This is a genomic window from Streptomyces sp. NPDC001816 (assembly GCF_042892235.1).
Lineage (GTDB): Bacteria > Actinomycetota > Actinomycetes > Streptomycetales > Streptomycetaceae > Streptomyces.
On the sequence record NZ_JBIATY010000002.1, the window covers coordinates 1 to 114509 of the forward strand.

97 protein-coding genes and 3 pseudogenes (1 of these 100 running past the window's edge) are annotated in these 114509 nt (G+C 71.7%); 50 read left to right on the plus strand and 50 right to left on the minus strand.

From position 1 onward, the window contains the following. The 3 genes from uca to ACFYZZ_RS05685 all read right to left on the minus strand — a co-directional run. Positions 1 to 3347, minus strand: a 3347-nt coding sequence (gene uca, locus ACFYZZ_RS05675; protein ID WP_389172069.1) for an urea carboxylase, incomplete at its 3' end; no start/stop codon positions are given. A 5-nt stretch (positions 3348 to 3352) separates the two neighbouring features. Continuing rightward, the gene (locus ACFYZZ_RS05680; RefSeq protein ID WP_389172071.1) at positions 3353 to 3991 is read right to left on the minus strand and encodes an urea amidolyase associated protein UAAP2; all 639 of its coding nucleotides are present in this window, start codon (positions 3989 to 3991) and stop codon (positions 3353 to 3355) included. Continuing rightward, the gene (locus ACFYZZ_RS05685) at positions 3988 to 4749 is read right to left on the minus strand and encodes an urea amidolyase associated protein UAAP1 (RefSeq protein WP_389172073.1); all 762 of its coding nucleotides are present in this window, start codon (positions 4747 to 4749) and stop codon (positions 3988 to 3990) included. Before ACFYZZ_RS05685 ends, ACFYZZ_RS05680 begins: the two co-directional genes overlap by 4 nt. A gap of 274 nt (positions 4750 to 5023) precedes the next feature. On the opposite strand from ACFYZZ_RS05685, the gene ACFYZZ_RS05690 reads away from it, so the two are divergent. Beyond that, a complete protein-coding gene (locus ACFYZZ_RS05690) occupies positions 5024 to 5710 on the plus strand; it encodes a TetR/AcrR family transcriptional regulator (protein WP_389172075.1) in 687 nt (228 codons plus the stop codon). Between the two features lie 25 nt (positions 5711 to 5735). On the opposite strand, the gene ACFYZZ_RS05695 is transcribed toward ACFYZZ_RS05690, so the two are convergent. From ACFYZZ_RS05695 to ACFYZZ_RS05710, 4 genes are all read right to left on the minus strand, one after another. Continuing rightward, a complete protein-coding gene (locus ACFYZZ_RS05695) occupies positions 5736 to 7304 on the minus strand; it encodes an amino acid permease (RefSeq protein ID WP_389172077.1) in 1569 nt (522 codons plus the stop codon). A 103-nt stretch (positions 7305 to 7407) separates the two neighbouring features. After that, positions 7408 to 7821, minus strand: coding sequence for a MarR family transcriptional regulator (locus tag ACFYZZ_RS05700; RefSeq protein ID WP_389172079.1), 414 nt, complete (start codon positions 7819 to 7821; stop codon positions 7408 to 7410). 360 nt (positions 7822 to 8181) lie between these two features. Continuing rightward, positions 8182 to 8478, minus strand: coding sequence for a hypothetical protein (locus ACFYZZ_RS05705; protein ID WP_389172080.1), 297 nt, complete (start codon positions 8476 to 8478; stop codon positions 8182 to 8184). Positions 8479 to 8582: 104 nt separating this feature from the next. Continuing rightward, positions 8583 to 9149: a patatin-like phospholipase family protein gene (locus ACFYZZ_RS05710; protein WP_389172082.1), complete on the minus strand. Its 567-nt coding sequence runs from the start codon at positions 9147 to 9149 to the stop codon at positions 8583 to 8585. Positions 9150 to 9488: 339 nt separating this feature from the next. Here ACFYZZ_RS05710 and panD point away from each other — a divergent pair, with 339 nt between their 5' ends. After that, entirely contained in the window at positions 9489 to 9908 is a 420-nt protein-coding gene (gene panD / locus ACFYZZ_RS05715; protein WP_386576860.1) for an aspartate 1-decarboxylase, read from the plus strand. A gap of 32 nt (positions 9909 to 9940) precedes the next feature. After that, entirely contained in the window at positions 9941 to 10285 is a 345-nt protein-coding gene (locus tag ACFYZZ_RS05720; RefSeq protein ID WP_389172084.1) for a GNAT family N-acetyltransferase, read from the plus strand. A gap of 483 nt (positions 10286 to 10768) precedes the next feature. Here the strand turns inward: ACFYZZ_RS05720 and gndA are convergent, their stop codons facing one another. Beyond that, entirely contained in the window at positions 10769 to 12208 is a 1440-nt protein-coding gene (gene gndA / locus ACFYZZ_RS05725) for an NADP-dependent phosphogluconate dehydrogenase (RefSeq protein ID WP_386576858.1), read from the minus strand. A gap of 283 nt (positions 12209 to 12491) precedes the next feature. Here gndA and ACFYZZ_RS05730 point away from each other — a divergent pair, with 283 nt between their 5' ends. Next, positions 12492 to 13667 carry a transglycosylase family protein gene (locus ACFYZZ_RS05730; protein ID WP_389172086.1) on the plus strand — a complete coding sequence of 392 codons (1176 nt, stop codon included), beginning with the start codon at positions 12492 to 12494 and terminating at the stop codon, positions 13665 to 13667. Here the strand turns inward: ACFYZZ_RS05730 and ACFYZZ_RS05735 are convergent. After that, the gene (locus ACFYZZ_RS05735; RefSeq protein ID WP_389172088.1) at positions 13657 to 14898 is read right to left on the minus strand and encodes a DMT family transporter; all 1242 of its coding nucleotides are present in this window, start codon (positions 14896 to 14898) and stop codon (positions 13657 to 13659) included. The two genes, ACFYZZ_RS05730 and ACFYZZ_RS05735, sit on opposite strands and share 11 nt — an antisense overlap. Before the next feature lie 229 nt (positions 14899 to 15127). Here ACFYZZ_RS05735 and ACFYZZ_RS05740 point away from each other — a divergent pair, with 229 nt between their 5' ends. The 6 genes from ACFYZZ_RS05740 (at position 15128) to ACFYZZ_RS05765 (ending at position 24143) form a co-directional block, all read left to right on the plus strand. Beyond that, the gene (locus ACFYZZ_RS05740; protein ID WP_389173631.1) at positions 15128 to 15895 is read left to right on the plus strand and encodes a (2Fe-2S)-binding protein; all 768 of its coding nucleotides are present in this window, start codon (positions 15128 to 15130) and stop codon (positions 15893 to 15895) included. Between the two features lie 40 nt (positions 15896 to 15935). Beyond that, entirely contained in the window at positions 15936 to 17087 is a 1152-nt protein-coding gene (gene glgA, locus ACFYZZ_RS05745; protein WP_389172090.1) for a glycogen synthase, read from the plus strand. Between the two features lie 50 nt (positions 17088 to 17137). Continuing rightward, positions 17138 to 18358, plus strand: a complete 1221-nt coding sequence (gene glgC / locus ACFYZZ_RS05750; RefSeq protein WP_389172092.1) for a glucose-1-phosphate adenylyltransferase — start codon at positions 17138 to 17140, stop codon at positions 18356 to 18358. 191 nt (positions 18359 to 18549) lie between these two features. Continuing rightward, a complete protein-coding gene (locus ACFYZZ_RS05755; RefSeq protein ID WP_389172094.1) occupies positions 18550 to 20871 on the plus strand; it encodes a GH92 family glycosyl hydrolase in 2322 nt (773 codons plus the stop codon). A 148-nt stretch (positions 20872 to 21019) separates the two neighbouring features. After that, positions 21020 to 22351, plus strand: a complete 1332-nt coding sequence (locus tag ACFYZZ_RS05760) for a wax ester/triacylglycerol synthase family O-acyltransferase (RefSeq protein ID WP_386576952.1) — start codon at positions 21020 to 21022, stop codon at positions 22349 to 22351. A 298-nt stretch (positions 22352 to 22649) separates the two neighbouring features. Next, the gene (locus tag ACFYZZ_RS05765; protein WP_389172096.1) at positions 22650 to 24143 is read left to right on the plus strand and encodes an SDR family NAD(P)-dependent oxidoreductase; all 1494 of its coding nucleotides are present in this window, start codon (positions 22650 to 22652) and stop codon (positions 24141 to 24143) included. A gap of 162 nt (positions 24144 to 24305) precedes the next feature. Here the strand turns inward: ACFYZZ_RS05765 and ACFYZZ_RS05770 are convergent, their stop codons facing one another. Continuing rightward, positions 24306 to 25106, minus strand: a complete 801-nt coding sequence (locus ACFYZZ_RS05770; protein ID WP_389172098.1) for an SDR family oxidoreductase — start codon at positions 25104 to 25106, stop codon at positions 24306 to 24308. 157 nt (positions 25107 to 25263) lie between these two features. Continuing rightward, a complete protein-coding gene (locus ACFYZZ_RS05775; protein ID WP_389172100.1) occupies positions 25264 to 25662 on the minus strand; it encodes a hypothetical protein in 399 nt (132 codons plus the stop codon). A gap of 406 nt (positions 25663 to 26068) precedes the next feature. Between ACFYZZ_RS05775 and ACFYZZ_RS05780 the strand changes: the two genes are divergently transcribed. Continuing rightward, on the plus strand, positions 26069 to 26242 hold the full coding sequence (locus ACFYZZ_RS05780; RefSeq protein ID WP_107407368.1) for a hypothetical protein: 174 nt from the start codon (positions 26069 to 26071) through the stop codon (positions 26240 to 26242). A gap of 57 nt (positions 26243 to 26299) precedes the next feature. Further along, positions 26300 to 26779: pseudogene (locus ACFYZZ_RS05785) on the plus strand (GNAT family N-acetyltransferase); the annotation flags it as partial. 47 nt (positions 26780 to 26826) lie between these two features. On the opposite strand, the gene ACFYZZ_RS05790 reads toward ACFYZZ_RS05785, so the two are convergent. Next, on the minus strand, positions 26827 to 27489 hold the full coding sequence (locus tag ACFYZZ_RS05790) for a response regulator (RefSeq protein ID WP_389172102.1): 663 nt from the start codon (positions 27487 to 27489) through the stop codon (positions 26827 to 26829). Beyond that, positions 27464 to 28636, minus strand: a complete 1173-nt coding sequence (locus tag ACFYZZ_RS05795) for a sensor histidine kinase (protein ID WP_389172104.1) — start codon at positions 28634 to 28636, stop codon at positions 27464 to 27466. Before ACFYZZ_RS05795 ends, ACFYZZ_RS05790 begins: the two co-directional genes overlap by 26 nt. Before the next feature lie 175 nt (positions 28637 to 28811). On the opposite strand from ACFYZZ_RS05795, the gene ACFYZZ_RS05800 reads away from it, so the two are divergent. Then, on the plus strand, positions 28812 to 31067 hold the full coding sequence (locus ACFYZZ_RS05800; protein WP_389172105.1) for an MMPL family transporter: 2256 nt from the start codon (positions 28812 to 28814) through the stop codon (positions 31065 to 31067). On the opposite strand, the gene ACFYZZ_RS05805 is transcribed toward ACFYZZ_RS05800, so the two are convergent. Together ACFYZZ_RS05805 and ACFYZZ_RS05810 are read right to left on the minus strand one after the other, a co-directional pair. Beyond that, positions 31058 to 32410, minus strand: a complete 1353-nt coding sequence (locus tag ACFYZZ_RS05805) for an amidase (protein WP_389172106.1) — start codon at positions 32408 to 32410, stop codon at positions 31058 to 31060. The two genes, ACFYZZ_RS05800 and ACFYZZ_RS05805, sit on opposite strands and share 10 nt — an antisense overlap. A gap of 105 nt (positions 32411 to 32515) precedes the next feature. Then, entirely contained in the window at positions 32516 to 32950 is a 435-nt protein-coding gene (locus tag ACFYZZ_RS05810; protein WP_389172108.1) for an Lrp/AsnC family transcriptional regulator, read from the minus strand. Positions 32951 to 33047: 97 nt separating this feature from the next. Between ACFYZZ_RS05810 and ACFYZZ_RS05815 the strand changes: the two genes are divergently transcribed. Then, a complete protein-coding gene (locus ACFYZZ_RS05815; protein WP_389172110.1) occupies positions 33048 to 33980 on the plus strand; it encodes an SMP-30/gluconolactonase/LRE family protein in 933 nt (310 codons plus the stop codon). 20 nt (positions 33981 to 34000) lie between these two features. After that, positions 34001 to 34195, plus strand: a pseudogene (locus ACFYZZ_RS05820) (NAD(+) synthase); the annotation flags it as partial. Positions 34196 to 34220: 25 nt separating this feature from the next. On the opposite strand, the gene ACFYZZ_RS05825 reads toward ACFYZZ_RS05820, so the two are convergent. Both ACFYZZ_RS05825 and ACFYZZ_RS05830 read right to left on the minus strand, forming a co-directional pair. Next, positions 34221 to 35279 carry a M12 family metallopeptidase gene (locus tag ACFYZZ_RS05825; RefSeq protein ID WP_389172112.1) on the minus strand — a complete coding sequence of 353 codons (1059 nt, stop codon included), beginning with the start codon at positions 35277 to 35279 and terminating at the stop codon, positions 34221 to 34223. Between the two features lie 243 nt (positions 35280 to 35522). After that, complete coding sequence (locus ACFYZZ_RS05830; RefSeq protein ID WP_389172114.1) at positions 35523 to 36578, minus strand: LacI family DNA-binding transcriptional regulator; 1056 nt, start codon at positions 36576 to 36578, stop codon at positions 35523 to 35525. Between the two features lie 249 nt (positions 36579 to 36827). Between ACFYZZ_RS05830 and ACFYZZ_RS05835 the strand changes: the two genes are divergently transcribed. From ACFYZZ_RS05835 to ACFYZZ_RS05860, 6 genes are all read left to right on the plus strand, one after another. Further along, positions 36828 to 38117, plus strand: coding sequence for an ABC transporter substrate-binding protein (locus ACFYZZ_RS05835; protein WP_389172115.1), 1290 nt, complete (start codon positions 36828 to 36830; stop codon positions 38115 to 38117). A 6-nt stretch (positions 38118 to 38123) separates the two neighbouring features. Next, positions 38124 to 39020: a carbohydrate ABC transporter permease gene (locus ACFYZZ_RS05840; RefSeq protein WP_389172117.1), complete on the plus strand. Its 897-nt coding sequence runs from the start codon at positions 38124 to 38126 to the stop codon at positions 39018 to 39020. Then, positions 39017 to 39919: a carbohydrate ABC transporter permease gene (locus tag ACFYZZ_RS05845; protein WP_389172119.1), complete on the plus strand. Its 903-nt coding sequence runs from the start codon at positions 39017 to 39019 to the stop codon at positions 39917 to 39919. Before ACFYZZ_RS05840 ends, ACFYZZ_RS05845 begins: the two co-directional genes overlap by 4 nt. Before the next feature lie 81 nt (positions 39920 to 40000). Beyond that, on the plus strand, positions 40001 to 41257 hold the full coding sequence (locus tag ACFYZZ_RS05850) for a glycosyl hydrolase (RefSeq protein ID WP_389172120.1): 1257 nt from the start codon (positions 40001 to 40003) through the stop codon (positions 41255 to 41257). Further along, positions 41254 to 43314 carry an endo-beta-N-acetylglucosaminidase gene (locus tag ACFYZZ_RS05855; RefSeq protein WP_389172122.1) on the plus strand — a complete coding sequence of 687 codons (2061 nt, stop codon included), beginning with the start codon at positions 41254 to 41256 and terminating at the stop codon, positions 43312 to 43314. Before ACFYZZ_RS05850 ends, ACFYZZ_RS05855 begins: the two co-directional genes overlap by 4 nt. Positions 43315 to 43344: 30 nt before the next feature. Beyond that, complete coding sequence (locus ACFYZZ_RS05860; protein ID WP_389172124.1) at positions 43345 to 46374, plus strand: alpha-mannosidase; 3030 nt, start codon at positions 43345 to 43347, stop codon at positions 46372 to 46374. Between the two features lie 48 nt (positions 46375 to 46422). Here the strand turns inward: ACFYZZ_RS05860 and ACFYZZ_RS05865 are convergent, their stop codons facing one another. Next, complete coding sequence (locus ACFYZZ_RS05865) at positions 46423 to 47121, minus strand: FadR/GntR family transcriptional regulator (RefSeq protein ID WP_389172126.1); 699 nt, start codon at positions 47119 to 47121, stop codon at positions 46423 to 46425. A gap of 164 nt (positions 47122 to 47285) precedes the next feature. Between ACFYZZ_RS05865 and ACFYZZ_RS05870 the strand changes: the two genes are divergently transcribed. Genes ACFYZZ_RS05870 through ACFYZZ_RS05905 form a run of 8 tightly spaced genes read left to right on the plus strand, consistent with a single transcriptional unit; the run spans position 47286 to position 55144 of the window. Continuing rightward, positions 47286 to 48359: a sugar ABC transporter substrate-binding protein gene (locus ACFYZZ_RS05870; RefSeq protein WP_389172128.1), complete on the plus strand. Its 1074-nt coding sequence runs from the start codon at positions 47286 to 47288 to the stop codon at positions 48357 to 48359. Beyond that, a complete protein-coding gene (locus ACFYZZ_RS05875) occupies positions 48356 to 49849 on the plus strand; it encodes a sugar ABC transporter ATP-binding protein (protein ID WP_389172130.1) in 1494 nt (497 codons plus the stop codon). Before ACFYZZ_RS05870 ends, ACFYZZ_RS05875 begins: the two co-directional genes overlap by 4 nt. Then, positions 49842 to 50867: an ABC transporter permease gene (locus ACFYZZ_RS05880; RefSeq protein WP_389172132.1), complete on the plus strand. Its 1026-nt coding sequence runs from the start codon at positions 49842 to 49844 to the stop codon at positions 50865 to 50867. The genes ACFYZZ_RS05875 and ACFYZZ_RS05880 overlap by 8 nt, the downstream gene beginning before the upstream one ends. A gap of 36 nt (positions 50868 to 50903) precedes the next feature. Beyond that, positions 50904 to 52244 carry an L-fuconate dehydratase gene (locus ACFYZZ_RS05885; RefSeq protein ID WP_389172134.1) on the plus strand — a complete coding sequence of 447 codons (1341 nt, stop codon included), beginning with the start codon at positions 50904 to 50906 and terminating at the stop codon, positions 52242 to 52244. Next, positions 52241 to 52996: an SDR family NAD(P)-dependent oxidoreductase gene (locus tag ACFYZZ_RS05890; protein WP_389172136.1), complete on the plus strand. Its 756-nt coding sequence runs from the start codon at positions 52241 to 52243 to the stop codon at positions 52994 to 52996. Before ACFYZZ_RS05885 ends, ACFYZZ_RS05890 begins: the two co-directional genes overlap by 4 nt. Beyond that, complete coding sequence (locus ACFYZZ_RS05895) at positions 52993 to 53961, plus strand: aldo/keto reductase (RefSeq protein WP_389172138.1); 969 nt, start codon at positions 52993 to 52995, stop codon at positions 53959 to 53961. Before ACFYZZ_RS05890 ends, ACFYZZ_RS05895 begins: the two co-directional genes overlap by 4 nt. After that, the gene (locus ACFYZZ_RS05900; protein WP_389172140.1) at positions 53958 to 54308 is read left to right on the plus strand and encodes an L-rhamnose mutarotase; all 351 of its coding nucleotides are present in this window, start codon (positions 53958 to 53960) and stop codon (positions 54306 to 54308) included. Before ACFYZZ_RS05895 ends, ACFYZZ_RS05900 begins: the two co-directional genes overlap by 4 nt. Then, the gene (locus ACFYZZ_RS05905) at positions 54305 to 55144 is read left to right on the plus strand and encodes an amidohydrolase family protein (protein WP_389172142.1); all 840 of its coding nucleotides are present in this window, start codon (positions 54305 to 54307) and stop codon (positions 55142 to 55144) included. Before ACFYZZ_RS05900 ends, ACFYZZ_RS05905 begins: the two co-directional genes overlap by 4 nt. Here the strand turns inward: ACFYZZ_RS05905 and ACFYZZ_RS05910 are convergent. After that, positions 55132 to 56553, minus strand: coding sequence for a lipase maturation factor family protein (locus ACFYZZ_RS05910; protein WP_389172144.1), 1422 nt, complete (start codon positions 56551 to 56553; stop codon positions 55132 to 55134). The genes ACFYZZ_RS05905 and ACFYZZ_RS05910 overlap by 13 nt on opposite strands. A 151-nt stretch (positions 56554 to 56704) precedes the next feature. Here ACFYZZ_RS05910 and ACFYZZ_RS05915 point away from each other — a divergent pair, with 151 nt between their 5' ends. Both ACFYZZ_RS05915 and ACFYZZ_RS05920 read left to right on the plus strand, forming a co-directional pair. Continuing rightward, a complete protein-coding gene (locus ACFYZZ_RS05915; protein ID WP_389172146.1) occupies positions 56705 to 58795 on the plus strand; it encodes a SpoIIE family protein phosphatase in 2091 nt (696 codons plus the stop codon). A gap of 31 nt (positions 58796 to 58826) precedes the next feature. After that, entirely contained in the window at positions 58827 to 59690 is an 864-nt protein-coding gene (locus ACFYZZ_RS05920) for an Fpg/Nei family DNA glycosylase (RefSeq protein WP_389172148.1), read from the plus strand. Between the two features lie 9 nt (positions 59691 to 59699). Here the strand turns inward: ACFYZZ_RS05920 and ACFYZZ_RS05925 are convergent, their stop codons facing one another. From ACFYZZ_RS05925 to ACFYZZ_RS05945, 5 genes are all read right to left on the minus strand, one after another. Further along, on the minus strand, positions 59700 to 61403 hold the full coding sequence (locus tag ACFYZZ_RS05925) for a caspase domain-containing protein (protein ID WP_389172150.1): 1704 nt from the start codon (positions 61401 to 61403) through the stop codon (positions 59700 to 59702). 2 nt (positions 61404 to 61405) lie between these two features. Then, positions 61406 to 61795 (minus strand): hypothetical protein, encoded by a 390-nt coding sequence (locus ACFYZZ_RS05930; protein WP_389172151.1) that lies wholly within the window; start codon positions 61793 to 61795, stop codon positions 61406 to 61408. 144 nt (positions 61796 to 61939) lie between these two features. Beyond that, a complete protein-coding gene (locus ACFYZZ_RS05935; protein ID WP_389172152.1) occupies positions 61940 to 62593 on the minus strand; it encodes a zf-HC2 domain-containing protein in 654 nt (217 codons plus the stop codon). 151 nt (positions 62594 to 62744) lie between these two features. Further along, the gene (locus tag ACFYZZ_RS05940; RefSeq protein ID WP_389172154.1) at positions 62745 to 63260 is read right to left on the minus strand and encodes a hypothetical protein; all 516 of its coding nucleotides are present in this window, start codon (positions 63258 to 63260) and stop codon (positions 62745 to 62747) included. A 151-nt stretch (positions 63261 to 63411) separates the two neighbouring features. Further along, on the minus strand, positions 63412 to 63960 hold the full coding sequence (locus ACFYZZ_RS05945; RefSeq protein WP_389172156.1) for a sigma-70 family RNA polymerase sigma factor: 549 nt from the start codon (positions 63958 to 63960) through the stop codon (positions 63412 to 63414). 245 nt (positions 63961 to 64205) lie between these two features. Here ACFYZZ_RS05945 and ACFYZZ_RS05950 point away from each other — a divergent pair, with 245 nt between their 5' ends. After that, positions 64206 to 65357, plus strand: a complete 1152-nt coding sequence (locus ACFYZZ_RS05950; RefSeq protein ID WP_389172158.1) for a CapA family protein — start codon at positions 64206 to 64208, stop codon at positions 65355 to 65357. Here the strand turns inward: ACFYZZ_RS05950 and ACFYZZ_RS05955 are convergent, their stop codons facing one another. Together ACFYZZ_RS05955 and ACFYZZ_RS05960 are read right to left on the minus strand one after the other, a co-directional pair. Beyond that, a complete protein-coding gene (locus ACFYZZ_RS05955; protein ID WP_389172160.1) occupies positions 65358 to 66782 on the minus strand; it encodes an APC family permease in 1425 nt (474 codons plus the stop codon). A 51-nt stretch (positions 66783 to 66833) separates the two neighbouring features. Then, positions 66834 to 67802 (minus strand): LysR family transcriptional regulator, encoded by a 969-nt coding sequence (locus ACFYZZ_RS05960; protein WP_389172161.1) that lies wholly within the window; start codon positions 67800 to 67802, stop codon positions 66834 to 66836. Between the two features lie 103 nt (positions 67803 to 67905). On the opposite strand from ACFYZZ_RS05960, the gene ACFYZZ_RS05965 reads away from it, so the two are divergent. After that, positions 67906 to 69153, plus strand: a complete 1248-nt coding sequence (locus ACFYZZ_RS05965; RefSeq protein ID WP_389172163.1) for an MFS transporter — start codon at positions 67906 to 67908, stop codon at positions 69151 to 69153. On the opposite strand, the gene ACFYZZ_RS05970 is transcribed toward ACFYZZ_RS05965, so the two are convergent. Continuing rightward, entirely contained in the window at positions 69089 to 69559 is a 471-nt protein-coding gene (locus ACFYZZ_RS05970; RefSeq protein WP_389172164.1) for a universal stress protein, read from the minus strand. The genes ACFYZZ_RS05965 and ACFYZZ_RS05970 overlap by 65 nt on opposite strands. Before the next feature lie 89 nt (positions 69560 to 69648). On the opposite strand from ACFYZZ_RS05970, the gene lysX reads away from it, so the two are divergent. Next, positions 69649 to 72927, plus strand: coding sequence for a bifunctional lysylphosphatidylglycerol synthetase/lysine--tRNA ligase LysX (gene lysX, locus ACFYZZ_RS05975; protein WP_389172166.1), 3279 nt, complete (start codon positions 69649 to 69651; stop codon positions 72925 to 72927). Here lysX and ACFYZZ_RS05980 read toward each other — a convergent pair. Further along, the gene (locus tag ACFYZZ_RS05980) at positions 72872 to 74329 is read right to left on the minus strand and encodes an MFS transporter (RefSeq protein ID WP_389172168.1); all 1458 of its coding nucleotides are present in this window, start codon (positions 74327 to 74329) and stop codon (positions 72872 to 72874) included. The two genes, lysX and ACFYZZ_RS05980, sit on opposite strands and share 56 nt — an antisense overlap. A gap of 199 nt (positions 74330 to 74528) precedes the next feature. Between ACFYZZ_RS05980 and ACFYZZ_RS05985 the strand changes: the two genes are divergently transcribed. Beyond that, on the plus strand, positions 74529 to 75365 hold the full coding sequence (locus ACFYZZ_RS05985; RefSeq protein WP_389172170.1) for a polysaccharide deacetylase family protein: 837 nt from the start codon (positions 74529 to 74531) through the stop codon (positions 75363 to 75365). A 30-nt stretch (positions 75366 to 75395) separates the two neighbouring features. Here ACFYZZ_RS05985 and ACFYZZ_RS05990 read toward each other — a convergent pair whose 3' ends face one another. Continuing rightward, the gene (locus ACFYZZ_RS05990) at positions 75396 to 76073 is read right to left on the minus strand and encodes a class F sortase (protein ID WP_389173633.1); all 678 of its coding nucleotides are present in this window, start codon (positions 76071 to 76073) and stop codon (positions 75396 to 75398) included. 295 nt (positions 76074 to 76368) lie between these two features. Here ACFYZZ_RS05990 and ACFYZZ_RS05995 point away from each other — a divergent pair, with 295 nt between their 5' ends. After that, positions 76369 to 77169: a hypothetical protein gene (locus ACFYZZ_RS05995; RefSeq protein ID WP_389172172.1), complete on the plus strand. Its 801-nt coding sequence runs from the start codon at positions 76369 to 76371 to the stop codon at positions 77167 to 77169. A 95-nt stretch (positions 77170 to 77264) separates the two neighbouring features. Here the strand turns inward: ACFYZZ_RS05995 and ACFYZZ_RS06000 are convergent, their stop codons facing one another. Together ACFYZZ_RS06000 and ACFYZZ_RS06005 are read right to left on the minus strand one after the other, a co-directional pair. Beyond that, positions 77265 to 78029: a DUF4239 domain-containing protein gene (locus ACFYZZ_RS06000; protein WP_386576808.1), complete on the minus strand. Its 765-nt coding sequence runs from the start codon at positions 78027 to 78029 to the stop codon at positions 77265 to 77267. A 31-nt stretch (positions 78030 to 78060) separates the two neighbouring features. Then, complete coding sequence (locus ACFYZZ_RS06005; protein ID WP_386576807.1) at positions 78061 to 78189, minus strand: hypothetical protein; 129 nt, start codon at positions 78187 to 78189, stop codon at positions 78061 to 78063. A gap of 741 nt (positions 78190 to 78930) precedes the next feature. Here ACFYZZ_RS06005 and ACFYZZ_RS06010 point away from each other — a divergent pair. The 3 genes from ACFYZZ_RS06010 to ACFYZZ_RS06020 all read left to right on the plus strand — a co-directional run bounded on the left by ACFYZZ_RS06010 (position 78931) and on the right by ACFYZZ_RS06020 (position 83112). Then, entirely contained in the window at positions 78931 to 79902 is a 972-nt protein-coding gene (locus tag ACFYZZ_RS06010) for an SCO0930 family lipoprotein (RefSeq protein WP_389172173.1), read from the plus strand. Positions 79903 to 80158: 256 nt separating this feature from the next. After that, positions 80159 to 80971, plus strand: coding sequence for an SAM-dependent methyltransferase (locus ACFYZZ_RS06015; protein ID WP_389172175.1), 813 nt, complete (start codon positions 80159 to 80161; stop codon positions 80969 to 80971). Then, positions 80968 to 83112 carry a putative bifunctional diguanylate cyclase/phosphodiesterase gene (locus ACFYZZ_RS06020; protein ID WP_389172177.1) on the plus strand — a complete coding sequence of 715 codons (2145 nt, stop codon included), beginning with the start codon at positions 80968 to 80970 and terminating at the stop codon, positions 83110 to 83112. The genes ACFYZZ_RS06015 and ACFYZZ_RS06020 overlap by 4 nt, the downstream gene beginning before the upstream one ends. 68 nt (positions 83113 to 83180) lie before the next feature. On the opposite strand, the gene ACFYZZ_RS06025 is transcribed toward ACFYZZ_RS06020, so the two are convergent. Next, positions 83181 to 84065: a LysR family transcriptional regulator gene (locus ACFYZZ_RS06025; protein ID WP_389172179.1), complete on the minus strand. Its 885-nt coding sequence runs from the start codon at positions 84063 to 84065 to the stop codon at positions 83181 to 83183. A 120-nt stretch (positions 84066 to 84185) separates the two neighbouring features. Here ACFYZZ_RS06025 and ACFYZZ_RS06030 point away from each other — a divergent pair, with 120 nt between their 5' ends. The 5 genes from ACFYZZ_RS06030 (at position 84186) to ACFYZZ_RS06050 (ending at position 89406) form a co-directional block, all read left to right on the plus strand. After that, positions 84186 to 84857, plus strand: coding sequence for a succinate dehydrogenase (locus tag ACFYZZ_RS06030; RefSeq protein WP_389172181.1), 672 nt, complete (start codon positions 84186 to 84188; stop codon positions 84855 to 84857). A 1-nt stretch (position 84858) separates the two neighbouring features. After that, positions 84859 to 86805 carry a fumarate reductase/succinate dehydrogenase flavoprotein subunit gene (locus ACFYZZ_RS06035; RefSeq protein WP_389172182.1) on the plus strand — a complete coding sequence of 649 codons (1947 nt, stop codon included), beginning with the start codon at positions 84859 to 84861 and terminating at the stop codon, positions 86803 to 86805. Next, entirely contained in the window at positions 86802 to 87551 is a 750-nt protein-coding gene (locus tag ACFYZZ_RS06040) for a succinate dehydrogenase/fumarate reductase iron-sulfur subunit (protein ID WP_389172184.1), read from the plus strand. Before ACFYZZ_RS06035 ends, ACFYZZ_RS06040 begins: the two co-directional genes overlap by 4 nt. Before the next feature lie 236 nt (positions 87552 to 87787). Then, a complete protein-coding gene (locus ACFYZZ_RS06045; protein WP_389172186.1) occupies positions 87788 to 88558 on the plus strand; it encodes a GNAT family N-acetyltransferase in 771 nt (256 codons plus the stop codon). Continuing rightward, complete coding sequence (locus ACFYZZ_RS06050) at positions 88558 to 89406, plus strand: lysophospholipid acyltransferase family protein (protein WP_389172187.1); 849 nt, start codon at positions 88558 to 88560, stop codon at positions 89404 to 89406. The genes ACFYZZ_RS06045 and ACFYZZ_RS06050 overlap by 1 nt, the downstream gene beginning before the upstream one ends. On the opposite strand, the gene ACFYZZ_RS06055 is transcribed toward ACFYZZ_RS06050, so the two are convergent. Together ACFYZZ_RS06055 and ACFYZZ_RS06060 are read right to left on the minus strand one after the other, a co-directional pair. Then, on the minus strand, positions 89382 to 91721 hold the full coding sequence (locus ACFYZZ_RS06055) for an ATP-binding cassette domain-containing protein (RefSeq protein WP_389172189.1): 2340 nt from the start codon (positions 91719 to 91721) through the stop codon (positions 89382 to 89384). The genes ACFYZZ_RS06050 and ACFYZZ_RS06055 overlap by 25 nt on opposite strands. A 69-nt stretch (positions 91722 to 91790) precedes the next feature. Further along, the gene (locus tag ACFYZZ_RS06060) at positions 91791 to 91982 is read right to left on the minus strand and encodes an antitoxin (RefSeq protein ID WP_389172191.1); all 192 of its coding nucleotides are present in this window, start codon (positions 91980 to 91982) and stop codon (positions 91791 to 91793) included. Between the two features lie 196 nt (positions 91983 to 92178). On the opposite strand from ACFYZZ_RS06060, the gene ACFYZZ_RS06065 reads away from it, so the two are divergent. Further along, on the plus strand, positions 92179 to 94656 hold the full coding sequence (locus tag ACFYZZ_RS06065; protein ID WP_389172193.1) for an ATP-dependent Clp protease ATP-binding subunit: 2478 nt from the start codon (positions 92179 to 92181) through the stop codon (positions 94654 to 94656). 5 nt (positions 94657 to 94661) lie between these two features. On the opposite strand, the gene ACFYZZ_RS06070 is transcribed toward ACFYZZ_RS06065, so the two are convergent. From ACFYZZ_RS06070 to ACFYZZ_RS06085, 4 genes are all read right to left on the minus strand, one after another. After that, positions 94662 to 95666, minus strand: coding sequence for an LLM class flavin-dependent oxidoreductase (locus ACFYZZ_RS06070; RefSeq protein WP_389172195.1), 1005 nt, complete (start codon positions 95664 to 95666; stop codon positions 94662 to 94664). A gap of 34 nt (positions 95667 to 95700) precedes the next feature. Next, complete coding sequence (locus tag ACFYZZ_RS06075; RefSeq protein WP_389172197.1) at positions 95701 to 95970, minus strand: BBE domain-containing protein; 270 nt, start codon at positions 95968 to 95970, stop codon at positions 95701 to 95703. Continuing rightward, positions 95967 to 97646 (minus strand): LuxR C-terminal-related transcriptional regulator, encoded by a 1680-nt coding sequence (locus tag ACFYZZ_RS06080; RefSeq protein WP_389172199.1) that lies wholly within the window; start codon positions 97644 to 97646, stop codon positions 95967 to 95969. Before ACFYZZ_RS06080 ends, ACFYZZ_RS06075 begins: the two co-directional genes overlap by 4 nt. Positions 97647 to 97754: 108 nt before the next feature. Further along, positions 97755 to 98129 (minus strand): (2Fe-2S) ferredoxin domain-containing protein, encoded by a 375-nt coding sequence (locus ACFYZZ_RS06085; RefSeq protein ID WP_389172201.1) that lies wholly within the window; start codon positions 98127 to 98129, stop codon positions 97755 to 97757. A 196-nt stretch (positions 98130 to 98325) separates the two neighbouring features. Here ACFYZZ_RS06085 and ACFYZZ_RS06090 point away from each other — a divergent pair. Further along, positions 98326 to 98799 (plus strand): annotated as a pseudogene (locus ACFYZZ_RS06090) (dihydrofolate reductase family protein); the annotation flags it as partial. 43 nt (positions 98800 to 98842) lie between these two features. After that, complete coding sequence (locus ACFYZZ_RS06095) at positions 98843 to 99334, plus strand: hypothetical protein (protein ID WP_389172202.1); 492 nt, start codon at positions 98843 to 98845, stop codon at positions 99332 to 99334. Between the two features lie 43 nt (positions 99335 to 99377). Here ACFYZZ_RS06095 and ACFYZZ_RS06100 read toward each other — a convergent pair whose 3' ends face one another. Next, entirely contained in the window at positions 99378 to 99593 is a 216-nt protein-coding gene (locus tag ACFYZZ_RS06100; RefSeq protein WP_389172204.1) for a dodecin, read from the minus strand. Positions 99594 to 99807: 214 nt separating this feature from the next. Between ACFYZZ_RS06100 and ACFYZZ_RS06105 the strand changes: the two genes are divergently transcribed. After that, positions 99808 to 101067: an extracellular solute-binding protein gene (locus ACFYZZ_RS06105; RefSeq protein ID WP_389172206.1), complete on the plus strand. Its 1260-nt coding sequence runs from the start codon at positions 99808 to 99810 to the stop codon at positions 101065 to 101067. Between the two features lies 1 nt (position 101068). Here ACFYZZ_RS06105 and egtD read toward each other — a convergent pair whose 3' ends face one another. The 4 genes from egtD to egtA are packed head-to-tail and all read right to left on the minus strand — an operon-like array spanning position 101069 to position 105457. Continuing rightward, the gene (gene egtD, locus ACFYZZ_RS06110; protein WP_389172208.1) at positions 101069 to 102031 is read right to left on the minus strand and encodes an L-histidine N(alpha)-methyltransferase; all 963 of its coding nucleotides are present in this window, start codon (positions 102029 to 102031) and stop codon (positions 101069 to 101071) included. Next, positions 102028 to 102807, minus strand: a complete 780-nt coding sequence (gene egtC, locus ACFYZZ_RS06115) for an ergothioneine biosynthesis protein EgtC (protein WP_389172210.1) — start codon at positions 102805 to 102807, stop codon at positions 102028 to 102030. Before egtC ends, egtD begins: the two co-directional genes overlap by 4 nt. Then, entirely contained in the window at positions 102807 to 104144 is a 1338-nt protein-coding gene (egtB, locus tag ACFYZZ_RS06120; protein ID WP_389172211.1) for an ergothioneine biosynthesis protein EgtB, read from the minus strand. Before egtB ends, egtC begins: the two co-directional genes overlap by 1 nt. Next, positions 104141 to 105457 carry an ergothioneine biosynthesis glutamate--cysteine ligase EgtA gene (gene egtA / locus ACFYZZ_RS06125; RefSeq protein WP_389172212.1) on the minus strand — a complete coding sequence of 439 codons (1317 nt, stop codon included), beginning with the start codon at positions 105455 to 105457 and terminating at the stop codon, positions 104141 to 104143. Before egtA ends, egtB begins: the two co-directional genes overlap by 4 nt. A 275-nt stretch (positions 105458 to 105732) precedes the next feature. On the opposite strand from egtA, the gene ACFYZZ_RS06130 reads away from it, so the two are divergent. Next, the gene (locus ACFYZZ_RS06130) at positions 105733 to 106548 is read left to right on the plus strand and encodes a TIGR02452 family protein (protein ID WP_389172214.1); all 816 of its coding nucleotides are present in this window, start codon (positions 105733 to 105735) and stop codon (positions 106546 to 106548) included. Positions 106549 to 106554: 6 nt separating this feature from the next. On the opposite strand, the gene ACFYZZ_RS06135 is transcribed toward ACFYZZ_RS06130, so the two are convergent. The 7 genes from ACFYZZ_RS06135 to ACFYZZ_RS06165 all read right to left on the minus strand — a co-directional run bounded on the left by ACFYZZ_RS06135 (position 106555) and on the right by ACFYZZ_RS06165 (position 113300). After that, positions 106555 to 107001, minus strand: a complete 447-nt coding sequence (locus ACFYZZ_RS06135; RefSeq protein ID WP_389172216.1) for a type II toxin-antitoxin system PemK/MazF family toxin — start codon at positions 106999 to 107001, stop codon at positions 106555 to 106557. 80 nt (positions 107002 to 107081) lie between these two features. Continuing rightward, on the minus strand, positions 107082 to 108320 hold the full coding sequence (locus ACFYZZ_RS06140) for a hypothetical protein (RefSeq protein WP_389172218.1): 1239 nt from the start codon (positions 108318 to 108320) through the stop codon (positions 107082 to 107084). After that, positions 108317 to 108805, minus strand: coding sequence for a hypothetical protein (locus tag ACFYZZ_RS06145; protein ID WP_389172220.1), 489 nt, complete (start codon positions 108803 to 108805; stop codon positions 108317 to 108319). The genes ACFYZZ_RS06140 and ACFYZZ_RS06145 overlap by 4 nt, the downstream gene beginning before the upstream one ends. A 106-nt stretch (positions 108806 to 108911) precedes the next feature. Further along, entirely contained in the window at positions 108912 to 109799 is an 888-nt protein-coding gene (locus tag ACFYZZ_RS06150; RefSeq protein WP_389172222.1) for a polysaccharide deacetylase family protein, read from the minus strand. A 210-nt stretch (positions 109800 to 110009) separates the two neighbouring features. After that, positions 110010 to 111500 (minus strand): SPFH domain-containing protein, encoded by a 1491-nt coding sequence (locus ACFYZZ_RS06155; protein ID WP_389172224.1) that lies wholly within the window; start codon positions 111498 to 111500, stop codon positions 110010 to 110012. 133 nt (positions 111501 to 111633) lie between these two features. Continuing rightward, a complete protein-coding gene (locus ACFYZZ_RS06160) occupies positions 111634 to 111852 on the minus strand; it encodes a hypothetical protein (RefSeq protein ID WP_386576775.1) in 219 nt (72 codons plus the stop codon). Between the two features lie 26 nt (positions 111853 to 111878). Next, the gene (locus tag ACFYZZ_RS06165; protein WP_389172226.1) at positions 111879 to 113300 is read right to left on the minus strand and encodes an amidase; all 1422 of its coding nucleotides are present in this window, start codon (positions 113298 to 113300) and stop codon (positions 111879 to 111881) included. A 426-nt stretch (positions 113301 to 113726) separates the two neighbouring features. Here ACFYZZ_RS06165 and ACFYZZ_RS06170 point away from each other — a divergent pair, with 426 nt between their 5' ends. Next, positions 113727 to 114509: the 5' portion of a molybdopterin cofactor-binding domain-containing protein gene (locus ACFYZZ_RS06170; protein WP_389173635.1), read on the plus strand. Its footprint extends 1296 nt past the window's final position; the window shows 783 of its 2079 coding nt (coding positions 1-783); the start codon lies at positions 113727 to 113729; the stop codon falls past the right edge of the window.

Sequence of the window (114509 nt, forward strand, 5' to 3'; positions counted from 1 at the left end):
GGCGTCGGGGCGCGGGGCCGGCGGGCGCGGGCGCGGGGCCCCCCCCCCCCGCGCCCGCCGCCCCCCCCCCCCCCCCCCCCCCCGCCCGCGCGCCCCCCCCCCCCCCCCCCCCCCTGCCGGGCGCGGAACTCGTCGATCGACTCGGCATTGTCGGCGAGAAACCGCTGGTACGCGGCGAGCGAGAAGGAGCCCTCCTCGATCCTCGGCACGAACCGGCCGGACGTGATGTCCGCGCGCAGTTCCAGGAGTTCGTCCGCGTCGACCGGGTACCACCTGATCCGGTCGAAGAAGCGCAGCAGCCACGGACTGCCCGGCTCGAAGGCGCCGCGCTGCTGCCAGCCCGACCACACCTGTGTCGTACGGCCGACGAACTGGTAGCCGCCAGGGCCCTCCATGCCGTAGACGCACAGGTACGCGCCGCCGATGCCGACCGAGTTCTCCGCGGTCCAGGTGCGGGCCGGGTTGTACTTGGTCGTGACCAGCCGGTGCCGCGGGTCCAGTGGCGTGGCGACCGGCGCGCCCAGGTATACGTCTCCCAGACCCATGACCAGGTATTCGGCGTCGAAGACGGTGCGGTACACGTCGTCGACGCTCTCCATGCCGTTGACGCGGCGGATGAACTCGATGTTCCAGGGGCACCAGGGGGCGTCGTCGCGTACGCCCGCCATGTAGCGGGCGATGGCCTCGCGGGTCGCCGGGTCGTCCCAGGACAGCGGCAGGTGGACGATCCGGCTGGGCACCACCAGCGCGTTGGGGGCGGGGAGTTCCTCCTCCGTGCGCCGGGCGATCTCGAGGAGCTTCTCCTGCGGCAGGACGTCGGGGTCCGTCCGCACCTGGAGGGAGCGGATGCCCGGGGTCAGGTCGAGGACGCCGTCGAGCCGCTGCCCGGCCAGCGCCTCCGCGAGCGCGTGGATCCGCATGCGCAGCGCCAGGTCCAGCTGCATCGGTCCGTACTCGATGAGGAGGTTGTCGTCGCCGCTGCGCCGGTACGTGACCGACGGGCGGTCCTCGGTCCGGTCCAGGCGGGCGAGGACGCCGCCGTCGACGACGGCCTCCCGGTCGGCGCACGGGGCCGCGACCGGGTCCCGCCGCAGCCGGGCGGCGGCCTCGGTGGTCACCGGGACGAAGCGGACCGTGTCGCCGGGGCGGAGCTGGCCGAGTTTCCAGCGCTGTCCGGTCACGATCGTCGCGGGGCAGACGAAGCCGCCCAGAGAGGGCCCGTCGGGGCCGAGCAGGACGGGCATGTCTCCGGTGTAGTCGACGGCGCCGACGGAGTAGGGCGTGTCGTGGATGTTGGACGGGTGCAGGCCCGCCTCGCCGCCGTCCGTACGCGCCCATCGCGGTCTGGGGCCGACGAGGCGCACACCGGTGCGCGCCGAGTTGAAGTGCACTTTCCAGTCCGCACTGTAGAAGTCGCGGATGTCGTCGTCGGTGAAGAACTCGGGGGCGGCGTGCGGGCCCTCGACCACGCCGATACGCCACTCGCCACCGAAGGACGGGCGCCGGCCGAAGGGCACGACCGAGGTCTCCCGGCGCTGCTCGCCGCCCTGCAGGACGTCGCCCGCGCGCAGGGCACGGCCGCCGTGCCCGCCGAACCGGCCGAGGGTGAAGGTGGCCGCGCTGCCCAGGAACTCCGGTACGTCCAGACCGCCCGCGAACAGCACGTAGGTGCGCAGGCCGGGTCCGTCGGGCGCGCCGACGGCCAGGGTCTGTCCGGCCTCGACGGTGACCGGCTCCCACTGGGGTACGGCGATGCCGTCGATCGTGACGTGTGCGGGGGCGCCGGTCACGCAGACCGTGGTCGGGTGGGTGAAGCGGACGGCGGGGCCCTGGAGGGTGCACTCCAGGCCGGGCGTGCCCTCGGCGTTGCCGAGCGCGGTGTTGCCGAGCCGGAAGGAGAGATCGTCCATCGGACCGCACGGGGGGACGCCGACCTGCCAGTGGCCGGTGCGTCCGGGCCAGTCCTGCACGGTGGTCAGGGTCCCCGGCGTAACGACCTCGATGCGCGGCGTCGGGTCGCTGATCGTGGCGAGCGAGGCGGTGGAGTGGGCCGCCCGACGTACGCCGGCGTCCTGGAGCGCGGCGCGTACCAGGCCGAGGTTGGTCTCGATGCCGTCGAGGCGGGTCGCGGCGAGCGCGGCGTCCAGCTTGTCGAGCGCCTCGGCACGGTCGCCGCCGTGCGCGACGACCTTGGCGAGCATCGGGTCGTAGGAGGTGGTGACCTCGGTGCCGGTCTCCACCCAGGTGTCGACGCGGACGCCCTCGGGGAAGGCGACGCGGGTCAGCAGGCCCGCGCTCGGCCGGTGGTCGCGGGAAGGGTCCTCGGCGTAGATACGGGCCTCGACGGCGTGGCCCTTCGGTGCCGGAGGCACGGTGACGACGGTCGTGTCGCCCTGCGCGAGGCGCAGCATCCACTCCACGAGGTCGACTCCGTAGATCTCCTCGGTGACCGGGTGTTCGACCTGGAGGCGGGTGTTGACCTCGAGGAAGTAGGCCTTCCCGCGGTCAGCGTCGTACACGAACTCGACCGTGCCGGCGGAACGGTAGTTCACGGACGCGCACAGGTCCCGGGCCGCGGTGGCCAGTTGCTCACGTACCGCGTCCGGGAGTCCCGGGGCCGGGGCCTCCTCCAGGACCTTCTGGTTGCGGCGCTGGAGCGAGCAGTCGCGGTCGCCGAGAGTGACGACGCGGCCCTCGCCGTCGCCGAAGACCTGCACCTCGACGTGGCGGGCGCGCTCGACGAGCCGTTCCAGGAAGACACCGGCGGAGGAGAAGGAGGCGGCGGCCACGCGCTGTACCCGCTCCCAGGCGCCTTCGAGGGTGTCGGCGCTGTGGCACGCCTGCATGCCGATACCGCCGCCCCCGCCGGTCGCCTTGAGCATCACCGGGTAGCCGATCTCCCCGGCCGCTGCGAGGGCCGCCTCCACGGAATGCAGCAGACCGGTGCCGGGCGCGAGTGGGACGCCGGCCGCCTGCGCGGCGGCGCGCGCCGTGTGCTTGGCGCCGAAGAGCTCCAGTTGCCCGGGGGTGGGGCCGACGAAGACCAGTCCCTCTTCGGCGCAGCGGCGGGCGAAGCCGGCGTCCTCGGACAGGAAGCCGTAGCCGGGGTGGACGGCACCGGCTCCGGTGTCCTTGGCGGCCTTCAGGACCAGGGAGGCGTCGAGGTAGGACTCCTTGGCAGGGGCCGGGCCGAGCCGTACGGCCTCGTCGGCCAGCCGGACGTGCTCGGCCCCGCGGTCCGGGTCGGAGTAGACCGCGACGGTGCGCAGGCCGAGCCTGCGGGCGGTGCGGATGATGCGCGACGCGATCTCACCACGGTTGGCGACCAGCAGGGTGTCGAACGCCATGGGCTTCAGCTCTCCTCCGGCTCGGTGATCGTCACCTGCAGGGCGCTCGGGTCGAATCCGTTGCAGGGGTTGTTGATCTGCGGGCAGTTGGACAGCAGCGCGATGACGTCCGTCTCGGCGCGCAGCACGACCTTCAGGCCCGGTGCCGAGATGCCGTCGACGATGCCGAGGGTGCCGTCGCTCTCGACGGGTACGTTCATGTACCAGTTGATGTTGGACACCAGGTCCCGCTTGCCGAGACCGTGCTTGCTGCCCTCGCTGAGGAAGTTGTCCACACAGGCGTGCTGCGACCAGGTGTGGTGCCCGTAGCGGAGCGTGTTGGATTCCTTGGAGCAGGCGCCGCCGACGGTGTCGTGCCGCCCGCAGGTGTCCTCGACGACTGTCATCAGCGGGGTGTGCTCGTTGGACAGCAGTACCGAGCCGGTGGTCAGGAAGATGTTGCCCTGGGCCTGGACGGTGTCGGGGGCGCTGTAGCGCACGGAGGTGTCGTGAGCGTCGTAGACGAGGAAGTCCGCGGCCTGGTTGCCGTGCAGGTCCGTGATGGTCAGCAGTCGGCCCTTGCGGACGACGGCGGACCATGCGGCGCGGGCGGGGACGGTCTGGTCCAGGACGACGTGGTGTGTGCGAGCGGATGCGGCGGTCATGCGATCCCCCTGGCGTCGAGGTGGTCGGCGGTGTTGAGGAAGGCGCGACGGCCTTCGGGGGTGGCGTCCCACAGGACGTCGCCGGGTGCCGTCGGCCTGGCCCGGTACGCGACGACCTCGAGGTGTCCGCAGACGTACGCGGGCCGCGGGTCCAGCGGGTGCGGGACGTTGGCGATCAGCACCGTCAGCGGTTGCTCGGCGCGCAGCGTGACGGACCTGCCGGCCCCGGCGGAGCCGGTGAACCCGGTGGTGCCGTCCTCGGCGATCCGTACGCCCTGGAAGAAGGAGACGGACGGCGGGATGTCCCGCGGGCTCAGGCCGTTCTTGAGGGCGGCGAGCTTGAACAGTTCACGCCCTGCCGGGGAGGCCGAATGCGGGGCCCCGTCCCCGTACCGCTCGGTGTTGCGGGCGAGGGCGGAGGTGCCGGTGAGGGCGTCGTGCCGGCCGGAGGTGTCCTTCGTGACGGAGGCGAGCACCCGGCCCTGGTCCGACAGGAGGAGATGTCCCTCGCCGAGGTACGCGTTCCAGAACACCTTGACCGTGTCGGCCGTGTTGAGCCGCTCCCAGGGACGGTCGGCGCTGTACAGCAGGACGTGTGCGCACGCGTCGCCCGTGAGGTCGGTCAGGCGCAGCTCGGTGCCGCGGGCGAGGACCTTGTGGGTGTAGTTGCCGCCCGCCACGGTCTCCGCCCACACGAGGTCGCCGGCGGCGACGCCCTCGGGGGGCGCCGGCCAGCCGCTCGCGGGGAGCACGGGCATGGTGTCGCATGTCGTGCCGTCCTGGGCGCGAGCATGGTCGCGGGCACCATAGGCCGACGCTGTCGCTGAAGCTGAAGCTGAAGCTGAAGCTGAAGCTGAAGCTGAAGCTGTCGCCACGGCTGAACCTCCGACTCGACGCTATTTCTGTCGTGCGACAGAAATTAGGCGCCGGGCGAGTCACAGCCATTGCCCGCGTGTTTCGGGGTGGTGGCCGGAACCTCACTCCGGCAGCTCGGCCCCAGGGGAGCCCGCTGTCCTGTGCGAGGATCACGGGGTGAGTCCGTCCGCCGGCAGAAAAGTCGGCCGCCCGCGCGCCCAGGAGCGGCCCGCCAGCGGGCTGGAGCCGCGCGAAGAGGTTCTGGCCGCCGCGGCCGAGCTGTTCACCACACACGGCTACACCGCGACGTCCACCCGGGCGGTCGCCGAACGGGCCGGACTGCGGCAGGCGTCCCTCTACCACTACTTCGACGGCAAACAGGCGATCCTCGCCGCACTGCTCGAAGGGACCGTCCGCCCCTCGCTGGACGTCGCACGGGAACTGGTGGCCTGTTCCGGGGCAGCCGCCGAGGCGCGGCTGTGGGCGCTGTGCCACTCCGACGTCATGCTGCTGTGCCGTGGCCCGCACAACCTCGGGGCCCTGTACCTCCTGCCCGAGGTGCAGACGGAACGCTTCGCCGTCTTCCATCGGGTCCGGGCCGAACTGAAGGCGTCCTACGGAGAGTTGCTGGTGGGTACGGAGCGGGGCGCGGCGCTCGGCCCCCAGGAACGCGCACTCCGTACGGACCTCCTGTTCGGCCTCACCGAAAGCGTGATCCTCATCCGGCGTGCCGACCCCGCCCGCGACCCGGCGGCCCTTGCGGTGGCGACGGCCGACGCGGCACTGCGGATCGCGGGCGTGCCGGAGCGTTCCCTCGCACCGCTGCGCCGCGAGGGGCAGCAACTCCTCGCGGCGCAGCGGTGACGACGCGCCCGGGACGCGTACCCGCTCAGATGCGCACGGCCTCGGCCGGTTCCCTGCGTCCCGGCTTTCGCGCCGCGGAGGCAGCCCCTCCGAGGCGGATGTAGACCGCACCGGCGGCGACCGTGGCGCCGACGAACAGGACCGTGAACCACTGGAAGTACCAGTGGCCTCCCGCGGGGTCGTACACCTCGGGGCGCGGCCAGGAGAGATTGACCGTCATGAACAGCCCGTAGACGACGGCGAGCGTGTTGACGGGGAGGCCCCAGCGGCCGAGCGAGAAGAGTGGTCTGCCCAGCTCGTCACGGTCGCCGCGGTCTGTCGCCGGCCACTGCCCGCTCAGCCGCCGGACCAGCATCGGCGCGGTCACCCCGGCGTACGCGAGATACAGCATGGCGATGCACGTGGTGCCGATGGCCAGGAACGCCTCCGGGGAGGCGAGGTTGAGGAGCGTGAGCGCCGCGGCCAGGACGCCCACCACCAGGGCCGGGACGAAGGGCATGCCCGTGCGCGGCGAGACCTTCGCCAGCCGTGCGGAGAAGGGCAGCATCCCGTCACGCGCCATCGAGAACAGCATCCGGCTTCCGGCGGTCTGGATGGCGAGTGTGGCCACGGCGACGGCCACCGCCACGTCCGCGAGGAGCACCTTGCCCACGCCGTCGCCCAGGCTGCTGGTGAGGACGTAGCTCAGTCCCTCGGTGGCGAGGCGGCCGTCGGAGAGGCTGGGTGCGGCGAGAAGGCCGGCGAGCAGCAGCAGGCCGCCCAGGATGCCCGCCGCGGCGAAGGCGCTGAGAATGGTGCGCGGAGCGGTGCGCCGCGGGTTGCGGGTCTCCTCGCTCATCTCGCCCGCGCTGTCGAAGCCGATGAGGACGTAGGCCGCGGTGAACGAGCCCACCAGCAGCGCCGTGACCGTACCGCCCTGGCCGCCGGTCCTCAGCGTCACGCCGGCACCGTGCTCCACGTGGGTGAACAGCAGCACGATGATGAGGACCGCGCCGATGATCTCGGCCGTGACACCGATCCGGTTGACGGCCGACATGACGCGGTTGTCGAGTACGTTCACGACCGTGGTCAGCACCAGCAGGACGAGAGCCAGAAGGGCGGCGTTGGCCGCCCCGGTCGCCGTGGTGGGCGCCGGGTCGCCGCCGGCGAGCTGGAAACCGGACCAGATCGGGGGCAGCACGACCTGCAGTGCGAGCGCAGCGGCGGCGACCACGACCACCTGGCCGATCACCATGATCCACCCCGTGAACCAGCCGAAAACCGGGCTGCTCAGCCGGGTCGACCACTGATAGATCGCCCCGGAGATGGGGTAGCGGGCGGCGAGTTCGGCGAAGCAGGCGGCGACGAGTAGCTGGCCGGCGAACACGGCGGGCCAGGTCCACAGGAACAGCGGCCCGCCGAAGGAGTAGCCGAAGGCGAAGAACTGGAAGACCGTGGTCAGGACGGAGATGAAGGAGAACCCGGCGGCGAAGGACGCGTAGCGCCCCATCTGCCGCCGCAGCTCCTGGCGGTACCCGAAGGTGGCGAGCGTGCCGTCGTCCGTGTCGTCGGCGGATGGAGGGGGCGGCGGTGCGGGATCGGTGGTCGCGGTCATGGCGGTCCCCTGTCGCGGAGGCTTGTTCCTGTGGAGTTCCTGTCGTGCGACAGAAATTAGGAACATGCCGTTTCTGCCTCATGTCCCGGCCGTGTCTGCCCCGTTAGTGACTCCTCTCCTCGGTGGCGTGCGGGGCTGTCGCGTGGCGCGTCTGCTGGATCAGGAGGGTGGTGGCGCGTTCCAGGAGTTCGCAGAGTGCGGCGTGTTCGGAGGACGTGAACGCGTCGGTGAGCGCGCGCTCGAGGATGACCACCTCCTGGTAGGCGCGGTCCAGCAGTGCGTGGCCCTCATCGGTGAGGGTGGCGATCTGCACCTTGGCATGCACCGGGGACGTTGCGCGGCGGCTGACCTGCAACAGCAACCTGCTCAGCCAGACCCACCCGAGCGGTTCGCCGACAGTGCCCGCCGCGCAATCGGCCTCGTGGCCGACGGCAAGGCCCGCACGGACATCAGCGCCGAGTACGCCCTCGGGGACCTGGCCATGGCGGTGCAGCACCTTGCCGAGGGCGCAACCCATGGCAAGAGCATCCTCCGCGTCGCCTGACAACACGCGGAAAGCGCCGGCCACGAGGCGGCTTCCACGATGAACCCCGCCACCGCACCACCGATTGAGGAGGATCCCTCAGATGGCAGCGATGCGTCACTCACGGCGAAGACTGGCCGCGATCTGCGCGACGGCCACCGCGGTACTCGCCGAGGGCCTTGTCTCCGCCTTCCCCGCCGACGCCGCTCCGGCCGCTCCCCAGGGGAGCATCCAGTACGAGGGGGCGGCGAACTCCGTCGCCGACAGCAGGGCCTCGTCCTCACGCCGAACGGCACCGGGTTCGCGTGCCCCAGCCTTCCGTGAGGACGAGACCGGTCTCACGGGTTCCCCGTCTCACCCGGTACGTGTCGGAACCCGGTTGAAGAGCCGTCCGGCCAGGTCGGCCCCGATGACGGCGTCGTCCGCGTCGCGGGTGAGGAAACCGCGCTGACCGATCAAGCCGCCGCCGATGACAACGTATTCGTCGCCGCTTCCGGGAAGCAGACCGAGCCCGGCCGGCGGCAGGTCCGGCGGCAGCTCCCTCTCGGACGCCGTGCGGATCTCCGGCTTGATCCGGCATTCGACCGTCATCGTGTCACCGTCGCTGTCGACGATCAGCGTCATGAATTCGTTCTCGTAGTGCCCGATCATCTCCTGAGCGCGTTGCGGGTTGTACGGCAGCAGCTCGACTCGGCGGCCGCGATCGGCTGTCGTGACTTCTCGGGGGACGGTGCGAACTCCGTAGTCTCGAGCTCTTAGGTGTAGAGGTCGATGGTCTGCTCAGCTTCCGCAGGACTGCGCAGTTGGCCGCGCTCCGAGGGGTACAGAACGGTCTCGCCCAGGGCGGCAAGGAAAGCGCCGAGGCCGAAGGTGTCCGGGTCCTGCGGTGGCGGGAGCAGTCCGGGCGCTCCTTCAGTGAGCCGTAGTGCCACCATCTGCGGGTTCAGGGGCTCCGTGCCGCTGGCGGCCCGAGCCGGATCCACGAAGTTCGCATCGAAGACAGGTATGGGGAGGTTGTTCAGGACCCCGCCGTCCACCCAGAATCCCTGGTATGCGGGGGGATCCCGATTGAACTCCGTGACCGGGACTTCTGCATCCACCCGCGCCGGCTTGAAGATCAGGGGGAGGCTCATGGACAGGGCCACGGCGTCGGCCGCGGGAAGGTCCGGCGTGAGTCGGCGCGAGAACATGGCGGGGCTGTGCTTGGCCACATTCACGCCGGTGATCACCAGATCCACACCGGTCAGTTCGAAGAATGTCGAGAAGCCGATCGTCTCCGAGCCGCGGACCTTGCCGAAGTCGCCGCCTGCGGCCGCCAGCACTCGCCGCGAGAGGTACCGACATCATCGCCTGAAAGGGCCATGGTGTCGTGTGCGCCGACGGGCCAGGAGTCTCGGACCGCGCGCTGGATGAGGCTGTGGACACGTACCGCCTGGTGGGGGAGCGCGGGGGTGTGGTCGATGAGGCTCAGACGGTGCAGGGCGCGCAAGGCGCCGTACGAGTCCTTCCTGGCGATGCGTCAGGAAAGTCAGCCACTGGGCAGCGTGAGTTCTGCAACACCAGGGGGCAGCTGACCGGACATGCGAATCGTTGTACGCTCCGAAGACCGCCCTTGACCTGCAAAAGCGCAGGCAGGGAGCAGACAAATCGGGAGTTTCTCCATGCTGCGCACCATGTTCAAGTCCAAGATCCACCGCGCCACCGTCACCCAGGCCGACCTGCACTACGTGGGATCGGTGACCATCGACGCCGACCTCCTCGACGCCGCCGACCTGCTGCCCGGCGAGCTGGTCCACATCGTCGACATCACCAACGGCGCCCGCCTGGAGACGTACGTCATCGAAGGGGAGCGCGGTTCGGGAGTCATCGGGATCAACGGTGCGGCCGCCCACCTCGTCCACCCCGGAGACCTGGTGATCATCATCAGCTACGCTCAGGTCACCGACGCCGAGGCGCGGGAGCTGAAGCCGCGGGTCGTGCACGTCGACGGCGGCAACCGGATCGTGTCCCTCGGCGCCGATCCGTCCGAGCCGGTGCCCGGCTCGGACCAGGAGCGCAGCCCGCAGGCCGTCTCGGCCTGACCGGCGGACGAGGACCAGGAGCGTGCGTACCCATGAGTGACATCGAGATTCGTGACGACCGGGCGGCGGGCCGCCTGGAGGCCGTCGGTGACGGCGAAGTCGTCGGCCACATCGAGTACTTCGTCCTCGAGTCACCCGCGCGCGCCCTGGTCCCGGTCCACACCATCGTGGAGCCCGCCCACGAGGGCAAGGGCATCGCGGGCTCACTGGCCAGTGAGCTGTACGCGGTGTCCGAGCGCGAGGGCATCCCGGTCGCCCCGCTGTGCCCGTACGTCATCAAGTGGGCCGAGCGCCACCCCGACGTGGCCCCGACCGCCGACCCGGAGCTGCTGGAGGCCGCGAAGGACTGGCTGCGGGCCCACCCCGGACGCTTCTGAGCACACCGACGCCATCCGGCCACCCGGGCCCGTCGCCCGCCGCTGTCGGGTGAGTGGCCGAGCGGGCCCCGGGTACGCGGGGAGTAGTCCAGGCGACGCCGGCGACTGCTCGGAGGCCCCCGATGACGAGCCCGTACCCCGACCCAGCATCCCCGGGACCACCACCGGCCCCGGGCCCCACTCCACCGGACCCTTACCCGACCCCGGTCCCACCCCCGGAACCGGGCCCGGCCCCGGCCCCGGAGCCCGTAGAACCGCCGGTGCCCACCCCACCACCGGCCCCCGGCCCTCCGGAACCCTCACCGTCCCCGATCCCCCCAGGCCCGGAACCCGAACCAAGCCCGGAACCGGGTCCACCCCTCACCTGAAAACCCCGGGCGGATCCAGCGCCCAAAGGGGCGCGACCAGCCACGAAACACCCGCACACGCGACCGGACCGCACCCCGCACCTCCCACTAGGCGCCCAAAGCACCCCTGGCAGGCCTAAGCGGAAACCTCACTCCGGTCCCCACCCCACAGCGTGTGGAACGACCCCTCCCGGTCCACCCGCCGATACGTGTGCGCCCCGAAGAAGTCCCGCTGCCCCTGCGTAAGCGCCGCAGGCAGTCGTTCCGCACGCAGCGCGTCGTAGTACGCCAGCGCCGCCGCGAATCCGGGCGTGGGCACCCCCTGCCGGGTGGCCGCGATCAGCACCTCGCGCCAGTCGTCCTGCGCCGCGGCGATCTCCTGCGCGAAGGCGTCGTCCGACAGCAGGCTCGGCAGATCGGCCCGGGCGTCGTACGCGGCACGGATGCGGTCCAGGAAGGCTGCCCGGATGATGCACCCGCCGCGCCAGATCGAGGAGACCGCGCCCAGGTCGATGTCCCAGTCGTACTCCTCGCTGCCCGCGGCGATCTCGTGGAAGCCCTGCGTGTACGACACGATCTTCGAGGCGTACAGCGCCTGCTCCACCTGGTCGGCGAAGGCGGCCGCCTCCGACTCGCTCAGCGGCGAGGGCTTCGGCCCGGCCAGGCCCTGGGAGGCGGCCCGCAGAGCCGCGTGACCCGACAACGACCGGGCGAACACGGCCTCGGCGATACCGGACACCGGCACCCCCAGGTCCAGCGCGATCTGCACCGTCCAGCGGCCGGTGCCCTTCTGCTCGGCCTGGTCGACCACCACGTCCACGAACGGCCGGCCGGTCGCCGCGTCCACGTGGGACAGCACCTCGGCGGTGATCTCGATCAGGTACGAGTCCAGCCGACCCGTGTTCCAGGTGCGGAAGATGTCCGCGATCTGCGCGGGGGAGTACCCGGCGACGTCCCGCAGCAGCTGGTAGGCCTCGCCGATCAGCTGCATGTCGGCGTACTCGATGCCGTTGTGGACCATCTTCACGAAGTGACCGGCGCCGTCGGGGCCCACGTGCGTGACGCACGGCGCGCCGTCGGCCGCCTTCGCGGAGATCTTCTCCAGCATCGGGCCGAGCGAGTCGTAGGACTCCTTCGGGCCGCCCGGCATGATGCTCGGACCGTGCAGCGCGCCCTCCTCGCCGCCGGAGACGCCCATGCCGACGAAGTGGATGCCCTGCTCGCGCAGCGCCTTCTCACGGCGGCGGGTGTCCGCGAAGTGCGCGTTGCCCCCATCGATGATCATGTCGCCGGGCTCCAGGAGCGGGGCGAACTCCTCGATCACCGCATCCGTCGGGCCACCGGCCTTGACCATGATGACGAGACGGCGCGGGCGCTCCAGGGCCGCCACGAAGTCCTTGGCGGTCTCGGCCGCGATGAAGTCGCCCTCGTGCCCGAACTCCTCCACCAGCTCCTGCGTCCGCGACACCGTGCGGTTGTGCACGGCGACCGTGTAGCCGTTGCGCGCGAAGTTCCGGGCGAGGTTGCGGCCCATGACCGCGAGGCCCGTAACACCGATCTGCGCTGAAGTGCTCATACCGCCTGCTCCCTAACTGCCTCGTGACTACGGCTCCGTCAGTACGGGCCCGCTAGCCCATCCTGACGTGCCGCTACGGCGAGCGCACATCCGACCCGCCACGCATGTGTACGCACGGAAGGCGCCCGTCTCCTCAGTGCCGCCGTCGCTCGCCGCCGATCTCGCCAAGGAAGGCCCGTTCCCGGCCACTTGGGAGCGGCATGCGGCTGATTTGCCGTCTTGTCATGGCCTGTTCGCGGCGCTTACTTTTGCGCTCCTGACGCATGCCGAGGGGATTTCGGACATGGCCGTACGCGGCCGGCATCGCCGGTACCAGCCGAACAGGATCAACCGCGCCTCACTCACGGTCACGGCGGGCGGCGCCGGTCTCGCCATCCCGCTGGTCGCCGCCGCCACCGCAGACGCGGCCGACGCGTCCACCTGGCACAAGGTCGCCGCCTGCGAGTCCAGCGGCAACTGGAGCATCAACACCGGCAACGGCTACTACGGCGGGCTGCAGTTCACCCTGTCCACCTGGGAGGCCTACGGCGGCACCCGCTACGCGCCGCGCGCCGACCTCGCCACCAGGGACCAGCAGATCGCCGTCGCCGAGAAGGTCCTGGACGGGCAGGGACCCGGCGCCTGGCCGGTGTGCTCGGTACGGGCCGGACTGACCCGGGGCGGCGAAGCGCCCGAGCTGCACACGGACAGTGCCGCGACCCGCCCGGCGAAGACCGGCAGGATCGGCAGGACCGGCTCCGTGCCGGACGTGCAGCCGCAGACGACCCCGCAGTCCCGTGCCGGCAAGGCCGAGATGTACACGGTGGTGCACGGCGACACGCTCTCCGGCATCGCCGGCGAGCACCACGTCCAGGGCGGCTGGCGCCGGCTGTACGCGGGCAACCGCGCCGCCATCGGGTCCGATCCCGACCTGATCCTGCCGGGCCAGCGGCTCAGCCTGCGCAGCGCCGCCTCCCCGGCGCCCGACACGCACACCGACGGGAAGTCCAAGTCGCCCAAGCGGAAAGCGCCTTCGGACAAGAAGACGCACCAGCGCCCGAGCCACGGCAGCGGTCACTCGCTCGTCGCCCCGGTGCACGGCGCCATCGGCACCGGCTACCGCGTGGCCGGGTCGCACTGGTCGAAGGGCTACCACACCGGCGTCGACTTCCTCGTGCCGACCGGTACCTCCGTCCACGCGGCGGCGGCCGGACACGTGGTCGCCGCGGGCTGGGGCGGCTCCTACGGCTACCAGGTGGTGATCCGGCACGCCGACGGGCGCTACACCCAGTACGCCCATCTGTCCGCCATCTCCGTGCGGGCCGGGCAGAGCGTGTCCACGGGCCAGCGCATCGGCCGCTCCGGGTCCACCGGAAACGTCACGGGCCCGCATCTGCACTTCGAGGTGCGGACGGGGCCCGGCTTCGGCTCGGACATCGACCCGGTCGCCTATCTCCGGGCCGGCGGCGTCAGGATGTGACCCGCGTACGGTGCCGCTCCACGACGGGCACCGGGATATGGAAGCTGGCGGACAGCGGGAGGTACGCGGCGGGGAGGGCGTAGACGGCCGGTATGACGCCGCCGCGCCCTCCGCGACCGCCGTCCGGAGCCGCCACGAGCACGTCCTCCAAGGCGGGCACGTCCGGGAGGGCACGTACGTCCTGGAGGGCACGTACGTCCTGGAGGGCGGGCACGTCCGGGACGAGGGAGCTGTCGGGCACGCCCAGGTCCTCCGTGGCAGGATCGCCCCCGGCCTCTCCGGCCTCTCCGGCCTTCCCGTCCTTCCCAGCGTCCGTCGGTTCCGCCGCCGACCGCTGCCGGGGCACGCTCCCGAGCACCTCCGCGGCGCCGGCCCCCGTCTCCGCAACCGGCTCCGCCGGGGCGGGCTCCAGCCGCTCCGTCGTCAGCAGGATGAGACCGCCCGCGGCCACCACGCCGCAGCCCAGGGCGAGCACGGTGCCCGTGGAGGCGTAGCGGAACGTCTCGCCGAACATCATGATGCCGACCGCGGCGGCCAGCACCGGGTTGACCACCGTCAGTGTGGCCAGCGGCGCGGCGAGGCCGCCGCCGCGGTAGGAGGCCTGGGAGAGCATGATGCCGGCGGTCGCGAACACACCGATCACCGCGAGGGAGGGCAGGTCGCCGAGGCTGATCCCGCTGTCCCAGTCGACTGCCACGGTCTTGGTGAACACGGACGACATGCCGAAGGCTATGCCGGAGCCGGTGGCCAGCAGCACGCTGCGCACGGCCGGGTGCCGGTGCACGGCCCGGCCCGCGATCATCAGCGCCACGACCGCTCCGCCGGTGACCAGCGCGACGGCCGTCCGCTGGGCGCCGTCGAGGGAGTGCGCGTCCGACGTGCCGACCAGGGACAGCAGGCCCGCGAGGCCCACGGTGGCCATGATGGCGCCGCGCCACGCGGCCGCCCCGGCCCTGCGGGAGACGAAGAGCGCCGCCATGGGCAGGGCGAAGACGATGGTCAGAGCGCCCAGCGGCTGCACCAGGCTGAGCGGGCCGTAGGCGAGCGCCACGACGTGCAGCACGCCGCCGAGCCCGTTGAGTGTCAGCGCCGCCCACCAGCCGGCCCGGCGCAGGGGCATGTACGAACCGTCGGGGGAGGACACCGCGACCTGCTCCTGCACGATCGCTCCGCCGGCGTAGGCGACGGCGGAGACGAACGACAGGAGCACGGACAACGCCAGGGCGCTCATCTGCAGCTCCTTTGCGTGAGCCGGGACCCCCGGGTCCGGCGCGGCGTACGGTCGGCTTCCATGGTCAACACTCTGCCCGCTCGGGTCTCTTCCCGTCGTCGTACCTGAGCACGCAATGCGTCCTACTACCGATGGAGTACGCCGACCGCGCGATCATCCCCAAGAGGGGTGACCGCGGGTGGACACCCCGGGGTCCGCGCCGCGAACAAGCCTGGTACTAGTGCTCCTCGTGGACCTCGACCCCGAACTCGCCGCCCTCCGCCCGCTCGGCGGCTTCTTCGTCCTCCGCACCGTCGGAGCGATGCCGGAGCCGGCTTCCGAGCCCCTGCCGGCGCTCGCGGAGACCTATGAAGCGGGGCCATCGGATGTTTCGGGGCCATCGGATGTCTATGGAAATCAGCTGACTTTCCGTGTCGAGACAGTGGGGCAGCGCCTGCGCACGACCGAGCCGCGGGTCGCCGCCTCCATCAGCCAGCAGGGACTCGCCGCCCGCCTGTGGTCCCCGGCCCTGGCCTGTGCGGCCCTGTACGGCCTCCTGCCCGACCTCGACCCGCGCCTGCTGCGCTGGGACGCCGCCGCCACCGCCCCGGACGACCTGTGGCTGACCGAGGTGCGCCCGCTGCCCGGGGACGCGGCGACGCTCGCGGACACCGTGCTGCACGGCCATCTCGAACCCCTAGGGGAGACCCTGAGGTCCCGCTACGGTGTCGCCGCCGGCCTGCTGTGGGGCAACGCCGCCTCGGCGCTCGCCGGAGCCGCCCGCGAACTGGACCGCTGGGCCCGCGCGAGGGGTCGTACCGAGGTGGCGGACCGGGCCCGCCGCCTCACCGGCGAACTCTTCGCCCACCCCCTCCTGCGCACCACCGGCACCCGCAGCGGCACGGCCTTCCGCCGCCGCAGCTGCTGCCTGTACTACCGAGTCCCCGGCGGCGGAGTCTGCGGCGACTGCTGCTTCACCCGCCCGCCGCGCTCTTCCCCGGACGCCGCTTCTGGGTGACCATGAAGGGAACGTGCCGCCGTGGCAAGGGGGTTGTCGGGTGCGTGTGGGACTGCTGACCCGGGAGTACCCTCCGGACGTGTACGGCGGCGCCGGCGTCCATGTGGAGTTCCTCGCCCGCGAGTTGACCTCCCTGGTGGACCTGGAGGTGCACTGCTGGGGCGAGGGGCGCGGCGTCGGTGTCGTACGCCACCGCCCCTGGACCGTCCTCGACGGCTCCAACGACGCGCTGCGCACCTTCTCCGTGGACCTCTCCATCGCCGCCGCCCTCGAAAGCCGCGAGCTCGTCCACTCCCACACCTGGTACGCCAATCTCGCCGGCCACCTCGCCAAGCTCCTGCACGGCATCCCGCACGTGATGACCGCCCACTCGCTGGAGCCCCTGCGCCCCTGGAAGGCCGAGCAACTGGGCGGCGGATACGCCCTGTCGAGCTGGGCCGAGTGCACCGCGGTCGAGGCCGCGGACGCGGTGATCGCCGTGTCGGGAGCCATGCGGGAGGACATCCTCGCCTGCTATCCGACGCTGGACCCGGCGAAGGTCCACGTCGTGCACAACGGCATCGACACGACGCTCTACCGGCCGAACCGGGGCACCGACGCCCTCACCCGCACCGGCCTCGACCCCGCCCGCCCCTACGTCCTGTTCGTCGGCCGGATCACCCGCCAGAAGGGCGTGCCCCATCTGCTGCGCGCGGTACGGGACATCGACCCGCGCGCACAGGTCGTGCTGTGCGCGGGAGCACCCGACACCCCGGAGATCGACCGCGAGTTCCGGGATCTGCACGAGGAGCTGAGCCGGGTCCGCGAGGGCGTGTTCTGGATCCCGCAGATGCTGCCGCGCACGGATGTGATCCAACTGCTCACGCACGCCGCCGTGTTCGTCTGCCCGTCGGTGTACGAACCCCTCGGCATCGTCAACCTGGAGGCCATGGCGTGCGGCACGCCCGTGGTGGCCTCCCGGGTCGGCGGCATCCCCGAGGTCGTCGCGGACGGTCGCACGGGCCTCCTCGTCGACGTGGACGACGATTTCGAGGCGGGCCTCGCCCATGCACTGGACGCCGTCCTCGGCGACCGGGAGACGGCCCGAAGGATGGGCGAGGCCGGACGGGAGCGTGTGGTGGGCGAGTTCGGCTGGGACGCGGTGGCCCGGCGCACCGCCGGGCTGTACGAGGAGATCCTCAAACAGGCCTAGTCCGGTCTGTTCGGGGCAGCCATGGTTCAACCAGGGTGAGGGGAGCGGCCATGCGTCGTGGTGGACCTTCGGTTCTCGGAATCGTTCTGGCGGGCGGAGCGGGCAAGCGCCTGATGCCGCTCACCGCGGACCGCGCCAAACCAGCCGTCACCTTCGGCGGCACCTACCGGCTCGTCGACTTCGTCCTGTCCAACCTCGTCAACGCCGACGTCCTGCGCATCTGCGTGCTGACCCAGTACAAGTCCCACTCCCTGGACCGGCACATCACCACCACCTGGCGGATGTCCAGCCTGCTCGGCAACTACGTCACCCCGGTCCCGGCCCAGCAGCGCCTCGGCCCGCGCTGGTACCTGGGCAGCGCCGACGCGATCCTGCAGTCGCTGAACCTCGTCCACGACGAACAGCCCGAGTGCGTGGCCGTGTTCGGCGCCGACCACGTCTACCGCATGGACCCGCGGCAGATGCTGCAGCAGCACATCGAGGGCGGCGCGGGCGTGACGGTGGCCGGCATCCGGGTGCCGCGCTCGGAGTCCTCCTCCTTCGGGGTGATCACGCCGGGCTCGGACGGCATCGGTGTCGAGCGCTTCCTGGAGAAGCCCGCCGACCCGCCCGGTCTGGCGGACGACCCCGAGTGCGTGTTCGCCTCGATGGGCAACTACGTCTTCTCCACCAAGGCCCTCATCGAGGCGCTGCAACGCGACGCCGAGGACAGCCAGTCGGTGCACGACATGGGCGGCTCGATCCTGCCCCAGCTCACCGGCCGCGGCGAGGCACAGCTCTACGACTTCAGCGCCAACCACGTGCCCGGGGAGACCAGCCGCGACCAGGGCTACTGGCGGGACGTAGGCACCCTGGACGCCTACTACGAGGCCCACATGGACCTGATCGCCGAGCGGCCCGCCTTCAACCTCTACAACCGGCAGTGGCCCGTCTACACCCACTCCAACCAGCTCTCCCCGGCCCGCTTCAACGCGGGCGGCATGGCGAGCGAGTCCATCATCAGCGCGGGCTGCCTGATCCGCGGTCAGGTCACCCGGTCCGTGCTGTCGCCGGGGGTCCGGGTCGACCCGGGCGCGGTCGTGCAGGGCTCGGTGCTGCACGACAACGTGCACATCGGCCGGGGTGCGGTCGTCCGCGGTGCCGTCCTGGACAAGAACGTCGAGGTGCCGCCCGGCGCGACGATCGGCGTCAACCCGGAGCGGGACGCCGAGCTGTACACCGTCTCCAAGGGCGGGGTGATCGCCCTGGGGAAGGGGCAGCGGGTCTCCTGAGATCCCCTGCCCCCTCGACCTCCTGATCTCCTGGCCGCTGATCTCCTGCCCTCCTGCCCTCCTGGCGGACGCACCGTCAGACCGCTTCCGACCGCGACGCGTTTGTCATCACCCTCCCGGAATGCCGGGGTTCGCCTCGTTCGGCCTTCACGATGCAGGCAACGATGTCGAACCATCGGAGGTCATCCGACATGAGAGGGACCCGGCGCACGCGGCTGTGCCTGGCCGGGGTGCTGGCAGCGTCCACGCTGATCGCCACCCCCGCCGCACGGGCCGCCGAGCGGACCGACGGCCACCTCACCGACCTGGTCAACCCCTTCATCGGGAGCCAGAACGAGGGCAACACCTTCCCCGGCGCGGCCGTGCCCTTCGGCATGGTGCAGCTCTCCCCGGACACCGGGCACAGCACCGGCTACGACTACACGCAGCGCACCGTCCGCGGCTTCTCGCTGGTCCACCTCTCGGGCGTCGGCTGCCGGATCGGCGGCGACCTGCCTGTGCTGCCCACCACGGGCGAGGTCACGCAGACGGACTACGCCAAGTACGCGGCGGGCTTCTCGCACGCCGACGAGGAGGCGAGCCCCGGCTACTACCGCGTCGGCCTCGGCTCCGGCATCCGCGCCGAGCTGACTGCGAGCAGGCGCACCGGAGTGCAGCGCTTCACCTTCCCGGCCACCGACAAGGCCAACGTCCTGCTGAACGCGCGTCAGTCGCTGCACAAGCCGGTCGGCAGCACGGTCGAGATCCTCGACGACCACACCGTGCGCACCGCGATCACCGGCCACGGCTTCTGCCGTGACACCGGCCCCTACACCGTCTACACGATCACCCGCTTCAGCCGGCCCTTCACGGCGTACGGCACCTGGGACGGCGCCACGGTCACCCCGGGCGCCCGCACCGGAGGCGGCGGCGCCTACGTCCGCTTCGACGCGACGAAGGACCGTACCGTCGAGGCGACCACCGCCCTGTCGTACGTCGACGCGCGCGGCGCCGCCGTCAACCTGCGCGCCGAGGGCGGCCGGTCCTTCGACGCCGTACGGGACCGGGCCCGCGAGGCGTGGGAGCGGCGGCTCGCCACGGTCCGTGTCGAGGGCGGCGACCCGATCCTGCGCCGCACCTTCTACTCGTCGCTGTACCGCTCGTTCCTCGCGCCCAACATCGGCAGCGACGCGGACGGCCGCTACACCGGCTGGGACCGCCGTGTCCACCGGGCGGAGCGGTTCACGTACTACCAGAACTGGTCGCTGTGGGACACCTACCGCACCCAGGCCCAGCTCCTCGCCCTGCTCGCGCCCCGCGAGGCGCGCGACATGGCCCGGTCGGTGGTGAAGGTCGACGAGGACGGCGGCTGGCTGCCCAAGTGGGGCTACGGCCCGGTCGAGACGAACACCATGAGCGGCGACCCCGTCACCCCGTTCCTCACCACCGCCTACCAGATGGGCCTGCTCAAGGGGTTCGAGGAACGCGCCTACCGGGCGCTGCGGAAGAACGCCGACGGGGTGCCGCCCACCGGCTACCCGGGCATCGGCCGGGAGGCCAACGCCGAGTACATCGCGCACGGCTTCGCGCCCTACGACAAGAGCCACCCACTCGCCAAGATGGGCGACTCCGACTACCACCACGGCGCCTCCGTCACCCTGGAGTACGCCCTCGCCGACGCCGTGCTCGCCCAGATGGCCCGCGGCCTCGGCCACACCCGCGACGCGGCCCGCTACGCCGCCCGGGCGCAGAACTACCGGACCGTCTTCGACCCCTCCATCGGCTTCTTCCGCGCCCGGGACGCCGTCGGCGCCTTCACGGGCTCGGCCGACCCGGCCCGCGGCATCGGCTTCCACGAGGGCACCGCCTGGCAGTACCAGTGGCTCGTCCCGCAGGACCTGCCCGGCATGATCGGACTCATCGGCGGCGAGCGTGCGGCCAACGACCGCCTGGACTCCTTCTTCGCCTACGACCGGCTGCTGGCCGACCCCGGGAGGACCGCCCGCGAGGTGTGGGTGCACGGGGACGCGTACAACTACTACAACGCCGACAAGTACAACCCGATGAACGAGCCCGACCTCATCGCGCCCTACACCTACCTGGCCACCGGGCAGCCCTGGAAGACCACGGACGTCGTCCACGCGGCGCTGACCCTCTTCACCGACGGACCCACCGGCATGACCGGAAACGACGACCTCGGCACCATGTCCGCCTGGAACGTGCTGTCCTCGATCGGGCTCTTCCCGATCCAGCCCGGCTACGACACCTGGGGCCTGTCCACCCCGGTCTTCGACCGCGTCGACCTCACCCTGGACCGCCGCTTCTGGCCCGGCGGCCGGCTGACGGTCACCGCGCCCGGCACCTCGGCGAGCGACCGCTACGTCCAGGCCGTCCGCGCGGACGGGACGCCCCACACGCGGACCTATCTGACGACCGACGCGCTGCGCTCCACGCGCTCCCTCGCGTTCACGGTCGGCCCGCGCCCGTCCGAGTGGGGTACGTCACCCCAGGCGGCACCACCGGTGCTGAAGTGACCTCAGGAGTCTCCTGAGTCCCGCCCCTCTCGCAGGGGCGGGACTTAATCTGCTGTTAACTGAGCGTAGCCTGATCGTACTTGACCGTAATCGAGGGTCGGGGATTGACTGCATATATCCAACCGTCGACGACGTGCGAGGCAAGCCCTTGACTTCCGACCTGCTTGCTCCCCTCGACCTGGCCTTCTGGAACATGGAGTCCGAACGGCACCCGATGCACCTCGGCGCACTCGGCGTGTTCACCGCACACTCGCCCACCGCCGGAGCCCACGCCGCCGACCTGCTCGCCGCGCGCGCCGCCGCCGTGCCCGGTCTGCGCATGCGCATCCGGGACATCTGGCAGCCCCTCGCCTTCGGCGGCGCCGCCCGGGAGACCGATCCGGACTTCGACCCGCTCAACCACGTACGGCTGCACGCCCCGACTGCCGACTTCCAGGAGGCCGCGGGACGGCTGATGGAACGGCCGCTGGAGCGCGGCCGGCCGCCGTGGGAGGCGCACGTCCTGCCCGGCGAGGACGGCGTCTCCTTCGCCGTGCTGTTCAAGTTCCACCACGCCCTCGCCGACGGACTGCGCGCGCTCAAGCTCGCGGCCGGCGTCCTGGACCCGGTCGACCTGCCCGAGCGCGGCCCCCGCGCCATCGAGCCGCCGCGCAACCTGCTCTCCGACGTGCGCCGGCTGCCCGGACTCGTCCCCGAACTGGTCAAGGGCACCCTCTCCGACGTGGGCCGAGCCCTCGACATCGGCGCCTCCCTGGCCCGCTCGACCCTGGGCATGCGCCCCTCGTCCGCGCTGACCTCCGCGCCCAGCGGTACCCGTCGCACGGCCGGGGTCGTCCTGGACATCGACGACGTCCACCGGGTCCGCAAGAGTGCCGGCGGAACCGTCAACGACGTCCTCATCGCCGTCGTCGCCGGCGCGCTGCGCCGCTGGCTGGACGAACGCGGCGACGGCAGCGAGGGCGTCGCGCCCCGCGCCCTCATCCCCGTCTCCCGGCGCCGCCCGCGCGCCGCCCACCCACAGGGCAACCGGCTCTCCGGGTACCTGATACGGCTTCCGGTGGACGACCCCGATCCGCTCCGCCGGCTCGACACCGTGCGTACGGCGATGGTCCGCAACAAGGACGCGGGTCCCAACCGGGGCGCCGGGGCCGTCGCCCTGCTCGCCGACCATGTGCCCGCACTCGGACACCGGCTCGGCGGGCCGCTGGTCGGCCAGGCCGCGCGGCTCTGGTTCGACATCCTCGTCACCAGCGTGCCGCTGCCCGGGCTCGGGCTGAAGCTCGGCGGGAACCAGCTCGCCGAGGTCTACCCCTTCGCCCCGCTCGCCCCCGGTCAGTCCCTGGCGGTCGCGATCTCCACGTATCGCGGCCGCGTGCACTACGGGCTCGTCGCCGACGCGCGGGCCGTGCCGGACCTCGATGTGTTCGCGCGGGCGGTTTCGGACGAGGTGGAGATGCTGCTGTCCGTCTGCGAGGCCTGAACACCGCCCGGTCTTCGGCCGGGCCCGGTTTCCCACCCGTACCACCCCTGCGGCTTTCGTCGCCGGGTGGTGCGGGTGGCCCCGGTGGGGCGGATGCGCCGTCGGCGGCTGACGGGTCCGCTGTGGTCTGTGTGATCGAATGGGGCCGATGGGGCCGTTGTGGTGTGGTCCTCGGGCTCGGTGAAGCCCGGTGTGCGGGAGCGGTTTGGCGGGTGGGCCCCGTGCTCCGTAAAATTCCCCGTTCGAAAGCGGGCGCGAGTCGGAGCGCTGCGCGGGTGATCAGGGAAGCGGCAGCGCGATGACGGTGACAGAGGACGGCCCGACGGCCATGGACGAGGTCGAGTACGGCCCCGGCATCGACCCCGAGCGGCTGGCCGTCTGCCTCAGCGTGCTCGAGGAGCTCGACAAGCTGGAGGTCGACCACCCCGACGCCATCACGGTGCGCCGGGCCACGGCCGGCATCTACCGCACGGTCAAGCAGCGCCGCCGCCAGGAGCGCCGCGCTGCCAAGACCGCCCACGACAAGGCGGTCACCGAGGCCACTGCGACCGGCTCGGCCCAGCGCATCGACGACGAGACCGAGGGCATCCTGCCGTCGTCGGTCACCGAGGCCGGGAAGATCGCCGGGATACTCCAGCGCCCGCGCTCCTGCTACACCTGCAAGACGCGGTACGTGGAAGTCGACTACTTCTACCACCAGCTCTGTCCGGACTGCGCGGGTCTGAACCGGACCAAGCGCGACGCCCGCGCCGACCTGGCCGGCAAGCGCGCCCTGCTCACCGGCGGCCGCGCCAAGATCGGCATGTACATCGCGCTGCGCCTGCTGCGCGACGGCGCGCACACGACCATCACCACGCGCTTCCCCAAGGACGCCATCCGCCGGTTCAAGGCGATGGAGGACTCGGCGGACTGGATGCACCGGCTGGAGGTCGTCGGCATCGACCTGCGCGACCCGGCGCAGGCCGTGGCCCTGGCCGAGCGGGTCGCCGAGGCGGGTCCGCTCGACATCCTGATCAACAACGCGACGCAGACCGTACGCCGCCTGCCCACCGCGTACGCCGCCCTGGTCGAGGGCGAGAGCGCCCCGCTGCCCGCCGGTGAGCTGCCCGCCCACCACGTCATCGGCGCCTTCAACTCCGGCGCCGTGGACGGCATCGCCGCACTGCCCCTCGGCACCAGCGGCTTGGACGCGCAGAAGGTCGCCGACCTCGCGCTGGTCGCGGGCAACGCCAGCGTCGCCCGGCACCTCGACGGCACCGCCATCGACGCGGGCGGTCTCGTCCCCGACGTCGTCGACACCAACACCTGGGTGCAGACCATCGACCAGATCTCGCCGGTCGAGCTGCTGGAGACCCAGCTGTGCAACTACACGTCGCCGTTCATCCTGATCAGCGCCCTGCGCCCGGCGATGGCGGACGCCGCGAAGAAGGCCACCAGTGGCCGTTCCTACGTCGTCAACGTCTCGGCGATGGAAGGCGTCTTCGGCCGCGGCTACAAGGGCGCCGGACACCCGAACACCAACGCCGCGAAGGCCGCCATGAACATGGTCACGCGGACCAGCGCCCAGGAGATGTTCGAGACCGACGGCATCCTCATGACCTCCGTCGACACCGGCTGGATCACCGACGAGCGTCCCCACTACGACAAGCTGCGCCTGGCGGAGGCCGGCTTCCACGCGCCGCTCGACCTGGTGGACGGCGCGGCCCGCGTCTACGACCCTGTCGTGCGCGGCGAGCAGGGCGAGGACGTGTACGGCGTCTTCCTGAAGGACTACCTGCCCGGCAAGTGGTGAACCGGGGGCGGGAAACCGGTGGCCCGTCGGGCCGCCGATGATCTAGCCTCCAAGAGTCGTGCCGGGGTGCCCGGTGCGCAGGCGACGCGTTCTTCGTGGTTGAACTCCCCTTGCAGGCCCCAGAGGGCCTGTGGCCCTTCGGGGGCCGGCTCGCGTCGCCGTCTAGACCTCGGGCACCCGGCGCAGGCGTTCGTGCACGGCGTACACCCCTGCCCCGGAAGCGGCCCGCACCCGCGTCCCGCCGTCCACCAGCAGATCGGCGCCCGTGATCCAGTCGGCCGCGTCCGAGACCAGCCACACCACGGCCCGTGCCACGTCCTCAGGCTCCCCGATCCGCCCGAGCGGCAGCCCCGCGGCCACCTCCGCCTCGCCCGGCTCCCACACGAACCGCGCCATCTCGGTGCGGACGAGCCCGGGGGAGACCGAGTTGACCCGTACCCGGGGCGCGAGTTCGCCCGCGAGCTGCCGGGTGAGATGCAGCAGGGCCGCCTTGGTGGTGCCGTAGGCGCCGACGTGCGGCCCCACATGCCCGGCACCCTCCGTGCACACGTTGACGACGGCTCCGCCGTGCTCCCGCATCCACCCGCGCCAGGCGCACTGCACCAGCCGCAGCGGCGCCTCGACGTTGACCGCGAACGCCTCCCGCCAGGCCGCCGCTCCGGCTTCCATCAGCGGCCCGTACGGCCGGTTGGTCGCCGCGTTGTTGACGAGGACGTCCAGCCGCCCGAACTCGCGCAGCGCGAGATCCGTCAGCTCCTCGGGATGCCCCGCATCGGCCACGCTCCCGGCCAGCCCGATCCCGCCCAGCTCGGCGGCCGTGCGCCGCACCTCGGCCGCGTCCCGCGCGGTCACGCAGACCAGCGCACCGGCCGCGGCGAGGGCCTCGGCGACGGCACGCCCGATCCCACGCGTCCCGCCGGTGACGACTGCCGCCCTGCCCCTGAGCCCGTACGACGAGGTCATCGCCGTACCGTCTCATGACGGACCGTCAGAAACCAGGGGTTGCGCGCCCGAAGGGGCGCGGGGCTGTGTCGATGTGCGGCTCCGCAGCGTGGGCGCGACCAGCCACGACGGTGCTGCAGACAACCGACGGCCCATCATGGCCCCCACAGCGGAGCGCTTACGCGTCGAGCCGTGAATGCCGGGCCGCGACCAGCTCCAGTACGGTGCGCCAGTCCTCAAGCACCCCGGCGTCGAAGCCCGCGGTGCGGCCCTCCTCGGCGGCCTGGCGCAGCCGCAGCAGATCGTCGTCGGCGGGTCCGGTGGGGTGGGAGTACCCGCGAACCAGGCGGAACACCCGCTCGCCGAGCAGCGGGCGCACCGCGGCGGCCGCGCCGCGGGCCCGCCCGGCCTCGTCGCCCGGGCTCGGCACCGGTCCGATGCCGTGCACCAGCCCCGCCACCTGGAGCTCCTTGTCGGCAGGGCGGCTGCGGCGCAGCAGCGCGGCGGTTCGCAGCGCGTGCTGGTGCCGGCCGGCGTACAGCAGATCCATCAGCTCCTCGACGCTGCGCAGCTCCATGCGTCAGTCCTTCCGGGAGACGGCCGTTGCCCTCCGCCAGCAGATCATGGCGACCTTGCGACCCGGCCAACGGCACCTGAACTGCGCCGCATGTCCGCCGAGTGGGTGAATCCCACGGTGGGCGGGTGATGCGAGATGTGACAAATAGCGGCATATTGAGGGGCATTGGAGGGCAATCGACTTCCGATAGTTACACCTTGTTTGCACTCCCTATCGAGCGGACCCCCGCTCATTTGGTTAACCTGGAGGGCATGGACAGCAATACGGGGTCCCACCCACACCCCTGGTCCGAACCGGCGCCACCGCGTCCGACTGGCCTTCCATTCAGACCCGAGCGGGCGACGAGCATCGGAGCGCAAGCTGTCCGGTATGCCCCGAGGGTGACCCGACACATAAGGAGTGCGCGGTGACACCGGAGAAGACGAATCGCGACGAACGCCCCAAGGAACGCACGGAGCGCGGCCGCCGGCGGCCCGGAGAACTGGGCAGCCTCGACGTGTGGGCCCGCTCCGCCCCGATCCGCCTCGCGGGTTACGAGGACGACCTCGCCGAACCCCACATCCTGCCCAGCGTCGACTGACCCTCCGGGCCGGTTCGCCGCGATCGCCGCACGCATGGGCGTGGCAGACTCACGCCCATGCTGATCAGAGAAGCCGCGGCCGAGGACTGGCCGCACATCTGGCCTTTCTGGCACCGGATCGTCGCCGCCGCCGAGACCTACGCCTGGGATCCCGACACCTCCGAGCAGGCGGCCCGCGCCCTGTGGATGAGCCCGGCCAAGCGCGTCTACGTGGCCGAGGACCCCACCGGCGCCGTGGTCGGCTCGGCCTACCTCACCCCGAACTACGGCGGCCCCGCCGCGGGCGTCGCCAACGCGGGCTTCATGGTCGACCCCGACCACACCGGCCAGGGCATCGGCCGAGCCCTTGCCGAACACGTCCTGACCGAGGCGAAGGCCCACGGCTACCACGCGATGGTCTTCAACGCCGTGGTGGAGACGAACCCCGCGGTCGGCCTGTGGCAGTCCCTCGGCTTCACCGTCCTCGCCACGATCCCGCAGGCGTTCGACCACCCCCGCCGGGGCAGGGTGGGGCTGCACATCATGTACAAGGCGCTCGACCAGAACTCCGAGCCGGGGTCCGGCACAAGTGCCGTGGTGCGGCCTCAGGTTCCCGGGATGATCCGGCGGGTCTCATAGGCCCACATCGCGATCTCGACCCGGTTGCGGGCGCCGAGCTTGGCCATCAGGCTCGCCAGGTGCGTCTTGACCGTGCTCAGGCTGATGCGCAGGGCGTCGGCGATCTCGGTGTTGGTCAGCCCTCGGGCGACGGCGATGAGCACCTCCTCCTCGCGGGCGGTCACCGGGGAGATCGGCTGGGCGGCGGGCCGTCCGGCCGGCAGGTCCGCGAACGCCCGCAGCAGCCGCACGGTGACGCTCGGCGCGATGAGAGCCTCGCCGTCGGCGGCCGAGCGTACGGCCTGGGCCAGCAGCTCCGGCCCGGTGTCCTTGAGCAGGAATCCGCGGGCCCCCGCGCGCAGGGCGCCGTAGACGTACTCGTCGAGATCGAACGTGGTGATCACGACCACGACCAGAGGGTCGGCGACGCCGGGACCTGCCACCCTCCTGGTGGCCTCCAGCCCGTCGAGCAGGGGCATCCGGATGTCGAACAGGCAGACGTCGGGTCGCAGGTCGCGGGCCAGGCCCACCGCCTCCTCCCCGTCGGCCGCCTCGCCGACCACCTCGATGCCGGGCTGGGCGTTCAGCATGATCCGCAGCCCGGTACGGATGATCGCCTGGTCGTCAGCGACGAGAACGCGGATGGACACCGCTGTCCGCCCTTCCCCGTGGCAGTTCGGCTTCGACCTGCCAGCCCTGGTCGGCGCCGGGGCCGGCCCGCAACCGCCCGCCGAGCAGGGCGGCGCGCTCACGCAGCCCGGCAAGGCCGTAGCCGTCGCGGCCCCGGCCGACCCGCCCGCCGTCGTCCCGCACACTCACCCGTACCTGGTGCGGCTCCGCGGTGACCCGGACGACGACCTCGGTCGCGCCCACCGCATGCCGCATGGCGTTGGTCACCGACTCCTGCACGACGCGGTAGACGGCCGCGTCCACGGCCGGGGGCAGCGCGTCCAAGTCGCCCTCGAGGCCCAGGTCGACCCGGAGCCGGGAACCCGGGGCGCGCACCAGACGCTCCAGGTCGGCGACACCGGCCGGCGGCTTCAGCTCGGCGCCTGCCCCGCCGTCGCGCAACGCGGCGACCATGGCTCGCATTTCCTCCAGCGTGCGCGCCCCCTCCTCCTCGACCCCCTCCAGTGCCTCCACGGCAGCGGCCGGGTCCGTGCCCGCGACCACTCGGCCGGCCTGGGCGCGGATCACCATGGCCGAGACGTGGTGGGCCACCGTGTCGTGCAGTTCCCGGGCGAGTCGCTCGCGCTCGCGGGAGCGTACCTGCTCCAGTTGCCGCTCGCGAGCGGTCGCCCGGAACCGTATGGACGCCCCGATCACCCCGGGCAGGAGCAGGAAGGCGAAGCCCACGACCTGGTCGACGGCCGGGGTTTCGTCCGTGACGGCGCACACCGCGAAGCCCGCGAGGATCACCGCGCCGCCCAGCACGATCTCCCGTCCCGATCCCCACCGGGGCAGCGCGTACACCAGCACGAGCACGATCAGACCGGTGTACAGGCCGACCGGCTCCCGCGGGGCGGCCACCAGCGAGGCCACCTGGAGCGCGACCATCGCGGCGAACGCGAGCGCGACCGTCGCCAGCGGGCGGGTCCGGCGCCACAGGGGCAGTACGCACAGCCAGACGGCGAACACGACGGCCACGGGACGCCACACGACGTCCTCCCGCAGCGTGGCCTCCAGCACCACACCGCCCAGGCCGGCGGCGAGCAGCGCCCAGTCCCGCCACACCCGGGCAGGCGGGTCGGGCGGCCGTGGTTCGCTCCACAGGGTTCGCACGTCGTCTCGCAGCACGGTTCTCAGCCTAGGGAGCGCGCCGCGGCGCGCATCGGCCGAAAGGATGGGGCGTAACTCCGTCCCGGGGCGGACGGATCCGCGGCTCGCGAGCCGATGTCCCGGAGCGCCGCGGCGGCGAACCTCGGCATCGGCGGCCGTACGGAGGCGGCCGGCAAGGTCGTTGGAGGACCCGATGCTCTCGAAAACCCTCTCCCGTCTGGGCGCAGGCTCCGCCCTTCATCCGTGGCGGGTGATCGCGGCATGGCTGCTCGCTGCGGCGCTCGCCGTCGTCGCCGCGATCGCCGTCGGCGGGCGGACCGCGGACTCGATGACCGCTCCGGGACTGGACTCCCAACGCGCCGCGGAGTTGATCGAGCGGGCCGGCACCGGCCAGGACGGGATGACCGCCCAGGTGGTCGTCACGCCCCTCGACCGCGGGGCGACGTTCTTCGACAACGGCAGCGCGCGCACCGCCCTCGCGCGGCTGCGGGCCGAGGTGAGCCGACTGCCGCACGTGCTCGACACGAGCGACCCGGCGGGGGCGCTCGACCTGGGCGGGGACACCGCCGTGCGCGGCGGCCTGGTCTCGGCCGACGGGCGGATCGCGGTCGTGCGGGTGCAGTACCCCGACCAGAGCCGACTGTCGGCCAAGGACCTCGACGCCCTCGTCGACCTCGGTGACCGGTTGCGTGGTGAGCTGCCCCTGCGCATCGAGATGGGCGGGAACCTCTTCTACGTCTTCTCCGACCCCGACGGCGGCGCCGGCGAGCTGATCGGCATCCTCACCGCGGCCGCGATCCTGTTCCTGGCGTTCGGCTCGCTCGTCGCCGCCGCGCTGCCGATCGGCATGGCGGTCTTCGGGCTGACCGTCGGGGTCGCCACGATGACGGTACTCGCGGGGATGACGGAGGTCCCCACCTTCGCACCGGTCCTGGGCAGCATGGTGGGGCTCGGGGTGGGCATCGACTACGCGCTGTTCGTGCTCGCCCGGCATCGGGAGTACCTCGCGAGCGGGCTCGATCCCCGCGAGGCGGCCGGGCGCGCGGTGGCCACGGCCGGGCGGCCCGTGGTCTTCGCCGGCAGCACCGTCGTCGTGTCGATCCTCGGCATGGCGGTCGCGAACGTGCCGTTCATGACGGTGGGCGGGTTCGCGGTCTCGATCGTCGTCCTGGTCATGGTGGTCGCGTCCGTGACGCTGCTGCCGGCCTTCCTCGGCGTAGCCGGCTCGCGTCTGGCCCGGGTAGGCCGGTTCGGCCGGGTCCTGCGGGCCCGGAGGCTGGGCCGGCTCATCCGGCCGGGGCAGTCCGGACGGTGGCGGGTCGCGGCGGCGGGCGGTGTGCCCGCGTCCGGCTGGCAGCGCTGGATCGGGCACGTCAACCGGCACCCGGTGCCGTACGCGGTCGCTGCGGCCGGGCTGCTGCTGACGGCGACGCTGCCCGTGCTCGGCCTGCGCGTCGGTCTGCCCGACGACGGCTCGCTGCCGCACAGCCGCACCGAACGCCGCGCGTACGACCTCGTCGCCGAGGGGTTCGGCCCGGGCACCAACGGTCCGCTCGTCATCGCCGCTGACCCGGCCGGTGATCCGGGGATGCTGGACCGGCTCGTCGCAGCGGTCGCGGCGGACCCGGGCATCGCGTCCGTCGCGCCGCCTCAGGTAGACCGGGCCACGGGGATCGCCACCCTCGTGGTGTTCCCGACCACCGGCCCGCAGGAGCGGGCCACGGCCGACACCGTCGCCCGGCTGCGCACCGGCGTTCTACCCACCGCGGTCGGGCGGGGCCCGGCCAGGGCCCACGTCGGCGGCGCCGCGGCGAGCCTGTCCGATGTGGGCCGACGGACCAGCGAACGCCTGCCGGTGTTCGTCGCCGCCGTGCTGGCGCTGTCGTTCCTCCTGCTGATGCTGGTCTTCCGCTCGATACTCGTACCGCTCAAGGCGGTGCTGCTGAACCTGCTGAGCATCGGCGCGGCCTACGGCGTCATGGTCGCGGTGTTCCAGTGGGGCTGGGGAGGCACACTGATCGGGCTGGAAGCGACGGTGCCCATCGTGTCGTTCATCCCGATGTTCCTGTTCGCCATTTTGTTCGGTCTGTCGATGGACTACGAAGTGTTCCTCCTGTCGCGTGTGCGCGAGGAGTACCTGCGCACCGGCGACAACGACACGGCGATCGTGCAGGGCGTCTCGGGCACCGCCCGGATCATCACGTCGGCCGCCCTCATCATGGTGGCGGTGTTCCTGTCCTTCGCCGTCGCCGAGGACCCCTCGACCAAGATGTTCGGGCTCGGCCTGGCCACCGCGATCTTCGTGGACGCCACACTCGTACGTATGGTGCTGGTGCCCGCCACCATGACGCTGCTCGGCCGGGCCAACTGGTGGCTGCCGCGGTGGCTGGACCGCGGCCGCGCTGCCGAGGCCGAGCTGCGCGACGGATGCCGGCGCCGCTACCCCTGATCCGCCAGGGGTGCCGTCCGCTGCCACGGGTGCAGGCTCTCCAGCTGCTCCGCCAGCATCAGCAGGTCCTCCTCCGTGCCCGGGCGGCCCACCAGTTGGACGGCGCAGGGGGCGCCGGAGGGGAGGGTGCCGAGGGGGATCGACATCGCGGGCCAGCCCGTCAGGTTCCAGGGCGGGGTGAAGGGGGAGTAGGCGGAGTTGGCCGCGATGTTGCGCAGCCAGCCGCGCTTGTGCCAGGGGGCGGCCTTGGGGGAGCGGCGGGCCAGAGTCGGCGTGAGCAGGACGTCGTGCTCGGTGAAGAAGGGGGTCAGCCGGGCGCGGAGGCGTTCGCGCTGGTCGCCGGTGCGGACCGAGGCGAGGAAGCGGCGGCCCACGGCCGCGTGCACCCGGGTGCGCCGGGCCAGCCGCGCCGGGTCGAGGCCCTCCGCGTCCACCGCCGTACCCGCCGTCCAGTGCTGGAGCGAAGTGATGCTGAGGGAGAGCGGGTAGGGCGGCTCGGCCCGCCGGACCCGGTGCCCGGCCTTGGCCAGCACCCCGGCCGCCTGCCGCACCGCGGTCGTATACGGCTTGCTCACGCTCACCCCGGCGAGCGGGCTGCGCAGGGCGACGGCGATCCTGAGCGGTGTCCGCCCCTCGCGTCGTACGAACTCGGCGTCCGCGAGGACCGACAGCATCAGCCGCACATCCTCGACCGTCGTGGCCAGCGGACCGTTCTCCGACATCCCGAACCAGTCGCCGTTGCCGATCCCGGCCGGCACCACGCCGTGCCCCGGCTTCAGTGTGACCAGCCCGCAGTTGGCCGCCGGGATGCGCAGTGAGCCCATCCCGTCATTGCCGAGCGCGATCGGCACCAGGCCCGCCGCCACCGCGGCCGCGCTGCCGCCGGACGAGCCGCCCGCGTTGCGGGAGGTGTCCCACGGATTGCGGGCGATGCCGAACACGCCCTCGGTGGTGCCGAAGACGCACAGCTCGGGCACGTTCGTCAGACCCACGACCACCGCACCGGCCGCCCGCAGCCGGGCCACCGTCACATGGTCCTCGCCGGCCGGGGTGTCCGGGGTCGCGGCCGAGCCGTCGCGGTGGGACTCGCCGCGCACCGCCAGGTTGTCCTTCACCGCCACCGGCACACCGGCGAGCGGCAGTTCGGCCAGATCGGCACGGGACGCCACCGCGTCCGCCTCCGCGAGCGCGGCCTCGGCCCGTACCTTCCGGAACGCCCCGATCCGGCCGTCCAGCCGCTCGATTCGCGCGAGGTGCTCCGCCACCACCTCCCGTGGCGTGACCTCCTTCGCGCGTACGGCGGCGGCGATCTCGGCGGCGGTCCGGCCGGCCCAGCTGCTCACGGGCACTCCTCGGATACTCGTCGGTATCAATCAGCGTGTAGGGAGAACTGTGCACGGTCGGGGGCTGCACGTCGAGGGGGCGAAGTCCGCCGGTGCAGTGGCGGCTCACGGGGTGACAGGGCGCTCGAAGAAGGTCTCGAGCACCACGGTGGCCTGCGTGCCGCTGACTCCCTCGATCGCGTAGATACGGCGCAGCACGTCCTGGAGTTGCTGCGTGGTGGAGGTCCTGACCTTGACCAGGACCGAGGCGCTTCCGGCGATCACATGTGCTTCCTCTATCTCCGGAATGGCGGCGAACCGGTCGCCGGAGTCGCCCACCCACCGGGTCGAGTCCACCATCACGAAGGCGAGCACGTTCCGCCCGATGGCAGCGGGATCGACCTCGGCGGCCGTCCGGCGGATGACCCCGCGATCCCGGAGCTTGCGCACGCGTTCGTGGGTGGCCCCCGCGGACAGTCCGACGGCCTCGCCCAGCGCCGTATACGGCCTGGTGGCGTCCTCCTGGAGGAGGGCGAGCAACTGCCGATCGACGTCGTCCACGGTATCTCCTTCGGTAAAGAGCTTGATCTGCCGAATCTCATTCTGCATAGTTCTGACTCGACAGATCAACATTCGGACAGATGGTGAAGGTGACGGCATGCCCGGCGAGCGACCGCAGTTGTACGAGATCCTCGATGACCGGTTCCGTACGGGCAGGTGCCAGGCGGGTGACTCGAAGCTGGAGACCCTCTTCGAGGGCAGTCGCTGGGCCGAGGGTCCCGTCTACGTCCCGGCCGGGCGGTACCTGGTGTGGAGCGACATCCCCAACGACCGCCTGCTGCGCTGGGACGAGACCACCGGCAAGGTCGGCGTCTTCCGCTCACCCGCCGGCCACCCCAACGGCAACACCCTGGACAACGAGGGCCGGCTCATCACCTGCGAGCAGGGCAACCGCCGCGTCACCCGCACCGAGCACGACGGCTCGATCACCGTGATCGCCGAGCACTTCCAGGGCAGGAAGCTCAACAGCCCGAACGACGCCGCCGTGCGGTCCGACGGGTCGATCTGGTTCTCCGACCCTGACTTCGGGATCACCAGCGACTACGAGGGGCACCGCGCCGAGAGCGAGATCGGCGCCTGCAACGTGTACCGCGTCGACCCGGGCACCGGCGAGGTACGGCTGGTCGCCGACGGCTTCCGCGGGCCCAACGGCCTCGTCTTCTCGCCGGACGAGCGCCGGCTGTACGTCTCGGACAGCAGGGCCAACCACGTTCGTGTCTTCGACGTCCAGGACGACAGCACCCTCGCCGGGGGCGAGGTCTTCGCCGAGTGCCGGATCGGCAACTTCGACAACATCCGCTTCGACGACGCGGGCCGGCTCTGGGCCGCCGCCATGGACGGCGGTGTGCACTGCTACGACCCGGACGGCACGCTTCTCGGCCGCCTGCTGGTCCCCGACTCCGTCGCCAACATCCGCTTCGGCGGCGCCAAGCGGAACCGCATGTTCATCGCCGCCGACACCGCCCTCTACTCCCTCGTCATGTCGGTCACCGGCACACCACCGCTGCCGACCGCGATCCGCGCGTCCTGACCCGTCCCCCTCGGAAGCCGGGAGTGACCGCCGACGAGCGGGATGCGTGGCCGGCGCCGGAGTTCATCCGGCCCGACCGGGTCCTGACCGTCGACGTGAAGCCCGCCGGCGATGCCGCGCTGGAGGTGGTGCCTGCCGGCGGCCTGGTCTTCCGCGATGCGCACCACCGGGACTTCGTGCACGGCGATGTCAAGGTCCGGCAGCGCACGATCGCCCATCGCTGCCTGAAGGAGCCGCAGCTCACCAGTACATGAGCGCGATCGAGCCGCTGCCCCAGGCGGAGTACAGGCGGGCCCGAGCCACGTAGTTGTGGTCCTTGAGGAGTTTGACCGTGAGGCGGCCGTTGCGGTCCTGTCCGCTGTCGTCGTCGGCGGTGACGAACTGAAGCTCGCCGTCGACGCGCTCGAACAGGGCCAGGACGACGTCGCTGTTGCCGAACGTGCCGATCTCGTAGCTCCGGGTCTCCGTCGGAGCGATCTCGAAGTCGGCCTGTTCCCCGGTGGCGAGCTGCAGCGGGGTCGACTGGAACGCCTCGAGCCGGGCCGGCTGGGCGGCGAGCGGCGGGTACCACTGCAGGACGCGCTCCTTGTCCACCGCGGACAGGCCCAGTGTCTCGGGGATGCCGTTGCGGTAGGCCTCGGGGCGCACGATCAGTCCGGGTCCGAAGCTGTACTCCATGATGGAATGGACATCCCAGTCGGAGCCCGTGACCTCGTCCTTCGACAGCTTGCGCAGGATGTTCTCGAACGTGACCTCGTGCGGCCAGTTGTTTGGCGGTTTGCCGAGATCCTCGTAGACCTTCGCCTCGTTCCACTCGATGCCCGCGAACGGGTTCTGGTGCTCGTGGGCGAAGCCGATCGCGTGTCCGGTCTCGTGCAGCGCGGTGGCCTTGCCGTAGGGGGTGGTCAGGTCCCAGCCGAAGGTCATGGTGGCTTCGTTGGTGCCGATGAGTAGATTGTCCCGGCCGACGTACGACGCGGAGCCGTCGCGCTCCCGGAACGCGATACGGATCTCGGACTCGGTGGGATCGGTCACTTCCACGAACTCCAGCCCGATCCCGAGGTGCTTCCAGGCCTGGAAGGCGCGCCGGACCTCTTCCAGCTGCTCCGGGCCTCCGATGTCACCGCCCTGGTCGAGGAAGGCGTAGTGCAGGACCGTGCCGTTGATCCACTTGGCGCGGACCAGCAGGATCGCCCTCGACCGGCCCGGGCTGAGGTCCGGGCGCAACACGGGCTGGGTCTGGGGTGGTTGGACGCAGTAGCGAGGCGTGATCGTCCCGCTCGCGGACGGCGCGTTCATGACGGCTCCCCTTCAAGTGCGTGTCTGTCACCACGAGGGCGAACGCGCACCCAGCCGTCGGCCGACGGCCGGGCGGAGAAGGAGGACGGCGGCAGGATTCCGATCGCCACCACGGTGCTACGGTTCCTGGGGAAATGCCCGGCCTGGATATCTCCAGCATCTTTCCGAACGCGGAGTTCCGCAAGTGTCGAATGGTTAGATACCGTAGGAAACCGGGCGGTTGAACGATGAAGCAGCGCCCTCTCATGCCGTCCGCGCACTCCCCGTACTGCCCCGCCCCGTGAGCCGCGGCACCGGCACCCCCACCGCCCGGGCCGCCTCCCCGTCCAGCAGCGCCATCAGCTCGCGTGCCGCCGTGCGCCCGAACTCGGCGCTGTCCCGGGACAGGGCGGACAGCCGGGGAGTGACCATGCGGCACAGTGCCGAGTCCTCCCAGGACACGAGCGACACATCCTGCGGGACGCGGAAACCGAGGTCGGCGGCCGCCGCGAGACCGGCCACGGCCATCACGTCGTTGTCGTAGATCAGCGCGGTCGGGGGAGGGGAACCGCCGAGCCCGCCGAGCACCCGGCGGGTCACGGCGGCGCCCTCCGCGTCGGAGTAGTCGGTGGTCACCGAGCGGACCTCGGTGAGGCCGCGGCGCCCCGCCTCCGCGCGCAGCGTGGCGATACGACGCCGGGTGTGCGCCAGGGTGGGGAGGCCCGCGATGTGGACGATCCGCCGGTGGCCCAGCGCCGTCAGCTCGTCGACCACGGACGCCATCGCGCCGGCGTCGTCCGCCCACACCGTGGACAGGCCGGGGTGGCGCACGTCGGGGGCGCCGCCGATCACCACGGCGGGCAGGCCCAGTTCGTCCAGCAGGTCGGGGCGTGGGTCCTCGGCGCGCGGGTCGACCACCAGGACGCCGTCCACCCGGTGCTCCGCCCACCAGCGCCGATAGACCGCGCACTCGTCGGCCACGTCCTGAGCCACCTGGAAGAGCAGGCCCAGATGGCGTTCGGCCAGCACTTCCTGGATGCCGGAGACGAGTTGCAGGAAGAAGGAGTCGACGCCCAGGGTGTCCGCCGGTCGGGCCAGGACGAAGCCGACCGTGGCCGCTCCCTCGCCGGAGAGGGCGCGGGCCGCCGTGCTGGGGCGCCAGCCGAGCTGCTCGGCGACCCGGCGGACCCGGGCGCGGGTGGTCTCGGAGACACCGGGGCGGCCGTTGAGGGCGAAGGAGACCGCGCTCTCGGAGACTCCGGCGCGGCGCGCGATGTCCTTCATCGTCGGTCGGCGCGCGGGTGATCGCTTCTCCGGCAACGCTGGGCCCTCCATTCCGTGCGGTCCGATCCCGGCCAACTGCTAATGCGCTTGAGCGCACTTACCCTAAAGCGCATTAGCGACCGGCGGCAATAGCTCCAACGCACCGCTGTGAGCAGGGATTTTGAGTCACTAATGACTTTAGCTGGGTCGAATCCATTGACTCCTCACGGAATCGCTGGGCACAGTCTGGCCCGGCACCTTCGGCCCCATCCCCCCTGCATCCCCCTGCAAAGGAGCCCAGCCGCCGTGCGCATCTCCCGCAGAACCTTCGCCGCCGCTGCCGTCGCCCTCGTCCTGCCGCTGAGTGCCTGCGGCTCGGGAGGGGACGACGGCGGCTCGACCGACGCCTCGGGCAAGGTCGAGGGCGACATCACCTTCCAGACCTGGAACCTGCGCGCCAACTTCAAGCCGTACTTCGAGGGCCTGATCGCGGACTTCGAGAAGAAGTACCCCGGCACCCATGTGAAGTGGATCGACCAGCCCGCCGAGGGCTACGCCGACAAGATCAGCGCCGACGCGGCCGGCGGCACCCTGCCGGACGTCGTCAACGTCTCCCCGGACCTGGTCGCCCCGCTCGCCAAGGCGGGCCTCGCCCTCGACCTCGACAAGGCCGCGGGCACGTACAAATCCGAATACCTGGACGGGGCCTGGGCCGGCCACCAGGTCCCGGGCCTGAACGGCACCTTCGCCTTCCCGTGGTACCTGAACACCGGCCCGCTCTTCTACAACAAGTCCCTGTTCGAGAAGGCCGGACTCGACCCCAGCACCCCGCCGAAGACCTACGACGAACTCTTCGCCGACGCCCTGCAGCTGGCGAAGAAGAGCGACGGCAAGGTCGCCACGCTCGCCAACGTGCCCACGGTCGAGGACTTCGGCCGGTACGGCGTCCAGCTGATGAACAAGGAGGGGACCGGGTTCGCCTTCAACGACACCAAGGGAGTCGAACTCCTCACCAAGTACAAGGAGTTGTACGACGCCAAGGCCCTCGACCCGCAGGCCCTGACCGCCACTCCGGAATCCTCCGGCAAGAAGTTCCTCACCGAGGCCGTCGCCATGAACCCCGGCAGCGCACTCGACCTCGGCAACTTCAAGAAGCAGGCCCCGAACCTGTACAAGAACATCGGCATCACCGACCAGATCACCAGCACCGGGCACGTCAACATGTACGTGATGGGCGTGATGGTCAACTCCCGCACCAAGCACACCCCGGCCGCGGTCGCCTTCGCGCACTTCGTCACCGACGCGCAGAACCAGATGTCCTTCGCCAAGAAGGTCGCCATCTTCCCGAGCACCGCGGGCTCCCTCGACGACCCGTACTTCACCAAGGAGGACGGCACCGACGAGACACGCGTCCGTATCGCCGCCGCCAAGTCCCTGAAGAACGCGGTCAATTACACGCCGGTGCTGTTCAGTGAGCAGATGAAGACCGCGCTGCGCAACGAGGTCGCCAAGGCCCTACAGGGCAAGGAGAGCCCCAAGACGGCTCTTGATAACGCTGTCAAGGCCTGCGACCAGCTCCTGAAGCAGCAGGGCTGAACCGGTATGGCCACTCCCACCGCGCCGTCCCGGGTGCGGCGGCAACTGCCCACCAGCCCCTGGCTGTTCGCCGCCCCGGGACTGCTCGTCACGGGCGCCTTCGTGCTGTACCCGTTCGTGTCCACCGTGGTGAACTCCTTCACCGACCGCCGCACCCTGATCCCGGGCCGTTTCGTCGGACTCGCCAACTTCCGCGAGCTGCTCCACGACGACATGTTCTGGACCGGCCTGCGCAACAGCACGCTGTACGTCGTCGGGGTCGTACCGGCCCTGGTGGTCCTGCCGCTGCTGCTCGCGCTGCTGGTGCAGAAGAACATCCCCGGCATCACCTTCTTCCGGTCCGCCTTCTACACCCCGGTCGTCGCCTCCATCGTGGTCGTCGGGCTGATCTGGGTGTGGCTGCTGGACGAACGCGGCCTGGTCAACTCCCTGCTGGAGACGGTGGGAATCGGGCGGGTCGGCTTCCTCAGCGACCAGTGGCTGCTCCTGCTGAGCGCCATGGCCGTGACGGTGTGGAAGGGTCTCGGCTACTACATGATCATTTATCTGGCCGCGCTGGCGAACGTACCGCGCGAGCTGCACGAGGCCGCCGCCGTGGACGGCGCCGGACCGGTCCGCCGCTTCCTTAACGTCACCGTGCCCGCCGTGCGCTCCACCATGGTGCTGGTCGCCGCGCTCTCCTCGGTCGCCGCGTTCAAGGTGTTCTCCGAGGTGTACCTGATGGCCGGCCCGAGCGGCGGCCCGGCCGGCGAGGACACCACCCTCGTCATGCTCGTCCAGCGCACCGGCACCGGCCTGACCGGCCGCGTCGGCTACGCCTCCGCCCTCTCCGTCGTCGTGTTCGTCGTCACCGTCGCCCTGATGCTGCTCGTCCTGCGCGCCGACCGGAGGGAGGAGACATGAGCGTCCTGGAGAAGGTACGGCCCCGCCAGGAGCCCGCCGTCCGCGAGCCGCGCGTCACCGACGAGCACGGCAGCCGCATCCGGGCGTGGGAACTGGTCCTGCGCTACGCGCTGCTGCTCGCCGTGCTGGCGCTCACCGTCGGCCCGTTCCTGTGGCAGCTGTCCACGTCCCTCAAGGGCCCCACCGAGGACATCTTCAGCTCGCCGCCGAAGTTCCTGCCCGGCCGTCCCACCCTGCACAACTACGAGCGGGTCTCCCGCACCATCCCCGTGTGGGACTACGCCCTGAACTCGCTGAAGGTCGCGAGCGCGAGCGTGGTGACCAACTGCGTGGGCTCGGCACTCGCCGGGTATGCGCTGGCCCGGCTGCGCTACCGCGGCCGGGGCGTGGCCACGCTGGTCTTCGTGCTGGCGATGCTCGTGCCCGTGGAGGGCATCATCATCGCCCAGTTCACGACCATGCGGGAACTCGGCCTGAACAACACGCTCATCGGCGTCGTCCTGCCCGGTTCCATCGGAGCCATGAACGTGCTGCTGATGCGCAACGCCTTCCGGAACCTGCCCTACGAGATCGAGGAGGCCGCCTACGTCGACGGCGCCGACGTCTGGCAGCGGTTCTGGCGCATCGCGCTGCCGTCGGTGAAGGGCACCCTCGCCGTCGTCGCGATCTTCGCCTTCATGGGCGCCTGGGACGACTTCCTGTGGCCGCTGATCGTGCTCAGCGACCCCGACAAGTTCACCCTGACCATCGGCCTCAACTATCTGCACGGCACATTCGCCAACGACGAACGCCTGGTCGCCGCCGGCACCGTCATCGCCGTGGCCCCGCTCATCGCCCTCTTCGCCTGCCTCCAGCGGTACTTCTTCCGCGGGGTCGGCGAGGGCGCCGTCAAGGGTTGAGCCACCTACCCGGCCGAGTTCAGCGCCTCGGCCGAGCCCCGTATCCCTGCCGAGTCCCGTACCCCCGCAAGGACACACCGCATGCCTCCTGCCGTGCGCTTCGGCGTCAACTACACGCCCAGCGAAGGGTGGTTCCATCACTGGCTCGACTTCGACCTCGACTCCGCACGCGCCGACCTCGACGCGATCGCCGCCCTCGGCCTGGACCACATCCGGGTCTTCCCGCTGTGGCCCTACTTCCAGCCGAACCGCACCCTGATCCGCCCGCGCGCCGTGGAGGACCTGGTACGACTGGTCGACGCGGCCGGCGAACGCGGCCTGGACGTCAACGTGGACGGGCTGCAAGGGCACTTGAGCAGCTTCGACTTCCTGCCCGCCTGGACCCGCACCTGGCACCGGCGCAACCTCTTCACCGACCCGGACGTCGTCGACGGCCAGGCCGCCTACCTGCGCACCCTCGCCGCCGCCCTCGCCGACCGACCCCACTTCATCGGCATGACCATCGGTAACGAGGTCAACCAGTTCGCCGCCGGGCCCCACCCCGACCCCGACCGGATCACGGCCGAGGACGCCGAGCGCTGGCTGACCCGGCTGCTCGCCGCCTGCGCCGAGGGCGCCCCGGACAGGCCGCATCTACACGCCTCGTACGACGCCGCCTGGTACCAGGACGACCAGCCCTTCACCCCCGGCCACTCGGCCCGCCTCGGCGCCGTCACCGCCGTGCACTCCTGGGTCTTCAACGGCACCGCCCAGCGCCACGGCCGTACCTCCGTACCGGCCGAGCACCACGCGGCCTACCTGGTCGAGCTGAGCAAGGCCTGGGCCGAGGAGCCGCACCGGCCCGTGTGGCTCCAGGAGGTCGGCGCACCGGCGCCCCTCGTCCCCGCCGAGCACGCGGCCGCCTTCACCGAGGCGACCGTGGAGAACGTGCTGGACTGCCCCGACCTGTGGGGCGTCACCTGGTGGTGCTCGTACGACGTCTCCCGCGAACTGGCCGACTTTCCCGAACTCGAGTACGGCCTCGGGCTGTTCACCAGCGACCGACGGCCCAAGGACACCGCGCGCGTGCTGGCCGACGCGGCACGTGCCCATCGTGCGCCCCCCGCCGTGCGCGGTACCGCCCTCGTCGTGCCCGACGACCCGGCCCACCGCTCCCGCTGCGCCCCCGGCGGGCCCGTCTTCGACGCCTTCTTCCGGCTCGTCGCCGACGGAGCCCGCCCCACCACCGTCCTGGACACCCGCGCGGACGACAAGGAACACCTCGCCGCCCGCGGCATCACCGAAGTCGTCACTCCCGACCAGGTACTCCCCACCCCACAAGGAGGAACTTGCTCGTGAACCCCACCAGACGCACCGTCCTGATCGCCGGGGCCGCCGCGGCCCTGTCGCCCACGCCCGCCCTTGCGGTGCCTCGTCCCAAGGCGGGCGCCACCCCGCCGTACGCCTCGTACTGGTACCCGGACTCCCTGCCCTCCGGCAGCCCCGGCGCCGGTATCACCTGGCGCAGCCTGAAGGCCTGGCGTGCGGCCGACGATCCCGATCTCGCCTTCAACGCGGCGTCCGTGCCGCTCGCCGCCCGCTTCACCCCGACCCCGGCGAACACCACCGCCCGCTCGGGCCAGGCCCGCATCCAGTCCCTGGTCTCCTTCGGGCCGACCTCCAGCAACCCCTCGCAGGGGTCGGCCACCGCCGACTACTACGCCCTCACCCACTGGGCCTACCTCGACGAGCTGGTGTTCTGGGGCGGCTCGGCGGGCGAGGGGCTGATCCTGGCGCCGAACGCGCCGATCGTGGACGCGGCCCACCGGCACGGCGTGCCCGTCCTCGGCACCATCTTCCTGCCGCCCACCGCCTACGGCGGCCGGCTGCAGTGGACCCGCGACCTCGTCCAGAAGGACTCCTCCGGGCACTACCCGCTCGTCGCTCAACTCGTCGCGGTGGCGGCGGCGTACGGCTTCGACGGCTGGTTCGTGAACGCCGAGACCGGCGGCGGGAACACCGCGCTCGGCACCGCCATGCTCGGGTTCGTGAAGGAGCTGAAGACGCTCGCGGCGGCCAAGGGGCAGCGGGTGACCTGGTACGACGCGATGACCGTGAACGGGACGGTCAGCTGGCAGGGCGCGCTGAACAGCCAGAACCAGGCCTTCTTCCAGGCCGCCGACGACATGTTCGTCGACTTCCGGTGGAGCGCGGCGACCCTGGCCTCCTCGGGGACCAAGGCGGTTCAACTGGGCCGTAGCCGCTACGAGTTGTGGGCGGGCGTCGACGTCGAGTCGAACGGGTCCGGCTCGTCGGTGAACTGGGACGCCATCGTGCCGACCGGGAAGGCGCACGTCACCTCGATCGGCTTCTACCGGCCCGAGTGGACCCGCAACCACCTGCCCGCCGGGCAGCGCGCCCCGGAGGACTTCCACGCGGCCGACGACCGGTTCTGGACCGGGCGGTCGCTCGATCCGGCGCGGCCGGACGGGACGGATCCGTGGCGGGCGCCCGCGGTGTCGGTGGCGGACCGGTCGACGGTGTCGTCGATGCCGTTCGCGAGCGTGTTCAACACCGGGCACGGGCTGCGGTGGTACGAGGAGGGGGCCGTCACCTCGGACGCGCCCTGGAACCACCTCGGGCTGCAGGACCGGCTGCCGTCGCGGCGGTGGGTCGTGCGGACGGCGGGACGGCGGCCGGCGGTGTCCTTCGACTTCGCGGACGCGTGGCGGGGCGGGAGCAGCCTGCTGGTCGCTGGTGAACCGGATCAACCAGTGGTGGTGGATCTGTATGCGACCCGGCTGGCGGTCGGTGTTGACACGGTTGTCGAGCTGACGCATCGGACCGACGCCGGAAGTGTGAACGTCGAGCTGGCCGTCGCCACCGCCGAACCGACCGGCGCCGGTGCGACACCGCCGTACACCTATCTGCCCGTGAACTCGGTCAACACCGAGGGAAGCCCGGCTGTGAACTCGGACAACACCTGGCAGACCTCGACCGTACGGCTCACCGGGCTGTCCGGCACGATCCACGCCCTCGGCGTCCGCCTCACCGCACCCGACGGCGGCGCCGTGCGCTGGCGGCTGGGCGGCCTGGCCGTACACGACACCGCCCCGGCCCCGGCCGCCCCCGCCGGCCTGCGGGTCACCGCGGCCTCCGGAGGCGACCTGCGCTTCGCCTGGAGCGCCGCGCCCGCCCCCGTCAACGAAGCAACGGCGTCAGCCACACGCCACTACGAACTCCACCGCGTCCTGCCCGACGGCACCCGCCGCTTCCTCGGCGGTACCTGCCAGCGCGCCCACTTCGTCGCCGGCCTGCAACCCGCACCGGGAGAGACGGCCGCACGATTCGAACTGCGCTCGGTGGGGGAGCTGTACAACGCCTCGACTCCCGTGACCGTCACCCACACCTGGTAATCACCCGGAACCCAGCAGGGAGCACCCCGCATGCATGACGACCGCAACCTGGTCGAAGCCCGCCTCCGGCGCGTCCTCGACGAACGCATCCGTCCCGCCGTGTACCCCGAGTCCGTGCCGCTGCAGGTCGCGGTCTGGCACGCGCCGGGCGAGCCCGTGCCGGTCGCGGAGGGACTGGCGGCCGAGCCCGCGCCGATCGAGGTGGGCGCCCGGTGGGGTGCTCCGTGGGGGACCAGCTGGTTCCGGGTGACCGGGACCGTGCCCGAGGCCTGGGCGGGCCGGACCGTCGAGGCCCTGCTCGACCTGGGCTTCGACGAGAACATGCCCGGCTTCCAGTGCGAGGGCCTGGTCTACCGGCCCGACGGCACCCCGGTGAAGGGCCTCAACCCGCGCAACCAGTGGGTGCGCATCGGGGCGCCCGTCGAGGGAGGAGAGGAGGTGCGCCTGCACATCGAGGCCGCCTCCAACCCGGTCATCCTCGACTACCACCCCTTCCGGCCCACCCGGCTCGGCGACAAGGACACCGCCGGGCACGAGCCGCAGTACACGCTCACCCGCATGGACCTCGCCGTCCTCGACGAGACCGTGTGGCAGCTGGTGCTGGACCTCGAGGTGCTGGGCGAGCTGATGGCCGAGCTGCCGGTGGACTCCGCGCGTCGCTGGGACATCCTGCGCGCCGTCGACCGGGCCCTCGACGCCGTCGACCTGCAGGACGTGGGCGGCACGGCGGCCGGGGCCCGTGCCCGGCTCACCGAGGTGCTGGCCGCCCCCGCCGTGCCGTCCGCGCACCGGATCAGCGCGGTCGGGCACGCACACATCGACTCGGCCTGGCTGTGGCCGCTGCGCGAGACCGTGCGCAAGGTGGCCCGAACGACGTCCAACATGACCGCGCTCATCGAGGACGAGCCGGACTTCGTCTTCGCCATGTCGCAGGCGCAGCAGTGGGCGTGGGTGAAGGAGCACCGGCCCGAGGTGTGGGCGCGGGTGAAGAAGGCCGTGGCGGAGGGGCGGTTCGTGCCGGCCGGCGGGATGTGGGTGGAGTCGGACACCAACATGCCCGGCTCGGAGGCGATGGCCCGTCAGTTCGTGCACGGCAAGCGGTTCTTCCTCGACGAGTTCGGCATCGAGAACGAGGAGGCCTGGCTGCCCGACACCTTCGGCTTCGCGGCCGGACTCCCGCAGATCATCAGGGCGGCCGGCTCCAAGTGGCTGCTCACCCAGAAGATCTCCTGGTCGCAGACGAACAAGTTCCCGCACCACACCTTCCAGTGGGAGGGCATCGACGGCACCCGGATCTTCACCCACTTCCCGCCCGTCGACACCTACAACTGCTCGATGAGAGGCAGCGAGATCGCCCACGCGGCACGGAACTTCAAGGACAAGGGCAGGGCCCGGCACTCGCTCGCGCCCAGCGGCTGGGGCGACGGAGGCGGCGGCACGACCCGCGAGATGGTCGCCAAGGCGGCCCGGCTCCGCGACCTCGAAGGCTCCGCGACCGTCGTCTGGGAGACACCCCGGGCGTTCTTCGAGAAGGCCGAGGCCGAATACCCCGAACCCCCCGTCTGGGTCGGCGAGCTGTACCTCGAACTGCACCGCGCCACCCTCACCAGCCAGGCCAGGACGAAGCAGGGCAACCGCCGCAGCGAACACCTCCTGCGTGAAGCCGAACTCTGGGCCGCCACGGCAGCCGTGCGCACCGGATTCCCCTACCCCTACGACGGGTTGGACCGGCTCTGGAAGACGGTCCTGCTGCACCAGTTCCACGACATCCTGCCCGGCTCGTCCATCGCCTGGGTGCACCGTGAGGCCCGGGCGACGTACGAGCGGATCGCCACGGAGCTGAACGGCATCATCGAGACGGCCCAGCGCGCGCTCGCGGGCGAGGGGGAGACGCCCCTGGTGTTCAACGCCGCCCCGCACCCGCGCGCCGGCGTCCCGGCCGGAGGCGCGGCGACACCACGCACGGACGGCGCGACCACGCTCGCACCGCGCCCGGAGGGCGGCCACGTCCTGGACAACGGCCTGCTGCGGATCGAGATCGACGCCCAGGGCCTTGTCGTCTCCGCGTACGACATCGACGCCGACCGCGAGACCATCGCCCCCGGCGCCGCCGCGAACCTCCTCCAGCTCCACCCCGACTTCCCGAACATGTGGGACGCCTGGGACGTGGACGAGTTCTACCGCAACACCGTCACCGACCTCACGGACGCCGATTCGGTCACGGCGGGCGAGGACGGCGCATCGGTGCGGATCGTCCGCTCCTTCGGCACCTCCCGCGTCACCCAGGTGCTCACGCTGCCGCCCCGGGAGCGACGCCTGGTGCTGGACACCGAGGTCGACTGGCACGAGACGGAGAAGTTCCTGAAGCTGGCCTTCCCGCTCGACCTGCACGCCGAACGGTACGCGTCGGAAACCCAGTTCGGGCACTTCCACCGCCCCACCCACACCAACACCTCATGGGAAGCGGCCAAGTTCGAGGCCTGCAACCACCGCTTCGTCCATCTGACGGAGCCGGACTGGGGCGTCGCCGTCGTCAACGACTCGACGTACGGCCACGACGTGACCCGCACGGTCCGCACCGACGCCGACCGCGGTACGACCACCACGGTGCGGGTCTCTCTGCTACGCGCCCCGCGCTTCCCCGACCCCGAGACCGACCAGGGCGTCCACCGCTTCCGGCACGCCCTGATCCCCGGCGCCCGCATCGCCGACGCGGTCCGCGAGGGCTGGCGGATCAACCTGCCCGAGCGGCGCACGACCGGTGCGGGTGAGGTTGCCCCGCTGGTCACCGTGGACAACGAGGCGGTCGTCATCACTGCCGTGAAGCTGGCCGACGACGGCACCGGCGACGTGGTGATCCGCTTCCACGAGGCCCACGGAGCCCGGGCCCGGGCAACCCTGATCGCCGCCTTCCCGTTCACCGACCTCACCGTGACGGACCTGCTGGAACGGCCGGGCGGGGAGGGCGAGCCACCGGTGCGGGACGGTGACCGGATCACCGTACGGCTGCGGCCGTTCGAGCTGATGACGCTGAGGTTGCGCAGGCTGCGTGACCGGTAGGCACGGCACCGAGGTGCATGACCCGCCTGGCTGCGGCGACGCCGACGGCTAACCGATCTGCGCCCGCAACCACTCCTCCACCTCGCCCACATGCGCGGCCGCCGCCGCTCGCGCCGCCTCCGGGTCGCGGGCGGCCAGGGCGCGGTGGATGGCGGCGTGTTCGCGGCGGGTCCGGGTGAAGGCGCCCTCCTCCTGGTAGCCGCGCCAGACGCGGGCGCGGAAGGTGCGGGAGGACAGGCCCTCAAGGATGGCGGCCATCGTCTCGTTGCCGGCGGCGGCCGCGATCTCGCGGTGGAAGGCCAGGTCGTGGGCGAGGATCTCCTCGGGGTCGTCGGTGGCGTTCATCGCCGCCAGGTGTTTTTCCACCTCGGCGAGGCGGTCGTTGGTGATGCGGGCCGCGGCGAGTGCGGTCGCCGTGGATTCCAGGATGCGGCGCACCTCGAGGAGTTCCACCAGCTGAGGACCCCGGGACAGGTCCGCGACCACGCCGAAGGTCTCCAGCAGGTCGCCGGCCTCCAGTGCGGTGACGTAGATGCCGGAGCCGTGCCGGGCCTCCAGGACGCCCATGACCGTCAGCGCGCGGATCGCCTCGCGCATCGAGCTGCGGGAGATGCCCAGCCGGGCCGCCAGGTCGCGCTCGGTGGGCAGGCGCTGGCCCGGCTCCAGGCGACCCTCGGCGATCATCGACTTGATCTGCTCGATGGCGCGCTGGGTCACCGTGCCCTTCGGTGAGGCTTCCTCGTCCACGCCGCTCCTCCCGTCGCTGGGTGCGTCGCAGTCTAACCAGGGGAGTGGTCCGACCACTATGCGTCGTTGAGTGGAAAACTTGGCGCCCTAGGGTGTTCCGGCGCCCGAGTGGTCTGATAAGTATCCAGGCATCTGCTCGAACACCCTCGACGAGGAGCCGCGAGATGCCCGTCAGCACAGCGAGGAAGCAGAACAGGTCACGGATCACCGGCGTGGCGGCCCTGGCCGCCTGCGCCTCGCTGCTGCTCACCGCGTGCGGCAGCACCAAGGACACGGGCGCGGCCGGCGCGGGAGGCGGAGGCAGCTCCGGCCGGGTCGGCGTGATCCTGCCCCTGCTGACCTCGCCGTTCTGGCAGTCGTACAACGACTACGTGCCCAAGATGGCCAAGTCCGAGGGTGTCGACGCGCTGAAGACGGTCAACTCCAACAGCGATCCCTCGCAGCAGATCACCGACATCAACAACGAACTGAACCAGGGCGTGAAGGGACTCGTCGTCGCGCCCCTGGACAGCGCCGCCATCCAGGCCGGACTCGACCAGGCCGAGCGCAAGGGCGTGCCGGTCGTGGCCGTGGACGTCGCGCCCGACAAGGGCAAGGTCGCCATGGTGGTGCGCGCCGACAACGTCGCCTACGGCGAGAAGGCCTGCGACTACCTCGGACAGCACGTCACCAGCGGCAAGGTCGTGCAGATCATGGGCGACCTCGCCTCGGTCAACGGCCGCGACCGCTCCGAGGCCTTCCGGGCCTGCGTGAAGAAGAAGTACCCGAAGCTCAAGGTGCTGGAGATCCCCGCCAAGTGGGAGTCCGACACCGCGGCCGCCAAGCTGGACACGCTGCTGGGCGCCAACCCCGACATCAAGGGCATCTACCTGCAAGCCGGCGGTGTGTACCTCGCGCCGACCCTGCAGACGCTGAAGTCGAAGAACATGCTGAAGACGGCGGGCCGGAAGGGCCACATCGTCATCGTCTCCAACGACGGCATCCCGCAGGAGTTCGACGCCATCCGCACGGGCCGGATCGACGCCACCGTCTCCCAGCCGGCCGACGCCTACGCCCAGTACGGCATGTACTACATCAAGGCGGCGATGGCGGGGAAGACGTTCGAGCCCGGTCCCACCGACCACGGCTCGACCATCGTGAAGCTGCCCAGCGGCATCCTGGAGGACCAGCTGCCCGCGCCGCTGGTCACCAAGGAGAACGTCGACGACCCCAAGCTCTGGGGCAACACGGTCAAATGAGCACACCTCTCGTTGAAGCCGAGGGCATCGTCAAGCGGTACGGCCCCACGGTCGCCCTCGCCGACGGCCGGCTCACCGTCCACCCCGGCGAGTCCCACGCACTGGTCGGCCGCAACGGCGCGGGCAAGTCCACGCTCGTCAACGTCCTCACCGGACTCCAGGCCCCGGACGAGGGCACCGTACGCTTCGACGGCGAGCCGACACCCGCGCTCGCCGACCGGGACGCCTGGCGCCGCAAGGTCGCCTGCGTGTACCAGAAGCCCACGGTCGTACCGGAGTTGACGGTCGCCGAGAACCTGTTCATCAACAGGCAGCCGCTGCAGCGGGGCTTCATCAGCTGGCGTCGGCTCAGGCGTGCGGCCGCCGACCTGCTCGCCACCTGGGACGTGCACGTCGACCCCGAAGCCCGCACCGCCGACCTCAGGGTCGAGGACCGTCAAATGGTGGAGATCGCCCGGGCGTTGAGCTTCGGCGCGCGGTTCATCGTGCTGGACGAGCCGACCGCCCAGCTCGACAACCGGGAGATCGAGCGGTTGTTCAGCCGGATGCGCTCGCTGCAGGACTCCGGGGTCACCTTCCTGTTCATCTCGCACCACCTCCAGGAGGTGTACGAGGTCTGCCAGACGGTGACCGTCCTGCGCGACGCCCGCTGGATCACCACCGCCCCGGTCGCCGAACTGCCGCGCGCGGCCCTGGTGGAGGCCATGGCCGGGGAGACCGTTGTCGAGCGGGCGGCGACCGTGCGGGACACGGCGGCCGACGACGCGCCGGTCGCCCTGGAAGCGCACGGACTGTCGGCGGAGTCGTACCGGGACATCGACCTCACCGTCCGCCACGGCGAGGTCGTCGGACTCGCCGGCTCCAGCGGCAGCGGGAAGATCGAGCTGGCCGAGTCCCTCGCCGGACTGCACACCCCGACCGGCGGCACGGCCCGGCTCGACGGCGGACGGCTCCCGTTCGGCGACGTCCAGGCCGCGCTCGCGGCTGGTGTCGGTTGCGTACCCCGGGACCGGCACGAACAGGGACTCGTGACCGGGATGAGCATCGGCGACAACGCCACCCTGAGCGTCCTCGGCCGCCTGGGCCGGTACGGCTTCGTCGGCACCCGGCGCAGACGCGGTGTCGCCACCGACCTCATCGAACGCCTCGACATCCACGCCGAGGGCCCCGACCAGCCCGTCTCCGACCTCTCCGGCGGCAACGCGCAGAAGGTCGTCATGGCCCGCGCCCTGGCGTCCGAACCGCGGCTGCTCGTCCTGATCAACCCCACCGCGGGTGTCGACGTGAAGTCCAAGGAGTCCCTGCTGGCCCGGATGGACAGCGCCCGCGAGGACGGCACCGCCGTGCTCGTCGTCTCCGACGAACTCGATGACCTGCGGCGCTGCGACCGGGTCCTCGTCCTCTTCCACGGCCGGATCGTCGCCGAGCACCCGGCGGGCTGGCACGACCACGAGCTGATCGCCTCCATCGAAGGAGTGGACCATGGCTGACACCAAGGCCCCGCCGCTCATGCCCGTCAAGGTCCAGGGCCCCCGCTCGGCCAAGGCCGTTTTGCTCCGCCGCGCCCGCGAACTCGCCCTGGTTCCCGCCCTGTTGCTGCTGATGGTGCTGGGCGCGTTCGTCAACGACTCCTTCCTCACCGAGCGCAACATCATCTCGATCCTCGGCGCCTCCGCGGCCCTCGCCATGGTGGTGCTCGCCGAGTCGCTCGTCCTGATCACCGGCAAGTTCGACCTGTCGCTCGAATCGGTGGTCGGCATCGCCCCCGCCGTGGGCGCCCTGCTCGCCCTGCCCTCGGCCCAGTCCGGCTGGGGCACCGAGTGGCCCACCGCGTTCGCCCTCGTCACGATCCTCGTCGTCGGCGCGGCGATCGGCGCCCTCAACGGCATCCTCGTGGTGAAGTTCCGGCTCAACGCCTTCATCGTCACCCTGGCGATGCTGATCATCCTGCGCGGGCTGCTGGTCGGCGCCACCAAGGGCAAGACGCTGTTCGGGATGCCCGACGCGTTCTTCACCCTCGCCACCACGACCTTCCTGCGCGTCCCGATGTCCGTGTGGCTGGCGGCGCTCTCTTTCGCGGTCACCGGGCTCCTCCTGCGCTACCACCGCGTCGGCCGCGCCCTGTACGCCATCGGCGGCAACGCGGACGCGGCCCGCGCGGCCGGTATCCGGGTCGAGCGCGTGATGCTCGGGGTGTTCGTCGTCGCCGGTGTGCTCGCCTCCGTCGGCGGCCTCCTGCAGACCGGGTACGTCGGCGCGATCAGCGCCAACCAGGGCAACAACATGATCTTCACCGTGTTCGCGGCGGCCGTGATCGGCGGCATCAGCCTGGACGGCGGCAAGGGCACCATGGTCGGCGCCCTCACCGGCGTCCTCCTGCTGGGCGTCGTACAGAACCTGCTGACCCTCGCGCAGGTGCCGTCGTTCTGGATCCAGGCCATCTACGGCGGGATCATCCTCGTCGCCCTCATGATCGCCCGCGTGACGACGGGCCGGTCCCAGGACTGACTCCGCCCCAACTGCCCCCTGACCGAAAGGACTTCAGTGTCCGAGGCCCCCGCCCGCATCACCGCGGTCGACACCCACGACATCCGGTTCCCCACCTCGCGCGAGCTGGACGGCTCCGACGCGATGAACCCGGACCCCGACTACTCGGCGGCCTATGTCGTCCTGCGCACGGACGCCGCCGACGGGCACGAGGGGCACGGGTTCACCTTCACCATCGGGCGGGGCAACGACGTCCAGGTCGCCGCGATCGACGCGCTGCGGGGCCATGTGCTCGGCCGCCCGGTCGAGGAGGTCTGTGCCGACCCCGGCTCGCTCTTCCGGGACCTGATCGCCGACAGCCAGCTGCGCTGGCTCGGCCCCGAGAAGGGCGTGATGCACATGGCGATCGGGGCTGTCGTCAACGCCGTCTGGGACCTCGCCGCCCGCCGGGCCGGCAAGCCGCTGTGGCAGCTGCTCGCCGACGCCGCACCGCAGTGGCTGGTCAGCCAGATCGACTTCCGCTACATCACCGACGCCCTCACCCCCGAGGAGGCCCTCGACCTGCTCGGGCGCGGCAGCCAGGGTGCCCAGGACCGCCGGGCCCGGCTGCTGGAGCGCGGCTTCCCCGCCTACACGACCTCGCCCGGCTGGCTCGGCTACGACGACGACAAACTCACCCGGCTCGCCGCCCAGGCCGTCGCCGACGGCTTCCGGCAGATCAAGCTCAAGGTGGGCGCCGACCTGGCGGACGACGTACGGCGCTGCCGGGTCGCCCGCGCCGTCGTCGGACCGGACGTCCGCCTCGCCGTCGACGCCAACCAGCGCTGGAACGTGGACGAGGCGATCGCCTGGACCAAGGCGCTCGCCGAGTTCGACCCGTACTGGATCGAGGAGCCCACCAGCCCCGACGACGTCCTCGGCCATGCGGCCATCCGCCGTGCGGTGACACCTGTCAGGGTCGCCACCGGCGAGCACGTCCACAACCGCATCGTGTTCAAGCAGATGCTGCAGGCCGGCGCCCTCGACATCGTGCAGATCGACGCGGCCCGCGTCGGCGGGGTCAACGAGAACCTCGCCATCCTGCTGCTCGCCGCCAAGTTCGGCGTCCCCGTCTGCCCGCACGCCGGCGGGGTCGGCCTGTGCGAACTCGTCCAGCACCTGTCGATGTTCGACTTCCTTGCGCTCTCCGGCACCACCGAGGACCGGGTCATCGAGTACGTCGACCACCTCCACGAGCACTTTCTCACCCCCGTGGTGATCCGCGACGGCCACTACACGGCCCCCACCACGCCCGGCTTCTCTGCGGCCATGCGCCCCGAGTCCATCGCGCGGTACACCTACCCCGGCGGCACCTTCTGGGCCGCCGACCCCGACACACAGAAGGGACAGGCGGCATGAGCGACTTCGCGGGCCTCAGGGCCCTGGTCACCGGGGGTGCCTCCGGGATCGGCCGGGCCACGGCCGACCTCCTCGCCGAACGCGGCGCCCGGGTCGCCGTGCTCGACCTGGACCCGTCCTCGGTGGACAAGCCTCTGCTCGCCTACCGGGCGGACGTCGGCGACGACACCTCGGTGCGTACCGCCGTCGAGCAGGCCGCCGAGGCCCTCGGTGGTCTCGACGTCCTGGTCAGCAACGCCGGCATCGGCGCGCAGGGTACCGTCGAGGACAACGACGACGAGGAGTGGCGACGCGTCTTCGACGTCAACGTCCTCGGTATGGTCCGCGCCGCCCGCGCCGCCCTCCCGCATCTGCGCCGCTCCCGGCACGCCGCGATCGTCAACACCTGCTCCATCGCCGCCACCGCGGGCCTGCCGCAGCGCGCCCTCTACAGCGCCACCAAGGGCGCGGTGTACTCCCTGACCCTGGCCATGGCCGCCGACCACGTCCGCGAGGGCATCCGCGTCAACTGCGTCAACCCCGGTACGGCGGACACCCCGTGGGTCGGCCGACTGCTGGACGCGGCCCCCGACCCCGCCGCCGAGCGCGCCGTCCTGGAGGCCCGCCAGCCCACCGGCCGGCTCGTCTCGGCGGCCGAGGTCGCGGGCGCCATCGCCTACTTGGCCAGCCCCCTCTCCGGCGCCACCACCGGCACCGCCCTCGCCGTCGACGGCGGTATGCAGGGCCTCAGGCTGCGCCCGGCGGGCCGGTGAACCGCCTGGGCCGCAGCGGGGTCCAGGTCAGTCCGCTGGGCTTCGGCGCCGCCGGGATCGGCAACCTGTACACCCCCATGGACGACGAGCAGGCGTACGAGGCCGTGCGCGCCGCCTGGGAGCGGGGCATCCGCTACTTCGACACCGCGCCCCACTACGGCCTCGGCCGGTCCGAACGGCGCCTGGGCGCGGCCCTGCGGGCGTACGACCGCGCCGCGTACACGGTCTCCACGAAGGTCGGCCGCCGCCTGGAACCCGCCGACGGCGCCGGAGACGACCTGGCGAACGGCTTCGCCGTCCCCGCCGACCACCGGCGCGTCTGGGACTTCGGCGCCGACGGCATCCGCCGCACCCTGGAGGCGAGCCTGGACCGGCTCGGCCTCGACCGGGTCGACGTCGTCTACCTCCACGACCCCGACGACCACGCCGAGCAGGCCTTCCGCGAGGGCTATCCCGCCCTGGAGAAGCTCCGCTCGGAGGGCGTCGTGGGCGCGATCGGCGCGGGCATGAACCAGGCGGAGATGCTTACCCGTTTTGTCCGCGACACGGACGTGGACGTGGTGCTCTGCGCGGGCCGGTACACCCTGCTCGACCAGAGCGCGGCGGCCGAGCTGCTGCCCGAGGCCGCGTCGCGGGGGGTGTCGGTCGTCATCGGCGGCGCCTTCAACTCGGGCCTGCTGGCGGACCCGACCCCTGAGTCGACGTACAACTACACCCGTGCCCCGCAGGAGTTGCTGGACCGCGCCCTGCGCCTGAAGGCGGCCGCCGCCCGGCACGGCATCACGCTGCGGGCCGCCGCCCTGGCCTTCTGCGCCGCGCACCCGACCGTCGCGAGCGTCCTGGCCGGAGCCCGCTCCGCAGCCGAACTGCACGACTGCGCCGAGCAGTTCGCCACTCCCGTGCCGCCCGCCTTCTGGCAGGAACTGCACGACACCGGTCTGCTGCCGTCCGAGGAGCCGTCATGAGAGTCGCCCTGCACACCAAGGTCCGCGCCCACCGCATCGCCGACTACGAGGCGGCTCACCGCGAGGTCCCGAAGGAACTCACCGACGCCATCCGCGCCGCCGGAGCCACGTCCTGGACCATCTGGCGGTGGGGGTCCCCCCGCGCGAGCGAAGCCGAGCGTGGGGGAGGCATGGACCTGTTCCACCTCCTGGAGTGCGAGGACTACGGCCGCCTCCTCGCCGCGCTCGAAGAGCTGCCGGTCAACGTCGCCTGGCAGGCCCGGACGGCCGAGCTGCTCGACGTCGTACACGACTACTCGCAGGGCGGCGCGGACGCCGGGCTGCCCGTCGTCTGGGAGCTGCCGTGACCGTCGACGCCCACCACCACGTCTGGGACCTGTCGGTCCGCGATCAGGACTGGATCCAGGGCCCCGAACTTGAGCCGCTGAGAAAGAACTTCACCCTCGCCGACCTGGAACCCGAGGCACGCGCGGCCGGAGTGGACCGCACCGTCCTCGTCCAGACGGTCACCGTCCCCGAAGAGACCCCCGAGTTCCTGGCCATGGCGGCCGGACACGACCTCGTCGCGGGCGTGGTCGGCTGGAGTGACCTCACCCGCCCCGACCTCGCCGACGAACTGGCCCGCCTGCGCGAACTCCCCGGCGGCCCGTATCTGAAGGGCATCCGCCACCAGGTCCAGGGCGAGCCCGACCCGCAGTGGCTGCTGCGGGCCGACGTACGGCGCGGCCTGGCCGCCGTGGCCGAAGCGGGCCTGGTCTACGACCTCGTGGTCCTGCCCCATCAGCTCCCGGCCTGCACCAAGGCGGCCGCAGACCTGCCCCAACTCACTTTCGTCCTCGACCACTTGGGCAAGCCGCCCATCGCCTCGGGCGAACACGAACCCTGGGCCACGGCCCTGCGCGCCCTGGCCGCCCTCCCCAACACCGTCGCCAAACTCTCCGGCCTGGTCACGGAGGCCGACCCCGCCTCCTGGACGACCGAGGACCTGCGCCCGTACACGGAGACGGCCCTGGAGGCCTTCGGCCCCGACCGCCTCATGTTCGGCTCCGACTGGCCGGTGTGCACCCTCGCGGCCACCTACGCGCAAGTCATCGACACGGCAGGTGAGTTGACGTCAGGTCTCAGTGCGGCCGAGCGCACCGCCCTGTGCGAGGGCACCGCCGGCCGGGTCTACGACCTCTGAGCCATCCGGGCCAGCCGCGTGGGCGGCAGCCAGTCCCGCACGTACACCCGCTCCCAGCACGCTCCCGTCTCCCGCAGCTCCTGCCAGGTGGTGTAGCGGTACCGGAAGAGGCGGGCGCGGATGAAGCGGGGCGGGGTGTCCGGCGGGAAGGGGGAGCGGCGCAGCAGCTTCAGGGTGTCGCGGTCGTTCTCCAGCAGCCGCTCCACCAGGCCGCCGAACCATTCGCCGGCGTACGCGGGGGACAGCGCGGCGAACCACATCAGCCAGTCCAGGCGCAGATGGTAGGGCGCGAACTGGCGTGGCCAGTGCCGGGGATCGCCGGGCTTCCCCTTGAACTCGTACTCCCGCCACTCCGAGTCCTCCCGCGGCATGTCGTCCAGCGTGCCCTCGACCACCACCTCGTGACGGATCCGGCTGACGCTGCCGAACGCGCCGTAGGTGTTCACCAGGTGAAGCGGGTCGAAGGAGCGGTTCATGACCTGGCGCCGGGAGATCATGTTCGTCACCGGGTGGTAGCTCAGGTAGACCAGCAGCGCGGCGACCGCGAGCACCACGATCTCGTACCAGAGCGGTGCCGCGGGCACGGACGGTGCCGTGGCGGGCAGCCGCAGCGCGGACAGGGCCACGACGATGGTGATCCAGTTCAGCCAGGAGAAGTTGCCCGACAGCACCAGCCACAGCTGGGTGACGATCATCAGCGCGGCGGCGGCCGTGGCGATCGGCTGGGGGGTGAACAGCAGCACGGGCACGACCAGCTGGGTGAAGTGGTTCGCGGCGACCTCCACCCGGTGCAGCGGCTTCGGCAGGTGGTGGAAGAACCAGCTCAGCGGGCCCGGCATCGGCTGCGTCTCGTGGTGGTAGTACAGGCACGTCAGCTTCCGCCAGCACGCGTCGCCCCGGAGCTTGATCAGCCCGGCGCCGAACTCGACCCGGAACAGGATCCAGCGCAGCAGGAACAGGACGACGATCGGCGGCGCGACCTCGTCGTTGCCCAGGAAGGCGGCCAGGAAGCCGACCTCCAGCAGCAGCGACTCCCAGCCGAACGCGTACCAGGTCTGGCCCACGTTGACGATCGACAGGTACAGCGCCCACGGCACCAGCCACAGCAGGATGCCGCTCCACAGCGGCAGCAGCGAGTCCGCGCCGGCCAGCAGGGCCGCCGACACCGCGCAGCCCGCCCAGGCGCAGGCCGCGAAGAAGCGGTCCGAGTAGTGCAGATGGAACACGCTCGGGGCGCGTCTGAAGCGGATCCGCGCCGTGTAGCGGGGGATCGGCAGCATGCCGCGCTCGCCCAGCAGGGCCCGGAACTGCAGGGCGGCCACCAGGAACGCGACGAGGTACAGACCGGCCAGGGCCCGCTGGAAGACCAGCCGGCTCAGCCAGTAGTCGGGGGTGGTGAACCAGTCCACGTCCGTGCGCTCCTGCCTCCATTGTGGCCGCCGCGTCGATGGTGTCCCAACGGTGCTCGTCACTCCACGTACCGCGCCTCTTCGTGTGCGTAACCGCCGCAGCTGGGACCCAGCGGTCGAAGAATCGGACAAACCCTGGCAAGGTGGCCCCATGGCTGATCGGGCAGCGAGTGCCCTGTCACTCCCGCAGGACGGGCCCGCCCACCCGGATCCGATCCTGGCGCTCAACCGGATGGGCAGCTTCGACTGGGATCTGGACACCGGTCTGTTCAGCATGGACGCCCAGGCGCACGAGATCTTCGACCTGCGCCCCGACGAGTACGACGGTCACCCGGAGACCCTGTCCGTACGGGTGCCCGCCGCGGAGAGCCACCGCCTCGACCTCCTGGTGGCCCAGGCCATCAAGGACGGCCGGGAGAACTACGGCGCGTACTTCCGAGTCCGGCGCCGCGACGGCACCCTGCGCTGGACCCACACCCAGGGCTACATACGGCGCGACGAGACGGGCCGCCCGCGCCGGATCATCGGGATCGTCCGGGACGCCACCGACGAGCTGAGCGAACGCGTGGTCCGCAAGGGCGTGTCCGCGCAGGCCGCCGCCGCCCGGCGCGACCAGACAAACGTTGTCCAGATCGCCACGGCCGCCCTCGCCCACGCCCGCACGGTCCAGGACGTCATCGACGTCGTCACGGACGCCCAGGGCCTGACCCTGCTCGGCTCCACCAGCCTGGTCCTCGGCCTGGTCGAGGCCGGCCGCATCCGGCTGGTCGCCGAGGGCCCCGCGGGCACCTACGTGCCCGGCACCCGGATCACCCGGATCGACGAGCCCTACCCGATGGGCGAGGCGGTGCGGACCCTCAGCCCGTGCTTCATCGAGTCGGCGGAGGAGTTCTCCGAGCGCTTTCCCATCCTGTGGCCGCACATCACGGACATGCACATCACCTCCGCCGCCTATCTGCCGCTGATCGCCCAGGCCCGCCCGATCGGCGCGATGGGCCTGCTCTACAACGACCGCAGCGGCTTCTCGCCCGAGGAGCGCAACGTCCTCGTCGCCCTCGGCAGCAGCATCGCGCAGAGCCTGCAGCGGGCCATGCTCTACGAGCAGGAGAAGGACCTCGCCCAGGGCCTCCAGCAGGCGATGCTGCCCCGCACCATCCCGAGCGTGCGCGGCGCCGACGTCGCCGTCCGCTACCGCGCCGCCACCGCCGGGGGCACCCTCGGCCGGGACATCGGCGGCGACTGGTACGACCTGATACCGCTGCCCGGCGGCCGGGTCGGCGCGGTCATCGGCGACGTACAGGGCCACGACACGCACGCGGCGGCCGTGATGGGCCAGCTGCGGATCGTGCTGCGCGCCTACGCGGCCGAGGGACACACCCCGGCCACCGTGATGGCCCGCGCCTCCGTGTTCCTGCACGAACTCGACACCGACCGCTTCGCCACCTGCCTGTACGCGGAAGCGGACCTGTCCACCGGGGTCGTCCAGGTGGTCCGCGCCGGGCACATCGACCCGCTGGTCCGGCACGCCGACGGCAGCTGCCACCGGATCCCGGTCGAGGGCGGGCTGCCGCTCGGGCTCTCCGCCGAGTTCGGCCGGCTCGAGTACCCCGTCTCCACCCTCGAACTCGACCCCGGCCACACCCTGCTGCTGTGCACCGACGGGCTGGTCGAGCAGCCCGGCTCCGACCTCGACGACGGGCTGGAGGCCCTCACACACCTCATCAGCAAGGGCCCGGACGAGGTGCGCGACCTCGCCACCCGGCTGATCGAGGTGGCCGAGGAGCGGGGTGGCGACGACGACGTGGCCCTGCTCCTGCTGCGCCGCCGCGTCCCGGAGGCCCGGCGGCCCGGCGGCCGGCTCCAGCAGCACGTGGCACCCGGCGACCCCGAGGCCCTCATCCAGGCCCGGCACATGATCTGCGCCGCCGTCCGCTCCTGGGGCGCCCGGGACCGGGCCGACGAGATCGAGCTGGTCGCCGACGAACTCATCACCAACGTCCTGATGCACACCGAGGGCTCGGCGATCGTCACCCTGCGGGCCCTCGAAGGCAGCGGGCGCCGGCTGCGCGTCGAGGTCGAGGACTCCTCCAGCGCCCTGCCGCGCCGCCGCGACGCCGGGGAGGACGGGGTCTCCGGGCGCGGACTGCTCCTCGTCGACCGGCTCGCCGACGTGTGGGGCGTGGAGGCGCGCGGCGGCGGCAAGTGCGTGTGGTGCGAGTTCCTGGTGCACGAGCACACCTGACCACAGGAACCCCGGATGGCACTCTGGACGTATGCCGGAACTCCCCGAGGTGGAAGCCCTCAAGGACTTCCTCACCGAGAACCTGGTCGGCCACGAGGTCGTACGGGTGCTGCCCGTCGCGATCAGCGTCCTGAAGACGTACGACCCTCCGGTCGGCGCGTTCGAGGGCAGCGAGGTCACCGCCGTGCACCGGCACGGGAAGTTCCTCGACATCGAGGGCGGCACCGGCCTGCACTTCGTCACCCATCTGGCCCGCGCGGGCTGGCTGCAGTGGAAGGACCGGCTTCCGGACGGCCCGCCGCGCCCCGGAAAGGGCCCGCTCGCCCTGCGCGCAGCCCTGGAGACCGGCGCAGGATTCGACCTCACCGAGGCCGGCACCCAGAAGAAGCTCGCCGTGTACATCGTCCGTGACCCGCGGGAGGTGCCCGGCGTGGCCCGCCTCGGCCCGGACCCGCTCGCCGCCGACTTCGACGAGGACCGCTTCGCCGCCCTGCTGAAGGACGAACGGCGCCAGATCAAGGGCGCCCTGCGCGACCAGAGCCTGATCGCCGGGGTGGGCAACGCCTACAGCGACGAGATCCTCCACGCGGCGAAGATGTCCCCGTTCAAACTCGCCGCGTCCCTGACCACGGAGGAGACCGAGCGGCTCTACGCGGCGCTGCGCACCACCCTCACCGAGGCGGTCGAACGCTCCCGGGGCCTTGCCGCGGGACGCCTGAAGGCGGAGAAGAAGACCGGCCTGCGCGTGCACGGCCGCACCGGCGAGCCCTGCCCGGTCTGCGGCGACACCATCCGAGAGGTCTCCTTCAGCGACTCCTCGCTCCAGTACTGCCCGACCTGCCAGACGGGGGGCAAGCCGCTGGCGGACCGGAGGATGTCGCGGCTGCTGAAGTAGCCGGCGCGTTCACAGGAATCGGGTCACGATGGTGTAGGCGATGCTCATGAGCACGGTCAGGACGAAGACCGGCATCGCGCAGCGCTTCGCCGCCAAGGTCATGGAACGCGTGGCACTCTTCGCCCCCGGGGTGTAGCGCTTGCGCCGCGCGCTGAGATCGCGCCGGGCGAACGCACCGAGGACGAGCGCCGCCGTCGCGGTGATCAGGGCGGTGATGAGGGCTGGGATCACTCCGTGGTGGCGGGCGGACGCCGCGAATGTCTCTTCCGGTCCCACCCTGAGGCCTTCCTCGGCGTACACCACCGCCACGATTGCCACGACCCAAGTGATCACCGAGGTGACGGCGAGGGCCAGGGCTGCCGCCGCCAACGCGGGGGCGAGCAGGAGTCTGGACTCGGGCCGGTGTGTGAGGCCCGGCTCCTTCCCCTCGCTGCCCGTGGGCTTCGTGTCGGGCGGTGGCGGCACCACCTCGACCTCGACATGGACCACGGCGTCGTCGGCGACCCCTTTCAGCGCGATGTCGCCGGTCAGACGCCCTTCGGTGGACGTGTCGACACCGACGGCCAGGCCTTCGGCGGACTCCTCGACCTGCAGCCACTTGCCCGTGGCGTGGGCCACGCAGTGGCGGGCCAGGGGTGTGCCGTGCAGGGACACGGACTGCCGCGGCACGGCGGTGCCCCGGTGCACCCGGCCGAAGTCCAGGCGGGCCGGGGAGGGTTTGAGGCAGGCATCGCTCAAGGCGCGCCGCGCCTTGTCCGCCACCTGCTGGGTGTCGTCGCGGGCCACGGCCTCCAGAGCCTGGCGTGCCCCTTCGGCCAGGGAGAGGTTCGGGCTCTCCATCCGCGATCTCACCTCGTCGACGGCACCGAGGCGAGTGAATTCGTTTCTGCTCCGAAGGGCCTCCTGCACACGACGTGGCAGGGGTTCGGCCTCGATCCGGATACGGCGGTGGCGGCTGTGGGCCAGCTGCATGCTGCCCTGCATCTGGGCGGTCTTGCTCGGGGTCTGATTGGGGTTCCGCTCCTTCACGTGGTCGAAGACATACTCGTACAGGTCGTCCAGCAGGACCTCGCCGCGTCCTTTGAGGTCGGCGTCACCGGTTTCCAGGCCCTCCACCACCGCGTGGGTGAACACGGACGGTTTCGCGGTGCTGCCCTCGGTGAGCTTGGCGTCCTCGAAGGCGTACTCCATGGAGTTCGACGCCGTGATGACGGCCCAGCCGCGCCCTCCGCTCGGCTTCTCGCCCGTGAAGGCGTCGAGGACGTGCATGTCCCGGGAGGCGCGCACGGACGCCCCGCGGGAGAAGGCTCCTCCGTAGCAGCAGTCGAGGAACAGTGCGGTGCAGCCCGCCCGGGTACCGGACATGCACCCGTAGACGAACTGAGCGGGTACCGCCGTGGCGTTGAGCAGCCTGGGCTGGGTGTCGCGGGCGGCGAAGTACAGGTCGCCGGACTCGTTCTTGATCCCGTGGCAGGAGAAGTGCAGCACCAGCTTGTCGTCACGGCGGCGGTCGGAGAAGAAGGCTTCGATGCTCGTCCGCATGTCCTGGGCGGACGCGTTCCTGACGACTTCCACATCGAAGTCGCCGATCTGCGGATCGCCGAGGACTTCGCAGAGGGCTTCGGCGTCGTGCCCAGGCGCTCTCAGCTGCTTGAGGCCCTGATCCTCGTAGGTGTCGTTGGCGATGATCAGCGCATGCCGGGACTCGCCCATGTCTAGGTCCCCACTGCGGAGTGCTTCGCAAGGAAGATCTTCACCGCTTCGGCCACCTGCTCGTCCGTCGCCGCCGAGAGCTCCAGGGTGTCCCCGTCCAGCGTCAGGGTCAGCGACGGGCGGGTACCCCCGAACCGGCCCAGCCAGTCACGGAGCACACCCACCACCTGGCTCAGCCCGGTGAGGGATGTGCCCAGGCCCAGCAGCAGGGAGCCGACCAGGGCGACGTCCACGCATCGTGCGCCGGGTGGCGTCTCCTCCACAGGGACCGCACGGACATCGTCCGCCACGCCGGCCGAGAGCAGTTCCTGACGCAGATAGCCGGTCAACTGCTCCACACGCTCGGGTTCCGCCCCCTCGTCGCAGAGGCGGATCAGCACTTGGTTCTCCACCGGCTCAGCCCCTTCGTCCGAACTCCTAGGGGCGGCGCAGAGCGGACCGTCGGTGGCTCCACGTCTTCGTTTTCAGTCTCCGCCCCTGCCCGTGAGGCGGCAAATCCGTTGCCGCGCAACGTGATTGACGCTTCAACGAGGCGCTCAGTCGGCGTCGAGCGACACCAGCGGCTGTCCGTCCGCGGTGCGCACCTCGTAGCGGGCGATCTCGGCGGGATGCATGGCGGAGCCCGCCGCGGTCGTGGTCGTCCCGGTGTCGTGGGCGTCCACCTTCCAGCCGCTGACGACCTGCTCCGAGCCGTCTTTTCCGATGACGACCAGCTGGCAGGAGTGCGGCCCGGAGCCGTCCTTCACCTCCAGCCGCATCCGGCTGCCGGAGTATCCGTCCTCGGTGGTGACCTGCGCCCACACACCCGTCTTCGGGTCGGTCGCAGCGGTGACCCGGGCCGCGGGCTCCTCGTGTCCGGCGTAGACCATGAGGCCCGGTCCGGCCACGGCCAGCACCACGGAGGCGGCCAGGCCGTACAGGAAGTGGCGGCGCCGTGCCCGGTGCCGGTGTGCCAGTTCGCCCATCAGCCGGTCGAGCAGTCGGGGACCGGGCTGGGCCATGGGGTGCACGAAGCGCGGCGTGGAGCGGCGGTACAGCATCAACTGCCGTGCCGTGGGACCGAATTCGGTCACCTGTGCCGCGCACTGAGGGCACTCCATGAGGTGGTCCTCGAAGCGGAAGGCCTCCGCCTCGTCCAGCACGCCGAGCGCGTACGCGCCGACGTCGCGATGCCTTTCCAGGGACCTCATGCCGAATCCTCGTGCCTATGGGTGTGGGTGGGGTTACTCCTTGCTCCCATCCGTACGCAGCGGACAACCGAATCACTCAAGGCACACACCGAATCGTGACCAAGAGATTCGGAGCCGCCCGGCCCGCGGATTGGTCTGAATTCGAGACGACTCAGAAGAGATGGATCGCCAGGTGTCCGAGGGGCAGTCCGAGCCGCCAGGCCGGGGTCCACACCTTCGGCCCGTCGTCCTCGCCGAACACCGCACCGCCGCCCGGCACCGCGTCCAGGTCGGGCGCCAGCAGCTCGGTCTCCTCCAGCCAGCGCCAGGCCTCGGCCGCCAGCGCCAGGTCCGGCGACGGCGCGGCGGCCGAGGCCTCCTCGCCGGCCAGCTGGGCCATCCGCTCGCGCACCCACTCCTGCCACGGCTGGTCGTACGCCGTCAGCGACAGCCAGTTCTCCAGCTGCGAGATCACCCGGATTCCGGACAGCTCGCCGTCGGTGTCGGAGAGGAAGACGGTCAGCGCCAGCGCGTCCCGCCCGGCCCGGAACTCGAAGGACGTCGGCGGCATCAGGTCGCCGGTGCGCAGCAGCTCGTCGGCGATGTACTCGGCGTACAACCAGGCCATGGGAACCGTCAGTTCGCCGCCGCCGGTGCCGTCCGTGCTCTCGTGCCCTCTGTGCAGCATCCCTTCCTGCCTTCCTCCGGTGCGTGCGTGTCGCCCGAGACCCTGGACCCGGTGCGGGCGGTCCCCGTCCGGAACCCGGATGAGGACAGCTGATGGCCCGAACGGGGGTCTCAGCAAGGCGCTTTACCGAGGTTTGACCCAGTCTTCGGTTTCACCGCAGGTCGACCGCATAACCCGGTAGGACCCGGCGCAGGGCGCGCAGCGCGTAGTACGCGCGAGACTTCACGGTACCGGGTGGAATCCCAAGGGTTTGCGCGGCTTCCGCCACACTGGCCCCGCGGAAGTACACGAGTATCAGGACGTCACGGTGCTCCGGCGTGAGTGTCTTCACAGCCTCCCGGACGTCGAGCATCGCGGCGGCCCGCTCGGCGTGGTCGGCGGTCACCCGCGCGTTCTCGGGCACCTCGTCGCCGACCTCGGGTGGCCGCGCCTGCCGGGCCCGTCGCGCGTCGATCGCGAGGCGCCGGGCGACGGTCAGCAGCCAGGGGCGTACCGAGTCGAAGTCCTCGGCGTGCAGGGCCTCGGGGTGCTGCCAGGCGCGCAGCAGGGTCTCCTGTACGAGGTCCTCGGCGCGCTGCCGGTCCCCGTCGCTCAGCCTGAGCAGCAGCGCGAACAGGGGGCCGCCGTGCTCGCGCTGGAGTGCGGCCAGCTCGTGCTCGGCGGTCGTCGTCCCGTGGGTGAGTGAGGTTACGGCCGTCATGGCCGTATGGCAGCGCAGGGCGCCGCCGGGGGGACAGGAGGCGTACACGGCTCTGCGACGGACGGTCGATCGTGTCGGCGAACGGTAGGGCGAGGGGTGCTCCGTGAGCGCGCGGGGCGGCTCCGGATGGGCTAATTCAGGCGCCCGGACTGTTTGCGTGAAGGGTTGGATTCATACCCATATGCCCGTAAAAGCCTTGTCTGTAAATACGACGTCTGCAGATACGACGATCCCGGGGTGAGCTGATGATCGGACGCAGAAAGCAGGTTGCGCTGGCCCTGACCGCCCTCCTCGCCGCCGCTGCCGCCTGTCAGAACCACGAGCGGCAGGAGCTCGCGGGCGCAGGCCGCCCGGCGCCGTCCGCCGACCGCGGCTTCACCCTCGTCGCCTCCGGCGACGTGCTGCCGCACACCTCCGTCATCGAGCGGGCGCGCTACGACGCCGGCGGCGACGGCTACGACTTCCGTCCGATGCTCTCCGGCGTCGAGTCCGTGGTCAACGGCGCCGATCTGGCGCTGTGTCACATGGGGACCGTGTACGGCGCCGACGGCGACTACAGCGGCTACCCCGTCTTCAAGTCCCCGCCGCAGATCGCCCAGGGCCTCGCCGCGACCGGCTACGACGGCTGCTCCACCGCCTCCGAGCACGCCCTGGACGACGGCGCCCCCGGCCTGCGGCGCACCCTGGACGCCATGGACCGGGCCGGCCTGCGGCACGCCGGGACCGCCCGCACCGAGGACGAGGCCGGCTCGGTCACGATGCTCCGGGCGGGCGGGGCCCGGGTCGCGCACCTGTCGTACACGTACGGCACCGACGACCGCCCGCTGCCGCCCGGACAGCCCTGGGCCGTCGGCCTGATCGACCGGAACCGGATGATCGCCGACGCCCGAGCCGCCCGGAAGGCGGGCGCCGACGTGGTCGTCGTCTCCGTGCACTGGGGCACCGAGTGGCAGGACGACCCGGACCGGCTGCAGCTCGCCCTCGCCGACCAGCTGACGGCCTCGAAGACGAACGGCCGCCCGGACATCGACCTGATCCTCGGCACCCACGCCCATGTCCCGCAGGCGTACGAGAAGGTCAACGGCACCTGGGTGGTCTACGGCCTGGGCGACCAGATCGCCGGCGAAATGTACAACGACAAGGGCGTGCAGGACTCGCGCGGCAACGACTCCACCCTCGGCCGCTTCACCTTCGCCCCGCCCGCCCGTCCCGGCGACCGCTGGCAGGTCACCAGGGCCGACTTCATCCCGCAGATGTACGACCTCGACTCCGGCCGGGTCCGCGACCTCAACCAGGCGATCTCCGACGGAGCCGAGCTGGAGGGGGTGCGCGACCGGATCAGGGAGGTCGTCCTCAGCCGCGGGGCCGCCGACGACGGGCTGGTCATGGGGGAGTGATCACTCGGCGGACTGCGGCCGGGCCAGCGCGGAACGGCGGTAGGAGTAGCCGAAGTAGACCACGCAGCCGATCACGAACCAGACCGCGAACCGCACCCAGGTCTGCCACCGCAGAAACGTGATCAGCCAGATCGAGAAGACGACACCCAGCGCGGGCACGAACGGCATCCACGGGGTCCGGAAGGTGCGCGGCAGATCCGGCTGCCGGTAGCGCAGCACGATCACCGCGGCGCACACCACCACGAACGCCAGCAGGATGCCGATGTTGGTCAGCTCGGCCGCCTCGCCGATCGGGAGGAACCCGGCGATGACGGCCGAGACCGCCCCGACGATCCACGTCACCCGGGTCGGCACATGCCGCGTCGGGTGCGTCTTGGCGAACCAGATCGGCAGCAGCCCGTCCCGGCTCATGCTGAACCACACCCGGGTCACGCCCAGCATGAACGTGAACATCACCGTGAGGATGCCGATGATCGCACCCACCGCGATCACGTCGGCGAGCTTGTTCAGCCCCACGGACTTGAACGCCGACGAGAAGCCGCTCTCCGGGTCGATCTCCGTGTAGTTCTGCATGCCCGTCAGCACCAGGCAGGCCGCCACGTACAGCACCATCGAGATCGCCAGCGAGTAGATGATCGCCTTCGGCATGTGCCGCTGCGCGTCTTTCGACTCCTCCGCCGCGGTCGACATGGCGTCGTAGCCGAACACCGCGAAGAACACGGTCGCCGCACCGGTGAACGCCCCGCTGATGCCGAACGGGAAGAACGGATGGTAGTTCGCGCTGTTGATGTGGAACACGCCCACCGCGATCACCACCAGCACCACCAGCACCTTCAGGGCGACCACGAACGTCTCGAAGCGGGCCGCGGTGCGGATGCCCAGGTTGAGCAGCCAGGCGATCAGCAGACACAGCGCGGCCGCGAACAGGTCGACCCGGTGCCCGTGCCCGGTGCCGGGCGCGCCCAGCATCCAGTCGGGCAGGTTCGCGCCCGTCTCCTCGACCAGGAAGCCGAAGTATCCGGAGATGCCGATGGCGACGACGGCCACGATCGCCGTGTACTCCAGCAGCAGGTCCCAGCCGATGAACCAGCCCGCGAACTCGCCGAGCACCGCGTAGCCGTACGTGTACGCCGACCCCGCCTTCGGGATCAGCCCGGCGAACTCGGCGTACGACAGCGCCGCGCAGGCGCTCGCCAGGCCGGCGATGAGGAACGACACCAGCACCGCGGGCCCGGCCGTCTCGTGGGCCACCGTGCCGGCCAGCGTGAAGATGCCCGCCCCGATGATGCCGCCGATACCGATCGCCGTGAGCTGCCACAGCCCGAGCGACCGGTCCAGCCGGGGCCCCTCGCTGATCTCGGTGTCCTCGATGTGCTCGATGGGTTTGCGGCGGAGAATTCCCTCACCCATACGGAGCTTGGCCATGCGCCTCACCTCTTCGCCGATGGCAAACGGCTGACGGCGGATCATGATGGCTCAGGGCGGTCCCGTACGGAAGACGCCACGCACGGGCCCGGCGGGCTCGGTCCAGTCCGGCGTCCAGGTGCGGCCCTCCGGCCGGGTGGGGCGTCGGTCGGCGAGGTGGGTGCGCAGGGCGGTGAGCGCCGGGTGCGGGTTGGTGGTGACCCACAGCAGGGAGTGCGGGTAGACGGGTGTCGGGTCGAGCAGCGGGATACGGCGCAGATCGTGGCCGGCCGGCCAGTCCAGCCGGGTCTGCTCGCTGACCAGGGTCGCCAGGGTGCTGTCGGCGGCGACCGCGTCCTGCACCGCCCCGGTGAAGTTGGCGCCCGAGGAGTCGATGGTGAGCCCGAACGCGGCGGCGAGCGAGGCGTAGTACGCGGCCCACTCGGTGCCGTCCACGATGCCCGGCATCCAGATCCGGTGCCCGGCCAGCTCCCCGGGCGAGACCGAGCGGCGGCCGGCCAGGGCGTGCCCCGGGCCGGTGAGCAGCTGGATCGGTTCGTCGAGGACGCGCGCGGCCTCGACGCCCCTGGGCAGCGGCCGCCCGGGCATGGCGACGGCACGGAAGGACGCGTCGACCGTCCCGGAGCGCAGGGCGGTGAGCGCCGAGTCCACGTCGAAGAGCGTGACCACGTCCAGGGCCACCTCCGGGTGCGCCTCGTGGAAGTCGCGCAGCAGCGCCGCGGGGGCGAGTCGCGGGCCGATCACATCGACCCGCAGAGCGCGCCGCCCGGGTCGCACGGCGGCGGTGGCCCGCTCCTCGGCCAGCAGCAGCTCGTGGGCGTGCGGCAGGAAGGCCCGGCCGTCGACGGTCAGGACGGCGCCCCGGGCGGTACGGGTGAACAGCCGCACGCCCAGCTCCTTCTCCAGCGCGGCGATCCGCTTGGAGACGGCCTGCTGGGTGACCGCCAGCACGGCGGCGGCCTCCTGGAACTGTCCCGAGCCGGCCACGGTGACGAAGGTGCGCACTGCCTTGAGGTCCACTTCGCCACCGTACAACCGATGGTTGTGACGCCTGATCCGGAAGTTGTTTGCTTCGGCGCCCGGCTGCCCGATTTCATGTCCCGGGTCAACGGGGAGGTTGTGCATGGGACGGCGGTTCGGGTGGCTGTGGGCCGCGTACTCGGCGAGTGCGATCGGCACGTATCTCGCCTTCGACGCGTTCTCGGTGATCGCGGTCCTCGTGCTGCACGCCGGACCGGCCGAGGTGGCACTGCTCGCCGCGACCGGGCCCGCCGTGGGCGCCGTGGCGGCCGTGCCGCTCGGGCCGTGGGTGGAGTTCCGGCGCAAGCGGCCGGTGATGATGGCGATGGACCTGGCCAGGTTCGCCGCGCTGCTCACCGTCCCCGCCGCCTACGCGCTCGGTGGCCTCGGCCTGGGTCAGCTGCTGCTGGTGTCGGTGATCGTCGCGGCGGCCGACATCACCTTCAACGCGGCCTCCGGCGCCTTCCTGAAGACGCTCGTCCCGGCCGACCGGCTGCTCACGGCGAACTCCCGGTTCGAGTCCACGAACTGGACCGCCCTCGTCCTCGGACCGCCCCTCGGCGGCGCCGCGATCGGCGTGTTCGGCCCGGTCGCGACGGTCGTGGCGAACGCGGTCAGCTTTCTGCTGTCGGCGCTGGGCATCCGGGCCGTGGGCGGCGGCGAGCCCCGCCCCGAGCGCACCGGCGTGCAGCGCCTGCGGGCCGCCGACCTGCTCGACGGCTGGCGGTACATCCTCACCAGTGCGGCCCTGCGGCCGCTGTTCTTCAACAACCTCGCGGTCAACGCCCTGATCATGGTCGCCGTACCGCCGCTGGCCGTCCTCATGCTCGGCCCGCTCGGCTTCGCCCCCTGGCAGTACGGCCTCGCCTTCGCCGTGCCCTGCCTCGGCGGACTCCTCGGCTCCCGGCTGGCCCGCCCGCTGGTCGCCCGCCACGGGCAGCGGCGGATACTGCGCACCGCGGGCACCCTGCGCGCCGTCTGGCCCCTCGGGCTGGCCTTCGTCGGGCCCGGCCTGCCCGGACTGCTGCTGGTGATGGCCGTGGAGTTCGGGGTGATCACCTGCTCGGGCGTCTACAACCCCGTGTACGCCACCCGCCGCCTGGAATGCACCCCGGACGACCGGGTCGCCCGCACCCTGTCCGCCTGGTCCGTCACCGGCAAGGCCACCACGGCCGCCCTGACCGCCCTGTGGGGCCTGCTGGCGAGCCTCACCGGCCCGCGCGCCGCCATCGCCCTGGCCGGCGTTCTGCTCCTTGCGACCCTGCCGCTGCTCCGGAAGGAGACGGCTACGGTACGACCGTCACCGGCCACCGTCCCGCCTTCACCAGCCGGACCGCCACCGAGCCGATGATCCGGTGCCCCGCCTGCTCGGAGGCGCCCACCACGACCGCGTCCGCCTTCAGCTCGTCCGCCGCCTTCACCAGGCCGTTGTAGGCGTCGCCACGGAAGGTGTGGAACTCCCAGCGCACGTCGAATATCCCCTTGACGCGCTCCGTCGCCTCCCGGATCTGGGCGATCAGGTCCTCGGCGATCTCGTCGGTCGTCTCCGCCACCGGAGCCCCGAGCGCCGCCCCCGCCGCGAGCACCGGCTGCACGTACACCACCGCCAGGAGCGCGTGCTGCCGCCTGGCCAGACCGCCCGCGTAGGCTGCGGCCCGCATCGAGGAATCGGAGCCGTCCACCCCGACCACGATGACCTTGGGCCCGTCCGTGCCCCGCTCGAACCGGTGCGCGTGCTGTTCGTGCTGCTCCGTCACATCCCGAGGTTATCGGAACCGGTGCTTCCCGCCGCGGCCCGGCCCCGCTCGACGGGCGTACCGCGCCGCCCCTTCCTACAGTCGGAACCATGACTGCCACTGCCGGGCCGGCCGCACGGAGGGATGCCACGGGCCCGGTACGCCCGCCCGCCGCCGGACGCCTCGGCTGGGTGCCCGAGGCCTTCGCCACCCTCTTCGCCGCGCTCGGCCTGCTGTGCGCCCTGCTCGCGATCTTCGCCCCGCTGCGCCGCCTGCTGCGCCCGCTCGTCCGCGCCCTCGACCTGCTCCTGGTCCCGATCAGCGCCAACCTCGCCTACGCCGTCTTCCTGTTCCTGCTGGCCGCCGCCACCGGCGCCCGCAAGAAGGTCGCCTGGTGGCTGGTCGTCGTCTATCTGGGCCTGGTCGTGGCCGGCGACATCCTCGGCGTGGCCCTTGGCCAGTACACCGAGTCGGTGCCGTCCCTCGTGCTGTGCGGCCTGCTGCTGCTCCTGCTGGTGACGGCCCGCAAGGAGTTCTACGCCGCCTCTCGCCGCGGTGCCGTGTGGCGGGCCCTCGGCGTACTGCTGGCCGGCCTCGCCGTGGCGATCCTGGCCGGCTGGGGCCTGGTCGCGCTGTTCCCGGGCACCCTCCCGCAGAGCCAGCACCTGGCCTGGGCCGCGGACCGGGTGTGCGGCGGGCTGGTGTCCAACAGCGCCTTCGACGGCCGCCCGCCCCGCAGGGTCACCTTCCTGCTCGGCCTGTTCGGCGCGCTCGCTCTGCTGAACGCGGCCGCCACGCTGTTCCGTTCGCAGCGCCTGGAGGCGGCCCTGCACGGCGACGAGGAGGCCCGCATCCGCGCCCTGCTCGGGGCCTACGGCGAACGGGACTCGCTCGGCTACTTCGCCACCCGCCGCGACAAGGCCGTCGTCTTCTCCTCCAGCGGCAAGGCCGCCGTCACCTACCGCGTCGAGGCCGGCGTCTGCCTCGCCAGCGGCGACCCCGTCGGCGACCCGGAGGCCTGGCCGCACGCCATCGAGGCCTGGCTGGACATGGCCCGCCGGCACGCCTGGGCACCCGCCGTGATGGGCGCCTCCGAGGACGGCGCCCGCGCCTACGCCCGGGCCGGACTCGGCGCCCTCCAGCTCGGCGACGAGGCCATCCTGCACGTGCCCGGGTTCGACCTGGCCGGCCGGGACATGCGCGTCACCCGCCAGGCCGTGCACCGCGTCCGCCGCACCGGCGCCACCTGCCGCATCCGCCGCCACGCCACCCTCACCGACCACGAGATGGAGGAGATCGTCGACAAGGCCGACGCCTGGCGGGACACCGAGACCGAACGCGGCTTCTCCATGGCCCTGGACCGGCTGGGCGACCCCGCCGACGGCGACTGCCTCCTCGTGGAGGCCCTCAGCGACGACGGCCGGCTCCTCGCGCTGCTCTCCTTCGTGCCCTGGGGCCGCGACGGAGTCTCCCTGGACCTGATGCGCCGTGACCGCGCCGCCCCCAACGGGGTCATGGAGTTCATGGTCGCCGAACTGTGCGCGGCCGCACAGAAAATCGGCGTGCACCGGATCTCGCTGAACTTCGCCGTCTTCCGGTCCGTCTTCGAGGAGGGCGCCCGCATCGGCGCCGGCCCCGTCCTCAGACTCTGGCGCCGGATGCTGCTGTTCTTCTCCCGCTGGTGGCAGCTGGAGGCCCTCTACCGCTCCAACGCCAAGTTCCAGCCCGAGTGGTACCCGCGCTTCATCTGCTACGGCGAGACCGCCTCCCTCGCCCGGATCGGCCTCGCCTCCGGCATCGCCGAGGGGTTCGTCTCCGTACCGTCCCTGCGCAAACTCTGGGGAAAGGGGCACCCGAAGCCGGGGCAGCGGCCCGCCACCACCGAGGGCCTGCCGTCCCTGACGGTGCTCGGCCTCGAAGGAGGGGGCGAGGCCGGGCCCGCCGCCCCGGACGCGGCCCTGCCCGAGCAGGTCCGCGTCCGGCACCGCACGCTCGACCGCCTGCGCGCCTCCGGCACCGACCCGTACCCGGTCGGCGTGCCCGCCCCCACCCACGCCCTCGCCGACGTCCCGCTGGGCCAGGACGTCACCGTGGCCGGCCGCGTCATGCTGGTCCGCGACTTCGGCGGCATCGTCTTCGTCGTCCTGCGCGACTGGTCGGGGGACCACCAACTCGCCCTCACCCGCGACCGCTCCGAAGCCGCCCTGGACCGCTTCCGGTCCGACACCGACATCGGCGACCACATCACCGCCACCGGCCGCGCGGGCCGCAGCGACAAGGGCGAGCCCACCGTCTTCGTCACCTCCTGGCAGCTGACCGGCAAGTGCCTGCACCCGCTGCCCGACAAGCGGCGCGGGCTCGCCGACCCCGAGGCCAAGGTCCGCCGGCGCTACCTCGACCTGGTCACCAGCCCCGACGCCCGGCGGGTGATCCGGGCCCGCTCCACCGCCGTACAGGCCCTGCGCCAGGGCCTGCTGGACCGCGGCTTCCTCGAGGTCGAGACCCCGATGCTGCAGCAGATCCACGGCGGCGCCAACGCCCGCCCCTTCACCACCCACATCAACGCCTACGACCTCGACCTCTACCTGCGCATCGCCCCCGAGCTGTACCTGAAGCGGCTGTGCGTCGGCGGCCTGGAGAAGGTCTTCGAGCTGGGCCGCACCTTCCGCAACGAGGGCGTCTCCTACAAGCACAACCCCGAGTTCACGATGCTGGAGGCCTACCAGGCGCACGCCGACTACGACGTGATGCTCGACCTGACCCGCGAGCTGATCCAGGGCGCCGCCACCGCCGCCTTCGGCTCCCCGGTCGCCCGCAAGGACGGCCGGGAGTACGACATCTCGGGACCGTGGCCCGTGAAGACCGTGTACGGGGCACTGTCCGAGGTGCTGGACGAGGAGATCGGCCCCGGCACCGAACTGCTCAGACTGCACCGGCAGTGCGACCGGACCGGCGTGCCGTACACCGCCGACGACGGGCCCGGTGACGTGGTCCTGGAGATGTACGAGCGGCTGATCGAGGAGCGCACCCAGCTGCCCACCTTCTACAAGGACTTCCCGACCGAGGTCTCCCCGCTCACGCGGCAGCACCGCACCGACCCGCGGCTCGCCGAGCGCTGGGACCTCGTCGCCTTCGGCACCGAACTCGGCACCGCCTACTCCGAGCTGACCGACCCCGTCGAACAGCGTCGCCGGCTCACCGCACAGTCCCTGCTGGCCGCGGGCGGCGACCCCGAGGCCATGGAACTGGACGAGGACTTCCTCGACGCCCTCGAATACGCGATGCCGCCGACCGGCGGGCTCGGCATCGGCGTCGACCGGCTCGTCATGTTCCTCACGGGCCTGACGATCCGGGAGACCCTGCCGTTCCCGCTGGTGCGCCGGCGCTAGCGCCCGGATCCGGGGCGGTGGTCCGCAGGCCCTGCCAGGGCAGGGTCAGCAGCGCGACCGCCGCGGCGGTGAGGGCCAGCGCGATGCCGAGTTCGAAGCACTCGGGAAAACGGGCCGCCAGGGCTGCATCGTATTCCTTGCGGTTGTGGAACCCGCTGGACGGCATCCCCATCACGACGACCGTGACGACCCCGCTGAACAGCGACGCCCCCAGTCCGGCTCCCAACTGCCGGGAGGAGTTCAGCGCCCGGGGCAGCGCACCGCTCCCGGACCGCGCGAAGCTCACCGGCAGGGCGAGCACACCGCAGCCGTAGGCGATCAGCAGCAGCGGCGGCAGGACGTCGGCGAGGTGGTAGCCGGTGCCCGACCGGCTCAGCAGGACGAACCCGGCCGCCGCCACACCACAGGCCATGGCCACCGTGGCGGCGAGGCCGACGCGTGCCGCGAGCAGGGGCAGGGTCAGCCAGCCCAGCACCAGCCCGGCGACGGCGGGCAACAGGGCCCAGCCCACCGACTCGGGGGACAGACCGCCCACCATCTGAAGTGCGAGCGTGAGGACGAACCCGGCACCGGTCAGACAGGCCGCCAGCAGTGCCACCACGGTGTACGCGCCGAGTGCGGCCCGCTCCCGGTACAGCCGGGTGAGCAGGGACGGCTCCTGCCCGCGTCGGCCGAGCCAGCTCAGCGAGGACGGCGTCAGTGCCCCGGCCGCCGCGACGGCGATGATCGTGGTCGGGGACACGCTGTGGTCCCCGAGCCAGTCGGCGAACCAGGCGAGAAAGCCCAGCGGGAGGACGGCCGCCGCGGCGCGGCCCAACCGGGACCGGGCCTCGGGGCCGGTCGCGGACTCGGTGAGCGTCACCGGGACCAGCAGCAGGAGCAGTACGCCGACGACGGCCTGGGCCCAGAAGACCGCCGCACCCGACTCCACCGTGGTCAGCAGCATGGTGGACGGCAGCACCACCGCCGGTCCGGCCGCCGCGACCACCACGAAGTGCACGCTCAACGCCCGGTCACGGCCCCGGCCCTCCGGATGCGTGGACTCGATCAGCGCCACCGCACCGGCCGTGATCGCCGCCGCGGCCACCCCCTGTACCGCCCGCGAGGGCAGCAGCACGTCGGCGTCCTGCGACACCGCGGATGCCGCGGCGGCGGCACTCGACAGCACGAGTCCGCCCATCAGCACCCGCCGCTGCCCGAAAGCCTCGCCGAGCGCCACCGCGAGCACCGGCAGCGCGGCGAAACACACGCTGTACATGGTGATCAGCCACGTCAGCCCGTCGATGGACATGTGCGACCGTGCCGAGATCCACGGCAGCGCCATCGCGAAGGCCGTCGTGTCGAAGACGACCAGCACCTGGGCGGCGCCCAGCAGCACCACCGCCAACCGCCTGCGCGACACTCCGTTTGTTCCCCCGTGCACGACCAAACCGGCTCGACCTCCATCTGCAACACCGGTGACTTCCATGCGGACTGAGCGATTATCAAAAACCCGGTCGGCGGTACACAAGTCCGCCCGGGCTGCGCCGACCGGATGAATTCCTGCCGCCACACCGGTGTCACTGTGGTGCGCCGGAGGCCTGCGGGGCGAGTGATGAGTCATGCAGAAGGATCAGTTGTTCACCCGGCGCAGGATGCTTCTCGCCTCGGCCGCCGCTCTGGGAGCCGCGGGCACCGCCGGAATCGTCATGGCGGAGGGCGACGACGAGGTGACCCGCATCGCCGCACCGGTCGCCGGCCCACCGGCCGTCCAGGCGCTCAAGCCCTCCGCGTACCGCCTCCAGCCGCTCACCGGATACGGCCCGCCGCGCGCCGCGCCACGCAAGCTCAAGGAACGGCACGAGCCCATTCTGCAGATCTCCGGACGCGGCCGGCACATGATGCTGACCTTCGACGACGGACCCGACCGTCGCTACACCCCGTACATTCTCGACACCCTCGCCAAGTACGACGTACGGGCCATGTTCTTCGTGTGCGGGGAGATGGCCGCCATCAACAAGGAACTGCTGGCCAGGATGGCCGACGAGGGGCATGTCGTCGGCAACCACACCTACACGCACCCGCTGCTGACCACCCTCGACCGCCGGGAGATCCGCTCGGAGATGGAGCGGACCAGCGACGTCATCGAGGACGCCTACGGGGAGCGCCCCCAGTGGTTCCGCGCACCCTACGGCGCCTGGAACCGCGCGGCCTTCCAACTGGGCGCCGACATGGGCATGGAGCCGATGGCGTGGACCGTCGACACCACCGACTGGGAGACGCCCGGCACGGGCACCATCGTCGACCGGGTGGAGAGCGGCGCCGCCCCCGGTGTCGTGGTGCTCTCCCACGACGCCGGGGGCGATCGGTCGCAGACCGTCCACGCGATTCGCGAATACCTGCCCTATCTGCTCGACTCGGGCTATCACCTCACCGTGCCGCCCCGCCGTCTCTCGTGACCGGGCGCTCGCCCGCCCGGTCACCACGGCTCACTCGACCGAGGCCAGGCGGGCGAACACGACGACGTTCCCGTCGTAGCCGTTCTGCTTCGAGAAGCCGCCGCCGCAGGTGATCACCCGCAGTTCCGCCGTGCCCTTGGAGCCGTACACCCGGTCGCTCGGGAAGCTGTTCTTCGCGAAGACCTCGACTCCGTAGACCTCGAACACCGCGGTCCTTCCGTCCTTGCGCACGACGTCGACGCGGCTGCCCTTCTGCAGTGCTCCGAGTCCGTAGAACACGGCGGGGCCCTTCGTGTTGTCGACGTGCCCGACGACGACCGAGGTGCCCTTCTCGCCGGGCGAGACCGAACCGGTGAACCATCCCGCCAGGTTGGAGTCCTCCGGCGGCGGAGCGCCGATCCAGCCCTGGGCGTCCAGACCGACCTGCGTGACGGGCGCGTCGACCCGGATCGAGGGGATCCGGATCCGGTCGGCCACGGCGAAGGGCAGGGCGGCGGGGCCGCTCGCGAACGGGCTCGGGGCAACGCCGCCGTCCGCTGTCGCCGCCGCTGCCGAGGCAGGCTGCGGTGGCCCGACGTCGAATTCTCCGGAACCATTCCGAATGAGCGCCAGGCCGGACAGCAGGACGAGCGCGATCACGCCCCATGGGGCGCGCTTTCGCCGCAGCTCCTCCTCTTCGGCCAGCTCGGCCAGCAGGGACGCAGACATTCGCATGGGAAAAAGCTAAGTCCCGTACGAGCGGCGGGGCGACGGGGCGACGGGCGAACGGGTGGTCCGTCACCCTGTTGGTGCGCCATACGAGTTGCAGCCGAAAGGATTTTTCTGACGGTCCGTGACCTGCGGCAATATCCGATTGTGTGCTTTTCTCGTGGCGTGTCCGCTCACCAGGACGGACCATTCTCGACATGCGGGCGTGTTCCGGGTGTCCGAGGGTTCTGTCGGGAGGTGCCTTCTCGCCGATAGTCCGGGTACGGGACCCGGAGTGCCTCCCGCGGAGGTTCACATGCGAAACCAACGTGCCCTGGCGGCCGCATGCGCGGCGGTCGCCGTGCTGGGGCCGGCCGCCCCCGTGGCCGTAGCGGACGGCATGGGCGGCGGAGGCGGCTCGAACACCGTCATCACCATCCCGGGCAACGGCAACATCGGGAACGGCTTCGGAAACGGGCTCGGGAACAACAACGGCAACTTCTGCCAGGGGAACAACAACGGCCGGGGCGACAACGGTCGGGGCGACAACGGCCGGTGCGACAACTTCGATCGGGGCAACAACGGGCGGGGCAACAACAACGGCCGGGGCGACGAGAACGACCAGGAAAAACACCACGGCGACGGCAACCCGCGCAACATCGTCGTCTCCCCGAACGTGCTCCGCGTGCTCCCCTCAGACGGCGGCCGTCTGGCCATCACCGTGGACAACTGCCGGGGCGGTACCGCTTCCTCGCCTGAGCATGTCTTCCCCACCGTCCAGCTGTCGCCGATCGGCAACGACACCGCGCGAGGCGTCGCCACGGTCCCCTCCGGTAGGTCCGGCACCTACGACATCACCGTCAACTGCAACGGCCGCACCCTGAGCCTCCCGGATGCCTTCACGGTCGGCAGCGGCGTCAAGGCCGGTCACGGTGGCGGCAACGTCGGCCTCAGCGGCAGCCAGACCGCTCTCGGCGCCGTCCAGGCCGGTTTCGGCGGCAGCGTCACCAGCGGCGCCACGCCGGCCGACATGGCCATCGGCGGAGGTCTGGTGGCCTCGGCGGTCATCGGAGGCGGCATGTCCTTGATGCGCCGCCGCCCGGAGAGGCGGTTCTGACCGGGGCCGGAACCCGTTGTGCCGAGCGCACCGGACGCAAGACGGGCCTTCGCCCCGGTTCCCGCAGGGGGACCGGGGCGAAGGCCCGTCCGCGGTCAACCCCTGACGTGCGGGAACAGGTTCAGGAACGGGTCGGCGCTCGCCGTGATGCCCCGGCTGTAGGGGGCGTCGAAGTCCCAGATGAGGAAGAGCATGAAGGCGATGGTCGCGGAGAAGAACCCGGCCAGGACCAACTCGCGCCGGGTGCGCCGGATCTGCAGCGCGAAGACCATGCAGACGGTGATGACCGCCCCGGCGAGCAGCCCGAACCACACCACGCCCGGCATCGTCGCCCCGGTCGAGTCGGCGCGCGCGTTGCGCGCCTGGTCGGCGGCGGCCATCTGGTCCAGCAGCGGCTGGTAGGCCTGCGCCTCGAAGTCGTTCTTGGGCTGATAGTCCGTCACGTCGTGGCGGAGCGCCGCCAGCAGCTGCGTACCGCGCTCGGTGACGCGCCCGCGGTCGGTCATCGCCTTCCACTCGGTGGTCACCACGTACTGGACATAGGTGTCGGCGTCGCTCCGGATGCGGTCACGGATGTCCGGCGGATAGACCCGCACCCGCTCCGAGATCTCGTGCAGCGCCTGGGCCTCGGCCTGCACATGGTCCTGGGCGCTGCTGCGCGCCTCCCACACGCCCGCGATGGCGAGGCCCAGGACGATGGCGTACACGACGCCGATCCACATCGTCATGTACTCGATGACGTCGGGGGTCTCGCTGGGGTCCTCGTCGTCGGGAGCCCTCTTGTGCCGTACGAGGGTGATGACGACCACCACGGCACAGGCCCCCAGCATCGCAAGGACGAGAACAAGCCAATCCGACAACAGATGCCTCCAGAAGTGAGCGGCCGGCGCGTCAGCGCGGGCGCAGCGCCGCGACGGCGACGATCGCGGGAACGGTGATGAGCAGGACGTAGGTGACCGGTGACGTGTGGTCGGGTGCCTGGCGGCTGCTGGGCCGGGGGTGGTACGCCGGGTAGCTCACCGGGGTCACGGAGGGCCGCGGGCGGGCCCTGGGCGACGGCTCGGGCCGCGGCTTCGGGTCGGGCCGGGGCGTCGGGGTCGGCGTCGGCCGGGGCACGGGTGGCGCCGGGGCGGGCGGCCGTGGCTTCGGTTTCGGCGGGGCTTTCGCAGTGGGCGTCGGACGCGGCGTCGGCCTCGGCTTCGGCTTCGGCGACGGGGTCGGCTTCGGCGTGGGGGTCGGCGTTGGCGTCGGTGTGGGGGTCGGCGTGGGCTTCGGGCACGGCGGGGGCGTCGGCCAGCGGTCGCCGCCTCCCGCCACGGCTACCGCCACCGTGCCGTCCGGGCCCGTCGAGGCGGACGCGCAGGCGTCGGCCGACGCGGTCCCGACCGGGCAGCCCACCAGGGTCCAGGTCAGTGCCAGAAGGGCCAACACCCGTGTGGCGGGCGCACATCGGGTCACTTCGGGTCCATGCACGACGGAGATCATGAGGCGCCGAGCGCCGTCGTACTCCGGAGTACGACCGGATTGATCCTAAGGGGTGACAAATCACGATCAATGGTTTGAATACCAGAAGCCGACCGACTGGCCGATATGCGCGCCCGTACGACTCCCCGCGCGCGGGACGCGTCACGGGACGCGTCACAGGATCCGGAAAGAATTTCGCGTCCCGGTTGAACACTCCGACCCCTCCGGTGCGTACCCATGGCCGTGCGGCGGCGCAGCAGGGCGCTGCAATATCCAGGCGAATTTGGGGAGTTGGCGATGAAGACCTCCTGGCGGACCGCCTCACTGGTGGCCACGGCCGCTTCGGTGCTGGTGCTGACGACGGCGTGCGGTCAGGACAACAGCACCACGCCGGCATCGGCGGCCCAGAATGTCGGGGCCACGGCCGCGGCGGGCGACTACGGCAACCCGGGCGGCGGAGCCGCCACGGGTACCGGTGCGGGCAACGGGTACGGCGCCGACGGCAACCAGAGTTCCAGCTCCCCGAGCCCGGCCGCCGCCGCGGGCAAGCTGAGCGTGGCCCGCAACCCCGACCTGGGCAATGTGCTGACCGACGGCTCCGGCCTGACCCTCTACCGGTTCGACAAGGACACCGCCAATCCGCCCAAGTCGAACTGCGACGGCGACTGCGCCACCACCTGGCCGCCGGTGCCCGCCGACGACGCCACCGCCGGCGAGGGCATCGACAAGGCGCTGCTCGGCGAGGTCACCCGCGCCGACGGCACCAAGCAGCTGACCATCGGCGGTTGGCCCGCCTACCGCTACGCCAAGGACGTCAACTCCGGTGACGTCAACGGCCAGGGCGTGGGCGGCAAGTGGTTCGCCCTCGCGCCCAACGGCAAGAAGGCCTCGCTGGCCTCCCTGCCCGGTCTGTCCGTCCGCAAGGACCCCAAGCTGGGCGACGTCATCGTGGACAAGAACGGCATGACGGTCTACCGCTTCCTGAAGGACAAGGCGTGGCCGAAGGTCGTCTCGAACTGCACCGGCGCCTGCCTGGAGAAGTGGCCCGCGGTCGCCCCGGTCAAGCCCGAGGACACCAAGGGCGTCCAGAAGAAGGGCCTGATGGGCTTCAACCGGCCCGACGGGGGCAAGCAGATGACCGTCAACTGCTGGCCCATCTACACCTTCTCCGGTGACAAGGCTCCCGGTGACACCAACGGTCAGGGCGTGGGCGGCACTTGGTACGCCGTCTCGCCCGACGGCAAGCCGGTCGGCGCGCCGGGCAAGTAGAGATCACCTCCCCAGGGTCGATCGCCCCGCCCACCGGCGCCCGATCGAAGGTCCGCCCCCTCCGCACCGCACGGAGGGGGCGGACCGTTGTTCGGTACGGCTGTCACACAGCGGGGTCACCTGCGCACTTGCCTCAGGCAGTGACCGGGAACGGACGGTCAATTTCCGGTTCGGGTCGCTCCTTTGGCGGGCGATCAGTAGCCTCAGCTCGAACACCGGATCGGCTCGACCTGTCGCCTACGCCTTGGAGAGATACATGGAGCGTCCCGCCTGGGCCCCACGGAGCATCGACATCTCGGTGCCGAGCGTTTCGCGTATCTACGACTTCTACCTGGGCGGTTCGCACAACTTCGAGGTCGACCGGGAGGCGGCCCGCAAGGCGATGGAGTTCATGCCGGGGCTGCCGAAGGTCATGCAGGCCAACCGGGCGTTCATGCGCCGAGCCGTGCGCTTCGCGGCCGACGAGGGCATCACCCAGTTCCTCGACATCGGCTCCGGCATCCCGACCTTCGGCAACGTCCACGAGGTGGCCCAGGCGGCCGCACCGGGCGCCCGCGTCGTCTACGTGGACCACGATCCGGTGGCGGTGGCGCACAGCCAGGCGGTGCTGGCGGGCAACACCGACGCCGACGTGATCGCCGCCGACCTGCGCAAGCCCCAGGAGATCCTCTCCAGCCCCCAACTGGACCGCCTGATCGACCTGAATCGGCCAGTGGCCCTCCTTCTCGTTGCCATACTGCACTTCGTGGAAGACGTGGACGACCCGTACGGTGCGGTGGCCGAGCTGCGCGAGGTGCTCGCGCCCGGCAGCCTGCTGATCCTCACCCATGCCTCGTACGAGGGAATCCCCTTGCCGGCGGAGCGGGCCGAGGGCGCGGTGGACGTATACAGGGACATTCGCAACCCGCTGATCATGCGCTCGCGCGAGGAGATCGCGCGGTTCTTCGAGGGGTACGAGATGGTGGAACCCGGACTGGTGCAGATGCCGCTCTGGCGCCCGGAGTCGGCGCCGGAGGACGAGGATCCGTACGCCTTCTCCGGATTCGCCGGCGTGGGGCGCACGGCGTGAGCGCGGAGCCGGACGGGCCGGAGGACAGATTGCGCCGGCTGACGACGATCTGGAGCCGGGCGGTCTTCCCGGTCACCTCCACGTCGCTGACCCGCGCGGAGTTTGCGGAACAACTCCTTCCGCTCGCACGCAGGTTGAGCGGCCTGCTGCGGGCCCGCAGCTTCGACTCGGAGGAGGCCAAGGCGGTCGGCGCCGCACTCGTCGAGGCGCACTGCACCGACCCCGAGGCGCTCACCCGCACCCTGGACTGTGTCGACGCCTACCTGGTCCTCTACTGCGGCGAGGACGGCCCCCAGGACGAACTGCGCATGCGTTCCTCGCGGTTGCAGCACGCGATGGCCGCCGGGTACGCGCAGGCCCTGCGCGAGCGCACCCTCGCCGAGCAGGAGGCCATCGCCCAGGCCGCGTTGCAGGCCCAGGGCGTCGTGGCCCAGGCCCTGCACGCCAGCGAGGCCCGCTTCCGGGCGGTCTTCGAGGGCGCGGCCATAGGTATCGGCATCGCCGACCTGGAGGGCAACGTGCTCCAGGTCAACGAGGCCCTGCTGCGCATGTTCGGCGGCTCCGAGACGACCGTGCGCGGCCGCAACGTCATGGAGTGGACGCACCCCGAGGACGCGCCTCAGACCTGGAAGCTGTACGACGAACTCGTCCGCGGCGAGCGCGAGCACTACCACGTCGAGAAGGCGTTCAACCGCCCCGACGGCACGGTCCTCTGGACCAACCTCACGGTCTCCCTGCTGCGCGACGCCGACGGCGAACCGCAGTACCAGCTGGCCCTCATGGAGGACACCACCGAGCGCCGCCTGCTCAACCTCCGGCTGCGCTACGAGGCCACACACGACGCGCTCACCGGCCTGCCCAACCGCACCCTGTTCTTCGAGCGCCTGGAGAAAGCCCTGGGCGCCGGCCAGGGCCAGCGCTTCGGCCTGTGCTACCTCGACCTGGACGGCTTCAAGACCGTCAACGACAGCCTCGGCCACGCGGCCGGCGACCGGCTGCTGGTGGAGGTCGCCGACCGGCTGCAGTCCTGCGCGACCGCGCCCGGCGAGATGGTCGCCCGGCTCGGCGGCGACGAGTTCGTGGCCCTGACCACCGGCCCCGGCACCGAACGGGGCGTCGACGAACTCGCCGAACGCATCATGAACGCGCTCATCACGCCGATCAGCATCGACGGCCGTGACCTGCTGGTACGCGGCAGCCTCGGCATCGTGGAGGGCCCGGCGGGCGAGCGCACCGCGGCGGAGGTCCTGCGCAGCGCGGACATCACCATGTACCGGGCGAAGTCGGCGGGCGGCAACCGCTCCGAGCTGGCCGACCCGGAGGCCGACGCCCGCGCGATCACCCGCCACGGCCTGACCACGGCGCTGCCCACGGCCCTGGAACGCGGCGAGTTCTTCATCGAGTACCAGCCCCTGGTCCACCTCGGCGACGGCAGCGTCCGCGGCGCCGAGGCGCTGGTCCGCTGGCTGCACCCGCAGCACGGCGTCCTCGGCCCCGACCGCTTCATCCCGCTCGCCGAGCACACGGGCCTGATCGTGCCGCTCGGCCGCTGGGTCCTGGAGGAGTCCATCCGTCAGGCCCGCGAATGGCGCGAACGATACGGCGAGGAGAAGGCCGCCGGCCCCCTGCGCATCAACGTCAACCTCTCCCCGTGCCAGCTGAGCCATCCCGGCCTGGTCCAGGACACGGTGGAGATTCTCGAACGCGCGGGCGTCGCCCCGGACGCCCTCTGTCTGGAGGTCACGGAGTCGGCACTGATCGGCGCCGACGACGATCTCCTCAAACCCCTGCGCCGACTCGCCGAGATGGGCGTCGACATCGCCCTCGACGACTTCGGCACCGGCTACTCCAACCTCGCCAACCTGCGCCGCCTCCCGGTGAGCATCCTCAAACTGGACCGCTCCTTCACCCAGGGCATGCAGCAGTTCCCGGCCGACCCCGTCGACCTCAAGATCGTCGAAGGCATTGTCTCCCTGGCCCACAGCCTCGACCTCGCGGTCACCGTAGAGGGCGTGGAGACCGGCGCCCAGGCCGAACAACTCCGCATACTGGGCTGCGACACGGCTCAGGGCTGGTACTACGCGAGGCCGGGCCCACCGGAGAGACTGCACGATTTGGCGCTGGTGGACGCGACGGGCTGAACGAGCGGCGCCCTCTCAGCTTTGAGGGGGCGCAGTATGCCTGGGGGTGCGGGGCTGTATCGATACAGTCACCGCTCAAGCAACATCCGCTGCAACTCCCGCGCGGCCCGAGGCGGAGCCACGTCACTCCGGTGAGCCAACGCAATGGTCCGATGCAACCCCGGCCGAGCCAACGGAGTGACCCGCAACCCACGCCCCGTGCGTGCAGCGACCATGCGGGGAACGACCGCGACACCAAGCCCGGCCCGCACGAACCCCAACACCGCGTCCATCTCACCCCCCTCCACCGCGAAGTCCGGCTCGAACCCGGCGGAGCGACACGCCGCAACGGTCAGCTCCCTCAGGTCGTAGCCGTGCCGGAACATCACCAGACGCTCGCCCTCCAGATCCGCGATGCGCACGGCCCGGCGGCCCCGCCCCGGCGCCGGTACGTCCGGTGAGGACACCACCACCAGGTCCTCGCGCAGCAGCTCCACCGTGGTCAGCGCGGGCGCGGGCGTCGGCAGCGGCAGGACGACCAGGGCTAGGTCGAGGGCGCCGCGGGCCAGCCCGCGCACCAGGTCGTGCGAGCCGCCCTCCTCGATCAGCAGCTGGATGCCGGGGTAGCGGTCGTGGAAGGCGCGCAGGACGTCCGGCAGCAGGCCGGTGCACAGGCTCGGCGTCGCGCCGAGCCGCACCCGGCCCCGCCGCAGTTGCACCAGCTCCTGCACCTCGTACCGGGCCGTGTCCGCGTCCGCGAGGATCCGCCGGGCCAGCGGGAGCAGTGCCTCGCCCGCGTCGGTGAGCGTGATGTTGCCCCGGGCGCGCAGGAACAGGTCCGCGCCCAGCTCCCGCTCCAGGGCCTTGATCTGCTGCGACAGAGACGGCTGGGCGACATGGACCAGTTCGGCGGCCCGGGTGAAGTGCCGGGTCTCGGCCACGGCCACGAAGTACTGAAGCTGCTGGAACTGCACGGTTACAGAATAGTCCCAGCCTATGGAAACAAGCTGGACCATGTCTTGGACCGATCGGTTCCCCCGCCTCTAGCGTGCTGTTCCATGGCTCTGGCAACGCGGACGGACCGACGGCCGTCCATGGCACGCACCGTGTGGGACAGCACCGTCGGGAAGAAGACGGTGATGGCCGTCAGTGGTGTGATCATGCTGCTGTACCTGGTCGCGCACATGATCGGGAATCTGAAGATCTACTTCGGGGCGGGCGAGTTCAACCACTACGGCCACTGGCTGCGCACCGTCGGCGAACCCTTCATGCACTACTCCTGGACGCTCTGGCTCATCCGGATCGTCCTCGTCGTCGCCGTGGTCGCCCACGCCACGTCCGCCTACCAGCTCAGCCGCCGTGACATACGGGCGCGCCCCAGCAAGTACGTGCACAAGAGGCCCCGGGCGAGCTACGCCACGCGCACCATGCGCTGGGGCGGGATCATCCTCGGCCTGTTCATCGTCTGGCACCTCCTGGACCTCACCACCGGCACCGTGCACTCCGGCGGCTTCCAGGAGGGCCACCCGTACCAGAACGTGGTGGACACCTTCTCCACCTGGTACGGCAACGTCATCTACATCGTCGCGATGCTCGCGCTCGGCCTGCACATCCGGCACGGCTTCTGGAGCGCCGCCCAGACCCTCGGCGTCGGCAGTCGCGCCCGCGACCGCGCCCTGAAGACCGTCGCCAACGTCCTCGCGCTGCTGCTCACGGCCGGCTTCGTCGCCGTACCCGTGGGCGTCATGACCGGAGTGGTGAGCTGACATGACCTACACCGAATACGCCGCCGGTGAGCCCCTGGCCGACGGCAAGGCCCCCTCCGGCCCGATCCACGAGCGCTGGGACAAGCGCCGCTTCGAGGCCAAGCTGGTCAACCCCGCCAACCGCCGCAAGCACACCGTCATCGTGGTCGGCACCGGCCTGGCCGGCGGCTCCGCGGGCGCCACGCTCGCCGAACAGGGCTACCACGTCGTCCAGTTCTGCTACCAGGACTCGCCGCGCCGCGCCCACTCGATCGCCGCGCAGGGCGGTATCAACGCGGCGAAGAACTACCGCAACGACGGCGACTCGATCCACCGGCTGTTCTACGACACCGTCAAGGGCGGCGACTTCCGGGCTCGCGAGTCCAACGTGCACCGGCTCGCCCAGATCTCCGTGGAGATCATCGACCAGTGCGTGGCGCAGGGCGTGCCCTTCGCCCGCGAGTACGGCGGCCTGCTCGACACCCGCTCCTTCGGCGGCGTCCAGGTGTCCCGTACCTTCTACGCCCGCGGCCAGACGGGTCAGCAGCTGCTGCTGGGCGCCTACCAGGCGCTGTCCCGGCAGATCGCCGCGGGGAACGTGGAGATGCACCCGCGCACCGAGATGCTGGACCTGATCGTCGTGGACGGGCGGGCACGCGGCATCGTGGCGCGGGACCTCGTCACCGGGAAGATCGACACGTACTTCGCCGACGCCGTCGTACTCGCGAGCGGCGGCTACGGCAACGTCTTCTACCTGTCCACGAACGCCATGAACTCCAACGCGACCGCCGTCTGGCGGGCGCACCGGCGCGGCGCCTACTTCGCCAACCCCTGCTTCACGCAGATCCACCCCACCTGCATCCCGCGCACCGGCGACCACCAGTCCAAGCTCACCCTGATGAGCGAGTCGCTGCGCAACGACGGCCGGATCTGGGTGCCCAAGGCCAAGGGCGACGACCGGCCGGCGAACCGGATCCCCGAGGACGAGCGCGACTACTACCTGGAGCGCATCTACCCCTCCTTCGGCAACCTGGTCCCGCGCGACATCGCCTCCCGCGCCGCGAAGAACGTCTGCGACGAGGGCAGGGGAGTCGGCCCCGGCGGCCAAGGCGTCTACCTCGACTTCGCGGACGCGATCAAGCGGATGGGCCGTAAGGCGGTCGAGGCGAAGTACGGCAACCTCTTCGACATGTACCAGCGGATCACCGACGAGGATCCGTACGAGGTGCCGATGCGGATCTACCCCGCCGTGCACTACACGATGGGCGGCCTGTGGGTCGACTACGACCTGCAGACGACCGTCCCGGGCCTGTTCGCGATCGGCGAGGCCAACTTCTCCGACCACGGCGCGAACCGCCTCGGCGCCTCCGCCCTGATGCAGGGCCTGGCCGACGGCTACTTCGTCCTCCCGTCGACGATCAACGACTACCTCGCCCGCAACCCGCACCAGGAGGCGGTGACGGCCGAACACCCCGTCGTCCAGGAGGTGTTGGCTGAGACGGAGCACCGGATCGGCCTGCTCCTGTCCGTCGACGGCGACCGCACCCCCGACTCCTTCCACCGCGAAGTCGGCGAGCTGATGTGGGAGTTCTGCGGCATGGCCCGCACGGACGCGGGCCTGCGCAAGGCCCTGGAGCGGATCCCGCAGATCCGCGAGGAGTTCTGGCGGCGCATCAAGGTGCCCGGCACCGGCGAGGAGTTCAACCAGTCGTTGGAGAAGGCCAACCGCATCGTCGACTACCTGGAACTCGCCGAGCTGATGTGCCTCGACGCGCTGCACCGCGGCGAGTCCTGCGGCGGCCACTTCCGCGAGGAGTCGCAGACACCCGACGGCGAGGCCGCGCGCAGGGACGAGGAGTTCTCCTACGCGGCCGCCTGGGAGTTCACCGGCACCGGCGAGGCGCCCACCCTGCACAAGGAAGACCTGGTCTTCGAGTACGTCCACCCCACCCAGCGGAGCTACGCATGAAGCTCACCCTGCGCGTCTGGCGGCAGAAGAACGCCGACGCCGACGGCACCATGTCCACGTACGAGGTGGACGGCATCTCCTCCGACATGTCCTTCCTGGAGATGCTCGACACCCTCAACGAGGAACTCATCCTCAAGGGCGAGGACCCGGTCGCCTTCGACCACGACTGCCGCGAGGGCATCTGCGGCGCCTGCTCGCTCGTCATCAACGGCGACGCGCACGGCCCCGAGCGCACCACCACCTGCCAGCTGCACATGCGGTCCTTCAAGGACGGCGACACGATCGACATCGAGCCGTGGCGCGCCTCGGCCTTCCCGGTGATCAAGGACCTGGTCGTGGACCGGTCGGCATTCGACCGGATCATCCAGGCCGGCGGGTACGTCACCGCCCCCACCGGCTCCGCGCCCGAGGCCCATGCCACCCCCGTACCCAAGGCGGACGCCGACTTCGCGTTCGAGCACGCCGAGTGCATCGGCTGCGGCGCGTGCGTGGCGGCCTGCCCGAACGGTGCGGCGATGCTGTTCACCTCCGCAAAGGTCAACCACCTCAACGTGCTGCCGCAGGGGGCGCCCGAGCGGGAGACGCGGGTGCTGGACATGGTGGCGCAGATGGACGCGGAGGGGTTCGGGGGCTGCACGCTGACGGGTGAGTGTGCGACCGCCTGCCCCAAGGGGATCCCGCTGGTGTCCATCACGAGCATGAACAAGGAGTGGCTGCGGGCCACCCGGAAGGTGGCGGGGCGCTAGCCGCGGGAGAAGACGTTCGCCGACCAGCAGGCGGACGGGCGGGGTCGGGAGAGGTGCTCCTTCCGGCCCCGTCTGGTTTTCCGCCGGCGCCCTCACCCACGCCGTTCAACAAGCCCACACCCACTCTCCGGCCACCCGTCACGCGTACGCCAACCGGCGTCGGAAGAACAGGACCGGCAGAGCGGACCGCCGCTCCGCCGCTCCTGCCGACCCGGCCCGTGACCATGGAGAGAGCCATGACCGGCGTCACCACGCTCGACCGTCCTCCGCAGCCCGCGGCACCCACCCGCTACACCGTCACCCTCGCCCGTGACGAGGCCGACGTCCGTGCCGCGCAGCGGCTGCGGCACGACGTCTTCGCCGGAGAGATGGGCGCCCTGCTGACCACCTCACAGCCGGGCCTCGACGTCGACCCGTTCGACGCGTACTGCGACCACCTGCTCGTGCGCGACACCGTGACCGGGCAGGTCGTCGGCACCTACCGGCTGCTGCCGCCGGAGCGCGCAGCGGTCGCCGGCCGGCTCTACTCGGAGGGCGAGTTCGACCTCGCCCCGCTCGACGGGATCCGGCCCGGCCTGGTCGAGGTCGGCCGCTCCTGCGTGCACCCCGACCACCGGGACGGCACGGTCATCGGCCTGATCTGGGCCGGGATAGCCCGGTACATGGTCGACCGGGGCCACGAGTGGCTGGCGGGCTGCTGCTCCGTGCCGCTCGCCGACGGCGGCGCGCTGGCCACGGCCACCTGGGAGCGGGTGCGCGCCAAGCACCTGGCGCCCGAGGAGTTCCGGGTACAGCCCCTGCTGCCGTGGGTCCCGAACGCCGAGGTTCCGGCCGACCGCGTGGAACTGCCCGCCCTGCTGCGCGGCTACGTCCGGCTCGGCGCCTGGGTGTGCGGGGAGCCCGCGCACGACCCGGACTTCGGGGTCGCCGACCTGTACGTGCTGCTGTCGATGCGCCGGGTCAACCCGCGCTATCTGAAGCACTTCCTCTCCCTCGTGCCGGCCTGATGAGCGTCTGGCTGCCCAGCGCGCCCTGCACCCCGGGCGCCTGCGTGGAGCCGGCCGCACCCGCAGCGGCCGTACCCCGGGCCGTGCTGCGGCTCACCGCGGTCACCGCCTTGGTGCTGGCCGGGATCGTGCTGTCCCCGCTCGGCGGGAGGATCCCCGCCGAGTGGGTCAGGCGGTGGTGCCGGTCGATCGTGCGGGCCATCGGGGTCCGGGTCCGCTTCACCGGCACCGCCGCACCGGACGGCGGTCTGCTGCTGGTCGCCAACCACGTTTCGTGGCTCGACATCCCGCTGCTGGCCGCCGTACGCCCCGCCCGGATGCTCGCCAAGACCGAGATCCGTGACTGGCCCGTGGCGGGGGCGGTGGTCGCGCGCGGCGGTGCGGTGTTCATCGAGCGCGACCGGCTGCGCGCGCTGCCCGACACGGTCGCCCGGATCGCGCGCGTCCTGCGGGAGGGCGCGGCCGTGGTCGCCTTTCCCGAGGGCAGCACCTGGTGCGGGCGGGCGCACGGCCGTTTCCACCGGGCCGTCTTCCAGGCCGCGCTGGACGCGGGCGTGCCCGTGCAGCCGGTCCGGCTGCGCTACCGCCAGGACGGGGGAGGGGCCGCGAGCACCGCGGCCGCGTTCGTCGGCGAGGACACCCTGCTCGCCTCCCTGTGGCGGGTCGCCCGCGCGCGGGGCCTGGTGGCCGAGGTGGACATCCGGCCGGTGATACCGCCCGGCGCCCAGCCCGACCGCCGCTCCCTCGCCCGCGCCGCCCAGCCGGTCCCCTCCGAGGCCGCCTGGACCCATGTGGTCCTGCTGGAGCCGAAGGCCGCCCCGAGTCAGGGCATGACCCGGGCCAGGTAGGGCGCCGTGGCGCTGCCCGCCGCCCGCGCCACCCGCTGCGGCGGTCCGGCCGCCACGATGCGCCCGCCCCGGTCGCCGCCGCCCGGCCCGAGGTCGATCACCCAGTCCGCCTCGGCGACCACGGTCATGTCGTGCTCGACCACGACCACCGTGTGCCCGGCGTCGACCAGCCCGTGCAGCCGGTCCATCAGCACCTCGACGTCGGCCGGGTGCAGACCGGTCGTCGGCTCGTCCAGCAGGTAGAGGGTGTGGGCACGGCGGCCGCGCTGCAGCTCGCTCGCCAGCTTGATCCGCTGGGCCTCCCCGCCGGACAGCTCGGTGGCGGGCTGGCCCAGACGCAGATAGCCGAGGCCCACGTCGAGCAGCGAGCCCAGGCTGCGGGCAGCCCCCGGGGTGTCCGCGAAGAACTCGGCCGCGTCCTCGACGGTCAGGTCCAGGACCTCGGCGATGCTCCGTCCCCGGTACGCCACCCGCAGGGTCTCGGGGTTGTAGCGGGCGCCCGCGCAGTCCGGGCAGGGCGCGTACGTGCTCGGCAGGAACAGCAGCTCGACGCTGACGAACCCCTCGCCCTGGCAGGTCTCGCAGCGCCCCCCAGCCACGTTGAAGGAGAACCGCCCGACGCCGTAGCCGCGCTCCCGCGCCCCGTCGGTGGCGGCGAACACCTTCCGTACGACGTCGAACAGGCCGGTGTAGGTGGCCAGGTTGGAGCGCGGAGTACGCCCGATCGGCCGCTGGTCCACCCGGACCAGACGGCCGACCCCGGCCAGGTCCTGAGTCAGCTCGCCGATGAGCGTGGACTTCCCGGAGCCGGACACACCGGTGACGGCGGTGAACGCGCTCAGCGGGAACTCGGCCGTCACCCCGCGCAGGTTGTGCCGGGTCACGGGACCCACCTTCAGCCAGCCGCGCGGCTCGCGGACCTCACGCGCCGGACCCGGGGCCTCGTCGAAGAGGTAGCGGGCCGTGGCGGACTCCTCGACCGAGGCCAGCTCGGCCACCGGGCCGCTGTACAGCACCTGTCCGCCGTGTTCGCCCGCGCCGGGACCCACGTCCACCAGCCAGTCCGCGCCGCGCACCACCTCCAGGTGGTGTTCGACCACGAACACCGAGTTCCCGGCCGTCTTGAGCCGGTCCAGCACCGCGAGCAGCGCCTCGGTGTCCGCCGGGTGCAGTCCGGCCGACGGCTCGTCCAGCACGTACACCACGCCGAACAGTCCGGAGCGCAACTGGGTGGCCAGCCGCAGCCGTTGCAGCTCGCCCGCGGACAGGGTGGGGGTGGCCCGGTCCAGGCTCAGATAGCCGAGGCCCAGCTCGACCACCGGCGCGATCCGGGACTTCAGGTCGTCGGTGAGGACCCGGGCCGTCTCGGTGCCGCCGTCGAGCAGTCCGGCCAGGTCGGTCAGGGGCAGTGCGGCCAGCTCGGCGATGGTCCGGCCGCCGAAGGTCACCGCCAGCGCCTCGGGCCGCAGCCTGCTGCCCCCGCACACCGGGCAGGGCGCACTGGTCAGGAAGCGCTCCGCCTTCGCCCGCAGGGTCGGGGACTTGGTGTCGGAGAACGTCTTCATGACGTACCGGCGGGCGCTCATGTACGTGCCCTGGTACGGCCGTTGGATCCGGTCGGCGTCCCGGACCGGGTGGACGGTGATGACCGGCTGCTCGTCCGTGAAGAGGATCCAGTCCCGCTGCTCGGCGGGGAGTTCGCGCCAGGGCCGGTCCACGTCGTACCCGAGCGTGTCGAGGATGTCGCGCAGGTTCTTGCCCTGCCAGGCCCCGGGCCACGCGGCGATCGCGCCCTCGCGGATCGACAGCGAGGAGTCGGGCACCAGCAACTCCTCGGTGGTGCGGTGCACTTGGCCCAGGCCGTGGCACTCCGGGCAGGCACCGGCCGCCGTGTTCGGGGAGAACGCGTCCGAGTCGAGCCGCTCGGCGCCGGGCGGATGGTCACCGGCGCGCGAGTACAGCATGCGCAGGGAGTTGGAGAGGTTGGTGACCGTGCCCACGGAGGAGCGGGAGGTGGGGGCCGAGCGGCGCTGCTGGAGGGAGACCGCCGGCGGCAGCCCGGTGATCTCGCCGACCTTGGGCGCCCCGACCTGGTGGATCAGCCGGCGCGCGTACGGCGCGACCGACTCGAAGTAGCGTCGCTGCGCCTCGGCGTACACGGTGCCGAACGCCAGGGACGACTTCCCCGAGCCGGACACGCCGGTGAACACGGCCAGTACGTCCCGCGGGATGTCCACGTCGACACCCTTGAGGTTGTGCTCGCGGGCACCGCGGACACGGACGTAGGGGTCGTACGGATCATGAGGGCTGTGCATCGGGGGACACTCCGTACGGGCCTGCCGGGGCGGGGACAAACCCCGCGATTCTAGCCCGCCGGGTCCCGGCTACGGATGCGGAGGGGTGTCCCGCTCCTGGCTTCCGAGCTCGTCCTTCAGCTTCTGCTGGGCCGTGTCGACCTGGGACTTGTACTTGTCCTGGGTCTTCTCGTCGACGTAGTCGCCGCCCTTGTCGATGCCCTTGTTCGCCACGTCCTCGTGGCCCTTGAGCATGCCCTTGATCTTGTCCAGCATGGACATGGCATCCCTCCTGGGGGATAGACGGTCCGTCTTCCAGGGTCACCGGCCGGGGCACGGCTCGCATCTCGGCGGGCGGGGGCGCGCGGAGCGAGAGCGCGGCGTATGAGCCCGCCGGAGAGGCGCAAGTGCACGGGTATCCCTTATGTGCGAGTTTGGGGGGTACGGACGCCTGCCGCCGCAGAAAGGCCTGCCCCTCATGAGCACTCCCGGTTTCGGATTCGGACGCAGCCCGTTCGAGGAGTTCGACGAGCTGATGTCCCGGTTCTTCGGCAGCGGCGGCCCGGCCGCCTCCGCCCGCCGGCCGCAGCGCGTCGACATCGGCAGCCTGCTGTCCGAACGGGCCCGGGACCTGGTGGCCGAGGCCAGGGACATCGCCGCGATCGAGGGCAGCGAGGAACTCGACGCCCGGCACCTGCTGGCCGCCGCCACCCACAACGAGTCCACCCGGCGCCTGCTCGCCGAGGCCGGCGCCGACCCCGACCGCATCCGGGAGCGGCTCAGCACCGGCGCGAACGGCGGCGAGAAGACCGAGCCGAACACCCTCACCCCGGCCGCCAAGCGCGCCCTGCTCGACGCCTACCAGATCTCCCGCGCCGAGGGCGACTCCTACATCGGCCCCGGTCACATCCTGCGCGCACTCGCCGCGAACCCGGAGTCCGTGGCCGGGCAGACGCTCGGCGAGGGCGGCTGGGAGCCGGCCAGGCTGCCCACCGAGGGCACCGCCGAGCGGAAGAAGCCCAGCACCACCCCGACCGTGGACGAGTACGGCCGCGACCTCACCGAGGACGCCCGCCAGGGCCGCCTCGACCCGGTGATCGGACGCGAGGAGGAGGTCGAGCAGACCATCGAGGTCCTCTCCCGGCGCAGCAAGAACAACCCCGTCCTGATCGGCGACCCCGGCGTCGGCAAGACGGCCGTGGTCGAGGGCATCGCCCAGCGCATCGTCGCCGGGGACGTGCCGAAGACCCTCGAAGGCAAGCGGCTGGTCTCGCTTGACCTCGCCGGGATGGTGGCCGGCACCAAGTACCGGGGCGAGTTCGAGGAGCGGCTGAAGAAGCTGCTGGAGGAGGTCCGCGAGCACGCCGACGAACTGGTGCTGTTCCTTGACGAGCTGCACACCGTCGTCGGTGCCGGAGGCGGCGGCGAGGGCGCCATGGACGCGGGCAACATGCTCAAACCCGCCCTGGCCCGCGGCGAGTTGCATCTGATCGGCGCGACGACCGTGGACGAGTACCGCAGGCACATCGAGAAGGACGCCGCCCTGGAGCGCCGCTTCGCGCCCATCCTGGTCGGCGAGCCCAGTGTGGACGACACCATCGAGATCCTGCGCGGCCTGCGCGACCGGTACGAGGCCCACCACCAGGTCCGCATCACCGACGAGGCGGTCGTGGCCGCTGCCGAGCTGTCCGACCGGTACATCACCTCCCGCTTCCTGCCCGACAAGGCCATCGACCTGATGGACCAGGCCGCAGCCCGCGTCCGGCTGCGCGCCAAGACCCCCCTGGCCGACACCCGGGAGGTCGAGGACCGCATCGCCGCCCTGAACCGGGAGAAGGACCAGGCCGTCGCCGACGAGGAGTACGAGCGCGCCAAGGACCTGCGCGACCGGATCAAGGAAGCCGAGGCCGAGCTGGCCGCCGGGGGCAAGGCGGAGGAGCACGTCCCCAAGGTCACCGCCGAGGACATCGCCCAGGTCGTCTCCCGCACCACCGGCATCCCCGTCTCCCAGCTCACCGAGGAGGAGCGGGAACGGCTGCTGAAGCTGGAGGAGCACCTGCACGAGCGGGTCGTCGGCCAGGACGAGGCGATCACCGCCGTGGCCCGCGCGGTACGCCGCGCCCGCGCCGGCATGAGCGATCCCAACCGGCCCATCGGCAGCTTCCTGTTCCTCGGCCCGACCGGCGTCGGCAAGACCGAGCTGGCCCGCGCCCTCGCCGCCGCCCTCTTCGGCGACGAGAGCCGCATGATCCGCCTCGACATGAGCGAGTTCCAGGAGCGGCACACCGTCTCCCGCCTGGTCGGGGCGCCTCCCGGATACGTCGGCCACGAGGAGGCCGGCCAGCTCACCGAGGCGGTGCGCAGACAGCCGTACACCGTGCTGCTGCTGGACGAGGTGGAGAAGGCCCACCCGGACGTCTTCAACACCCTGCTGCAGCTCCTGGACGACGGCCGGCTCACCGACTCCCAGGGCCGCACGGTCGACTTCAAGAACACCGTCGTCATCATGACGTCGAACATCGGCGCCGACCGCATCCTGGCCGCCGGCACCGAGGACTACACCAAGGTCCGCGACGCCGTCATGCCCGCCCTCCAGCAGCACTTCCGGCCCGAGTTCCTCAACCGCATCGACGAGATCATCGTCTTCCGCGGCCTGGACCGCACCCAGCTGCGCCAGATCGTCGACCTGCTGCTGGAGCACACCCGGCGCCGGCTGCACGCCCAGGACGTCACGATGGAGGTCACTGACGCGGCGGCCGAACTCCTCTCGAACATCGGCTACCAGCCCGACTTCGGCGCCCGCCCGCTGCGCCGCACCATCCAGCGCGAGGTGGACGACCGCCTCGCCGACATGCTGCTGTCCGGGCAACTCCAACCGGGCGACCGCGCCGTGGTGGACGCGGCGGACGGCTCCATCCTGATGCGCGCGGACAGGCCGGCCGACATGCAGGGCTGAGCCGCTCAGCCGAGGGGTGCGAAGAGGGCGGCGAGGCGCCGGTAGGAGTCCAGCAGCGCCGTACGGTCGTACGAGCTGGTCGTGACCAGGACCTCGTCCGCGCCCGTCTCCTTCAGCACCGTCTCCAGCTCGTGCGCGACCTGGTCCCCGGTGCCGGCGAGGTGACCGGCGAGACCGGACTCGTAGAAGTCCCGCTCCTTCGCGGTCATCGCGCGGGCCTCGATCTCCTCGGCCGGGGCCAGGGGCGGGAAGCTGCCGTGGGTCCGCGCGTGCGCCATGGCCCAGGCCTCCGGTACCAGCAGCCGCCGCGCGGCCTCCGCGGTGCCGGCGACCGCGACCGTACCGGAGATCACCACATACGGATCGGACGCCCACGGGGAGGGGCGGAACCGGGCGCGGTACTCGTCGATGCCGCGCAGCATCTTCTCGCGGCCCCGCAGGTCACCGGTGACCATCGGCAGGCCGGCGCGGGCCGCGATGCGCGCGCCCTCGCCCATGGCCAGCACGAACGGCGGCACCCGCAGGCCCTCCGCCGGGCGGGCGTGCACCCCGGTCGGCGAGGTGCCCTCGAACCAGCCGAGCAGTTCGCCGAGTTGCGCCCCGAAGTCCTCGGCGTCGTCCTTGTCCCGCCCGAGGGCCTTGCGCACTCCGCCGGTGAAGCCCACGGAACGGCCGAGCCCCATGTCGATCCGGCCCGGGAAGAGCGACTCCAGCACGCCGAACTGCTCGGCCACCACAAGAGGTTGGTGGTTGGGCAGCATGACCCCGCCGGTGCCCACCCGGATCGTGCGGGTCGCTGCGGCCACGGCGGCGGCGAGCACGGTCGGCGCCGACCCGGCGACCCCGGGCACGCCGTGGTGCTCGGACACCCAGAACCGGTGATAGCCGAGCACCTCCGCCTCCCGCGCCAGCGCGACCGTGTCCCGCAGCGCCTCGCCGGGCGGCCGGCCCGCACGGGTGCGGGAACGGTCGAGGACGGAGAAGCGGGTCGCGGCGGTCACGGAACTCATACGAGGTTCAACACCCTGGAGCCCGCAGGATTCCTCACGGCGCGATGTTGTGGTTCAGCCGGAACAGGTTGCCCGGGTCGTAGCGCCGCTTCAGCTCCACCAGACGGGCGTGGCTGTAGCCGCCCCCGGCCGAGTACGGCTCCAACGCCCGGTGGAAGGCGCGCGCCCACCCCTTCTGGGCCTCGCAGTCCGCCCGGGTGGTCAGGGTCGGGCTGAGCGCGGTCGAGAAGCAGGCGTCCCGGTAGGCGAACGCGGTGTCCTGCGGCCCGATCCGGTGGCAGGCGCCGTCGACCGGGAAGATCACTGTCGCGCTAGGCCGTGCGTGCAGGCGTAAGCCGTCGCCGCGGCCCGCGAGGACACGTCGAGCTTGGCGAAGATGTTGCTGAGGTGCCGGTCGACGGTGTGCTCGCTGATCACCAGTTCCGCGGCGATGGCCCGGTTCGTGCGGCCCGCCGCTACCAGCCGCAGCACCTGGATCTCGCGCTCGGTGAGCCCGCTCGGCGGCTCCTCGCGCAGGCCGGCGAGGAGGGCTGCCGCCCGGCGGGCATCCGGTGCGGCGCCCAGCTCCTCGAAGGCCTGCCGGGCCGCCCGCAGCTCCATCCGGGCGCCCTCGCCGTCCCCGGCACTCCGGTCGGCGGCGGCCAGGAGCATCCGCACCTGGGCCGCCTCGTACGGCACCCCCAGCCCCAGCCAGACGGCCAGTGCCCGGTGCAGCAGGGGCAGCGCGCGGTCGAGGTCACGCTCCGCGAAGGCCACCGCTGCGCCGGCCGCCGCGGCACTCGCGTGCAGCAGGGTCGCCGCCGAGCCGCACCGCAGCTGCCACTCCAGGGCCAGGGCGTCCAGCTCCTCGGCCGCCGCGCGGGCCTCGTCGAGCCGGCCGAGCGCGAGGCAGACCTCCACCTGGGCGGTGAGCAGCCGGCACCGCTCGACCCGGCCCGTCCCGTCCCCGGCGACGGCCAGCCGCAGTCCCGCGGCCGAGGCCTCGCCCCTGCCCTGCGCCAGCCGCAGCAGAGCGAGGCCCGGCTGCGGGTCGCGGCCCAGCTCGTGCGCGCGCTCGTAAGCCTCCTCGGCCGCGGCCGTCTCGCCGCGCCGACGCCGGATCTCTCCGGTCAGGTAGCAGGCCTCGGCCGCCAACCGCCGCTCGTGGGGCAGCAGTTCCTCGCAGGTCCGGACGGCCTCGGTCAGCGCCAGGGGCCAGCGGCCGCGCAGCTCCAGCACCTGCACCCGGTGCACCCGGCACAGCCCCCGGAAGTTGTTCTCCGCCGGCATCGAAGCGCACCACCGGATGGCCGCCTCGGTCCACTCCGCGGCGCGTTCGAGGTCGGCGCAGGCCATGCACTGCTGCAGGCCCAGACAGTAGATCCAGCCGGTGAAGAAGGCGCTCAGCTCGCCCGCCACGGCCGAGCACATCGCCTCGTCGAGAAGGTCGAGCCCGGCGGCGACCCGGCCCCGGGCCACCAGGACGCCGGCCTGCGCCTGGACGCTCATGGCGTACAGGTCGGCGCTGCCGCAGCGGCGCGCGATCGCCGCCATGCGCCGGGCCGAGGCCATCGCCTCGTCGAACGCGCCGCGCTCCTGCGCCTGCTCCGTGTCCGTCCAGACGAGGAAGCACTGCTCGGCGCACTCGGGCTCGGCGCGCAGATGCCGCCGGGCCCGGCGCAGCCAGCGGGTGGCCATGGCCGTGCGGCCCGCCAGGTGGTGCTCGTAGAAGAGCAGCCACGCCATGAATCCGGCCTGCCGGTCGGCGCCGGCCGCCACGTACCCGGCGTAGGCCCGCATCCGCTGGGCGACGGACTCCTCGACCCGGCTCGTCCACCAGGCGGCGTCGCCGAGCGCGGCCCAGTCGTCTGGGGTGAGATCAGCAGGGTCCAAGCCGTGCAGCAGCCGGTACGCGTCGGCCCACGCCTCCCGGGCCACGGCGTCCCGTGCCCGTCGCAGCGCGTCCGGCGTCGTCGTCGCGCCGGCCGTCCGACCACTCACACGCGGCTCCCTTCTCGCTCCTGGCGAGCAGGACCGCCCCCTCATACGGTAGTCCGGCCCGGCCCTCGGGGCGCAGCAGGCCGGCTCGCCTGCGGCCGGCCGCGCCGGTCACCGGCCCGACCGCGTCCGTGCGCCTCGTGGGGCCTCGATCATCTGCAGCTCCAGGGCGAGCGGCGGCTCGGCCAGCCCGGGCCCGCCCGTCCGCGCCCACTCGGCGATCTCGGCCGTGCAGTCGTCGTCCAGGGCGAACCCGATCCACACCGGCTTGCCGCCCGCCCCCCGCCCCTCGGCCGAGGGGCGTACGACCACGACGTTCGCCTGGTCGCACGGCCCCAGGCAGTCGGTCGTGCGCACCGCGAAGCCGCCCTCGGCCGCGGCGGCCCGCAAACGGTCCAGCTGGCCGTCGTGATCGGTACCGGGGTGCTTGGCCGGGTTGCCGCAGCAGCAGCCCCGGCAGACGACGAGGGTGGGAACAGAAGGCATGGGAGAAGCATGCGGCCCGCGCTCCCGGGGAGTTGACGCAGGGGTGGCTGGTCGAAAAAAAGTTACGCGCCGCTGTCGATCCGCCCCTGTCCCGTTCGACGTGATGGTGTGGGGCACCTCGCCACACGATGACGCGACCGGACTTGATGAGGAAACACACGGATCAACTGCTGAGAGTCATGAACTTCAACGTCTCGGCCTCGACGTCTACTTCACGCGAGACTTCGCACGCAACATCGGAGCCGAGATCATGGGCCGCAACAAGTTCGGGCCCCAGCGCGGGCCCTGGCACGACCACGAGTGGCGCGGCTGGTGGGGCGACGAGCCACCGTTCCGCACGCCGGTGTTCGTCATGACCCACCACAAGCGGCCTTCGTTCACGCTCTCCGACACCACCTTCCACTTCGTCGACGGCGACCCGGCCACGGTCCTCGAACGGGCGCGGGAGGCGGCGCAGGGCAGGGACGTTCGCCTCGGTGGCGGGGTCACCACCATCAGGGAGTTCCTTGAAGCCGACCTCGTCGACACCATGCATGTGGCGGTCTCGCCGGTGACGCTCGGGTCCGGACTACGGCTCTGGGAGTCACCCCATGAGCTGCTCGACCGGTTCCACCTGGAGGTCGTGCCCAGCCCGAGCGGCGTGACGCACCACCTGTTCTGGCGAAGGTGACGCGAGGGCCCACCCTGTGCGATCACCGCACTAGGGTGGCCCCGTGACAGACAGCAGTGCGCGCCCGGTTGCCGTGTTCGACCTGGACAACACCCTTGCCGACACCGCCCATCGGCAGCACTTCCTTCAGGCCCGGCCGCGGAACTGGGCCGGGTTCTTCGCGGCCGCGCCCCAGGATCCGCCGCTCGCCGAGGGCGTGACGCTCGTCCTGGAGCAGGCTCGCGAGTGCGAGATCGTATACCTCACGGGGCGGCCCGAGCGATGCCGGCGCGACACGCTCGACTGGCTCGCCGACCAGGCGCTGCCCGAGGGGCGCCTCCACATGCGGAGCAACGCCGACCGCAGGCCCGCCCGGTTCACCAAGCTGGAGATCCTGCGCCGGCTCGCCCGCGACCGCGAGATACGGTTCCTCGTCGATGACGACGAGCTGGTGTGCGACGACGCCGAGCGCGCCGGGTTCGCCGTCGTACGGGCCCGCTGGGCCGCGAAGTCCGCCGCGCTGGAGGACGCCCAGGAGCGTGAGGGCCGGACCTGAGGGCCGGAGACCTGAGGGCCGGACCTGTGCTGGTCCTGGGGGACTACTCCCCGTCCTCGATGCGGAAGCCCACCTTCAGACCGACCTGCCAGTGCGCGATCTGTCCGTCCTCGATCTGCCCCCTGACCTGCGTCACCTCGAACCAGTCCAGGTTGCGCACGGTCTGGGCCGCCCGGGCGATGCCGTTGCGGATGGCCTTGTCGACGCCCTCGGGGGAGGTGCCGACGATCTCCGAGACCCGGTAGGTGTGGTTGGTCATGCGGTGCTCCTCGTTGTGCCGCCGTGACGGGTGTGTCACGCGTCACTCCACGGTGCCGTATGCGGGCGCGGAGCGCGAGGCGTCGCGGCCGTACCCCCGGTAGCCCTTGACCGCAGCATTGGTCCATACCAAAATCCAGACACCCGTGCGAGCCCCGGCTCGTCCCCCCACGTCGGGCCCCTTCCCCTGTCCGTCAGACAGAACAGGACCCCTCGTGAGACGTCGTCGTCTGCTCGCCCTCCTCTGTGTCACCGGCTCCCTCGCCAGCGGCTGCGGCGTCCTCCCGGGCGGCCAGGACCGGCACACCGTCACCGTGTGGCTGATGAAGGACAGTGCCTCGAAGGAGTTCCTGCGGCGCTTCACCGAGGACTTCGAGCGCACCCACAAGGACCTGCGCCTCGACATCCGCATCCAGGAGTGGACCGGCATCGTCGAGAAGGTCCAGAAGGCCCTCAGGAGCGACGGGAAGGACGGTCCCGACGTCATCGAGGTGGGCAACACCCAGGTCCCGCTGTACGTCGACGACGGCCGGCTCGCCGACCTGACGCTGGAGTCGATGCGCGACTGGGGCAAGGAGCGCTGGCTGCCCGGTCTCGCCGAGCCCGGCAAGGACGGCAACAAGCAGTACGGCGTGCCCTGGTACGCGGCCAACCGGGTCGTCATCTACCGCAAGGACCTCTTCGAACAGGCCGGCATCACCGCCCCGCCGAAGACCCGCGACGAGTGGCTCACCGACACCCGGAAGCTCAACTCGGGTGGCAACCAGGGGATCTACCTGGCCGGACAGGACTGGTACACCCTCTCCGGCTTCATCTGGGACGAGGGCGGCGAGCTGGCCGAGCAGAAGGACTACGAGTGGCGCGGCACCCTGGACACCCCGGCAGCCCTGCGCGGCATGGACTTCTACCGGCGGCTCCAGGCGCTCGGCGAGGGACCCGTGGACGCGGACGAGGAACACCCGCCCCAGGCAGGGGTGTTCGCGGGTGGCAAGGTCGCGCAGATCATCGCCGTACCGGGGCTCGCCCAGTCGATCGTGCAGCAGAACCCCGGGCTCAAGGACAAGCTCGGCTTCTTCCCGGTGCCCGGCAGGACCGCCGCCCGGCCCGGCACGGTCTTCACCGGCGGCTCCGACCTCGTCGTCCCGCGCAACACCGACGACCAGTTCGCCGCGACCGCCGTCGTCGGGGCGCTCACCGGCGCCAAGTGGGACACCGAACTCGCCCGCACCATGAACTACGTGCCCAACAAGACCACCCTGGCGGGCGCGGTCGCGGGGGAGGAGGGGGTCGCCGCCATGGCGGCGGGCGCCGCACACGGCCGGGCGACCCCCAACAGCCCGCAGTGGGCCGCGGTCGAGGCCGACAACCCGATCAAGGCCTACATGACCAAGGTGCTCGGCGGGGCCGACCCGGCGAGCGAGGCACGCCGGGCCGGCCGGAAGATCACCGAAGCCCTCGCTCCGAACCTGGGCTGACCTACCGCGCCACGCTGAGCGACAGCGCGAAGCGGCCCTCGGTGTCCGTCCACCAGTGGGTCAACTCCAGGCCCGCCGCATCGAGTTCGGCACTCACGCCCTCCTTGCGGAACTTCGCCGACACCTCGGTGCGCAGTTCCTCGCCCGCCGCGAAGTCCACGGCGAGATCCAGCGCGGGCACCTTCACGGTCTGCGCGGTGCGCGAGCGCAGCCGCATCTCGATCCACTCCTGCTCGGTGTCCCACAGCGCCACATGGTCGAAGGCGTCCGGGTCGAAGTCGGCGCCCAGCTCCCGGTTCATGACGGCCATGACGTTCTTGTTGAACGCGGCCGTCACCCCGGCCGCGTCGTCGTACGCCCGGACCAGCACCTGCTCGTCCTTGACCAGGTCCGTGCCGAGCAGCAGCCCGTCGCCCGGCGCGAGCAGGGCGTGCACCGAGGCCAGGAACTTCGCCCGTTCGGCGGGCAGCAGGTTGCCGATCGTGCCGCCGAGGAACGCCACCAGCCGGGGCCCGGGCGTCTCGGGCAACGCCAGCGGGGCGGTGAAGTCGGCGATCAGCGCGTGCACGTCGAGTCCGGGACGCTCCTCGATGAGCGCCTGCCCGGCCTGGGTGAGGGCGCTCTCGCTGACGTCGACGGGGACGTACGCCGCCAGCGAGGTGAGCGCGTCGATCAGATAGCGGGTCTTCTCCGAGGAGCCGGAGCCCAGCTCGACCAGGGTGCGCGCGCCGCTCGCGGCGGCTATCTCGCCGGACCGGGCGACGAGGATCTCGCGCTCGGCCCGCGTCGGGTAGTACTCGGGCAGCTCCGTGATCTGCTCGAACAGCTCGCTGCCGCGGGCGTCGTAGAACCACTTGGGCGGCAGCGTCTTGGGGTCGACCGTGAGGCCGGCGAGGACGTCCGCGCGCAGCGCGGCGTCCGTCGCGTCCTCGGGGAGAGTGCGGGTGACGTGCAGGGGACTCACGTACAGGGCTCCTTCGGTGGTACGGATGCCGGGTCCTCGATCGGGGCGAGCAGCACGCCGGTGCGGCTCGCCGTGAGCACGGTGCGGTCGGGGACCTCCTGCCAGAGCGGGTCGTCGTCGTACGGTTCGGAGGCGACGACCGTGCCGGTGCCGGGCTCCGTGCGGTACCAGAGGCTGTCGCCCCAGGCGGTGGCGGTGATGGTGGTGCCGTCGGTGAGCAGCAGGTTCAGCCGGGAGGCGGGGGCCGCCTCGGCCAGCTCGCGAACCGCCCCGCCGAGGGCGTCGGCGGGGTCGTCACCGAGCCGCAGCCGGTGCAGCACCAGCGCCCAGACGAATGCCGAGTCGGTGCGTGCCTCCAGCGACAGCAGTTCGACCGGGGGCAGGGCGGACACCAGCGGTGCCGCCGAGTCCGGCCAGCCGGCGATCGCGCCGTTGTGGCTGAACAGCCACCGGTCGGCGGCGAAGGGCGCGGCCGCGGCCTCGCCGTCCGCGCCCGCGCGGGTCGCGTCGCGTACGGCGGCCAGCACGGCACCGGCGCGCACGACCCGGGCCAGGTCGGTGAAGGACAGGTCCGCCCAGATCGGCCCGGACCGCCGGTAGCGGGCCGGGACCGGATCGCCGGGGGCGTACCAACCCACCCCGAAACCATCGGCGTTGACCGTCCCGAACCGCTGCCGCCGGGGCGCCCACGACTGCCGGAACAGGCTGTGCGGGGGCTCCACGAGGAGTCGGCCGAGCCGCTCCTCGGGCCCCAGGTAGGCCAGATGACGGCACATCAGACAGCCTCCGAGCGGGCGGTGCGGAACCCGGAGAAGATCTGCCGCCGGATCGGGTAGTCCCAGTTGCGGAACGTGCCCCGGCAGGCCACCGGGTCCACGGCGAACGAACCGCCGCGCAGCACCTTGTACTCGGGCCCGAAGAACACCTCCGAGTACTCCTTGTACGGGAACGCCTGGAAGCCCGGGTACGGCAGGAAGTCGCTCGCCGTCCACTCCCACACGTCCCCGATCAACTGCCGTACGCCGAGCGGGGACTCACCGGCCGGGTAGCTGCCGGCGGGGGCGGGCCTGAGGTACCGCTGGCCCAGGTTGGCGTGCTCGGGCGCCGGGTCGGCGTCGCCCCACGGGTAGCGGGTGGAGCGGCCGGTGGCCGGGTCGTACCGGGCGGCCTTCTCCCACTCGGCCTCGGTGGGCAGCCGGCGCCCGGCCCAGCGGGCGTAGGCGTCCGCCTCGTACCAGCACACGTGCAGCACCGGCTCGTCGGCCGGCACGACCTCGGTGATCCCGAAGCGGCGCCTGAGCCACTGGCCGCCGTCGCGGCGCCAGAACAGCGGCGCGGTGAGGGAGTGCTGCCGGATGTGCGCCCAGCCCTCGGGCGTCCACCAGCGCTCGGTTTCGTACCCGCCGTCCTCGATGAACGCCTGGTACGCCGCGTTCGTCACCGGGGTCGTGTCGATCCAGTACGGCGCCAGGTCCACCGGATGCGCCGGGCGTTCGTTGTCCAGCGCCCACGGTTCGGTGGAGGTGCCCATGGTGAACGGGCCGCCGGGGATGAGGACTTCGGCCGGGCCCGGGAACAGCGGCGCCGGTTCGGGGTCGGGGGCGGTCAGGGCCTGCGGGCCCTTGCGGAGCTGATGGGTGATCAGCATGGTTTCGTCGTGCTGCTGTTCGTGCTGCGCGATCATCCCGAAGGCGAACCCGGCCTCGGTCAGCCGGCTGCCGTGGAAGTCCGCCGCTCCCAGCAGGTCCAGGGCCCGGCCGCGCACCTCGGACGCATAGCTGCGGGCCTCGGCGGGCGGCAGCAGTGGCAGCGAAGGCCGCTCGGCGCGCGGGTGCTCGAAGGCGTCGTACAGGCCGTCGATCTCGGGCCGCATCGCGTCCCGGCCGCCGACCGCCCGCAGCAGCCACAGCTCCTCCTGGTTGCCGATGTGGGCGAGGTCCCACACCAGCGGCGACATCAGCGGGGAGTGCTGCGCGGTGAGGTCGGGGTCCTCGACGCAGCTGGTCAGCAGCGTGGTGCGGGCGCGGGCGGTGATGAGGGAGGCGAGCGCACGCTCGCGCAGCGCCTCGGTGTCCGGCTCGGTGGCCGTGACCTCGGTCTCCGGGGCGGTCATGTGCGGATGTCCTTCCTCCCGTGGGCACGACGGTCCGTGTCGCGCAGGCGGTCCAGCAGGTCGTCGGCCGGACAGCGGCCCCGGGCGACGTAGCGGTGGAGATGGGCCGCCACGGCGTCCATCACCGCGGGTGTGGCACCGAGCCGGGGCAGGGCTTCGAGCGCCGCCGTGAAACAGGCGACGGCGGCCTCGCGCAGCTCGGGGTCGGCGAGCCCGTGCCGGGCCGCGTCGGTCCACAGCGGATTGTGCGGGGCGGGCAGGTTCAGCGTCCGCTCCGCCAGGGGTTTCACCGCCCGGTGCGCGGCCTCGGTGGCCTCCGGGTCGTCGAACAGGGCCGCCGTCACCGCGAGCGGCACGATCCAGCCGTCCTCGCCGGGCTGCGCGTCGATCATGCGCAGCTCCAGGTGGCCGCGGGGCCGGACCGGCGGGAACAGCGTGGTGAGGTGATAGTCGAGATCCGCCCGGGTGGGCGGCCGGGGTGTCCGCGAGCGGGTCCACTTGCGGAAGGTCAGGCCCTCGGGTAGCTCCCACGGACCGCCGTCGCGGCGGACGCACATCACCGGGGCGTCCAGCACATGCCGGGTCCAGGCGTCCCGCGGGGCGCCGTCCGGCGGGGGCCCGCCCGCCCGGCCGGCCACGCCGATCTCCATCCACAGCAGCTGCCGGGTGGACCGCCAGCCCGTGGGCTGCCGGCCGATCAGCGGGGAGTTCGCGAACGCGGCCACCAGGACCGCGCCCAGCAGGTGCGCCAGCCGCCAGCGCCGCTCGTGCCCGAGCAGCCCGGGCTCCTCGTAGCCGGCGTCCACACACACCTGGACGGAGGCCGAGGTGCACATCATGTGCCGGCCGGCCGTGCCGGTGCGGTCGAGGCAGGCCTCCATGGCGTCGTAGCGCGGTTCGTGCAGGAACCGGCGGGGTGGGTGCCAGGGGTCGTGGCCGACGCCGACGAGTCCCAGATCGTCCTCGGCGAGGACCGCGCGGACCGTGTCCAGGTCGGCCGAGACGGTGTCTACGCACTCCATCAGGGAGGTGGCGGGCGGTGAACTCAGCTCCAGCTGGCCGCCGGGTTCGATCGTCAGCGGCGACTTCAGGGGCACGGTCCGCAGGGTGGCGTAGGCCGCTTCGAGTCGTTCGGGTGTCACCGGGAGCTGCGGCTGCCGCAGCTCGTGTACGAGCCATTCCACTTCGACCCCGAGCGTGCGGGGCGGGCCCGTCTTGAAACAGATGCCTCGGACGAGAGCTTCGACCTCGGCCTCGGTGACGGCTGTGCGGTGCTCCGTACAGTCGCCACCATCGGATATTGAGTCGGACATGTCGGGATCCTCCTGCGATTCCACCATGTCACCGGCCCGGCGTTCGGTGAGCCGGGCAGGCACTCGTCCCACCCAAGACCCTCGCAACGATTCGCACAAGGGTGCCCATCGGGACGTTCGGGATCGGTAATCTCCGTTTTCTTGGGCGATTCCAGGCCATTCCTGGACCCGGAAACTCCGTTGCACCGCATCACCAGCATCACCCAGGATGCCTGCATGAGCACGACGGGGGAGGCCGCGCGGGCCGCGGTCATGGCGCCCACGGGGGTGGCGCCGTGAGCGCGCGCCTGCGGGGCATCGCCACGGAGACCGAGCAGATCGTGGCGTCAGGGAGGTACCGCCTGCCAGGCGGCCGGGAGGTCTGCGTCGCGGCGGCGATCGAGGCCGCCAGGGCGGGCACGCGGATGTACGGCCCCGGGCCGGTGTCGGTGTCCGTGACGGCGGATGCGGAGACGTTGTTCCAGGTCACGGGCGAGAGCAGCCTCGAAGCCGCCCGTCGGCTCGCCGACGCCCCGGTGGCGGTGCTGAACTTCGCCTCGGCCCGCAATCCCGGCGGCGGCTATCTGAACGGCGCCCAGGCCCAGGAGGAGGCCGTGTGCCGCGCCTCCGCCCTGTACACCTGCCTGCTGGAGGCCCGGGAGTACTACGACCACCACCGCGCCCACCGCGACCCGCTCTACACGGACCGGGTGATCCACACCCCCGCCGTCCCGGTGTTCCGCGACGACCGGGGCCGCCTGCTGCCGGAGCCGTACCTGGCGGGCTTCCTGACCGCCGCCGCCCCCAACGCGGGCGTCGTACGGCGTACGGCACCGGAGCGCGTCGGCGAACTCCCGGCCGCCCTGACCCGGCGGGCCGAGCGAGTCCTGGAGACCGCCGCCGCCCACGGATACCGGCGGCTGGTGCTGGGCGCCTGGGGGTGCGGTGTCTTCCAGAACGACCCGGCGCAGGTCGCGGGCGCCTTCCGTACGCTGCTCGGGCCTGGCGGTCGGTTCGCTCGGGCGTTCGAGCATGTGGTGTTCGGCGTCCTGGACCGTACGCCGGGAGCGACGGTCCGGGAGGCCTTCGTACAGGCGTTTCCGCAGCCCTAGAGGGCGTCAGGTCCAGCCGTACCGCTCGTGGAGCCGCCGGCGGACCAGGTCGAACCTCATCCGGTCTATCGCGCACGCCTCCCGGCGCATGCCCTCCTCGTGCAGCCGCAGCACCCGGTCCACGTCCACCCACGAGTCGCGGCCCGACCGGTCCCACGGCCCGCTGCCGATGGCCACCCACTCCCGGTCGCCGTCGTGCCGCTTGCTGGACAGCTGGACCGCGAGGAAGGTGCCCGCCGCCTCCCGGGCCACGACCAGCACCGGGCGGTCCTTGCCCCGGCCGTCGTTCTCCTCGAACGGCACCCAGGTCCACACGATCTCGCCCGGATCGGGGTCGCCGTCATGGGCGGGGGAGTACTCGGTGCGCACCTTGCCGACCTCGCGCGGGTCGGCCTCGGTGGTGGCGGAGGGGCCGTGGCGGCCGGGGGTGTCTTCGTCGGTAAAGGCAGTCACGGGGGCACCTTAGGGCGTGCGTCGAGGAGTTGGGCAACCGCCCTCCGGTTGTGGTCCGTGACCGTCACCGGCCGGAGCTGTCAGGCCGACGCGGCCGGCCCGGGCCCCGGATCGCCGGTCTCCTTCGGGATGGTCCGCCAGGTCCGGGCCGTCGGCACGCCACGCCGGTGCAGATCCAGCAGGGCCGGGCGGGTGCGCGCCCACAGTTCGCGGATGATCTGCCCCTGGATGTCGGCCAGTTCGAGCGGCATCCGCACCCGGTCGGCATCGGCCATCTGCGGCAGGACCGCGCGGAGGCGCTGCTTGCGCAGGTCGGACGGCGGGTGGGAGCCCAGTTGACGGGTGCGCTCGTCGCCCGTCTGCAGCAGAGCGACGGCGCGGTCCATCACGTCCAGGGCGTCGAAGAACAGACTGATGCCCAGGAACCCCACCCACAGGTCGCGGTTGTCGTACTCGATCCCCGCGTTGAGGGAGAGGACCATGCCGATCAGGTCGGCGTCGAACTCCTGCCCCCACGAGTGCACCAGCACCTCGGCCTCCTCGACCGGCAGCACCCCCTTGCGCCGGACCGCGGAGTTCAGGTGGCCGCTGATGATGTGGGCGTACTCGTGGCCCAGGACGAAGTACTCGAGGCCGTCACGCAGCATCCCGGCGAGGTTGAACGGGCCCGGCGGCAGCAGGTGGTGGCCGGCGTCGCCGATCCGGCCCGAGACGGCGTAGGCCACGACGATGTCCGTGAAGCGCTCGGCGACCTCGGGCACGGTCTCGATCCGCTCGACCGCGGCGGCCAGGTTCCACTGGACGTCGATCAGGCCCTCGGTGGCGGCCGGTCCGTAGGGGAGGGCCCAGGCGACCGCCTTGCTGAGTTTGGAGGCGAAGAGCGGCATCTGGTCCTCGACGAGCACCAGATGGGCGCCGTGGCGGCCCGGCACGCGCAGGCTCACCGCGTTGAGCTGTCCGGTTCGCAGGTGGCTGATGAGCGGGCGCATCGCCGCGAAGTCCAGGCCTTCGCCCTGTATCCGGTCCCTGGCCGTTCGCTCGATGTGGTCCTGCATCCCGGCGAACATCTCGGCGAAGACGTCGTCCTGGTTCCGCAGGTTGCGGGCGGCCTCCTGCTCCACCCGCGCTCGTACCCGAGGGTCCTTGCCCTGCTCGGCGTTGAAGCTGTCGCGCAGGAGCCGTTCGGTCAGGTCCCGAACGGCGGCTCCGGTTCCCGGCGGCCGCTCGGAAATGCCCTGTTCGGCCTGGGCCTGCGCCCTGAGCAGGTCGAGGAAGTCCCGCGCCTCCTGCTGCCGCCCCCGCTCCATGTCCCCGCTCATGCGTCACCGCCCGGCGTCGGCCGCCCGGCCGCGGGCCGGACCTCCACGTCGGCGCCGAACCTCGCCGTGACGGCCGCCGTGACCTGCGCGGTGCCGCTCCCGTCGGCGGAGAGGAGGTTCGGCAGCGCGGAGATCACCTTGCCGAACATGCCGTCCGGCTCCCTGACCTCCACGGTCACCGTGCCGTCGGCCGCGAGGACGACCACCGTTCCGTAGACCACGTCCGGGGTGCGGTAGATCGCCCGCGGCGCGCCCGGTCTGAGGTCGATCACCTGGCCGCCCTTGCGCTGTTCCAGCGTGTGCTGCAGGGCGCCGACGGCGGTCGCCGCGCCCATCAGGACCAGGGTGACGGTGGTGACGGGTTCGATGCCGCGCCGCGGGACCTCCTGCAGTTCTACGCCGTGGGCGGCCGCCAGCTCATGCACGGCGGGCAGCTCCGCCGGGTCGAGAACGACGAGGGCCTGCGCCCGAGCTGACTCCGACACCTGAACTCCCTTTTGTCCGACGGTCTTTCACGCCAGAAGCATGCCATCCCGGAGCGCCGTCCGGTCAGCGCCGTCCGGACAGCGCTGTCCGATCAGCGCTGTCCGATCAGTGCAGTCCGTCCGAGAGACGGACGAAGTCGTGGCCGGTCGCCAGGAGATGGGGGACCGCCGCGGTGATGCCTCGGGCGGTGCCGCCTTCGGGGTGGTTCATGTGGCAGATGACGATCGAACCGGCCTGGGCGGCGGAGACGGTGGCGCGGACCTGTTCGGGCGTGAAGGTCGCGCCGCCGTCACCGTTCACGGAGAAGCTGACGAAGCGCTCCCCGAGGTCGCCGACGATCCGTGCCGCGACGTCGTCGCAGTACGCCGTGCCGGAGCGGAAGAAGCGCGGAGGGGTGCCCAGCAGACGGGTGAGCCTGGCGCGGTTGCCGGCGATCTCGTCGTACACCTCGCCGGCGTTGCGGGTGCCCGGGATGCCGTAGGCGGAGCGCCCGGTGACGGACAGCGGGCGGTGCCGGGTGCCGTGGTTGGCGATCTCGAACAGCGGCTCGGCGGCCAGCCGGCGGAAGACGGCCGGGTTGGCGTCGATCCAGCGGGAGTTGATGAAGAGGGTCGCCGGTATCTCCCGCCTGCGGAGGAAGTCGATCAATGCCCGGTCGTAGCCACTGCCGCCCGGGCCGCCGCAGGCGTCGAAGGTCAGCGCGATCGCGCGTTTCGTGGCCGGCAGCGCATGCGTCACTCCGGGCGCGTCGAACCCCCAGGTGTGCGGCATGGTGCGCCCGTAGCGGGCGACGATCTCGGCACGAGTGACCTTGGGCGGCGCGGTGGCGGGTGCCGGGGCCGAAGGGGTGCCGGTGGCGGGGGTGCGGGTGGCGGTCGCCGAGGGTGCGGGCGACGCGGGCACACGGATGTTCGTCGAGCTTCTCGGGCCCGCGCAGCCGGCGAGCACGCCGCCCGTCAAGCCGGCCAGCACAGCACGGCGACTGGCAGTCATCCATGCCCCCACCTGGTCGAAGTTCCTCGATCGGGGCGTTCGACGCCCGTCACGAAACCCTACGTGGTGGCGATGCCGCAACCGGAAAGGGGGCGGTAAGGGTTCGGTTGGGGTTGGCCAGGCGTTGCCTTCCGCGGCACAGGTGCCCCGGGACAGCCCGCCGGGGCCCTCGAAAGCCGAGGACCCCGGAACGGACCGACAGGTGGGTGTTCAGTCCTCGTCCTGCTCCACCGGCACCTTCTGCGCCGGCGGTGCCGCGTGCCCGCCCGGCGACGGCACGGTGCCGTTCTGCGCCTGCCCGTTCTGGTTCATCGAGGAGAGCAGCTGACGGGCGAGCCCGAGGCCCGTGCCGCCCATCGTGAGCGCCTTGGCGAACAACTCGGCCATGCCGTCGGCGCCGTTGAGCAGCACCATGTTGTCCACATTGCCGAAGGCGGACGCGCCGGCCTGGACGATCTCCGGCCAGTTCTCGGCGAGTTGCTGGGCGACGACCGCCTCCTGGTTCTCGGCGAGGGCGGCGGCCCGGGCCTTGATGGCCTCCGCCTCCGCGAGACCCTTGGCCCGGGCCGCCTCGGCCGCGGCCAGACCCTTGGCCTGCGCGGCCGCGGCCTCCGCCTCACCGGTGGCCCGGGTCGCCGCGGCCGTGGCCGCACCCCGGGTCTGGGTGGCCTCCGCCTCGGCGCCCGCGGCCGTCTTGACCCGGGTCGCCTCGGCCGCGGCCGCCAGTTCCGTCTCCTTCGCCCTGGCCTCGGCCGCCGAGATCCGCGCGTCACGCTCGGCCTCGGCCAGCGTGCGCTTCTCGTACGCCTTGGCGTCGGCCGGCTTGCGGACGTCCGCCTGGAGCTGCTGCTCCCGCCGGTGCGCCTCCAGCTCGGCGACCCGTGTCTCCTGGACCACGACCTCCTGCCGGGCGCCCGCGTCGGCGAGCGGACCGGCCTGGCGGGCGCGTGCCGCCGCCTTGTCCCGCTCGGCCTGGTAGCCGGCCTGCAGGATCTCGCTGTCCCGGGTGGCCTCCGCCATCCGCGCGAACGACTGCTGCTCGGCCTCGGTGGCGAGACGGTTCGACTCCGCCTGCGCGATGCGCGCGTCCCGCTGGACGGCGGCGGCGTGCGGGGCGGCCAGGTTCTGGATGTACCCCGTCGGGTCCTCGATCTCGTGGATCTGCAGCGAGTCGACGATCAGACCGAGCTTCTCCATCTCCGTACCGCAGGCCGCCCGGGTCTGCCCGGTCAGCTTCTCCCGGTCGCGGATCATGTCCTCGACCGTCAACCCGCCCACGATGGAACGGAGATGACCGGCGAAGACGTTGTGCACCCGCTCCGACATCATGCGCTGCTGGTCCAGGAAACGGCGGGCCGCGTTGGCGATCGACACGAAGTCGTCGCCCACCTTGAAGATGACCACGCCCCGCACCTTCAGCGGAATACCCTGGTGCGTCACGCAGTCCACGTGCAGCTCGGTCTCGTTCAGGTCCAGGGAGAGCTTGCGCACCGCCTGCACCCCGGGCAGCACCAGCGTGCCGCGACCGGTGACGATGCGGAAGCCCATGCCCTCCTCCAGGCCCTCGGTGCGGTGCTTGGACCCGGAGATGATGAGCGCCTCGTTCGGTTCGGCGACCCGCCACATCATCTTGAACAGACCGATCAGAACGAGGACGGCAACGACGACCGCCCCCGCAACGACGCCGACAACCATCGGCATTCGCCCCCTTTGCATGGTGCCCTTTCGGCACCGAACGAAGGGAGTGTGCGCCTACGGGAACGCGCCGAGAAGACGCTGACGAATCCTTGTTGCAATCTTGACGCACCCGCCCCTCACCTGGGGCTGAGCCCGCTCAACTGTCGTACGCGGCAGTGACGTAGACCGTCCTCGGCGGCAGGTACTCCACCACCATCACCACCGTGCCGCGCTCGATCCGGCCGGTGCCGTCGGCCGCGTAGGCGAGGAAGTGTTCCGCGCCACCGCGCACCCGGACGATCACCTCGCCGACCAGCCCCGGCCCGATCGTCCCCGTCACCCGTCCCACGAGCCCGACCATCGACGCATCGTCCATGGTCACAGGGTACGGGCGGAGCGCGTTCATGCCGCCGTGCCGTCCGCGTCCGCCTTCTGCGGCGGCCACCGTTCGTGCCAGCACAGCTCGGCCTCCAACTGGGCGGCCAGGGAGACCAGCAGGAGTTCGCTGTTGGCCGGGCCGAGCAGTTGGGCGCCCACCGGCAGCGCACCGACGAACCCGGCGGGTACGTTCACGCCGGGCCAGCCGAGGACGTTCCAGGGCCAGGCATAGGGGCAGGCGGCGATCATCGCGCGGTCCGTGGCGAGCCCGCCGAGCCGGTACAGGGCGCCGATCGCGGGTGGGGGAGCGGCCGTCGTCGGGGCCAGGACGACGTCGTACGACCCGAAGAACGCGCCGATCCGCCGGTGCAGGACCGCCTCGGCGCGCCGGGCAGCGCGCAGCGGGGCCCCGCCGAGCAGCCGGCCCAGCCGGGCCGCGTCCCGGGTGCGCGGGTCGAGCAGGGCGGGCTCGGGGGTCTCGCGGACGTGGTCGGCGATGCCGGCGGTGGCGCGGGGCACGAAGGTCAGCCCGATCTGGCCGTAGGGCGGGTCAGCCTCCTCGACGATGTGCCCCAACGCGCTGAGTTTCTCGGCGAGTTCGAGGATCCGGGCCCGGACCTCCGGGCGCAGCCGCGCGGGTACCGCCGTGAACGGCGGCTTCAGCGACAGGGCGATGCGCAGCCGGCCGGGGTCGCGGCCGACCGCGTCCGACACCGTGAGCGCGGGCGGCCGGTGCGGGTCCCGGTCGTGGTTGCCGCTCGCCGCGTCCAGCAGCAGGGCCGCGTCGGCGACCGTACGGGCCAGAGTGCCGTTGACGGTGATGCCGTGGAAGGCCTCGCCGCGCGGCCAGGTCGAGATGCGCCCGCGCTGCGGCTTGATGCCGATCAGATGGGTCCAGGAGGCCGGGATCCGCACCGAACCGGCGCCGTCCGAGCCGAGCGCGGCCGGGACCAGGCCGGCGGCGACCGCGGCCGCCGAACCGCCCGACGAACCGCCCGGGGTGTGGCCGGTGTGCCAGGGATTGCGGGTCTCCCCGAACGCCGGGCCCTCCGTGAACGGCCACTGCCCCAGCTCGCAGGTGTTCGTCTTGCCGACGATCACCGCCCCGGCCGCCCGCAGCCGGCGTACCGCCTCCCCGTCCCGGACGACCGGCGGGAAGTCGCCGGGGCAGCCGAAGGCGGTCGGCTCGCCCGCGACATCCATGTCGTCCTTCACCGCGACCGGTACCCCGAGCAGCGGGCGCCGCGCTCCGGCGGCCAACTCCTTGTCCGCGGCGTCCGCTTCGGCGAGCGCGGCCTCGGTGCGTACGATCCGGAAGGCGTTCAGGGTCGGCTGGGTGGCCTCGATCCGGGCCAGGGCCCGCTCCACCAGCGTGCGGGAGCTGACCTCCCCTTCGGCGAGCGCGCGGGCGGACTCTGCAAGGCCTGCGGCACGGTCGGGCGTCATTGCGGGAGCACCTCCGAGAGCCTCCTGACACGATATCTACTGAACGGTAACCGCAGAGCGGCCGGTGTCGTACAGGTTTCGCGCAGGCGGCATCGAGTCAAGTGCAAAGCATTGACGTGAACCTGCCCGCGTCTTAGTTTCCTGGGCGATTTATCGAACTGCGTTCGAAATGTGGAACGCTTGAGTGGGCCGAAGACGATGACCCGCGCGGCGGCCCCGGCCTCGGCGGCGAGGAGACGGTGGACCGGATCGGGATCCGTCAGGCAACCGGTGCGCGGCCAGGGCCCTCCTACCTCTTGAGTGAGCTGACCCCAGGACAGGTGTCGCCCTGCGTGCCGAGTCCCGACCGCCCCACGTGCCGACAGGAGCCCTCGTTTGGACCGCACCGAGCCCCTGCCCTCCGCAGGCCCGTCCCGCCGCGGATTCATGGTGTACACGGTGGCCGCTGCCACCCTGACGGTCGCCGCGCCGCTCGCCTGCACCCCTTCGCGCGCGGAAGGCGCCGAGCCCGACCGGGCCGGCAACGGCACCCGCGTCCTGGTGACCGGCACCGACGAGGAGATGCTGGTCCTGGAGGTCACGGAGAACAACCACGTCGTCGTACGGCTGCCCCGGGCCGAGGTCGGACAGGGCATCACCACCGCGGTCGCCATGATGATCGCCGAGGAGCTGGACGCCCGCCTCACCGATGTGCGCATCCCGCTCGCCGACGCCCGCACCAAGGGCAACCAGTACACCGGCGGCTCCAGTTCGGTGAGTTCGCTGTACGGCCCGGCCCGGCAGCTCGCCGCCACCGCCCGGGCCAAGCTGGTGACCGCCGCCGCCCGCCGCTGGCACCTGCCCGCCCGGACCCTGCGCACCCGCGACACCATGGTCGTCGCCCCGGACGGGCGCACGGCCACCTTCGGCTCGCTGACCGCGAGCGCGGCCCGTGTCCACCGCCCCGACGTCCCGAGCAAGCCCAAGCCCGCGTCCCGGCACCGGGTGATCGGCCGGCCGACGACCAGGATCGACGCGCGGGACATCGTCACCGGCCGGGCGAAGTACGCCGGGGACGTGGCGGTGGCCGGGGCGAAGCCCACGGTGGTGGCCCGGCCGCCGACGATCCGGGGCAAGCTCGTCTCGGTCGACGACCGGGCCGCCCGCGCCCTGCCCGGCGTCCACGCGGTCGTCCGGCTGCCCGGCGGTGTCGCCGTCGTCGCGGACACC

Excerpts from the sequence above, each read along its gene's own strand:
- ACFYZZ_RS05680 (WP_389172071.1), bottom strand. The coding sequence starts at position 3,991 with ATGACCGCCGCATCCGCTCGCACACACCACGTCGTCCTGGACCAGACC.
- ACFYZZ_RS05685 (WP_389172073.1), bottom strand. The coding sequence starts at position 4,749 with ATGCCCGTGCTCCCCGCGAGCGGCTGGCCGGCGCCCCCCGAGGGCGTC.
- ACFYZZ_RS05695 (WP_389172077.1), bottom strand. The coding sequence starts at position 7,304 with ATGACCGCGACCACCGATCCCGCACCGCCGCCCCCTCCATCCGCCGAC.
- ACFYZZ_RS05700 (WP_389172079.1), bottom strand. The coding sequence starts at position 7,821 with ATGGGTTGCGCCCTCGGCAAGGTGCTGCACCGCCATGGCCAGGTCCCC.
- ACFYZZ_RS05705 (WP_389172080.1), bottom strand. The coding sequence starts at position 8,478 with ATGATCGGGCACTACGAGAACGAATTCATGACGCTGATCGTCGACAGC.
- panD (WP_386576860.1), top strand. The coding sequence starts at position 9,489 with ATGCTGCGCACCATGTTCAAGTCCAAGATCCACCGCGCCACCGTCACC.
- ACFYZZ_RS05720 (WP_389172084.1), top strand. The coding sequence starts at position 9,941 with ATGAGTGACATCGAGATTCGTGACGACCGGGCGGCGGGCCGCCTGGAG.
- gndA (WP_386576858.1), bottom strand. The coding sequence starts at position 12,208 with ATGAGCACTTCAGCGCAGATCGGTGTTACGGGCCTCGCGGTCATGGGC.
- ACFYZZ_RS05730 (WP_389172086.1), top strand. The coding sequence starts at position 12,492 with ATGGCCGTACGCGGCCGGCATCGCCGGTACCAGCCGAACAGGATCAAC.
- ACFYZZ_RS05735 (WP_389172088.1), bottom strand. The coding sequence starts at position 14,898 with ATGAGCGCCCTGGCGTTGTCCGTGCTCCTGTCGTTCGTCTCCGCCGTC.
- glgC (WP_389172092.1), top strand. The coding sequence starts at position 17,138 with ATGCGTCGTGGTGGACCTTCGGTTCTCGGAATCGTTCTGGCGGGCGGA.
- ACFYZZ_RS05755 (WP_389172094.1), top strand. The coding sequence starts at position 18,550 with ATGAGAGGGACCCGGCGCACGCGGCTGTGCCTGGCCGGGGTGCTGGCA.
- ACFYZZ_RS05765 (WP_389172096.1), top strand. The coding sequence starts at position 22,650 with ATGACGGTGACAGAGGACGGCCCGACGGCCATGGACGAGGTCGAGTAC.
- ACFYZZ_RS05770 (WP_389172098.1), bottom strand. The coding sequence starts at position 25,106 with ATGACCTCGTCGTACGGGCTCAGGGGCAGGGCGGCAGTCGTCACCGGC.
- ACFYZZ_RS05775 (WP_389172100.1), bottom strand. The coding sequence starts at position 25,662 with ATGGAGCTGCGCAGCGTCGAGGAGCTGATGGATCTGCTGTACGCCGGC.
- ACFYZZ_RS05800 (WP_389172105.1), top strand. The coding sequence starts at position 28,812 with ATGCTCTCGAAAACCCTCTCCCGTCTGGGCGCAGGCTCCGCCCTTCAT.
- ACFYZZ_RS05815 (WP_389172110.1), top strand. The coding sequence starts at position 33,048 with ATGCCCGGCGAGCGACCGCAGTTGTACGAGATCCTCGATGACCGGTTC.
- ACFYZZ_RS05825 (WP_389172112.1), bottom strand. The coding sequence starts at position 35,279 with ATGAACGCGCCGTCCGCGAGCGGGACGATCACGCCTCGCTACTGCGTC.
- ACFYZZ_RS05840 (WP_389172117.1), top strand. The coding sequence starts at position 38,124 with ATGGCCACTCCCACCGCGCCGTCCCGGGTGCGGCGGCAACTGCCCACC.
- ACFYZZ_RS05845 (WP_389172119.1), top strand. The coding sequence starts at position 39,017 with ATGAGCGTCCTGGAGAAGGTACGGCCCCGCCAGGAGCCCGCCGTCCGC.
- ACFYZZ_RS05850 (WP_389172120.1), top strand. The coding sequence starts at position 40,001 with ATGCCTCCTGCCGTGCGCTTCGGCGTCAACTACACGCCCAGCGAAGGG.
- ACFYZZ_RS05860 (WP_389172124.1), top strand. The coding sequence starts at position 43,345 with ATGCATGACGACCGCAACCTGGTCGAAGCCCGCCTCCGGCGCGTCCTC.
- ACFYZZ_RS05870 (WP_389172128.1), top strand. The coding sequence starts at position 47,286 with ATGCCCGTCAGCACAGCGAGGAAGCAGAACAGGTCACGGATCACCGGC.
- ACFYZZ_RS05875 (WP_389172130.1), top strand. The coding sequence starts at position 48,356 with ATGAGCACACCTCTCGTTGAAGCCGAGGGCATCGTCAAGCGGTACGGC.
- ACFYZZ_RS05880 (WP_389172132.1), top strand. The coding sequence starts at position 49,842 with ATGGCTGACACCAAGGCCCCGCCGCTCATGCCCGTCAAGGTCCAGGGC.
- ACFYZZ_RS05890 (WP_389172136.1), top strand. The coding sequence starts at position 52,241 with ATGAGCGACTTCGCGGGCCTCAGGGCCCTGGTCACCGGGGGTGCCTCC.
- ACFYZZ_RS05900 (WP_389172140.1), top strand. The coding sequence starts at position 53,958 with ATGAGAGTCGCCCTGCACACCAAGGTCCGCGCCCACCGCATCGCCGAC.
- ACFYZZ_RS05915 (WP_389172146.1), top strand. The coding sequence starts at position 56,705 with ATGGCTGATCGGGCAGCGAGTGCCCTGTCACTCCCGCAGGACGGGCCC.
- ACFYZZ_RS05920 (WP_389172148.1), top strand. The coding sequence starts at position 58,827 with ATGCCGGAACTCCCCGAGGTGGAAGCCCTCAAGGACTTCCTCACCGAG.
- ACFYZZ_RS05925 (WP_389172150.1), bottom strand. The coding sequence starts at position 61,403 with ATGGGCGAGTCCCGGCATGCGCTGATCATCGCCAACGACACCTACGAG.
- ACFYZZ_RS05935 (WP_389172152.1), bottom strand. The coding sequence starts at position 62,593 with ATGAGGTCCCTGGAAAGGCATCGCGACGTCGGCGCGTACGCGCTCGGC.
- ACFYZZ_RS05940 (WP_389172154.1), bottom strand. The coding sequence starts at position 63,260 with ATGCTGCACAGAGGGCACGAGAGCACGGACGGCACCGGCGGCGGCGAA.
- ACFYZZ_RS05945 (WP_389172156.1), bottom strand. The coding sequence starts at position 63,960 with ATGACGGCCGTAACCTCACTCACCCACGGGACGACGACCGCCGAGCAC.
- ACFYZZ_RS05950 (WP_389172158.1), top strand. The coding sequence starts at position 64,206 with ATGATCGGACGCAGAAAGCAGGTTGCGCTGGCCCTGACCGCCCTCCTC.
- ACFYZZ_RS05955 (WP_389172160.1), bottom strand. The coding sequence starts at position 66,782 with ATGGCCAAGCTCCGTATGGGTGAGGGAATTCTCCGCCGCAAACCCATC.
- ACFYZZ_RS05965 (WP_389172163.1), top strand. The coding sequence starts at position 67,906 with ATGGGACGGCGGTTCGGGTGGCTGTGGGCCGCGTACTCGGCGAGTGCG.
- lysX (WP_389172166.1), top strand. The coding sequence starts at position 69,649 with ATGACTGCCACTGCCGGGCCGGCCGCACGGAGGGATGCCACGGGCCCG.
- ACFYZZ_RS05985 (WP_389172170.1), top strand. The coding sequence starts at position 74,529 with ATGCAGAAGGATCAGTTGTTCACCCGGCGCAGGATGCTTCTCGCCTCG.
- ACFYZZ_RS05990 (WP_389173633.1), bottom strand. The coding sequence starts at position 76,073 with ATGTCTGCGTCCCTGCTGGCCGAGCTGGCCGAAGAGGAGGAGCTGCGG.
- ACFYZZ_RS05995 (WP_389172172.1), top strand. The coding sequence starts at position 76,369 with ATGCGAAACCAACGTGCCCTGGCGGCCGCATGCGCGGCGGTCGCCGTG.
- ACFYZZ_RS06010 (WP_389172173.1), top strand. The coding sequence starts at position 78,931 with ATGAAGACCTCCTGGCGGACCGCCTCACTGGTGGCCACGGCCGCTTCG.
- ACFYZZ_RS06015 (WP_389172175.1), top strand. The coding sequence starts at position 80,159 with ATGGAGCGTCCCGCCTGGGCCCCACGGAGCATCGACATCTCGGTGCCG.
- ACFYZZ_RS06030 (WP_389172181.1), top strand. The coding sequence starts at position 84,186 with ATGGCACGCACCGTGTGGGACAGCACCGTCGGGAAGAAGACGGTGATG.
- ACFYZZ_RS06035 (WP_389172182.1), top strand. The coding sequence starts at position 84,859 with ATGACCTACACCGAATACGCCGCCGGTGAGCCCCTGGCCGACGGCAAG.
- ACFYZZ_RS06040 (WP_389172184.1), top strand. The coding sequence starts at position 86,802 with ATGAAGCTCACCCTGCGCGTCTGGCGGCAGAAGAACGCCGACGCCGAC.
- ACFYZZ_RS06045 (WP_389172186.1), top strand. The coding sequence starts at position 87,788 with ATGACCGGCGTCACCACGCTCGACCGTCCTCCGCAGCCCGCGGCACCC.
- ACFYZZ_RS06050 (WP_389172187.1), top strand. The coding sequence starts at position 88,558 with ATGAGCGTCTGGCTGCCCAGCGCGCCCTGCACCCCGGGCGCCTGCGTG.
- ACFYZZ_RS06055 (WP_389172189.1), bottom strand. The coding sequence starts at position 91,721 with ATGCACAGCCCTCATGATCCGTACGACCCCTACGTCCGTGTCCGCGGT.
- ACFYZZ_RS06060 (WP_389172191.1), bottom strand. The coding sequence starts at position 91,982 with ATGTCCATGCTGGACAAGATCAAGGGCATGCTCAAGGGCCACGAGGAC.
- ACFYZZ_RS06065 (WP_389172193.1), top strand. The coding sequence starts at position 92,179 with ATGAGCACTCCCGGTTTCGGATTCGGACGCAGCCCGTTCGAGGAGTTC.
- ACFYZZ_RS06070 (WP_389172195.1), bottom strand. The coding sequence starts at position 95,666 with ATGAGTTCCGTGACCGCCGCGACCCGCTTCTCCGTCCTCGACCGTTCC.
- ACFYZZ_RS06085 (WP_389172201.1), bottom strand. The coding sequence starts at position 98,129 with ATGCCTTCTGTTCCCACCCTCGTCGTCTGCCGGGGCTGCTGCTGCGGC.
- ACFYZZ_RS06100 (WP_389172204.1), bottom strand. The coding sequence starts at position 99,593 with ATGACCAACCACACCTACCGGGTCTCGGAGATCGTCGGCACCTCCCCC.
- egtC (WP_389172210.1), bottom strand. The coding sequence starts at position 102,807 with ATGTGCCGTCATCTGGCCTACCTGGGGCCCGAGGAGCGGCTCGGCCGA.
- egtB (WP_389172211.1), bottom strand. The coding sequence starts at position 104,144 with ATGACCGCCCCGGAGACCGAGGTCACGGCCACCGAGCCGGACACCGAG.
- egtA (WP_389172212.1), bottom strand. The coding sequence starts at position 105,457 with ATGTCCGACTCAATATCCGATGGTGGCGACTGTACGGAGCACCGCACA.
- ACFYZZ_RS06140 (WP_389172218.1), bottom strand. The coding sequence starts at position 108,320 with ATGAGCGGGGACATGGAGCGGGGGCGGCAGCAGGAGGCGCGGGACTTC.
- ACFYZZ_RS06150 (WP_389172222.1), bottom strand. The coding sequence starts at position 109,799 with ATGACTGCCAGTCGCCGTGCTGTGCTGGCCGGCTTGACGGGCGGCGTG.
- ACFYZZ_RS06155 (WP_389172224.1), bottom strand. The coding sequence starts at position 111,500 with ATGCCGATGGTTGTCGGCGTCGTTGCGGGGGCGGTCGTCGTTGCCGTC.
- ACFYZZ_RS06160 (WP_386576775.1), bottom strand. The coding sequence starts at position 111,852 with ATGGACGATGCGTCGATGGTCGGGCTCGTGGGACGGGTGACGGGGACG.
- ACFYZZ_RS06165 (WP_389172226.1), bottom strand. The coding sequence starts at position 113,300 with ATGACGCCCGACCGTGCCGCAGGCCTTGCAGAGTCCGCCCGCGCGCTC.